Here is a 114,862-nt window from a genome sequence, read left to right on the forward strand (position 1 = left end):
GCCCTGACCCCCGACCCTGCGGTCCGCGCCCGCCGGCTGACCGGCACCGCCACCGCCGCGTGGCTCGGCGGCCGCCCGGGCCGGGCCCACTCGGCCCTCGCCGCGGCCCGCGAACTCGCCCGCGAGCCCCTGCTGCGAGCAGAGATCGCCCGGCTCGACGCCAGGTTCGAACTGTCCTCGGGCAACGCCGCCGAGGCCCTGCGCACGCTGCTGTCGGCAGCGGAAGCGGCCGGGGGCGGCGGTCCGGAGGAGCAAGCCCACGCGACCCGGCGGATCGTGCTCGCCTTGCTCGCCGACGCCGGCGAGGCCGCCTCGCTTGTCGGCGACACCGGGGCCGCGGTGCGCATCGGCCGCCGGGCGGCCACGGTGACGGCTCCGCCGGGGGTGCCGGAGGATACGGGCGACGCGTTCCTGCGCGACGTCTTGACGGGCATGGGCGCGCTCTACGACGGCGACGCCGACCGCGGCACGCACCTGCTGCGCAGGGCCTTGGCTGCTCTCCCAGATCTTCCGGAGCTTCCGGGGCTCCCGGAGCTTCCGGACTTTCTGGAGCCCCCGGATCTGCCGGGCGAGGACACCACCGCGTACGACGGTCCGGCTCATGACGGCTCCGGCCGCGATGCCGCGGCGTACGACGGCCACGGTTCCGTCAGCTCCACCCGCCCGGTCCCCGCCGGCCCCGGCTCTGCCCTGGAGAGCCCCGCCGCGCGGTTGCTGTGGGCGGCGGCCGCCGCCAGCTTGCTCGGGGAGAGCGATGCTGCTGCCCGCTACGGCGCCCGCGCCGGCCGTGTCGCCCGCGTCTCCGGCATGGTGGGGACGCTGCCCGTCGTCCTGGAGCACGCCGCCACGGCCGAGCGCATGAACAGCGGCTTCGCGCTCAGCGCCGCGCTGTCCGAGGAGGGGCTGGCCCTCGCCCGGGAGACCGGCCTCGACAACTCCGTGGCCGCCCACCTCGCCAACCTCGCGGTCTGCGCGGCCGTGCTCGGGCAGGAGGACGCGTGCCGGGCCCGCGCCCAGGAGGCGCTGGCCATTGCCATCCCGCACCGCCTGGGCCTGCGCGCCGGCGTGGCCTCGTACGCGCTCGGCCTGCTGGACCTGGGCCTCGGCCGCTTCGGCCAGGCCCACGAACGGCTCACCGCCCTCGCGTCCGCCGGACCCGGCGCGGGTCACCACATGGTGGTCTGGGGGTCGGCCGCCGACCGCGTGGAGGCGGCCGTCGCCGCCGGGGACCGCGCGGCGGCCGGCACCGCCGCGGAGTTCCTCGGGCAGTGGTCCGCCGAAGCGGCCTCGCCCCGCGCGCGGGCACTGGTGGCCCGCTGCCGGGCCCTGGTCGCCGACGACGCCGAGGCGCCCGGACTGTTCAGGAAGGCACTCGAACTCCTCGCCGCCGACGGTGACCAGGACGCCACCGCGTACGACCGGGCCCGCACGGAGCTGCTCCTGGGCGAGCGGCTGCGCCGGGACCGCCGCGTCGGCGAGGCACGGCCCCATCTGCGCCGAGCGGCGGAGGCGTTCCACCGCATGGGAGCGCTGCCGTGGGAGCGCCGTGCGCGGGGGGAGCTGCGAGCGGCCGGGGAGACGGCCGGCCCGAACGGCCCCGCGGCCCTCGACGGGCTCACCGCGCAAGAGCTGCGCATCGCCCGGCTCGTCGCCGAGGGCGTGAGCAACCGGGATGTCGCGGCCCGTCTCTTCCTCAGCCCGCGCACCGTCGAGTACCACCTGTACAAGGTGTATCCAAGCTCGGCATCAGCTCGCGGACCGAGCTGGCCCACCTGCTGCGGTGACGCCCGGTGCTCCCCCGGTGGAGTACCAGTGGTCCTACGGATGGCACCGGTGATCCCACCCGGCAGAGTTGTCCTCGTTCGCGGCACGAGCGGACGGGAAACGAACGGACCGGAGAACGGGGACGGTATGCCGGCGGAATCGAAGGCGTGGGAGACGGCAGTGACAGGACGCATGGTCGAGGCCAACGGCGTCGAGCTGTGGACGGAGGAGTTCGGCGACCCCGTGCACCCGCCGGTGCTGCTCATCGCCGGCTCGATGGCCCAAGGCCTGCTGTGGCCCGACGAGTTCGTGGGACGGATCGCGGCGGCCGGGTACCGGGTCGTGCGCTACGACCACCGGGACGTGGGCCGCTCGACCGCCCGCGATTTCGAGGAGCACCCGTACACCTGGGCCGATCTGAAGGACGACGCGCTCGGGCTGATGGACGCCCTGGGGCTCGCCTCGGCCCACCTCGTGGGCCACTCGGCGGGCGGGCTGATCGCGCAGTGGATCGCGGCCGACCACCCGGCCGCCGTCGCCAGCCTCACGGTGATCGGCTCCTCGCCCCTGGGCGCCCGCGAGGGGCAGGTGCTCATACGGGCCCTCATGGGCGAACCGCAGCCGGAGGGCGCCCTGCCCGAGCCGGAGCCGGAGTTCCTCGCCTTCCTCCGGAACGCCGCCGCCGGCCCGCCGCCCGCCACCCGGGCCGAGGCCGTCGACTTCCAGGTCGGAATGGCGCGCGTCCTCCACGGCCGGGAGGGCGCGGCCGACTTCGACGAGGACGCCCAGCGCCGCCTGGAGGAGCGGCTCCACGACCGCATGCGCGACCCCCGGACCGCGACCAACCACCGCCTCGCCGGGATGGCCGCCCCGGAGTTCGAGCCGGTGGGCGCCCTGGCCCGGGTGACCGCCCCCACGCTTGTCGTCGAGGGGACCGCCGAACCGGTCAAGCCCGGCCACGGCCGGCTCATCGCCCAGGAGATCGCCGGGGCCCGGCTGCTGATGGTCCCCGGAATGGGCCACAACCTCACGCCGAACGCGGCGGGGACGGTCGCGGACGCGCTCGTCGCACACCTGGCGGCGGCGCCGAGCGGCGTGTGAACCTATCCCCGGTAGCACGGTCAGCGGACAGGTCAGTGGACCTGGTACTGGCCGACTTCGAGGAACTGACGCACGGCCGCCGGACCGCCGTCGAGGGCCTTGCTGGCGGCCGTGCGGAACTTCTCGCTCGGGTTCTGGGCCATCAGGCGGAGGATGGCGAAACGATCGTCCTGCTCCTGGGCCTTCTCCCGGCCTGTCTCCAGGAAGTAACGCAGGCCCGCGGCGTTGCCGTCGAGGGCCTTGCTGGCGGCCTCCTTCACCGAGCGGCCGGGGTTCTTCCCCAGGATGGCCAGGACGGCGAAGCGATCGTCCTCCTCCTGCGCCGTGTACTGGGTCACCTGCAGGAACTCGATGAGGGCCTCGGCCGTGCCCTTGTTGAGGGCGCGGTTGCCGTAAAGCCGCATCGAGGAGCCCTCGGGGCTCTTGCCCATGAGAGAGAGGACCTCGACCCGCAGGTCGTCCATCGACATGTGCGAGTAGTCCTTCGCCGCCGGGGATGCGGAGGCGGTGGCGGATGCGACCGTTCCGCGTCCGGCGGCTCCGTCGGCCATGGCCGGGGAGGAGAGCAGAACGACCGGGGCCAGGACAGCTGCGACGGCAACGGCAGAAACGCGGACCGGCTTCATAAGGCGCACCTACTTCACAAGAAAGATCAACAATGCCCGGTCAGCCTAAACAGGCCCGGAGCAAGCATGATCGGTCATCCCCGTATGGGTTCCGTCAGGATTCGCGGCAGGAACGGATGGGCCGCGCAGCCGGCCGGGGAGCTGCTCGTCGGAACGGACGCGATACTGAAGGCCATCGATGAGATCGTGCAGGACCACCGCGCCGCTGCTGTCGCCACCGCGCCGGACCTTCGCTCAGAGGCTCGTGAGGAGATCGTCGAGCGGGGTCGGCACTTGTTCGAGGCCGAGGTCGAGGGCATCTACGAGGAGACGGCCGTAGCGGATCTTGCGGCCCTTCTTCGTACCGAGGAAGCGCCGCAACTGCTGGTGGCGGGCACGGCCGTGCTGTGCGGGCTGACGCAGGAAGGTCTGCCACGCACGGAGGTCGTCTTCGGCCCGGACGATCTCCTCGACCCTTGCCGTGCCCAGCGCGCGGATGAGCTCGTCCTCCAGGTCCCTCACGCATACGAAGAAGCCGCCGTGCGGTGCCCCTGCCCGCTTCAGTCCACGGGCGTAGAAACGCTGCTCGCCTTCGTCGCACAGCCCTGTCAGGCGGAGGCCGAGGCCGGGCGGCCCGAGGAGGCCGGCGTAGCGGCCGACGCTCATCGCCCCGCCCATCGGCACGACGCACACGCCCTCGGCGGCAAGGTCCCGTCCCCGCCGTGCGGCCAAGGCTTCGACGGCCGCGAGGTCGCTCGGCCCTTCCAGCAGCACCGCTGTCCGTACCCCCAGCTGCACAGCCAGTGCCCTCGCCGCGTCGCCGGGGCCGCCATTTGCCCAGCTGTCCACCGCGTCCCGGAATGCCCGCATGTCCGTCATGGAGCGAGTCTGCACGTCCACCGGCGGCACGGCACGGAATATTCGCCGGGGTCGACCGTCGCGGCCCGAGGCTCGCACTCGGCCCAGTGTGGGCATGGGCTCGCTCTACGACGGCGACGATCGGCGACTTCGGCCGGTTCGGCTATCACGTTCCGGAGACGAGCTCGGCCAGGTGGTGCAGCGAGTTGCTGAGATGCTCCGGGCCGAACGGCGGGAACTGGAGGTACTCCCGGATGGACTGCGGCACCGCCGACCAGTCGTAGGTGAGCGTGACCTCGGTCTCGGACGGGCCGAGCGGCGCAAGGTCGTAACGCCAGAACCAGCCGCCGAACTCCAGGTGACCGTCGTCCTTCTCCTCCCCCGTCAGCCAGCTGATGGCGCGCGGGGGGTCGATCACCTGGACCTGGTTGGCCACCTGGTAGTTACCGTTCGGATGGCCGGGGTGATACATGCCCATCCGGAAGACCTGCCCCGCCTCGGTCAGCGGCGCCCGGTCGACGGCTCTCTGAACCCATCCGGTGCCATCGATCGCGCAATGCGTCGTCGGGTCCGCCAGCACCGCGAACACCTTCGCGGCAGGCGCGGCGACAGTCAGCGTGGCGCTCACGTTCTCCTGGTCCACGTCCACCGTGTGCACGCTCCTCGTCATCGCGTCTCGGCTCACCTCATCTTGGGCCTTCCGCAGGCGCGGATGCGGGACGTTCCCACATGCGGACGGCACGGCGCGGCGGACCTCATCGGCGAGAAGGACCTCATCGGCGAGGCGGCCGTCGCGTACCCGAAGTCATGCCACGGCCGTTTCGTTGGTACGCAGACGTCCCCGGGCCGCGAGGCGGTCGAGCCGTTGCTGCTCGGCGGCCGCCCAGCGGCCCACGCGGCCGGGGTCGAGGGGCGCGCCGTGGCCGACGTGGAGCTTGGTGGGGCCGAGGGCCGGCATCTCGCGCAGGCTCGCCAGGTTGCCGAGCCGGTCGTCGTGGAAGGGCGGGTTGGCGGGCCGTCCCTTGACGAAGCCCAGCAACGGGGTGGCCACGAGGTCCCCGGCCACCAGGTCGCCGTTGTCGGTGAGGACGGAGACGGAGCCGGCGGTGTGGCCCGGAGTGGGCATGATGCGGGCCGCGACACCGAAGTCCGACAGGTGGGTCTCGCCACGGATGAGTACGTCCGGTTCGAACGGCTCGGCGGTTTCGCGGGCCTTCGAGGTGCGGGCGAAGAACCGTCCGAACAGTCCTGTGGGCAGGTACGGCTGACCGGCCCGGCCCGCTCGGTAGGCGCCGAGGTCGGCGATGTGGGCGGCTATCGGTGCGCCGGTCAGCCGGCTGAGTTCTGCGGCGGAGCCGAAGTGGTCGATGTGCCCGTGGGTGATGACGATCAGTCGGACGTCCGTGGGGTCCACGCCGTGCGCGGCGACTTGACGGTGAATCAGCCGACCGCTGCCGGGTGTTCCGGCGTCGACGATGATCGGGTGCCTGCCCAGCAGCAGGTAGGCGTTGACGGCGTGCCGGCCGAGCACGGGAAGGGCGATGACCTTGGTGGGGGACATGGAGGCAACTCCTCAAGAGGCGTGGGGCGGGGCGGACGCGCGGCGGGAGAACCGTGAGGACGCCGCCTACAACCGGGCGACGAACGCGCCGATGTGCGTTGCCACCTGGTCGGGCACCTCAAGGGGCGAGAGGTGCCCGGTGTCCTCGAGGACGGTCAGCGAGGCGGTCGGGATGAGCGGCAGCAGGTGGTCGGCGAGCACGGCCGGCGGGTCGACCTTGTCGTGGCTGCCCGCGAGAACCAGCACCGGCACGTCGATGGCTCCGATGCCGGCCGACACGTCCTGGACCAGGCCCCGGCGCGGCCACGCGAGGCGGGCCTGGTCGTCGCCGCGCAGACTGTCCTCGACCACCTGCCGGCGCAGCTCGGGAGACAGCCCGCCGTGGGTCAGCATCAGGTCGATGCTTCGAAGAACCGCCTCTTCGTTGTCGTAGGCGTGGGAAACCGCCTCCTGCACCTGCTCGGTCACCCCGGCCGGCGCGGGCGGCGCGGGTGCCACGAGGACGACTCCGGCCAGGCCCTCGGGCCGGCGCGCGGCCAGCATCTGAGCCACCTTGCCGCCCATGGAATGTCCGACGAGCACATGGCGGGAGCATCCGAGCGCGTCGATGACCCGCTGCGCGTCGTCCGCGAGCTGCTCCAGGTCATGAGGTCCCGGCACGCCCGCGGAGTCGCCCCATCCGCGCTGGTCGTAGGCCACGAAGCCCTGCCCGGGGGCCAGCCGCTCCAGCACCGGGACCCAGGTGCGCCGTGAGCCTCCCCAGTAGTGCAGGAAGATCAGCGCCGGGCCGTCACCCTCGCGGACGTGGGCGTACACCCGGCCACCCTGCACGTCGATGAAGCGGCCCACCACATGTTGCGAAGTCATCGTCAGTTCCTCGTCCACGGCCGGGGCCCGGACCGCTCCACCGATGTGTGGAGCTGGTTGTCCCCGCGCTCGGGATCCGATTCTTCTCCAGACCCGTCCTTTCAGGACACGGCTCATCTGCCGGCGTGCGCATTTTTCGGGCCAAGGTTGGTGTGGATGGACCGCCCTGCTCCGGCCGCACAAACCGCGGCCTGAGCAGGGGATTTGTCGAGGTCCACCCAAGGCACCGACGGACAGGGCAGGTACCGGCCCTCCCGGCGAATGAGTGTCGGCCATAACATTGCGGCCATGAACAAGCACCGCGTCGCGGTTCTGGCGGTGGACGGCGTGCTGCCCATAGATCTGGGAATCCCCACCCAGATCTTCAACGCCCGTCCGAACACCCCTTACGAGCTCACCGTGTGCGGAGACACCGAGGGGGCCGTGACCACCAGCGCCGGATTCACCCTCGGGCTGACGGCGGGACTCGAAGCGCTCGCCGAAGCGGACACGGTCATCGTCCCGGGCTTCGAGGACTACCGGCGGCCCCCGCACCCACGGGTGAGGGCCGCTCTCAAGCTCGCCGGCCGCGCCGGGATCCGCATCGCCTCGATCTGCACGGGCGCTTTCGCCGTCGCCGCGGCCGGGCTGCTCGACGGCCGCACCGTCACCACCCACTGGGCCAGCGCGGATGACCTCGAAGAGCTCTACCCTCTGCTGCGCGTCGACCGGAACGTCCTCTACATCGACAACGACACCATCCTGACGTCCGCGGGCGTCACCGCCGGCATCGACCTGTGTCTGCACCTGGTCCGTAAAGACCTCGGCGCAGCCGTCGCGAACGACATCGCCAGGGAAATCGTCGCTTCCCCGCACCGTGCCGGCGGACAGGCCCAATACATCACGAGGAGCCTCCCCGCCCCCAGGGCCACCACGCTCGCCGGCACCCGGGAGTGGGCCCTGCGCGGCCTCGAAGGGGACCTCACCATCCCCGAGCTCGCCGGCCACGCCGGCGTCTCGCCACGCACCCTGACCCGTCTATGGCGCCAGGAGACCGGCGTCAGCCCGCACCAATGGCTCCTGACCGCCCGCATCAACCGCGCGCGAGAACTCCTGGAGACCACCGACCTCCAGGTGGAACAGATCGCCACCCGGTGCGGCCTCGGCAGCGGTGCCAACATGCGTGCCCGGTTCCGTGACGCCGTCGGCATTCCGCCTACGACGTACCGCCGCGCGTTCCAGCACGGGGCTCCCTGACGGTGGGGTCGGGCGGGGCGTCACGGAGTTCGCCTACGCCGGTCGCCTTGCGCTAAGTGCATCCCTGCCCGGATTACATTCATCACCCATTTATCATATGTCAAGGCGTAGTTGATGAGATCGGCATTCCGCTTCAGGACAGCGACACGAAGGAGTAACTGTCTTGATCACTCATCTTCGACGTGGTGCCGGCCCGCGGAGGGCACTGGCGCTGTTAGCGGCACTGTGCGGGATCATCGGGGTCACCGCGCTCAGTACGACCCCGGCGGCCGCGGCCGATCAGCGTCAGGCGATCTACGCGATAGCGCACCGGGTCGACACCCTCGACGGCGTCGACGCCGCGCTCAACCACGGCGCCAACGCCATCGAGATCGACGTCTGTGCCTGGTGGAACCCGAACGAATGGCGCGCCTACCACGACTGCTCCTCGGCCGGTGAGAACCGGCTGGGCCCCAGCTTCGACAGCATGATCGACCGCATTCTCTCCAACGCCGGGGCGGGGCGCCGGCTGTCGCTGGTCTGGCTGGACATCAAGGACCCGAACTACTGCGGAGAAGCGCCGAACCGTACGTGCAGCGTCGCCGGACTGCGCGACAAGGCGCAGCGGCTGACGGCCGCCGGAATCCAAGTGCTCTACGGTTTCTACGAGTACCACGGCGGCAGCACTCCGGACGTCGGCGGCAGGGGCTGGAAGAGCCTGGAAGGCAAGCTCGGCAAACTGGAGGGCATCACGACGACCGGGACCCGCGATCAGGTGCTGGGCGCCTTCAACCGGTCCGGTTCCGGATTCCCGAACGGTCGCCGGGCGATGGACTACGGCGACAGCGACATCACCAAGGGATTCGGCAACTGCACGGAGGCCGGCTACAACACGTGCGCGGAACTGAAGAAGGGCGCCGCGGACCGCGCCGCCGGACGGCTCGCCGCCACGCTGTCCTGGACGACCACCTACAACGACCCGTGGTACGTCGACAAACTCCTGGGCGACGCGCGCGTGGACGGCATCATCGCCGGCTACGGCGCCTTCACCGGAGTGCGCGAGTACGACAACAGCTGGCAGTGCGCCAACGCCGTCAAACTCGTCCGTGACTGGGTGAACCGCCACGGGGCCACCCACCGCATGGCCACCAGCAGCGACCGCTTGTTCAAGTAGCAGATTGTTCAAGCAGCAGAACCGCCGGGCCGGATCCGTAGCGGCCCGCGCTCCATACCCCCCTCAAGCCGTCGGCCGGAACCCCGGCCGGCGGCCTTTCCGGCGCCTTCCCCGGCCGGACCGGCCTGCCTTTTGTCAATGCCGTATAGCAGAATCGCGTCCATGTCGTCCTCGGATACCTCTGTACGGTCCTCTTGGGCCCGCATCGACGCCTGGCTGCGTGCTCAGGCACCGGCAACGTTCGCCGTGCTGGCCGGCCCCGCCGACCTGGACGGCATCGAGGCGGCACAGACGGAGATGGGAGTGCGGTTTCCTTCCGACCTGCTGGACTCCCTTGCCTGCCACGACGGAGTCACGAGCTCGAAGACGATCCTCCCGGTCCAGTCGCCGCTGTCGGTCAAGCGGATCGCCGAGTTCTGGAGCCTGAACGAGAGCATCGCGGGTTCGGACCGGGACCTGCGCGAAGCGAACGAGGACGAGGGCGAGGACGAACCGTGGTGGCACCGGGACTGGATTCCGTGGGCGGCCAGTGACGGGGACGCTCAGGTCATCGACGTGCGAGACGGTGCCCACTGGGGTCGGCTGGGGACGACCGCCCACGACGGAACCGGCTGCCTCCGCGATGGATGGCCGTCGTTGGCGGCGTATCTGTGTGAGGTCGCCGACGCGCTGGAATTCGGCGGTGATGTCTACGGGCTGGTTCCCTACCTGCTGCCCGGCGGGGAGCTGTGGTGGGACCTTCCCGGGGAAACACGGCTCAACGGAGCCAAACTGACCCCGGCACCCACCACGCACGTCCGCTGAATGTCTCCCAAGGATGCCTTGATGCGCAAGGAATCGCGTTAGCGGTTGCCGCTAAAGGATCGTCAGGGTCGTCACTCCGGTGGTGCCGGTGAGACCGTCGCCAAGGCACTGCAAGGCGCTCGGCTGGGGCAGGGGGATGACCTGGAGCAGGCTGTGGCCCTGGAAGCGGCCGTCGGTGACCGTGCCGGTGACCGGGGTGACCACCTGGCCCACTACCGCTGTGCTGCTGCCACTGATGTCGGCAGTGCTGGAGTCACTGCTGTGCCGTGGGCCGGCGTCATCGGTGCTCCGATCGGTGTTCCAGGTGTAGGTCCGGCGGGACCGGAACCCTTCCAGAAGGTTGTTGCATCCCGTGACCAGCGTGATCTCCTCGTGGTACCCACCGCTCTTCACCGTGCCGTCACCACCGGCGCAGGAGGCGAAGCGCCCGTCGACCGTGATGTGGATGGGGCGGGCCCGGAGGATGATCCCCGGTTGGTAGCTGACGGATTCGGTGCCCTGGCACTGCAACAGGCCGGGATCCCGGGGGTCGGCGGATGCCGGAGCCGGGGCGGCCACGCCGAACAGTACGGTGGCCGCCAGGGCGACCGCCCGCAGCCGCTTCCCGCCGACCGCCACCGCGGCTCTCCTCACACTGAGCACCATGGGGCAATCGATGCCCCAGCCCTACAGCCCGCAGACAGGCGCGCCGGAGCGACGAGCGGTGCCCCGGTCCGCGGGCCCCGCGTGCGCCCCGGGCCGCACGCCTACCCGCGCCGGCCGTGCCAGGCGTAGTCTCGTGCCGCCCTTCGGCATCCCCAGGGCCCGCGCCGGAGGGAGCTGGAGAGAAGGAGAAATGAACACGGTGGAGAGCGGCACACTGGCCGTGCCGGGCGCAAGGCTTTACTTCGAAGTACGCGGCACCGGACCGCTGCTGCTGCTCATTCCGGGCGGCGCCTCCGACGCCGAGGTCTTCCGGGATCTGGCCGACGAGCTCGCACCCTGCCACCGCGTCGTCACGTACGACCCACGCGGTATCTCTCGCAGCACCCTCAACGGGCCGCCGGCCGAACCGTGGCTCGGCACCCAGGCCGACGACGCCGCCCGTCTGCTCGCTCACCTCACCCGGGCCGGCGAGGCAACGGCCGGCGAGGCAACGGTGCGGGTGTTCGGCAGTTGCGCAGGGGGCCTGATCGCCCTGGAGCTCTTGGTCCGTGATCCGCAGAGGGTCCGGCTGGTGGTCGTCCACGAGCCACCTGCCATGGGGCTGTTGCCGGACGCGGCACGGCACGCTGTGTTCTTCGAGGAGGTGTACGCGACGTTCCGCAGAGAAGGCGTCCCGGCAGCTCTGGACAGGCTCCGGGTCATCTTCAGCGGCAGACCCTCCCCACCGCTCCCCGAAGCAGCCGACAACAGTGTGTACTTCCTCTCCCACGTGCTGCTGCCGTCCACCCGCTGCGTGCCCGACGTCACCGCCCTGGCGGTCGTGGCGGACCGGGTCGTCCCGGCCGGGGGCGAGGGATCGCGCACCCACGACGTGCACCGGCCGGTGACGGTCCTCGCGCAACAGCTCGGCCGGGAAGTGACGGAGTTCCCCGGCGGGCACGCAGGCTACGCCACGCAGCCCGCCCCCTTCGCCGCGCAGCTCGCGGCAGTCCTGGCCGGCGCGCAACCTGCTCTCGGCTGAAGCGTCATGCGCATCCTGATGGGCGCCCAGAACTGCGGCTTCGGCCCGGCCTCCGTACTCGTCGCCGTCTCCCGGCTGCTCCCAGGACACGAGCGGGTGTTCGTAGGAGACGGGATCGCGGCGGAGTTCGCCCGCCGCAACGCCACCGCCTTCGACGGCGTCCACGAACTCACCGATCCGTACGGAAACGGAGCCGCGCTCCTCGACCGGCTGCTGGAGAACAGCGACCAGGTCGTCTCCGTGATGGACGCCGACCTCGTCCTGCGCTCCGTTGCGGCGGCGCGGCCGGTGGTCCTGGTGGACTGTCTGTTCGGCTTCTGGCAGCACCACCGTCACTCCCCGGGGCGGATCCACGAGCTGTGCGCGACCCTTCCCCGTACCTCTTTCACGGCCGTACGCCACCACCTGGCCGGCCTCTCGCCGCACGAACGCATCCTCGCCGCCCACCTGCTGGCCGACCACAATGTGGTCCAGAACTTCCCCGGCGTTTCACGGCGCATGGCCGAGTTCACCGGCGCCGGTGCGGGCGGTGCGATGCATCTGTCCGGTCCGCTCGTCGACCTGGAGGGACTGCGGGAGGCGAGAGGAGACGAACCCTCCGTCGGCGGGCCGGACTACGACCTGCTGATCAACACCGGCGGTTTCAAGAACTTCCTCCTGGACTTCGAGGCGAACAACGACTACCTGCAGCTCATCGACCGCTGGATCCCGGACCTCCTCGCCGACTGGCCACGGTTCAGGCGCGTCCTGATCTGCGGCGGCGCGTACGCCGGACACCGCGGCGGCACCCACCGGATGTCCGGACGACGGATCGACCGCCGGTTCCTGCCCCAGCGCGCACTGCTGCCGCAGGTGGCGAGAACTCCGCACAGCCTCATCGCGCCGGGCCTGTCGGTGCTGAACGAAGCCACCCTCCTGGGGCGTCTGCCCTTGGGGCTCCACGAGCAGCACTACGCGCACACTTACACCATCCGGAACCTCGCGGACACCCTCTTCGGGCGCCTGGCCGCCCGGTTCGCCGACGTCCTGCCCGGCCACGCGCTGCCCGAGGACGACTACGCCGGCACCGCGGCCCTGGTGAGCATCGCAGGCCGGATCCTCAAGGACGACGACCTCTACGCGCGCTTCCGCAGCGCCTTGAACGAACGCCTCGAGCAGTACCTCTTCCTCACGCCGGAACAACGGCGCGGGGGAGTGGCGGAACTGCGCCGCCTCCTCGACGGCCCTCCCGCGTCCTCGGTGATCGCCTCGATCCTCACGGCGGCCGCATGACCGGACGGCATCGGCGTCGGTGCCACCAGTGAGGTGAACACGCCCGTGGTTGCGGCTGCGAGAGCGAAGTCCGTCGTCGTTTCAGGCCGTCGGGTCAGGCCGTCGGGTCCCAGAGGCCGCCGGCTTCGCCGCGGGCGAGGTGTTCGGCGTAGACGCCGACCTTCCAGGTGATGACGGAACGGCACTCCTCCAGTGCCCGGATCTGCGCGTCGACGCGCTGCCGGTGGGTGTCGAGGAGCTGCAGGCGTTCCGCCTCATTGCCCGGACCGCGCCGCACCAGCTCGGCGAACTGCTTGAGGTCGGCCAGGGGCATGCCGGACTCACGCAGCTTGACGCAGATCTGAAGCCACTCGACGTCGAACGCGGTGTACCGCCTCCGGCCGCCGGACGTGCGCTGGACCGGTCCGGCCAGCAGGCCCTGGCGCTCGTAGAAGCGCAGGGCGTGCACGCTGAGTCCGGTCTGCTCGGCCACGTCGCCGATGCTCAGTGGCTCCGCAGAGGGCTTGGTGGTCGTCATGCCGGCGGTGGTCGAGGCCATACCGGCGGTGGTCGGGGTCATGCCGCCCAGTCTAGGACTTGATCTAGACCTCGCTCTAGATCGTAACGTCGCCGGCATGACCAGCACTGACCAGCAGCCGCTCGGCTCGCCCTTCTCCGCCGCCAGCACCGCCACCGACGTCATGGCCGGCCTCGACCTCTCCAGCACGAGCGCCGTCGTGACCGGGGGCTACTCCGGGCTCGGCCTGGAAACCACCCGGGCGCTGGCGGCCGCCGGGGCCCGGGTCGTCGTCCCGGCACGCCGGCCCGGCATCGCCCGTACTGCGCTCGCGGATGTGGAAGGCTGCGACATCATCCCCATGGATCTGGCGGACCCCGGAAGCGTGCGCGCCGCCGCCGTACGGATCAGCGACTCCCTCAGCAGGCTCGACCTGCTCATGGCCGTCGCCGGCGTCATGGCCACACCGGAGCGGCGTGTCGGACCCGGCTGGGAGAGCCAGCTCGCCGCCAATCACTTCGGACACTTCACCCTCGCGTGCGAGCTCTACCCGCTCCTCGCCGCGGCCAACGGCGCGCGCGTCGTCGTCAACAGCTCCGCGGGACACACCCTGACCGGCATCCGCTGGCACGACCCCCACTTCCGCACCGGCTACGACAGGTGGCTGGCCTACGGCCAGGCCAAGACCGCCAACGCCCTCTTCGCCGTGCAGCTCGACGCCCTCGGACGCGACGACGGCGTCCGGGCGTTCGCCCTCCACCCCGGCAAGATCATCACCGGCCTTCAGCGGGAGATGACGCTCCACGAACAGATGGAACGCGGATGGGTGGACGCGCACGGCAACGTGATCGGCGCCGGCTTCAAGACGCCCTCCCAGGGCGCCGCCACCGGCCTGTGGGCAGCCACGTCCCCGCTCCTCCACGACCGGGGCGGCCTCTACCTCGAAGACTGCGACGTCGCGCCCGTCTCCGCCCCCGGCACTCCCATGGACGACGGCGGCGTCCGCGCCTACGCCATCGACCCCGACGCGGCCGCACGGCTGTGGGAACTGTCCGTCACTGCGACCGGCGCCACCCCGATCCCCCGATAGCCCCGCACCGGGCACGGGCTGAGCCACATGCATTGCGTGGTGGTCGTTTTCTGACCCGGGGGGGCGATGCTGCGGGCGCGCTCAAGGGTGGTCAGCCGAAAACGAGCTCGACGTCCTTGTCCAGGCAGAACCTCATGACGGTGGCCAACTGGCGGAGGTCATCGATGCGCCGTTGGAGAACCGGGTCGCTGCCATCGTGTTGCTGTTGGCCGAGGACCGCTTCCAAACGGGGCAGCATGGCCGCGCACTCAGCGGGCGTGAGGTCCGGGCCGTCGTCGTCCGGATGGTGGAGCAGCGGTTCCAGGGTGGTGGAGACGCTGCTCCACGAGCGGTCTCCGCCAAAGCCGTGCATGTCAGAGAGGGTGAATCCCTCGGCCTGGGCCAGCCACTCCCTGAATATGTTGAAGCCGCTGTAGGACCACGAAATGTCCGGGCTGGTCACGTCATCGTCTCCGGGGAACAGTACGAGCCCCATCTTGTCTCCTTGTTCACCCCAGCGCTCAGGATTGGTCGCGGGGCTCGTTGTTTTGGTTGCACCTGGGCCTGGAAGGCTCCCCGGGGGCTGAAGTCCGCCCGTGAGAGGCCGGTTAGAGTCTGCGCCATGTCTGCTGTCACCGAGCCCCTGCCCGCTCATACCTTGCGTCCCGCGACCCGTGCCGACCTGCCTACCGTACTGGCCCTGCTCGCCGACGAGGACCAGGTGGTCGACCCGGCCACCGTCGTGGTGACGGAGGCGTATGAGCGCGCCTTCGCGGCGATCGACACGGACCCGCGCAACGAGATGCTGGTCCTGGTGGAGGACGGCGGCATCGTGGTGGGGTGCCTGCAGGTGACGTACATCCCTGGACTTGGCAAGGGTGGCGCCGAGCGCGCCCTCATCGAGGCGGTGCGGATCCGTGCAGACCGGCGTGGGGATGGGCTCGGCCGGACCTTGATGGCGCACGCGGTCACGAGGGCACGCTCGCGTGGCTGCGCGCTGGTCCAGCTGACCAGCAACAAGCAGCGTGAGGACGCGCACCGCTTCTACGCGGCACTGGGCTTCGCACGCAGCCATGAAGGGTTCAAGCTCGCGCTGTAAGAGCGTTCGCCTGCCCTCATGCGGACCGGAGACTGCGGAGCCCGATTCCTCTCCTCTCTTTGCAGAGTTCGGCGTCGTGGCTGACGGGCCGACCGCCCTATCCGGCGCCGAGACCTGCAAGCCCCGCTCCCGGCAGAGCCCCGCTCTCTGCCCGGAAGCCGGGCGCGTGGGCGGGAAGGCGGCCGGTCCCGGAGCCGATGTCGAGGATGCGCTGCCCGGTGACGTCGCCCAGCAACTCGTCCCCGGGGCCCGAGCCCCAGAAACCCCGATCCAGGCGACCGGGCTCCGGGACTACGGTGCCGCGGTCCAGATGGTGGCGACCGTAGAGCGTCCACGCCTGGCCGTTCACCGCGATGTCGTCCATGGAGTCTCCCTTTCCGAGGGCCGGGTGTTCAGGGGGCTGCTCACCGGGCGTCGCTCCTCTCAGCCGCATCGGCTGTCCGCTGTCCGGGCAAGGCGGCGTCCTGGTACTGGACGCGCTGCATCTCGTACAGCTCGCGGAAGACGCCCGCGGCCGACTTGTGCAGGAGCTCTTCGAACGTGCCCGACTCCCGCAGTTCGCCTTCTTCGAGGACGTGGATGAGGTCGGCGTGGCGGACGGAGGCGAGGCGGTGGGTGATCAGCACGACGGTCCGGCCGCTGTCGGCGAGCTTGCGGATCCGGTCGAAGACTTCCAGTTCCGCTTTCGCGTCGAGTGCGGAGGTCGGCTCGTCGACGATGAGGATGCCGGCATCGCGGTAGCGGGCCCGGGCGATGCCGAGACGTTGCCACTGGCCGCCGGAGAGCTGGTGCCCGCCCTTGTAGCCCTTGGACAGGAGGGTGTCCCATCCGCGGGGCAGCTCGGCGATCAGCTTCCCGGCTCCCGCGTACGTCGCGGCGGCATCCAGGGCCTGTTGGTCGAGGGGGCGGTCCGTGCGTCCGATGGCGACGTTCATGCGGCAGGTGAAGGGCCAGCGGTGGAAGTCCTGGCCGACCATGCCGATCCGTGACCACAGCTGTGAGCGGTCCAGGTCGCGGGCGTCGGTGCCGTCCCACAGGATGCGGCCTTCGTCCGGCTGGTACAGGCCGGCGAGCAGTTTGGAGACGGTGGTCTTGCCCGAGCCGTTCTCGCCGACCAGCGCCACGATCTTCCCTACGGGGATGTCGAGGGTGACGTCCTTGAGCGCGGGTCGCTTCTCCTTGGCGGCGAGGCCTTCCGGTTCGTCTGTGTCGTCCGTGTCGCCTGCGTCGTCGGGGTAGTGGAAGGTGACGTCCTCGAAGCGGATGAGGGACAGTTCGTCGGGGAGGGGCAGGCCGCCGGCCGGGATCTCGTGTCGTGCCGCTTCCTGGAGGAGGCGTTCGAGGTCTTGGACGTAGCAGGCCTCCTCGTACAGGTTGTTGACCTGGAGGACGAGGGTCGTCAGGCTCTGTCCGCCGCTGCGGATGGCCAGTACGGCCGTGCCCGCGATGGACAGGGACATCACTCCGGTGGCCAGGAGGGCGCCGAGGGAGGCGTAGGCGAGGGCCGCTGCGACGCCGGTCAGGGCGGAGGCGGTCAGGCGTACCCGGGCCCGGCCGGCCGCGAGGCGGGACTGCTCGGCCTCGGACGTCTCCGACATCCCCCGGAAGTGGTGCAGCACGAAGGGTCCCACGCCGTGGACACGGACTTCGGGAGCCGGCCCGGTCTGCATCAGCGACTGGACCAGGAGCCGCCCCGCCCGTGAGTGCTGCATCCAGCGCAGGTAACTCGCGTATCGTGCCCGGGCGTTGCGGAGCGAAGCCCAGGAGCGGGGCAGGGTCATCAGGACGAGGAGGGGCAGCAGCACCGGGTGCAGGACGGTGAGGACGCCGGCGGCCGCCACGAACGACACGAGGGAGCCGATGACTCCGGTGCAGATGTTGACCATGCGCCTGGCTGCCCCGGCCCCGTACTGGGCACTGTCCATGAGGCGGTTGAAGTCGGCATCCTCGATCGCCGCCAGCTCGACCCGGGCCACGTGCGCGAGGTACGTCTCGGTGGCCACGCGCTCGACCTTCGGCTCCAGCCGGCCGGTTCCGGAGGTGGAGGCGGCGTTCGCCAGGGCGCCGATGACGCCGGTGGCCGCGACACCGATCATGGCGGGGATCGCGGCCTGCACGCGGTGCCCGATCGAACCCGTGGCGAGGACGGTGGCCAGGACGCTGTTGACGGCGACCAGGCTGATGGCCTGGCTGATGCCGCGGACCAGTTCCCCGGCACCGACGGTCCACAGGGCGCGGCGGTCGGCGCTCCAGGCGAGGCGCACGGTGAACGCGACCAGGCGGGGCAACTGCAACGCCATCGCCCACAGGGACATCGCGAAGAATGCCTCGTTGTGATGGGCCCAGCGTGCGGTGTACAGCAGGGGGCCGCCGAAGAGGAGGTTCTCCGACTGCGAGCCCCGGGCTTCCTCCGCCTCGGGAACGGCCGCCTGCGGGGCGGTTCCGGCTTTGCCGTGTTCGGCCTTCATGCCCGGCCTCCCGTGGTGGTGGTCCGGCTCGCGGTGCCGGTGCGCGGGACGGCCCGGCGCAGGATCTGAGGGCGGGTTTCGAACGGCAAGGGCGCCTCCGTGGTGATCAAGCGACGTTCGTTGCGGTGATGCACTGCAACTCCTCGTTGACGATCGGGGTCGGACGGGTGCTCGGAAAACGACCCCCGATCGGGGTCGTCACGGCCCCGGGCGGGCGCTTTCTCGTACGAAAAATCGAGTGCGCGTCAATCGGCCCGCCGTCGCCGGCCGGGCGGGCGGGCGGCCGGTGTGCGATTCACCCGGGCGTGGTCGGTCACCCGATCCGGTACTTGCGTTGCGGCCGGAAACGGCGCGGCGGGCGGCCTCGGTCCGGCGGTCTCCGTGGAGACGGCGGTTACGGATTTGCAATGGAGATCGCGGGCGATCGAGAGTAATCCAGTAGTGGCTGATTCATGCACCTTGCATGCGTTTTGCGTCCGCACATAGTGTCCCGAACGTTCCGGCACATCAGGCGTATCCCATGACGCACGCGGCGATCCCGTGTGCCTGAGGAGGCTGTCGTATGCCCGAGTTCCCGTCCCAGGCGGAGCCGGTCGAGGCCGAGCCCTCGGTCGCCGAAGCCAACCGGCGGATCGTCAGCACGATCCCACCGAACTCCGAGGACTTCGAGGACGCCCGCCGCGGCCTGATCGCACTCCCCGAGATCCCGGCGATCCCCGCCCGCCACAAGGGTGACCGGATCGTGTGGAACTTCGTCAGCTACGACTTCCTGAGCGAGGGCTCGACGGACGAGGCCCCGCCTTCCGTCAACGCGAGCCTGTGGCGCCAGGGACTGCTCACCGCCCAGGCCGGCCTCTTCCAGGTCACGGCCTACGAGCACGGCGCGATCTACCAGGTCCGCGGCTACGACCTGTCCAACATGACCATCGTCGAAGGCGAATCGGGCATCCTGGTCATCGACCCGCTCGCCTGCTACGAGACGGCCCAGTGGGCGCTGAAGCTCTACCGGGACGCCACCGGCAGCCGGCGGCCGATCGTGGGGATCCTCTACACCCACAGCCACGTCGACCACTTCGGCGGTGTCCGCGGCCTCTTCCACGACAAGGGCGGCGTGGTCGACCCCGACATACCGATCATCGCGCCCGACGGCTTCCTGGAGCACGCCGTCAGCGAGAACGTCTACGCGGGCCCGGCCATGGCCCGCCGCTCGGAGTACATGTACGCGGCCAAGCTCGACAAGAGCCCGTACGGTCAGGTCGGCGCCGGCCTCGGGCTGACCATCTCCACCGGCGAGGTCACCCTCGTCCCGCCGAACGTGAACGTCGGCGGCAGCGGCACCGCCCCCGTCCCGCGCGACCAGTGGTCGGCCAAGGACGTCATCCCCTGGCGGCCCGGACTCCACCGGCAGCTCGTCGACGGCATCCGGATGATCATCCAGCTCACGCCGGGCACCGAGGCCCCGGCGGAGATGAACATCTACTTCCCGCAAGCCCGTGCCCTGTGCGCCGCGGAGAACGCGACCCACACCCTGCACAACATCCTCACCCTGCGCGGCGCCCAGGTCCGTGACGCCCACGCCTGGTCGAAGTACCTCACCGAGACGATCCAGACCTTCGGCGAGCACACCGACGTCGAGTTCGCCTCCCACCACTGGCCCCGCTGGGGCAAGGAGAAGATCGTCGAGTTCCTGAGCGTCCAGCGCGACGTCTACGGCTACCTGAACGACCAGACCCTGCGGCTGATCAACGCCGGCAAGACGGGCATCGAGATCGCCGAGGAGCTGGACCTGCCCGAGTCGCTCGCGGGCCACTGGTACACGCGCGGCTACTACGGCTCCCTCAGCCACGACCTCAAGGCCGTCTACCAGCGCTACATGGGCTGGTTCGACGGCAACCCGGCCCACCTGTGGAACCTCCCGCCGTCCAAGGCGGGCGTGCAGTACGTGGCGGCCATGGGCGGTGTGGAAGCCGTCGTCACCACCGCACAGCAGGCGTACGACCAGGGCGAGTACCGCTGGGCCGTCGAACTGCTCAACCACGTCATCTTCGGCCACCCCGACGACAGCGAAGCGGCCAAGAAGCTCCAGCACAAGGCCCTGACCCAGCTCGGCTACGGATCCGAGAACGGCACCTGGCGCAACTTCTACCTCACCGGCGCCCACGAACTGGCCCACGGCGTCGAGAAGCCCTACAACCAGGAACCCGGCGACCTCATCCTCAGCACGACCCTGGAGCAGTACTTCTCCACCCTCGCCCGCGCCCTCGACGGCCCCAAGGCCGCCGCTGAACAGGGCGAACCGATCGTCCTGCAGTGGGTGATCGAAGGTGCCGAGGAAGAGACCTGCACGACGACGCTGCGCAACGGCGTGCTCGTCTACGTACCGGGCAGGGACCGCTTCGCCGGGGCCGGGTTCTCCAACGCCGGGGGGCCGGGAACCCCCCTCAGGCTCTCCGTGATCAAACTGACCCGTGACGTCCTCAACGGCCTGATGTACGGCGCCGATGGCGACTACCGCACCGCCTTCGACAACGCCGTGCGCGACGGGCTCGTCCAGATCATCGAGGGCAAGCAGGAGTACGCGGACACCGTGTTCGGCTACCTGACCCGGCCCGACACGACCTTCCCGATCGTCGCCCCGGCCGTCCCCCGGTAGCCGAGGGAAAGGGGAAATCTCACGTCTGCCGGCCCGGCGCCCCGGACGTGCCGTCGTCCCCCCGCTGCCGTCGGCGATCGTAGTCTGCGACAGCCGCGTTGGTGAGGCGCAGACCGCTGCGCAGGCAGGCGTCGCGAGGGCTCGGGTAGTCCGTCCGGTGCCGGCGTTCGACGAGGTTCGCCGCCCGCAGTGCGGTGGACGCGTCGTGGCCGGACAGGGCCGCGTCCAGGGCCCGGCGCGTGGCGTCGATGAGCGGGGCAAGCGCGCGCACCGCCCGGTCGAGTGGGACGTCGACCGGGCGGTGCGCGCGTGCTTGGAGTTCTTCCGCGAAGGAGCGGAGGGTGATGGACGTGCGCTGGGCCAGTTCGATCCGATCGCCCAGCTCCGCGAGTGCGGCATCCCGCGCACTGCGGTGGCGCCGCACGGCGGGCCGTCGGAGGGCCCGGCGGGCTCGGGAGAGCTGGACGGCCAGCGCGTGCGGGCGTTCACCGAGGGCGAGCGCACGGTCCGTGGGCGGCTCGACGCGGCCGGCGGCCGTCTCTTCGGCGGTGCCGCGCAGCAGGGCCGTGACGTCCCTGCGGTAGGCGTCGAGGCCGTCGGCCAGCAGACGTACGGGGTCGGGTGGCCGGAGCAGCGGAGCGAGCAGGATGACCACGGCCGCGCCCACCAGGGTTTCCAGCACCCGTGCCTCGGGGTAGCCGGCCACCGGCACGCCGAAGATCAGGATGGAAGTGATGACCACCTGGCGGTCGGGCACTCCGTCGTGGCGGAGGAGGAGACTTCCCGCGATGCCCAGCACGACCACCAGGGGGAAGGCGAAGGTGCTGTGGGGCATGACCCTCAGCACGGCCACGCTCAGCACCGCGCCGAGGACCACCCCGCCCACTCGCTGGTACGCGAGCCGGGGCGCGACGGCGAGGCTGCCGCTCAGGAGCAGGACGCAGGGCAGGGCCGCCGGGACCGGGTCGTCGCTGGTGCCCAGGAGTACGCAGGCGTACCACGCGACCGTCGCGCAGACGAGGATGCGGGCGGCGACGGCCAGTTCGGAGCGGCTCGGGCGGTGGAGACGCCGGCCCGGCGTGCTGAACCGCGCGGCCGCGGCCGTGGCGGACGCGCGGCAGCGCGCCCGAGCCGCGCTCACCGGCTCTCGTCCGGCAAGTACCAGGCGTAGGGGTGGATGAGTTGATGGATGCTGTCCGGCCCCCACGAGCCGGAGGCGTAGGACTGCACGGGGGGAGGGTTCTGCAGCAGGGGTGAGGACGCCTCCCACAGCCGCTCGATGCCGTCGGCGCTGGTGAAGAGGGACTGGTCGCCCAGCATGGCGTCGAGGATGAGGCGTTCGTAGCCCTCCAGGGCGTGGGCGGTGTTGAAGCAGTCGGTGTACGCGAAGGTCATGCGGGCTTCGCCCAGGCGCATCTCGGGGCCGGGTTCCTTGGCGAGGAAGCGGGCGGTGATGCGGCCGGGGTCGTCGAAGTCGATGACGAGGGCGTTGTGCCGGCCGCCGGCGGCGTCGCGGGAATCGGTGGGGAACATCCGCAGGGGCGGTTCGCGGAAGCCGAGGGTCACCAGGTGTCGTCCCTGGGCCAGGGCTTTGCCGGAGCGCAGGTAGAAGGGGACGCCGGCCCAGCGCCAGTTGTCGATGTCGACGCGCAGGGCGGCGAAGGTCTCGGTGTCGGAGTGCGGGTCGACACCGGGTTCGTCGCGGTACGCCGCGTACTGGCCGCGGACGACGTGCGCCGGGTCCAGGGGCCGCATGCTCTGGAAGACCTTGTCCTTCTCGGCCCGCAGGGAACGGGCGTCCAGGGCGGCCGGCGGCTCCATGGCGACGAAGCCGAGGATCTGGAAGAGGTGGGTGACGATCATGTCGCGGAAGGTGCCGGTCCCTTCGAAGAACCCCGCGCGGCCCTCGATGGTGAGCTTCTCCGGCACGTCGATCTGCACGTGGCTGATGTGGTCGCGGTTCCAGACGGGCTCGAAGAAGCCGTTGGCGAAGCGCAGGGCGATGATGTTGTCGACGGACTCCTTGCCGAGGAAGTGGTCGATGCGGAAGACCCGGTCCTCGTCGAAGACGCCGTGGATCGTCTCGTCGAGGGCGCGGGCCGAGGCGAGGTCCGTGCCGAAGGGCTTCTCCACGATCAGCCGGCCGCCCTCCGCCAGCCCGGTCGCGCCGAGCTCTCCGACGACGGACGGGAACGCCTTGGGCGGCACCGCGAGGTGGAACAGCCGCCGCGGGTTGCCGCCGATGGCGTGTTCGGCGTCGCGCACGGCGGTCAGCAGGGGGTCGTAGGCCCCGGGGTCGGCGGCGCCGAAGGAGAGGGTCGCCTCGAACTCCTGCCAGGCCGGGCCTTCCGGCTTGGACCTGCCGAACGCGGCGACGGCCTCCCGGGCGTGCTCGCGGAAGCCGTCGGTGCCGAGCGCGGCGTCGGCCGGCGCGGAGCCGACGATGCGGTAGCGGTCAGGCAGCAGTCCCGCGCGCGCCAGATGGAAGAGGCCGGGCAGGAGTTTGCGCTTGGCCAGGTCGCCGGTGGCGCCGAAGAGGACGACGACGTGGTCGTCGGGGCGCGGGCCGTGCTTGCCTGCGGTGCGGGAGTCGGTCACGGTCACTCCTTCTTCTCGGCGTGGCCGCCGAATTCGCTGCGCATGGCAGAAAGCACCTTGGCGGTGAACGTGCCGAGGTCCCGGGACTCGTAGCGCTGGTTGAGGGCGGCGCTGATGACGGGGGCGGGGACGCTCTCGTCGATCGCGGCATGCACGGTCCAGCGGCCCTCGCCGGAGTCGGAGACGCGGCCGGCGAAGTCGTCGAGCCCGGGGGGGCGGGCGAACGCGTCGGCGGCCAGGTCGATCAGCCAGGAGCTGATGACCGAGCCGCGTCGCCAGACCTCGGCGACCTCACCGACGTCGATGTCGTACGGGTAGGCGCCGGGATCGCGCAGCGGGGCGGTCTCGGCATCCACCGCGCGCTCGTGCAGGCCGGCGTCGGCGTGCTTGATGATGCTCAGCCCTTCGGCGATGGCGGCCATCATCCCGTACTCGACGCCGTTGTGGACCATCTTCACGAAGTGCCCGGCGCCGCTGGGGCCGCAGTGCAGATAGCCCTCGGGGGCGGTGCCGCCGGTGCGGGTCCGGCTAGGGGTCGGCTCGGCGTCGCCCGTGCCGGGGGCGATGGAACGGAAGACGGGATCGAGGCGGCGTACGGCCTTCTCGTCGCCGCCGATCATCAGGCAGTAGCCGCGGTCGAGGCCCCGGACGCCGCCCGAGGTGCCGCAGTCGACGTAATGGATGTCGTGCGCGGCGAGCCGGCGGGCGCGGGTGATGTCGTCGAGGTAGGAGGAGTTGCCGCCGTCGACGACGGTGTCGTCGGCGCTCAGCAGCGTGGTCAGGTGGTCGAGCACCGGCTGGACCGCGCCGGCGGGGAGCATCAGCCAGACGCTGCGGGGAGGATCCAGTTTTCCGACGCATTCCTCCAGGGAGAGGGCGGCGGTCGCGCCTTCCTTCTCCAGGGCCCGGACGGCGTCGTGGTCGAGGTCGTTGACGACGCAGCGGTGGCCGTCGCGCATGAGGCGCCGCACGAGGTTGGCGCCCATCCGGCCGAGGCCGATCATGCCGATCTGGCACGGGGTGTCGGTGGTCATGGCCGGTCTCCGTCCTTCAGGGGGTGGTGGTGGCGGACGGGGGCGCCGGCGGACGAGCGGTCCGGGCCCCGGCCGGCCTGGTGGCCACTGCGCGCGGAACGCGACAACGTCAACGCCATCGGATCGCGACCGCGTCACCTGACCGCGGCCGACCGTGCGACGGGCTTGACGGGCTTGACGGGCTCGACGGGCTCGACGGGCTCGACGGGCTTGACGGGCTTGACGGGCTCGACAGGTTCGATGGACTCGACGGCCCGGTCGCCCTCATGCCCCGGCCTCCCGCTGCCGCGCCCCCACGAGTTCCCGTGCCCGCTGGGCGACGCGCTCGGGGGTGAAGCCGAAGTGGTGCAGCAGCTGCTTGAGCGGGGCGGAGGCGCCGTAGGTGTGCATGCCGACGACGGCCCCGCCGCTGCCCACGTAGCGGTCCCAGCCGAAGGTGGACGCCTGCTCGATGCCCACGCGTGCTGTGACCGCGGGCGGCAGGACCTCGTCGCGGTACTCCTGCGGCTGGCGGTCGAAGAGTTCCCAGCAGGGCATGCTGACCACGCGGGCCCCGATGCCGTCCACGGCGAGCTCTTCGCGGGCGGAGAGGGCCAGGTGGACCTCGGAGCCGGTGGCCAGCAGGATCACGTCCGGTTCGCCCGAGGGAGCGTCGGCCAGGACGTACGCGCCGCGGGCCACGCCCGCGGCCGCCGCGAACCGGGAGCGGTCGAGGGTGGGCAGGTTCTGGCGGGACAGCACGAGGGCGGCGGGCTCGTGACGCAGCCCGGCGACCACCCGCCAGGTCTCCACGACCTCACCCGCGTCCGCCGGCCGGAACACCAGCAGCCCGGGCATCGCCCGCAGCCCGGCGAGCTGTTCGACGGGCTGGTGGGTGGGGCCGTCCTCGCCGACGCCGATGGAGTCGTGGGTGAAGATGTGGACCACGGGGATCTCCATCAGCGCGGAGAGCCGGATGGCCGCCTTGGCGTAGTCGGAGAAGATCAGGAACCCCGACCAGTAGGGCCGCACCTTGACCAGCGCCATGCCGTTGGAAACGGCCGCCGAGGCGTGCTCCCGCACGCCCAGGTGGAGGTTGCGGCCGTCCGGGCTGCCGGGCTGGAAGCTCTCGGCGCCCTCGAACTCCAGCAGCGTCTTCGTCGACGGCGCGAGGTCGGCCGAGCCGCCCATCAGCCACGGCAGTCGCTGGGCGAGGGAGTTGAGCACCTTGCCCGACGAGTCGCGCGTCGCCAGGCCCTTCGGGTCGGCGGGGAAATCGGGCAGCGCCGCTTCCCAGCCGTCGGGGAGCTTACGGCGCTGGATGCGCTCGATCTCGTCCGCGAGCTCCGGGTACGAGGCGCGGTACGAGGTGAAGAAGTTCTCCCAGGCGGTGCGCAGCCCCGCGCCCCGGGCGCCGATGCCCTGCTCGAACCAGTCCCGCACCCCGGCGGGGACGTAGAACTGCTCGTCCTCCGGCAGTCCGAAGAACCGCTTGGCCGTGCGGACGCCGTCCTCGCCGAGCGGGGAGCCGTGGGCCTTCGGCGAGTCCTCGACGGGAGAGCCGTAGCCGATGTGGCTGTGCACCACGATCAGCGTGGGCCGCTCGGTCTCGGCCTTGAAGGTGTGGAAGGCGCGGGCGACGGCGTCCAGGTCGTTGGCGTCCGCGACGGTCGTCACGTTCCAGCCGTAGGCGAGGAAGCGGGCCGCGACGTCCTCGGTGAAGGTGATGTCGGTGTGCCCCTCGATGGTGATCCGGTTGGAGTCGTAGATCCAGCACAGGTTGGACAACTGCTGGTGCCCGGCGAGCGAGGCGGCCTCGGAGGCGATCCCCTCCATCATGCAGCCGTCCCCGGCGAGCGCGTACACGTCGAAGTCGAAGACCCGGAAGTCGTCCCGGTTGTAGCGCGCGGCCAGCCACCGGCCGGCCATGGCCATGCCGACGGACGTGGCCACGCCCTGCCCGAGGGGCCCGGTCGTGGTCTCCACTCCACTGGTCCACCGGTACTCGGGGTGCCCGGGGCAGCGGGAGTCGAGCTGCCGGAAGGTCTTGAGGTCGTCGAGGGTGACCGACTGCCGGCCGAGCACCTCGTAGTCGGGGTCGACCGCGCGGACCCCCGTGAGGTGCAGCAGGGACCACAGCAGGGTGGAGGCGTGTCCCTCGGAGAGCACGAACCGGTCGCGGTTCGGCCAGATCGGATCCTGCGGATCGAACCGCAGGAACTTCTGCCACAGCGTGTACGCGACCGGGGCGATGCCCATCGGGGTGCCCGGGTGCCCGGACTCCGCCTGCTGGACGGCGTCCATGCACAGCCCCCGGATGGTGTTCACCGCGAGGGTGTCCAGCTCCGTCGTGGGCATCGAAAGGCTCCCCTGACTGTCGGCGGACCTGCTCTTCCCAGTAGACGGCAGGGGCAGAGGGCGTGCATCTCAGCGACCGCCCGGCGGCCATCGACCGAGGGCGGACCTGCTCGTCGACCGTCACCTCGGGGAACCGCTTCCGGTGGGGCTCCGCGGGTCCTGTGCCGCCGCCACCGTCTTCGCGCACCATCATCACGGGGCGCCGAGTGACGTCTTCTCCACGGGTACGGGGTGGCGTACGGGCTGCCGCCGCGCGTCGTACGGAATTCGAAGGCGCTGCTGCGGGCTGGCGTCTTCGATGTGAAGGGGGTGTGGGTGATCTTCCTTCGAATGTGGTGCAACGCGTCCTGCCGTCGGGAGGTCGCGGCGGGTGGTGGGGGTGACCCGTCGTCCGCTGCTCAGCGTGTCGTGTCCTCAGCCGACGTGCCACTGCTGCTGCGCACTGCCGTTGCTGTCCCACATCTGGACGGCCGCACCGTTCCACTGGTTCGCGCCGGAGATGTCCAGGCACTTGTTGCCGTGGATCAGCTGCTTGCCGTTCCAGGCCCAGGTCTGGCCGCCGTTGCAGTCCCACATGTTCAGGGCGGCGCCGTTGGCGCCGTTGCCGTCGGCGACATCGAGGCACTTGCCGTTCAGGTCACTCTCCAGCGCGTCGGGGTGAGCGGCGAGTTCGGCGGCCCGGCGCAGCGCCCAGATGTCAGCGCAGGGCGACCGCCGCGCCCGATCGTTCGGTGGCGATCTTGACGGCGAAGCCGGCCAGCGCGGTACCCATCGCATAGCGGTGCAGGCGCTGCCAGAGCGGGTGCCGGGCGAAGAACCCGGCGGCGGAGCCGGCCGTTACGACGAAGAACGCGTTGCCCGCGACACCCACCGCGATCAGGGTCACCCCCAACAGCAGCCCCTGCAGGCCGACGTGGCCGCGCTCCGGGTCGACGAACTGCGGCAGCAGTGAGACGTAGAGGATGGCCACCTTGGGATTGAGCAGGCAGGTGACGAAGCCCATCAGGAAGAGCTTGCGGGACCCGTCGGGCGCCAACTCCTGTGCCTCGAAAGCGGATCGGCCGCCCGGCCGGACAGCCTTCCAGGCCAGCCAGAGCAGGTAGCCCGCTCCGGCCAGCTTGATCGTCAGGTAGATCTCCGGCACCAGCGCGAAGACGGTGGCGATTCCGGCGGACACCGCGAGGAGGTAGATCAGGAAGCCGAGGGCGACCCCGGCCAGCGAGATCAGCCCTGCCCGGCGGCCCTGGGCGATCGAGCGGGAGACCAGGTAGATCATGTTCGGCCCCGGTATCAGCACCATGCCGAGCTCCACCACCGCAATCCCCGCTATTGCTCCCAGCCCGATCACAGCACTACCTCCGTACACGCGTTCGCCTGGGCGCAACCTAGCAGCTCACGGCCATGCGCGGCTCAGCGCGCCGAACCGGGACGGCGGCCACCTCGCCACGCTGACTGCTGCCAAGACTGAGACCGGTCCGATCTCGGCAGAGTGCCCGGCCAGGGCGTGCGACTGTAGGGGTTGTGCGACCACATGGCTTTGCAGGTGTGTTGGAAGTCGGCTCGGCCGGCAGCGCGGCGGGCTATGAACGCGAGGTGCCGAGCGGTTGAGCGCCAAGCGTCCCTGGAGTGCGATGACTTGGCGTGCGTCACCTGTTTGACCGGTGATGCATGCTGTGCCACAGTCGTCTGGCACGCCCACGGAGGCCGTCGGTACCCCCGTGTGCGTGGGATCTCCTGCGAGGCGCGCATCGGTCGCAGGCCGGCACTTCGAGACGCACGGAGGGCTCCACATGATCAACAGGCGTACGTTCGGCAAGGCTCTCGGCTTGGGCGCCGGTGGCACGGTCGCCGCAACGCTGACGGAACTGTCGGGACCGGCACATGCCTCGGCTCTGACGGGGCAGCAGACCGGTCCGGCCGCCGCGCCCCCGGCAGTCGGTCCGGCCGCCGTGCCCCCGGCCGGACCCGGCGGGCGCACCGCGTTTCCCCCGCTCAAGAAGGTCAGAGCCGGCCTGCTGGAGATCGGCTACGCCGAGGTGGGGCCGGCCCGCGGGGCGCCGGTCATCTGCCTGCACGGCTGGCCGTACGACATCCACAGCTATGTCGATGTCGCGCCCATGCTGGCAGCGGAGGGATACCGAGTGATCGTTCCCTATCTGCGCGGCCACGGCACGACGCGCTTCGTCTCGCCCCGGACCGTCAGGAACGGGCAGCAGTCGGCCCTCGCCCTCGACATCATCGCCCTGATGGACGCACTGGGTCTGGAGAAGGCGGTGCTCGCCGGATTCGACTGGGGAGCGCGGTGCGCCGACATCATCGCGGCGCTCCGGCCGGAGCGCTGCAAGGCCCTGGTGTCGGTGGGCGGATACCTCGTCGTCAACCTGGAGACGAACCTCCTGCCGCTGGCGCCGGCGACGGAGCACGCCTGGTGGTACCAGTACTACTTCTCCACGGAGCGGGGCCGGCTCGCCATGGAGGACAAGGACAAGCGGCACGACCTGACACGGCTGGTCTGGGACACCGTCTCCCCGACGTGGGACTTCGACGACGCCACCTTCGAGCGCACGGCCGCCGCCTTCGAGAACCCGGACTACGCCGCCATCGTGATCCACAACTACCGCTGGCGGCTGAGCCTCGCCGAGGGCGAACGGCGCTACGAGCCGTACGAGAAGCGGCTCGCCACCCGGCCGGTCATCACCGTACCGACGGTGACGCTCGACGCCGAGCGGGACCCCTTCACGGTACCGGGCGACGGGACCGCGTACCGGGACAGATTCACGGGCCCGTACGATCGCCGCACCCTGAAGGGCATCGGCCACAACGTGCCGCAGGAGGCGCCCGAAGCGTTCGCCCGAGCCGTCATCGATGCTGATCGTCTCTGATGGGGCATCAAGCCCCATTCGCAGGCGTGTCCATATCCGATTGTTGTCGTGCCGCGCGCAAGGGCACCGAGGCAGCGGGAGGCTGATGATGAAAGACCACAACACCCGGGACAGCGGCTCGGCGATGCGCCGCGCACGGTTCGGCGCGTTGCCCGAGCGAATCGCCTACGAGGACATGACCGAGACGAAGGAGGCCTCACCGAGGGACCCGGCGCGGGACGCCTACGACCCCGAAGGGGCGAGGAGCCTCCTCTCCTGCCTGGCATGGGACCTGGCGCTCTGACGCGCGCCCTCCTCTGCCGGACATCCTGAAGGACGCCGACCGGCGTGCTGTGATCGTGCTCGATGCCGTTCGGCAGGGGGCACGGCCCATCTGGCCGCACCGGGCCGCGTGCGGCGACCGCCGTCTGCGGCAGCGCCGGCCGGGCCGCGGGATCCGGCTGAACGCCACGGAAGAACGGGGCCCTCTGTAACGGCTGACGATCCTTGCGAGCGCCATCGTCACCCTTCAAGATGGTGACGTGAACATAGATCATGCCTTTGTGTGCGGCAATCCGGCCCTGGACTTCGCGGGCACGCTCCGGGCGCGCCGCACGGTGCGATTCGAGATGTTCGCGACGCCGGACCGCCTGGACGCGTGGTACGTGGAGTCCGGCATCGTCGACTCCGTCTCGCCCGCCCGGCAGGTCGACGTGGGACGGGCGACGGCCGTACGGGAGGCCGTCTACCAGCTGATCACGGCCCGGCGCCTCGGCACGGACTTCGACGACGAGGCGCTGGCCGTGGTCAACGAAGCGGCCCGCAGAGCACCCGCGGCACCGCAGCTGACCCACGCCGGCCGCTGGACGGCGGCGACACAGCGAGAAGCGCTGTCCACCGTCGCCCGGCATGCAGTGGAATTGCTGAGCGGCCCGGACGTACTCCTGCTCAAGGAGTGCGACAACCCCGAGTGCACGCGCGTCTACATCGACCGCTCGCGCGGCATGCGACGCCAGTGGTGCGGCATGGAGTCCTGCGGCAACAAGATCAAGGCCGCGGCGTACCGCGCCCGCAAGAAGACTGCCGTCACTCCCGCGGGATGACTGTGTTCCCTCGGCCGGTCACATCCACCGCTCGTGGACCGGCACGCTGGGCACCGGGCCCAGGTCCTGGACGGCTCTCTCGCTGATGACGACTTTCCAGGAGATCCGCAAGCCCTGGTCACCTCCGCGGCAGCCACCTTGCTGTTCATCAGAGTCGATGACCCCAAGACGGTGAAGAACCGTGTGCATCTGGATCTCCAGCCCCAGGACCGCACCCGGGACGAGGAGGTCGAGCGGCTGCTCGCGCTCGGGGCCACGCTTCAGGGCAACCACCGACGGCCCGACGGAACGGGGTGGGTAACGCTGCACGACCCCGAGGGCAACGAGTTCTGCGTGGAACGCAGTGCGGGGGAGCGGGCGAAGGGCTGAAGTCCTGCTGTCCGGTTCGGTCGTGCTCGGGCTGTCTCCGTACACTGACGGGCATGGCATGCCGCATCAGCGAGTTGGTCATCGACTGCGCCGACCCCGAAGGGCTCGCCGCTTTCTGGAGCGAGGTCCTCGGCTACGTCGAGCTCGAGCGCGAGGACGACGGAAGCATCGCGATCGGGCCGCCCGACGCCGGCTTCGGCGGCCCGCAGCCCACCCTCGTCCTCAGCCCCAGCAGCACCCCGCGGACCGGCAAGCTCCGGCTGCACATCGACGTCAACGCAACCGACCGCGACCAGGACGCCGAGCTGGAGCGGCTGCTCGCTCTCGGCGCCGAGCCTGTCGACGTCGGTCAGACCGGCGCTGAGAGCTGGCACGTCCTGGCCGACCCGGAAGGCAACGAATTCTGCCTCCTGCGCACCCGGCTCAAGCCCCTCTGAGGGCCGCCCACCGGTGAGCTCGTGCAATCCTCGTGCCATCATTCGTGCAATCAACGCGCGCCCCGCTATCGCCAGTCCCTCGCAGAGCCGGTCCGCCCTAGGGCGTGTCCGGCGGGTCGGGTGGCCGGCAGTGGCAGGACCTCGCCCTTCGGCACGGCTAGCACGCAGCACACGTCGTTCTTCCAGCCAGGCCCGCAGCGTGCGGCACTGCCCGTACGCCTCGTCGGCGAGGAAGTAGGTGAAGGGCACACCGGCGCCTGGGGTCGTTCCTGACATCCCGGCGAGTCCAGCTGTGGAACGCCCCCGCCCGTCAGGTGGTCAACGGCCTCTATAACCCGGCCTCGTCCGGGCGGAGCTCCGGAGACGTCGTCGCGGCCGGCGCCCCGTGCCCTTCCTCCTCGCTCAAGTACTCGGCCGCGACATCGAGGTACGCCCGTCGGCTCGGGCTGATGGCCTGCCAGACCCTCTCGTCCTGCGGTTCTCCAGGGTCACCCGGGCCCTTGCGGATCACATCCTGTACAGCGAACGCGGCTTCTCGCGCCGCGTTGTTGACCTTGGACGCGCACACCAAGTGGATCGTCTTCTGGGTCACCCACACCCTGTCGAGGGCCCGCCTGGCCCGCATCTGCCACTCTGCATCGGTCTCATTGTGGTGGTAGCGGTCCACGGCGCCCCGTTCGGCTTCCTGCAGAGCGCACAGGAAGGCAACGATGTGGGTGAGGTGTTCGTTGCGGCGTGCCTCGACGCGTTCGCGTTCGTTGCGGCGCGCCTCCGCCCGCTCCGATGCGCGGCCTTGCAGGAGCTGGCCCACGAGCGATGCGACGGTCCCGAGCATGACGCCGATGAACGGCGGAAGTGATGTCGTCCACACCCGCACAGTGTGGCAAGAACCAGACTTGTCATATCGTAATTCCGGGCTTATTGGGCGGCATCCCGTCGCGTGCTGTATAAGCCCTCCGCACCTGCGCCTCTACGGGGCGCGGGTCGTCGCGGGCCTCCGAGTGCCACTGGACGCCGATCGCGAAGGGTGGTCGCAGTACTCGACGATGTCGCCGACCGACTGGTGGTGGGCGGCCACCTGCCGTACCCGAAACGCACGAGCTCACTCACCGTGGAACAACCGGCTGCAGCACTAAGGACTGTCCGGCGGGTCACGAGCGAAGCCAGAGGCGAATGGCAGCGACGGTCACGGTGCTGTGGAAGATGTACGCCCTTTTGCCGAATCGGGTGGCTACAGCGCGGAAGTCCTTGAGGGCGTTGATCGTTCGCTCGACTTCGTTGCGGCGTTTGCAGATCGTCTTGTCGAAGCCGACGGGTCGGCCGCCCGCGCTGCCGCGGCGCTGGCGGTTGGCCCGCTGGTCCTTGCGTTCGGGGATGGTGTGCTTGATCTGCCGACGCCGTAGGTACGGCGGTTCTGGCGGGACGAGTACGCTTTGTCGCCGCCCAAGTGATCGGGGCGTGTGCGCGGATGACCGCCGCCGGGCCGTGGGACGCGGATGCGTTCGAGGACTGGGATCAGTTGCGGGCATCACCCCACTGGCCTGGTGTGATGACGAACGCGAGCGGACGTCGGCCGCCCTCACCAGCCAGATGGATCTTGCAGGTCAGCCCTTGATGGGAGCGGCCTAGGGCCTCATCCGAACGATGTTGAACAGGCCGGCCGCGTCGTCCAGGGATACGCGGTGCGTTGGTGTGGGCGCCCGTGGCATGCTGATGAGCACGGCACGCGGTCGAGTCCACGCTGACCATGCTCCAGCCGATCCGGCCTTCCGCATCAGCAACGGCCTGGACGGCCCGCAGGATTCTCTCCCACCTGCCGTCCGCCGACCACCTGCGATGCCTGTCGTGCACGGTCTTCCACTTCCCGAACCGTGCCGGCAGATCACGCCATGGGACACCGGTCCGCTGCCGGAAGAGAATGCCATTAGTCACCCTGCGATGACTCTTCCAACGACCACCCCGCGTCCCACGTTCTTCGGCAAGTGCGGCTCCAGCCGAGCCCATTCCTGATCCAACAGATCGCCCCGCCCCACACGGCCGGAACGATATGGATGCAGGCCTGGTCACGCGACCCATCGGACAGTGCCTAGAACTCCCACGTCGCGTGGCTGAGCATCCAGAAGAATCCCACCACGCCGCAGATCACCAGGCCGAGCGTCGCCAGGCACGCCCCGGTCGCGGCGCCTGCCCCGGCATGTTTTCCACGAGCGCTCGCAACGATCCCTCCCAGCGACGCCCCCGCCAGGGGGACACCGAAAACGAGGAGGGACACCACCTCGAACTGCACGTTGTTGTCATGGTTGAGGTGCCAGTCCGATGTCGACGACTGCTGGACCGCGTGGAGAGTCCTCGACCAGACCCACAAGCAAGGTGTCAGCAAGAGCGCCGTCATGACGAGCATGTACAAGATCTGGGCTCCTCTGCCCGGTCGGTCGGGTGCGGTGCCGGTGTTGTCGGTCATGGCACCCACCCTCGGCGAGGCGGCCCGCGGCTGCCAATCCGCTCTCCTACTCAGATTGCTCAACAGACGCCCGGGCAACCTGCCCGCCCTTGACGACCGGACGGCAGCCTAGACCTCCGCGACCTGCTTCTTGACCTGCTTCTTGACCTGTTTCGATTCCTGCTTCCAGTCCTGGGCGAGGAGCCCGAGCAGCACCTCGTCCAGGAACTCGCCCATCACCCAGGCCGAGGAGCGCAGCAGGCCCTCGCGGACGAAGCCGTTGCGCTCGGCGGAGCGCAGCATCGCGGCGTTGTCCGCCAGCGTCTCGATCTGCAGCCGCTGCAGGCCGCGCACGATGAAACGGGATGTCTTCCTCGTGCCGGGCCCTGAGCCCCACCTTGTCGCCTCTCAGCATGCGAGCTTCCTATCCGGCCGGACTGGCCGGCGGCAAACCATTAAGCCGGCGGTAATCCATTAAGCGGTCGGGGTCGCCTCACCTCAGGCTGTACCTGACCAACTGCCTGCCCCGTTCTCCCGGGCCTCGCCGAGAAGGATCCCTGCCCATGACGAACTCCCTCACCTCGTCCATATGGACTGAAGCCGTGACACAGACCCGCCTCCTACGCCCCGACTTCGTTCCCGTAGAGCTGATGCACGCCACCGACAAGAGCATCTTGATCGCCGGAACCTGCTGCGCTGAGGCGGCGGTTGCGAAAGTCCTCACCAGCCGGGAGACGTTCTGGCGGGAGAAGTTCACCCGCGAGATCGCCGTCTATCGAGCCTTCGCCCGCAGCGCGCCGCCGGTGCGCGTACCGCATCTGATCGCCGCCGACGCCGAGCAAGGAGTGCTGCTGCTGGAGCACCTGCCCGGCCGACGTCTCGGCCCGGACCGCTACCCGCCCGCTCCGCTCGCCCGCCAGGACGTGTGCCCGGCTGTCGACGCCCTGGGCGCCCTCGCGCACTGGGCCCCCGCGCCGGGAGCATTCGCCCACGCCTGGGACTACGAGCACCGGCTGGACCGCTACCTCGGCTACGGCCTGGTGCAGGAGTCCGACCACCGGGCCCTGACCCGTCTCCTGCAGGAAGCAGGATCTGCCCGGTACTTCGCCCACGGCGACCCGCTGCCCGGCAACATCCTCCTCGACCGCCACCGCGTCGGGCTCCTGGACTGGGAGTTCGCCGGCTACTACCTCCGCCACCTGGACTGGGCCCTGCTCTGGGTCCTGCTCCGCGCCACGCCCGTGGCCCGGACCCTGATCGAGGAACGCGTCGCAGCCGGCGACCCCGCCGACCAGGCCGCGTTCACCGTGAACCGGGCCATGCTCCTGACACGGGAACTGCGCACCCACCAAGAACTGCCCACCGCACCGTGGCAGCAGGCCCGCCTTGCCGCGCTCACCCGAGACTGGGACGCATTGTGCGCTGACTGGCGCCGGTGAGCTGTCTCTCCCCCGAGCCGCGCCCCGGCTGCCATGCCATGCCATTGACCTTGCCCTTGCTTTACCCGGGAGGGTTGCTCGATGCCCTGGCCGTCTTCACCGAGCTGCGCCTCCTGCGCAAGACGCAGGAGGCCTGGGACGACGCCCGGGAGACCTGGCGGCAGGTGGCGGGGGCGGTCCACCTTCCGGACCAGGCCCGGGAGTGGGCCGACGGCGGCGCGCGATGCGGAGCGGCGGGCCGGCCTGGAGGCCCGGGCGGAAGAAGCCCGCACGCACATGGCCGCCTACGCCGAACACGAGCGCCAGTGGGCCGCCGACGATGCGGCGCGGAGCGCATCCACTGCCCGGTGGGGAGCGGCCGTCCGCGCAACGCTGGGGCCTGGGGCCCGGGGCGTGGTGACGGTCCCGGCAGCCTGGCTCGTATAGGGCTGGACCTGGCCGTCCATGGCCGCAACGATCTCCTGGCACCTGCCCTTGCTGACCCTGGCGGCCTACACAGCCCGGCTGCCGAGAGCCGTACAGCTGGGTGCGGCCTACCAACCTCCCCTCCGGCGGCCGAGTAAACGGCTACCGGCCGACCTCGCGAGCATCCGGGGAGGCCTGCTCAAGGCCGGTTTCGTTTGCCGTTCCTGCCTCAGCCTGCGCGTCGGACCGGCTCCGCTCCGGTCTGCGTCAGGAAGTCGGTCAGGGCTGCTGCGAGCCGTTCGGGCTGGTCCTCGGGGACGAGGGTGGACGAGCCGGTGATCTCGATCAGCCGGCCCTTCGGGTACAGCTGTGCCAGCCGGGGGCCGTGCGCACGTGGCATCAACAGGTCTTCGGTGGCCCAGACGACCAGGACAGGACGGTCGAAGCCGCGCAGTTGCTCGCTCCAGGCCAGCAATGTCTCACGGCCGGGCGCCGAGGTGGCGAACTTGGCGAAGTCCCGGCGAATGGCCTTGCTGCGACTCGCGGGAGCGAACCAGTCCTGCATGATGTCGTCCGGTACGCCGCGCAGGCTCATCCCGCCGTAGCCGCGGCGGTTGGCCCGTACGGCGGGGATGCGCATCAGCCGTGTCAGGAGCCGGACGCCGCCGGGAACCTTGCACACGACAGCCAGGGCCTTGGCCGCTCCCGGGGGAAAGTTGTCGAACGCCTCGCAGGCCACCAGTACCAGCCGCGCGATCCTTCGGCCCTGCGGCTCCAGGACGAGGAACTGGCCGCCTCCCCAGTCGTTGAGGACGAGAGTCACGTCGTCCAGGTCCAGGCGTTCGATGAACTCACCCAGCAGGCGCGCAACGCCTCGGTGGGAGAGGTCGGCGTCCGGGCGCATCGGCCGGTGGTGTCCTCCCATCGGCAGTGTGGGCAGGATGCAGCGATACCCGTCCAGCAGGGGTACCACCTTGCGCCACTGCCTCCCGTCCATCGGCACACCGTGGCCGAACACCAGCACGGGCCCTTCCCCGCCGGTGTCCTGATAGTCGATCGGTCCGTACGACAGCTGGATTTCCGGCATCGCACCCCCTTGATAGATCGTTCTACTAGAATGTAGAGGAGACGAGCGGGCACGCCAAGACCTCGGCGCAGAGGAGTGACGGCGATGGGGCACGGGCAGGGACAGGACCGGCCGGACACCCGGACCAGAATCCAGGACGCCGCGACGGTGCTCTTCCGTCGCAACGGCTACGCCGGCACAGGCCTGAAGCAGATCGCGGCGGAAGCAGACGCACCCTTCGGGTCCATCTACCACTTCTTCCCCGGCGGCAAGCAGCAGCTGACCGAGGAGACGGTCCGCACCGCCGGAGCCGCGTACAGCTGCATGGTGCTGGCACTGCTGGACAGCGTTGCGGACCCGGTCGAGTCCGTCACGCACGCCTTCGCGACAGCCGCCGACGACCTTGAGGCGACCGGCTATGCCGACGCGTGCCCGATCGCAACGGTGGCATTGGAGGTCGCCAGCACCAATGAAACCCTCCGCATCGCCACCGCGGACGTCTTCACCGAGTGGATCGCCGCCGGTGAACAGTGGTTCGCCCGCTGGGTCCCCGACCCCGGCACGGCGCGGTCGCTCGCCCAATCGCTGATCATGATCCTGGAAGGGGCCTTCGTGCTCGCCCGGGCCGCCCGCGACCGCGAGCCGCTGTGCGCAGCCGGCCGGTCGATGGCGGCACTGCTGCGCTCAGCCATCGAAGAGGCCGGGCGGCCGTCCGCGTGAGCACCGGCGTGACCGCCGACCTGCCGGTGTGCTGTCGTGGTGGTTTCGGCCCCACTTGGAGGAGAGCATGTCCGCATCCACCCCGTCCACCCGTACGCTCGCCGATCCGACACCGAGCTACCGGGCCGTCGAGAACCTGATCGCACGTTACGCCGAGCTCGTGGACGACGGCGATTTCGCAGGACTCGGCAACCTTCTCGCCGACGCCGTCTTCATTGGCAGTGGTGGGCCGGTGCGGGGGAGCGACGCGATCGAGAAGATGTTCCGGGACTCCTTGCTCGTCTACGCCGACGGCACGCCGCGAACCCAGCATGTCACCACCAATGTCGCCATCGAGGTCGACGAACAGGCCGGCGTGGCGGTTGCTCGTTCGTACGTCACCGTGTTTCAGGCGCTGCCCGAACTGCCGCTGCAACCCGTCGCCGCAGGCAGGTACCGTGACCGCTTCGAGCGCCGTGATGGGCAGTGGCGCTTCGCGGAGCGACGGGTCCGCATCAACCTGGTCGGTGATGTGAGTCGCCATCTGCGGCAGGCTGACGCACCGCGATAGTCCTGCCCGGGCGGGCCCGTTTCGGAACTCCGCCCACGGCTTGTCCGCCGGCGCCTTCGGCCTTGACCACGACACCGGCGGACTACGGAATTCGTTACGAGATTCGCTACGAGGGCGGCAGCGAGAGTTGCTCAAACCAGCTCGGGCTGCGCTTCCAGCTGCCGCGCGGACATGGTCTTCGACGCCTGCTGGTCCCACTGCTTGGTGGTCCGCACGTAGCCGTAGATCACCGAGGCCATCGCCAGAACGAGAAGCGGCCCGAACACCCACGGATGCTCGGCCATCTCCATCGGCAGATAGCGGTAGGACGCCAAGAGCGCGGCGAAGACCGTCGCGCCGTACGTGACGAGCACGGTTCCCGACCGGTCCCAGCCGCGTTCGAGCGAGCGCAGAGCTGCCTCGATCGTGAGGGAGAACACCACGCCGGCAACGAGGTCCACGCCGTAGTGGTAGCCGAATCCCAGCGTTGCGCTGAGCGTGGCAATCAGCCAGAACGTACCTGCGAAGCGCAGGATCCGTGAGCCCTTGCGGGAATGGATGAAGATCGCGGTGGCCCATGCCGTGTGCAGGCTGGGCATGCAGTTGCGAGGGGTGAGGTCGTCGTAGAGCACCGGGTGCGGGGCACTGATCGGCGGCAGCGTGTCGGGCCACAGGTTGGCCACCGCCCAGTCCACGCCGCCGGTGCCGGAGGCGCCCGGGCCGTAGGCGAAGACCGGTCCGACCACCGGGAAGATCATGTAGATGGCCGGCCCGAGGAGGCCGATCACCAGAAAGGTGCGCACCAGGTGGTGGCGCGGGAAGCGGCGCTCGGCCGCCACGTTGCGCAACTGGTACAGCGCGACGACGACCGCGGCCACCGCGAGCTGGGCGTAGACCAGGTCGAGGACGTGGTCACCGATCGGGGCGGTGGCCTTGACGATCCGGCCCATCAGCCAGGACGGGTTGCCCAGCGCGTGATCGGCGGTGGCCACGTACGGGTCGAGCACCATCGGGCGTGTCTTCGACGTGATGAGCAGCCAGGTGTCGCCGATCTTGCGGCCGGTCACCAGCAGCAGACCCAGCCCGACGCCCTTCAGCAGCAGGGCGCGTTCCTGGCCGGTGCGGCGAGTGACGGCGATGACCGCACAGCCCAGCATCACCCACAGAGCGCCGTTGCCGAAGAAGTGGCCGTCGGGCACCTTGACGTCGAGCGCCCATCGCACCAGCACGAAGACGACATCGATGCCGATCGCGACACCGGCCGCGATGAACCGCTGCCGCCAGGTGAGCACCACCATCATCAGCGCCAGGCCGCCGTACAGCGGCCCCGGCTTGGGGGCGAAGATCACCTCTCCCACCTGGGTGGTCATCGGCCCCGGCACGCCGGCGTAGCGCCGCGCGACGATCTCCAGCGCGATGAGGAGCCCGAGGGCCACCACACCCGCGGTGGTCCACAGGATCGCCCGTGGTTGTCGCAACGCGGCGAACTTGTTTCTGCTGCTTATTCGCGAAAACACCCGCCATACTATAGGCATCTTCGACTGTTCGATTTGTCGTCCCTTAGGTAGAAATCTCACTCTTCACCCGAAAGGGCGCGGATTTTCGGTGAAGGGTGGGTTGTGAAGGCGCTTGTCGAGACTCTGATCATGTCATCGGGGTGACGTGGGCGCCTTCGGTGGGGGCGCCTTCGGCGGGGGTGGGCGGTGTGGACGTCGGCCGATGTCACGCCGGTGGTTCGGCTAGTCAGGTGCCCCGGTGCGGGATCGCACAGCAACTCGAAGAGGTGTTCGACGGGTCGCGTGGCCAGGTCGTACGTCTCGAAGAACACGGGACCGGGGAGGATGGACGTGCCACCGCAAGTCGATCAGCGGGGTTGTGTCCCGGCATCGGATACGGGTGGCTCACAGCGTGGGGGAGGGGCCCCTGCGGGCTGCTCAGGTCACTGGTCTGCTCGCCGGTCACGGAGTGCTCGGCCCGCGGAGACCAGCAGCGGCTGATCTCCGCGGGCAGGACACACCCGAACACACCCGAGGTCGTCTCGCCCTTCAGGCGCGGCCCCCGAGCGGGAGTCTCAGCCCTTGGTCAGGGTGCGGTCCAGGAGCGGGAGCAGGCGGTCCCAGTGGTGCTGCAGTGCGGAGGGGTTGAAGGCGCTGGTGTCGGACATGGTGAAGCCGTGCACGGTGCCGGGGTAGATCTCGGTGGTGTAGTCGACACCTGCGGCGTCCAAGGCCTGGTTGAGCTCCTTCATGGCCTCGGGCGGCAAGTCGTTTTCGGCGAAGCCGAAGTGGACTTCGGCGCCGAGGCTGTGGACGAGGCGGTGCGGGCTGTCGGGCGCGTCGGTGACGAGGAAGCCGGGGTGGAAGCCGGCGACGGCGGCCACCTGATCGGGGTGGGCCGCTGCGGTGCGCGTCGCCAGGACGGCGCCCATGCAGTAGCCGATCGCGGCGACCGGGCCCGCGCTGACCTCGGGCTGGGCGGTGAGGAACTTGAGGTAGGCGTCGGCGTCGCGCAGGGCGCGGTCGGTGGTGTGCTCCTCGACCAAGGGCATCAGCCGGCCGAAGACCGCGGGCCGGTCGTCTTCTCCGATGTACTCGGGGAGTTCGACCACCGGCGCCGGACCGTGCCGGTAGAAGAGGTTGGGGACGAGCACGTAGTAGCCGTGTCCGGCCAGTTCGCGCGCCATCTGCTCCAGCACGGGCCGCAGGCCGATGGCGTCCATGTACAGCAGGACTCCCGGGTGCCGCTCGCCGTGGTCGGGGAAGGCGGCGAAAGCGTCGGCCCGGCCGTCCGCGGTGGGAATCTGCAGCGTCTTGGTAGCTATGGCGGGTCTTCCTTCCTTGGGGCTGATGCTGGTACTCAGCCTCTATCAGGGATGCGGTGAATCAGACGCTCTCAGTGACAGCAGCGGTCCGCTGGTCGATGCGGTGGGTGAGGCCCTGCTCGAGCTGCTGACGCGGGCGTATCAAAGATCCACAGCGCGACCCTAGCGCGGAACTCGTCCCTCGTGCCGTGACTTCGCACACAGGTGATTTCGCGGCGGGTCCCGCAACCATCCTGAAACCCTAGGGAGTTGCTCGCGAACGAGGGGCTCGCCGGGTCTGGACTTGTGGGTCCAACCCTGCCTTCCTGCCGCACTCCCACACACCCGCATCGTTCCCCCAAGTCCCCCACCCCGTCACCTCTGTTGCTACACTGGCACGTAACTGATCTTGATATGAGGAGACCGGACATGGTGGTGGACGACGACATCTCCGGGTGATACCCGGACCCGACAGGCCACCGGCCGGTGCGCAGAAGCGCCGCCGCAGTGGCTTCGTTGTCGTCCCCTCCTTCCCCTTGTCTGCTGCCGAGGCAGAGATCTCAGCCCTGCCTCGGATCCTTCCTCGCGAGGTCACCTCCATGTCCGACACTTCCGTCGTCTGTTCGAACCTGTCCTTCGCCTGGCCCGACGACACCCCCGTCTTCCAGGACCTGTCCTTCACCCTCGCCTCCGGCCGCACCGGTCTCGTGGCGCCCAACGGCACCGGCAAGAGCACCCTGCTCAAGCTCATCGCCGGTGACCTGCGCCCCCGCACCGGGTCCGTCTCCGTGGCCGGCACCCTCGGCTACCTCCCGCAGAGCCTGCCCCTGACCGGTGACCTCACCGTCGCCGAAGTGCTGGGCATCGCCACGATCATCCGGGCCATCGACGCCGTGGAGTCCGGAGACGTCGACGAGAAGCACTTCACCACCATCGGCGACGACTGGGACATCGAAGAACGCACCCGCGCCCAGCTGGACCGCCTGGGCCTGGCCGGCCTCGCACTGGACCGCACGCTGAGCACCCTCAGCGGCGGCCAGGTCATCACCCTCGGCCTCGCCGCCCAGCTGCTGAAGCAACCCGACGTGCTGCTCCTCGACGAGCCCACCAACAACCTCGACCTCGCCGCCCGGCACAAGCTCTACGACGTACTGGCGGACTTCAGCGGCTGCCTGCTCCTGGTCAGCCACGACCGCGCCCTGCTCGACCGCATGGAACGCATCGCCGAACTCGACCGCGGCGAACTCCGCTTCCACGGCGGCAACTTCACCGCGTACGAGGAAGCCGTCCGCGCCGAGCAGGAGGTCGCCGAGAAGAACGTCCGGAACGCCGAACAGGAGCTCAAGCGGGAGAAGCGCGAGATGCAACAGGCCCGCGAACGCGCCGAACGCCGCCAGAGCAACGCCGCCCGCAACCTGAAGAACGCCGGCCTGCCCCGCATCTTCGCCGGCAACATGAAACGCGGCGCACAGGAGTCCGCCGGACGGGCCGGCCAGATGCACACGGGCCGGGTCAGCGAGGCGAGGGCCCGCCTGGACGAGGCCGGGCGCGCACTGCGCGAGGAACAGCGCATCACCGTGGACCTGCCCGCCACCAACGTGCCCGCCGGACGGAACCTCTTCCTCGGCGAACAGCTCCGCGTCCGGCTCGGCGACACGGACGTGTTCGCCGGAGACGGCGCCGACCTGACGATCCGAGGCCCGGAACGCATCGCCCTGACCGGCCCCAACGGCGCCGGGAAGAGCACCCTGCTGCGCCTGCTCAACGGTGACCTCACCCCGGAGAACGGCGGGATCAAGCGGGCCGACGGCCGCATCGCCTACCTCTCACAGCGCCTCGACCTGCTGGACCCGGACCGTACGGTGGCCGAGAACTTCGCCCAGTACGCCCCGAAGCGACCGGAGGCCGAGCGGATGAACCTGCTCGCCCGCTTCCTCTTCCGGGGCGCCCGCGCCCACTTGCCTGTCGGTGTCCTCTCCGGCGGCGAGCGGCTGCGCGCCACCCTGGCCTGCGTCCTGTGCGCGGAACCGGCCCCGCACCTGCTCCTCCTCGATGAGCCGACGAACAACCTCGACCTGGTCAGCACGGGCCAGCTGGAAAGCGCCCTGAACTCGTACGAGGGAGCCTTCGTCGTGGTCAGCCACGACGAGCGGTTCCTCCACAGCATCGGCGTGAACCGGTGGTTGCAGCTGACCGACGGCACCCTGAAGGAAGCGGCAGCCCCTGAGAGGGTGTGAGCTGACACGCGGATCCGGTCCGCGTGCAGGCATCCGCCGGGAACCGTCGCTCGCGGCGCTCCCGGAAGAAACACATGTCGGCGCCGCGTCGAGGGTTGTCCCCGCCGCGGCGCCGGTCTCCCGGACCATCAGATGGTGATGGTCTTGTACTCGACATAGGTGTTCAACCCCGCGAAGCCGTACTCGCGGCCCACGCCACTGGCCTTGAAGCCGCCGAACGGGCCGTCGAAGCCGACGGATGTGCCGTTGACCGTGACGGTGCCGGTCCGTATGCGGCGGGCGATCTCCAGGGCGTGTCCCTCGTCCGCGCTCCACACGCCGCCGGACAGGCCGTACTCGGAGTCGTTGGCGATGCGCACGGCGTCGTCCTCGTCCTCGTAGGCGATGACGACCAGCACCGGGCCGAAGATCTCCTCCTGGGCGATCCGCATCGAGTTGTCGACGTCGGCGAAGACGGTCGGGGTCACGTAATAGCCCTTCTCCAGGCCGGCCGGCACCTCGGGGCCGCCGGTGACCAGGCGCGCGCCCTCCTCGATGCCGATCTCGATGTAGTCCCGCACCCGCTGCTGCTGGTCACGGCGGACCATCGGGCCGATGAACGTGTCCGGGTCCCGCGGGTCCCCGACCTTCAGCGACTCCACGGCTTCCTTGACCGCGGTGACGACCTCCTCGTAGCGGCCGCGGGGCGCGAGGGTACGGCTGTGTGCGATGCACGCCTCACCGTTGTTGAGCAGGGAGGAGAACTTCAGGCCCGCCTTGAACTTCTCCAGGTCCGCGTCGGGCAGGAAGACGGCGGCGGACTTGCCGCCCAGCTCCAGGCTGACCCGCTTGAGCTGCTCGCCCGCGATCGAGGCGATCCGGCGTCCGGCGCGGGTCGAGCCGGTGAAGGCGATCTTGTCGACGTCGCGGTGGGAGACCAGGTGCTCGCTGGTCTCACGGTCGGCCGGCAGCACGCTGATCGTGCCGGCGGGCAGCCCGCAGTCGGAGAGCAGCTCGGCCAGCAGGCCCATGCTCAGCGAGTTCTCCGGCGAGACCTTCAGGACGACCGTGTTGCCGGCCAGCAGCGCCGGAATGACCTTCGCCATGGCGGCTGAGAACGGCGAGTTCCACGGAATGACCGCGGCGACGACGCCGATGGCCTCCCGGCGGACGATGCTGCGGACGGTCGCCGAGGGGTCGGTAGGCGTCAAGACCTCTTCCCATGACAGTCCCTCAGCCGCCTTCAGGTAGGCGTCGGCCTGACGGGACAGGCCCGCCTGCCCGGCGCGGGTGAACCAGCCCGCGGAACCGTTCTCCGCGGTGATCACGGCCGCGATCTCCTCCGCCCGGGCCTCCCGCAGGGCGTTGAGGCGGCGCAGTACCGCGATCCGCCGGGCCGGCGGGGTGTTCGGCCAGGTGCCCGCGTCGAAGGCGGCGCGGGCGATGGTCACTGCGCGGTCCACGTCCGCCGGCTGAGCCTGGGCGGCGCGGCCGACGACCGACTCGTCGTGCGGAGACAGGATGTCGAGCAGTTCCGGGTTGCTCGGCTCCGTCCAGGCGCCGCCGATGAAGAGCTTGTCGTAGGTGATCACGTGCTTTCTCCCAAGTCCGTAGCCGAGAGCTCCTCCATAACTGTCACATCAATGTAGCGCTTCACGGTCAAATAAGCACATGCCTGTGCCGATAGGCGGGGCGTTTCGCTCAGCCCTGGCTATCCTGAGGGCGTGAGAGCCGACGCAGCACGCAACCTGGAAGCAGTCATGACCACCGGTGCACGCCTGCTCGCCGCCGATCCGGCCGTGAGCATCGCGGCCATCGCGGCGGAGGCCGGCGTGGACCGCCGCACCGTCTACCGGAACTTCGCCTCGCGCGAGGAGTTGCTGGCGGCCATCTATGAGGCGCGCTTGTCGGCCATCGAGCGGGCCACCGAGGACGCCCGGCTGCGCGAGGCCCCCGTCGCCGTCGCCCTGCACCGCTACGTTGAGGGCATCATCGGCGTCAACCGCACATGGCCGGTCGACCTGAGTCGGATGCTGGCCGACGAGCCCGTACGCCGGCGCCGCGAGCACTCGGTCCGCGAGCTCACCGACTTCCTGCGCCGCGCCACGGACGAGGGACTGCTCCGCTCCGGACTGCCGGACGGATGGGTGAGCGCGCTCCTGCCGCAGCTCATGAACATCGCCTCGCGTCAGCTGACCGGCCTCAGCCCCGCGCAGGCCGCCGATACGGTCGTCGACACCCTTCTGAACGGTCTCGGCGCGGGCGGCGCCGGGGCCGCCCCGCCGACCGCCGTAACTCAGGCCCGGCCGTAGCTCAGGCCCGGCGCGCGGCCGACCACCGGTAGTCACGCAGCCGGGCGCGGCTCCGATGCGTGCGGCTGTGGTGGGCGAGGACGGCGTGCGGATCGTCGCCCGTGGACCGGTAGTCGGTGTGGACGGTCGCCGCGGTCAGCCGTGGCACGGCATGCATGAGCGCGTGCTCGGCTGCCACGGCCAGGGCGTGCGCCCGGACCACGGTCAGATGCGCATCGACGACGATGTCCGCCTCCGCACGCAGCCAGTGGCCGACCCAGCGCATGCGGACCTGGCCCACCCCGCGTACGCCGTCGACCTCGCGCAGGGCGCTTTCGGCGGCGTCGACGAGCTGCGGGTCGATGGAGTCCATCAGCCGCCGGAAGATCTCGCGTGCAGCGTCGCGCAGGACAAGGAGGATCGCGGTGGTGATCAGCAGACCGATGACCGGGTCCGCCGCCTGCAGGCCGAGGGCCGTGCCGCCGGCCCCGAGGAGGACGGCCAGGGAGGTGAAGCCGTCGGTGCGGGCGTGCAGGCCATCGGCGACGAGGGCAGCTGAGCCGATCTTGCGGCCGGTGCGGATGCGGTGGCGGGCCACCCACTCATTGCCGATGAAGCCGACCACGGCAGCAAGGGCAACGGCCCACAGGTGTGTGACGGTGCGGGGATTGAGCAGCCGGTCGACGGCCTCATAGGCGGCCACCGCGGAGGAGGCGGCGATGGTGAGCACGATGGCGATACCGGCCAGATCCTCGGCCCTGCCGTAGCCGTAGGTGTAGCGGCGGTTCGCCGCTCTGCGCCCGAGGACGAACGCGATGGCCAGCGGCACCGCGGTCAGAGCGTCGGCCGCATTGTGGATCGTGTCGCCCAGCAGTGCCACCGACCCCGACACCGCGACGATCGCCGCCTGGACGACGGTCGTCGCGCCGAGAACCGCCAGGGACAACCACAGCGTGCGCATCCCTTCACGCGAGGTCTCCATCGCGGTGTCGACCTTGTCCATCGCCTCATGGCTGTGCGGGGTCACCAGGTGTGCGAGCTGGTGACGTATCCGCTGCCACCGGCCGCTGTGCTGGTGATCTTGTCCATGGTGGTGGCCGTGGCCGTCGTGGTGTGGATGGTCATGGCCGTGCGAAGGGGTGTGATTGCCTGCCATACGAATCACCATGGCACAAGGATTCGATTGCGGCCATAACCGTCATACCGTCCGTGGTCAGGCGCAGGTGCCCGTGCTGATCGACGACGGGCCTGCTCCAACCGGGTGAATGCGGTCACCCACACGAGGGTGCGCCGTCAACGAGCATGGACCGAGAACGGTGAGAGTGAGACAACGGCTCTACAGGCCTTCCTGGAGCTGAGTTCACCTCGCTCCCCGGCTAACAGGAGTCGACATGCGTCGTATTGCTGTCGCTGTTTCCGCGGCTCTTCTCGGTATCTCCCTGACGGGACTTGCGGGAACAGCTGTGGCCGCGCCCGCAGACGTCACGGCCAACCAGTGCATGCTGGGAGGCGGGCGAGTCGTCGTGATCTCGCCCACCCTGAAGGTCTGCGTTGGTGGAATTTTCGACGGCCAGAAAGTCTCCGGCTGATGGCTGATGGCTGATAAGTGCGGTGCTCAAACCGCCTCAAGGTCAGACGGGCGGCATCAGATCGCTCTCGCTGATGGTGTACGTCAGCGGGGGGTAGATGAAGCCCGTCTCTTTGTTCTCGCGGCGCCGTAGCTGGTAGAACTCGCGCCGCTGCTCCTCGTCGGCCGATGTGAGGCGCGCACCCTGCGGGAGGTAGGCATGTCCGTCGCTGAACCGCACGAAGGTCTTTGACGTTCGAAACGTTACGCCCAACCATTGGTTGTCCGCTGCCTGGAGGGACGGGTCCAGCACGATTTTGTGCCTGAGTCGCCGATTTGAGGCGACGGAAAACGTGACGATGCTGTTGTGGGCGAGGGGGATCTCGAACCTCTCGCCACCTGACCCCTTTGCTTCGACGATCAGCTTCCTCGGTGGGATCGCTTCGGGGTGTTGGTAGCAGGAGAAGACGGCGATGAACGACTCGTCGGCCAGGTCGAGGGCTTGGTCGGAGTGGCTGCCCATGGTGGTGTAAGCGTTCGTGTAGCTCTCGATGAGAGCGTTGTTGAAGCCGACCGTGAGCGCCGCACGTTCTTGAACCCGTTGCGCCAGCCGTTCGTGCACCGACCGGAAGCGCTGCGTCGGGTGAGCGTATTGAGTGGTAGTGCGTACGAGAGGCACACCACCCGCCTCGTCGACCCTGGTCAGCGTGGCGCCTCGTCGGCCTTTTCCTACCTCTTCCCAGCGGACCGACGCGGACAGCTCCGCAAAGAGATCCTCATCGGTCGGCAAATCGTACGAGAGGATCTCGTCCGAGATCCTAGGCTCGGGGGGCAAGGTAGTCTCCTGTGTTCATGCTGAAGAGAAATTTGTCGCCGTAGTCGATGAAGGACGAGGTTCTGTTCTCCTCGGCGTACAGCCTGCGCAGCTCGTCCATGCCGGCCGATGTGGGCGGCTGGAGTTCCACCGGATCTCCGGCCGCTTTGAGGAACGTGCTGCCGTTCTTGTGAACGGCCTCGGCGCTCGAACAGCGCACCACGTATCCCAGGCGGGTCGGGAGCGACTCGGCGTCCAACGCCGAGGGCCGGATTTCGTGCGTATACAGACGATTGGTGGACAGCGGCATGAAGAACACGGAGCCGGGATAGAGAGTCAGGGTGAACTGTGGGGGGAGCGCTGTCCCGTTGTGCTTTCCGTTCGGCTCCTTGAGACGGAAGTGGAGTCTGGTCAGCCCGCTGACACCCTTCACGCCGTAGTCGAAGGCGTCTTCGGCCAGGGGCTGCAGCTTGTCGAGCCCGTCGTAGAACGTGCAGAAGGCCATGATGCCGTTGACGGGCATGTCCTTGGTCTTGTCGGCATGGGCCGAGATCTTGGCCTTGGACTGCTTGCGCTCGGCCGTGGCAAGGGTGTTGTGGTAGATCTGAGCAAGGACGTGATTCAGTGGTGCCTGGTTCCGGAAGAGGGTGGCGGCCTCGCGGTTCAGATCCCCGACGATGCGCGTGTCGGTCGGGCGAAAGCCCTCGGTCGGCCCCGAGAGATTCGTGGAGCACCGGAGCAGGCGGAAATGCAGTTCGTCGCCGTGCCGTGTGACGGGCGTCAGATAGATTCCGCTGCGATGGGCTGTTCCGGGCTTGGTGGACTCCGTCAGGGACTGGAACTCGTGCTCCGCGCGGATCCGTCCGAAGTGATCGGCGTCGAGCCCGAAGAAGCGGCGGTAGTACACGCCGACACCGTGTACGCGGAGGGGAACCCGACCGAGGTCGATGAGAGACCAAGGCGTGTCGGCGTCCTCGTGGTAGCCGTGTGACAACTCCCGGATGACGAATATCCGGGCAGCCTCATGCAGTTGGCGGCTACTGATCCCGGATATGTCGCCGCACAGGTAGACGGTCTTCTGCGCGAGGTCGGGCGAACCGGAAGCAAGGTCCTCCGGGGTGATGACGGACCCGAAGAAGTCCCTGGTCAAGTCACCATCTTGCAGCGTCGAAGGCGCCACCAAGATGTTGCTCGCATCCTCGATGCAGGCTTCTCTCATCTCTGTTGTGCACATCAAACGGTACCTGTCATTCGGCGATCGTGGTGGATTGCTCCAAACCGTGGACACGACAACGGCCGCACTTTTCTTATGCGTTGCGCAGCGTAAAAGAAAGGAGACGGACCATTGGACCTTGATGCTCTCACGGGGCTCGACAGCGGACAACGGGGTTGTGATGTACAGGCGGCGTAGCGCAGCACGTTCAGCCGATGAGGCGCCGGCGCCAGTCCAAGGGGGCGACGGTGATGGCCTTGCCGGGGTCGGAGTCCCACTCGGTGCGGAGGCCGGCCGCTTCGATGGCGGCCACGACCTCGTGGCCGATGGCCGCGGTGGTTTCGGGCGATCCGTCGAAGCCGCCGTAGAGGAGCGTCAGGCCGTGGCCGGCCGCGGCGGAGTCCGTGCACTGGGTGTGGAAGTAGACGAAGCCGCGGGCATCGGGCTCGCCTTCGCCGCCGATCTCGGACTGGCCGCAGCTGGGGCAGCAGGTGAAGTTCTCCCGGGCGGTGATGCCGGCCTCCTGCAGGGCGGCGAACGCCCGGGTGAGCCGCTCGGGGTCGGTCTCGCCCTCCCATTCGGCCTGCTCCGCGACACGCTCCAGCCACATACGGTCGGCCAGCGCCTCCGCCTGCGCGCGGGAGACGGGCCGGCGGTCCTTGGTGACCAGGTAGTCCTCGGCGAGTTCTGCCAGTTCGGCGCGAGAGGAGTAACCGCCCACCAGCACTTCGCGGACGCGCTCCTCCAGCTCCTCGCGCTCGGCTTCGCCAAGGTCGAGCGGCGGAACCTCGGGGGTGGGGCCCATGTCGAGCAGCGACCAATCCAGACCGGCGTCCCAGCCGGCCTCCCTGCGGGCCCAACCGGTCAGCGCCGCGATCACGGCCTCCGGGCTGTCGGTCATCACCTGGAAGTGCCGGTCGGCGGCACCGTCGCGGTGCTCCAGCGTGTAGCCCCCACCAGCCTTGTGCCATACCTGGGCGAAGACGTCAGGAAGGTCGGGTATCCGCTGGATCACCAGGAACAGGTCACCGTCACCGCCGATCCGCCGCACCAGCCCGGCCAGCTCCTCCGCGGACACGCGGACGTGCCGTTCCCAGTTCTCCGTCTTCACTACGATCTCGAGCATGCGCAGACTCTGGCACACCCCTCTGACAGCGGGCGTCCCGGGATCCGCGACGCTCCGGGGCGGTGACGACGCGGTCCGTGATCCGATCCGCCGGCCGTGTCACTCGCTCCCGGCCGCCGCAGGCTCGGACCGGTCGAGTCTCCCCTGCTGCCCAGGAAGCCCGGGGGAGCCGTCCGCTCAGGGAGTGTCCCCCCGCTGTCCGCTCGCGGCCAGGATGGACCGGCTGGTCGGGACCCGGGTGTAGAAGGCGTTGCGCGCGGCCGGGTCGGCGATGGTCCGCCCCTTGGCCCGCAGGACTGCCCGCGCCCGGTCCAGCCAGGGGGCGGCGTGCTCCTGACGGCCCGCTGACAGGAGGATCTCGTAGCGGGTGAAATACACCTCTTCGGAGCGTAGGGCGGGCATTTCGCCCGCTTCTGCGAGGCGTTCCACTGCCCGTTCGCTCAGTGCGAGCGCCGACTGCGGATCGCCGAGCTGCAGGGCGCCGCGTGCCCCCAGCATCAGCGCGGCGATCTCGCTGCGCTGGAAGCCGGTGCGGCGGCATTCCTCCACGGTCTCGGTGAACAGGTCGCAGGCGCGGGTGACGTCCCGGCAGGCGTAGGAGGGGTGCATCAGCAGCTCGCCCAGGTAGTTCCGCAGCAGGGGCAGGAGTGAGACGTGGGGCGCGGCCCGCAGGTGCTCCCAGCCGGCGAGGAGCGGGGGTGCCGCCTGGTCGGGGCAGTCCCATTCGAGATACAGCTTGCCGAGGAGCCCGAGGTTGTAGCCCTGGTGGGTGCTCGCGGTCGCCCGCAGAGCGATCCGGCCGACCGCTTCGGTGAGGAGGACTTCCGCTTCCTCGAACCGTCCGGCCGCGGTCAGCAGCTGACCGAGGAAGTTGGTCATCTTCGCGTACGGACCGGGTGTGTTGCCGGGTGAGAGCCGGTGCAGTGAGTCGCGGAGCCGGCTCTCGGCGGTGTCGAAGGCGCCGCGGTCGAACGCGGCGACGCCGATGTGGCCGGTCAGCCGGGCGAGGGTCATGGGAAGCAGCTCTGCTTGCTCGGGGTGCAGGAAGGCGCTTGGCGGGCGGGAGGCGAGTGTTTCGGCCCGTTCGAGCATGCCGACGCCGAGTTTCATGTCCCGGCCGACGGTGCAGTGCCCGAGATCGGTCAGCGCTTCCAGTTCGGTGAACGTGTCTCCCGCCGCACGGGCGAGTTCGACTGCCTCGGAGAGCGCGGTGAGCGCGGCATCGAGGCTGTGGGTGACGACCAGGTGCTGGCCCGCCATGTGGCGGGCGGACGCCCGCAGTGCCCGGTCGGCTGTGCGCGCGGCAGCTTCTTCGGCCTGGGTGACGAGGGTGTGCAGGGGTACGGCCGGCCACGGCTCGATGCCGATCGTGCCGTTTCCGTCTCCGTCTCCGCTCCGCCACCACAGCTCGGATGCGGAGAGCAGGACGCGCAGCGTGCGTACGCGGAGGCTGTCTGCGTTTGCGTCGCCGTTGGCTGCTGGGCCGAGGGCGTCGAGGGATTCGAGGACGGCGATGCAGGCGCGTACGACCTCCTCGCCCGGCTCCCGTCCGTAGCGTGCTGCGGCCGCCACCAGGGCCCGTTCGCAGTCCTGCAGGTCACGGTGGCCGGCGGGGCCGGGCGGCGGGCCAGAGGCAGCAGAGGTCATGCGCACCTTCCGAGTCGAAGCGGCGTGCGGGAGCGTGCGGTGAGCGTGCGGTCAGTGGTACGGCACGGCCTGGGCCCGGGTGCCGGGTACCGGGGCTTTTACGGGTCAGGGCCCCGGCTTCCCGGCCCGGAGGAACGCCTGCCGCGAAGGATCCTTCCCCCGGAAGACGGCAGCGACCCGTACTCCGGGGCAGGCCGTGGTCAGTCAGTCAGCGCTGCCGGTCGCCAGCCGCTCCGCCACGAGCCGCTCCGCTTCCGCCAGCAACCAGGCCGGAGGAACGAAGTCCGCATTTCCCTTGGACTTCTCGGCGGCGGCCCGCAGATGCCGTGCGGTCTCGTCCGTCTCTCCCGCGAGCATCGCCCGCGCGGCGCGGGCCATGTTGTCGGCGACCTCGGTGCCGGTCGCCGCCGCTCGTTCGAAGGCCGCCTTCGAACGAGCGGCGGCGGTGAGTGCGTCGGCGTAGCGGCCGACCGTCCAGTGGGCCCACGCGAGGTTGTACAGGCAGATCCCTTCGGTGCGGGGTGATCCCACGGCGGCGCCGTCGGTGTTCGCCTGGAGGAACTCGGCCTCGGCCCGTTCCACGTCCCCGAGCCCCAGGAAGGCGACGCCCTGGACGTTGTGGACGTACCCGAGCGCCTCCGTCACCCCCACTTCCTCATAGAGGGCGATCGCCGCGTCGGCCATGGCCAGGGCGCGGCTCCAGTCGCCGGAGGCAAGATACGCGCAGGCCGCCGAGTCGTTCGCCTGCGCGCGGCCGAGGTCGATCGAGAGCTCCAGCGCCCTGACACGCATCGTGTCGGCCACTTCCAGCGCTTCCCGGACCTCGCCCCGGTAGCTGTAGGTGAGGCTGAGGCTCATCAGTGCGCGCAGGAGGCGCTCGGGGTCGCCCAGCCGGTCCTCGAGTTCGACGGCGCGCCGGAGCGGGCCGATGGCCTCGTCGAGCTGGTTGAGCTGACGGTGCGTGTCGCCCAGGGCGAAGAGCGCCTGCGCCAGGCGGGGCTGGTCGTCCAGGCGTTCGGCGAGCCCGGCGGCTTCCGCCAGGACCTGGGCGGCCTGGCGGTGCGGACCGCCGACCAGCAGGGCCACGCTGAAGCCGACCAGGTGGGCCAGCCTGGTCTCGTCGTCGTCCAGCCGCCCGGAGAGCTGCTGGTGCATGTCCCTCGCCGCGCCCACGGAGCCGCGCCAGGTGAGGAAGTAGTCGATCTCGTCGAGGACCACCGCGGCCGGTTCGTAGTCCTCGGCGCGTATCCGGTGGGCGAACTCGTAGCGGTGCAGTTGTACGTCCTCCACCGACCGCCACTGGTCACGGACCGGCTTCTGCCGGGCGTACCAGCCGGCGACACGGCGGTTGAGCGACCGGTAGCCGAGCAGGCCGTCCCGCGGCAGCTCCCCGTAGATGAAGTCGGCGTCCATGGGGTGCAGCGCGAACATGCGGCGGGCACGGTCGACCGTGACCATCCGGCCGTGCGAGGCGAGGCGGGCCAGCGCCGCCGGGACGTCGACGTCCGGCGCCAGGGGTCCGAGCACCCACGAGACGGCGTCCCGCGAGGCCGGGCGGCCGAACGCGGCGAGTACTTCCAGGACCAGCCGGCTCTCCGCGTCCAGCCGCTGGAACCGGTCTTGGGCGAGGTAGGCGATGACGTCCCCGCGCTCGACGAAGGTGTCGAGCACTTCGTCGAGCGTGGGCAGCGTCAGATAGTCCTCGCTCAGCGCACCGGCGATGAGCTCCAGGGCCCGTGGCACGCCGTAGACGCGGCGCACGGCGCGTTCCAGATCCTGCCGGGAGGCGCGGACGATGTCCGTCTCCCCGTCCGCGTCGAGCTCGCACAGCAGCTCGACCGCGTCCGGCACGGGCAGCCCCTGGTCGAGGTAGAGGCGGGCCTGGTAGCGGCGCAGCTCCGGGGGAAGGGCGAGGGGCACCTGGGTGGTCATCAGGATCCTGGCCCCGTGCTGCGTTCTGAAGAAGACCTCGAAGAAATCGCTGAGCTCCGGGTCGCACAGCTCTCCCCGGTCGTCGAGCCGGTCCTCGAAGTTGTCCAGCAGGATCAGGTAGGGCCCGCCGGAGAGCGCGCTGAACAGCTGCGCCACCTTGTCGGGCGTGCCCCGCTGGCTGGTCCACACCTCCAGCAGGTCCTCGGTCACGCCGGGGCCAGGCAGCCTGGCGCAGTCATGGTAGATCCGCTCCAGGGAGATGCCGGACGTCCGGCTGCTGACGTTGACGATGCCCGCCCACGCCCGCCCACCACCGGCCCCGCCGCTCGCCAGCTGCTCGGCCACCTTGGCGGCGAGCGCGCTCTTGCCGATCCCGCGCCGCCCGATGATGGCCGTCATACGGGCCCGCGGGTCGCTGAGCCGGGCCATCACCTCGGCCCGTTCGTGCGTGCGGTCCTTGAACGTCTCCAGACCGTAGGCGACCGGCATGCCGATGACCCGGCACCCGGGATCCGCAGTACATCCCAGCACGGTTCCCCCTCAAGAAGTCGTGGGCCACCCGGGCTCCGGGCCGGAAGAACTACGTGGTCCTTGGACTTCGGCCCGAACAGGCTACGCTCCGCGCCCGAACCCTTACTCTGAACTATCGCACCTGGACTATCAGTTGGTACGCGCAACGGAGCACGTTTGCGTACGGGGGAGGCTGACGGTGACCGATCGCTGGAGTCTGCCCGGGCGGCCGTCCTGGACGAGCCGCTTGCGGCCGCCCAAAGACATCGTCGTGCTCACCCTCGCCACGGTGGGCGGCCTCGCACTCGTAGTGTGGGGATGGCTCATGCAGGGCTCGGAGTACACGCCGGGACTGCTGCTGCAGTTCGGCAGCTCGCTCGTCCTCATCGTGCCCCTCATCGTCCTCGGCCGGGTGTTCGAACGCCGCATGCAGAGAACACAGGACGCCCTCTCCAGCGACCTGGCGGACATCCAGGCCCAGATGCGCGCGGCGCGGGCCCGCCTCGACACCCTCGGCGAGACCAGCAGGGACGGACTCCTCGACCGCCACCGGCGGCGGGAACTGCTCCTCCGCGAAGCCGAGCGGACACCGACCGCGGAACGCCTGGCGGCCCTGCTCCACGAGGCCGCCGGCCTGCAGGCCGTGGACAACGGCGGCGTGCGCACGCGTCTGCCGGGCTCCGACCTGTGGCTGCGCCTGGACTTGCGCCGCACCGCCGCCCCCGCGCAGAACCAACCGAATCAACTGAACCAACCGAATCAACTGAACCAACCGAATCAACTGAACCAACCGAATCAACCGAATCAACCGAACCAACGGAATCAACAGAACCGACCGAACCAACAGAGCCAGCAGAACCAGGTGCAACCCGGCCGGAGCGGAGACGAGACCCTCCGCCTGACGCTGGAGGACAGGGGCGGTACGGCGGTCGCCGCGACCGCCTGGGCACGGGACGAGCAGGCATCCGCCGCGGCCCGCCGGCTCACGGCCCGGCGGGCGGGGGCGATGCCCGGCACAGCCTCCGCCGGAACGGCGGCGGCCGGCCTGCGCGACATCGACGGGCTGCTGCGCCTGCTGGTCGCGACGCTCCGAACGGCGATCGCCGCCCGGACGGGACAGGAGCAGCAAGACCTCGGCCGGCTCATTGAGCTGCCGAACGAGCAGTGGGCCATCAGCGCCGACGGGCTGTGGTGCCGGCAGCGCTACTTCCACATCCGCACGGAGCAGCTCCTCGACGCCCGCCAGGACTGGCGCCGCTACGCCCTGGCCAAGTCCTGGGTCGACCGGGAGCACTTCCTCGACGCCTACAAGACGGCTCACGCACTGCTTTCCCGCTCCGCTTCCGGTTCGCAGTGAACCACGGTGGAACACCAAATCGGTGAGTTCATCCGTAAGGCCCCGGTCGGCATGCCTCTCCGGAGGTACGAGACTACGGTCCCCATAGTGGCCTTTATCGCTATCTACACCCTATGGGAGTCGTCATGGGCATGCTGCTGATCCAAGGCAAGTTCCAGATCCTCAACGCCCAGCCGGACGGGGACTCCATCCACTTCACGCCCGACAACCCCGCGGAGTGGGACCTCCTGCACGGTGCCCACCCGGTCAAGCGCAATGGTCAGGGGCGCACGCAGCTGCGGCTCGATGCCATCGACGCCCTGGAAACGCACTATGCGGGCAACGGACCGATGGTCCACCAGCCGCTGAAGTACGCACACGCCGCGTCCGCGGAACTGCTCGACTGGCTCGGCTTCACCAACGTGCAGCGCAAGCCGAACGAGACCGTCACTTCGGCCACGCCTGCTGAAGTGCCGGGCTTCATCTTCACCCGGGGCGCGGATATTCACGGCCGCTGTGTCTCCCTCGTGGGCAAGGGCACCCCTCCTGGGACGAGTGGCACCGAGGTCAACGTGGACGTGCCGTTGCTGCGGACCACCGCCAACCACCACATGATCACGACTGGCCTGGCGTACCCCACCTACTACCGCAATCTCTTTCCCGATCTCCGTGAGGAGCTGACCGCCGCCGCCCATCAAGCACAGGCGGCCGGCAAGGGGCTGTGGCCGGAGGACGTGACGACCTCCGGAGCGAAGGTCACCGGGATGTCCTCGCTCACCGAGGACGTGGTGATCCTCCCCAAGCTGTTCCGCCGTCTCGTCGACTACCTGCGCCTGGGCGACACCTCCCTCACCGGATTCCCCGTCTTCCTGGCTTCCAAGGCGGACCGCTACTTCATCCTGTCCACCGGCCATTCCACGACCGGCCTGGACTTCGTCATCGAGGTGACCAACGGGCAGACCGTCCGCATGACACACCCCGTCGAAGACCTGGTGTTCGACGAAGGGTGAGGGAGACATAGCTGTCCCGAGGGTGATCTCCCTTGTTCCGGGTAAGGGTTCCGGACCACTGTTCCCGGCTCAGGTTCCGGACCGGGCCCGGCTGGGATCGGAGAAAGGCACCCTCCTATGGACACCGTCTTCATCCGCGGCCTGGAGATCCCCACCCTCATCGGCGTCGCCGAGTGGGAACGGCAGGTCGAGCAGATCGTGGTGATCAACGTCGAGCTCGCCACGGACATCACTCCGGCCGCCGCGGGTGACGACCTCCGCGAGGCGCTGGACTACAGCGTCGTCTCGAAACGCTTGAGGGAGTTCGTAGGCGCCGGCACGTTCCAGCTCGTCGAGACGCTTGCCGAGCGGACCGCGCAGATGATCCTCGACGAGTTTCCCGTACAGAGGCTGCGGCTGGAGCTAGTGAAACCACGGCCGAACAGCGGTGGGCACATGGTCGGCATCATCATCGAGCGGGGCGCCGCTGCGGAGTAGGCGTCCGTCCCTTGGTCACCGCGTGAGTCGCTTGACCTCGCGCAGGATCGGGGCCGTCACGATGGCCTGGACGCCGGCGAGGCTGCCGATGCGGCGGTCGAGGTAGTCGTAGAGGTCGTGGTCCCCCCGGAAGACACCGCTCGCGACGAGGTTGTGGGGGCCTGTGGTGGCGGCCGCGAACGCGATCTCGGGGTGAGAGGCCAGGGCGCGGCCGATCGCCGAGAGCTCGCCGGGCGCCACCCGGAGCCAGAGGTGGGTCATCAGGTGGTAACCCAGGTGCCGGGGCGCGAAGTCCACACAGAACCCCAGCGCTCCCTGTGACCTGAGGCGTTGGAGGCGACGCTGGATGCTGGAGGGCGAGCACCCGGCGGCTGCGGCGAGCTCCGGTAGTCCCGCCCGGCCGTCCTCCGCCAGCGCGGCGACGAGGACATGGTCGATGTCGTCCAGCCCCAGAGGGGCGGTGAGATCGATGACATCGCAGCGCGGTGGGGGTGCGCCGCCCGCCCCCGTACCCCGCCGCCTGAAGGGAATCCCGGTGGCGTACCACGTACTGGTGATGTCGGTGAACAGGCGCAGCAGGCAGTGCGCGCTGATCTGGACCAGATGCGGGGTGCGCGGCAGCTTGTCCAGGAGCAGCGCGTCGCGCTCGTGCGGGCCGGGGGTGGTGACCGCACAGTAGAGCTCGGTGCCCCCGGAGGCGAGCGAGATCCAGCTGGTGTCGGCGCGGCGGGCCAGGGCCCCGGCGATGGTGCCCGCGGAGTCGGGGGTGCACTGGATGCGCAGCAGCCAGCAGGTCATCCCCAGCCGGGCCGGGACGGGTTGGCCGACGACCCGCAGCCCGAGTGCGCGCAGCGCGCCGTAGCGGCGGCCCACGGTGCGTTCCGAGACGCCCAACTGGCGGGCGATGCGGCTGAACGCGGCACGGCCGTCGAGCTGCAGCGCCCTGAGCAGCCCCTGATCCACCGCGTCGAGTGTGCCCGAACCCATCTGCCACGCCCCCGAACTCGTACTGCGCGCGACGCACGACGTGCGATGCACGACGCACCACCCTTCGCGTACGCCCCGCGCCGTGCCCGGCTTCTCGTGCCTCCACGATAGGGGTGTTGCGCTGTGCCCTTCCGTACCGTGGGACCGGAGCTGCCGGAATCTGCCGCATCTCCGCCGCAGACGCCGGTTTCTCCCGTTCCCTGCCATGTAGCTGCGAGGGAGTCGTGCCTCTCGGCGACGCTGACCGGGTCAGTCACTTCTGCCGCGAGAACGGAAGAGCCTCACTCCATGGATACGTCCACGAGCCCGACCACGACCCCGTTGACGAGCCCGTCCACGAGTACGCCGGGTATCCCCACGATCGACCTCTGCACCTGGCGGGCAGGCCGCCCGCAGGCGCGGGACCGCCTCGCCGTCACCGTCGACCGGGCCCTCCAGCAGTCCGGCTTCCTGCTGGTCACCGGACACGGGATCCACCGCGACCTTCCCGAGGGGATCCGCGCTGCTGCCCGCGCCTTCTTCCAGCAGCCGGCCGAGGCCAAGACGCCGTTCCTGGGGGAGATCGGGCAGTACGGCTGGAGCGGGTCCGAAGCCGTGGCCGCCGGCCGGGCGGAGGGGGCGGTGACGCCGCCCGACCTGGTGGAGACCTGGTCGGTGGGCCCGTGCCCCCACCACACCGGGGCCGGCCACGGCCACCTCCTGCCGGCTTCCTGGCCGTCCCGGCCCGGCTCTTCCCACTTCCCTCCTCTTCCCTTCCTGCACTGTCTGGTCGTGGACTACACCCACCGCATGCGCGCGCTGGCCGACGAACTGCTGCAGTTGCTGGCGGCCGCCCTGCGTCAGCCCCTCGACTTCTTCACCCGCCACACCGCTCGCCCCGACTGGACCCTCACCCTCAACTGGTATCCCGCGATCACCGTGACGGGAGCGCCGGAGCCGGGTCAGTTCCGCGTGGGTCCCCACACCGACTTCGGCACGATCACCATCCTGGACCGCCAGCAGGGCAAGGGCGGCCTGCAGGTCCACACGGAGGAGAACGGCTGGCAGGACGCCCCGTACACGCCGGATGCCCTCACCGTGAACATCGGTGACCTGATGGCTCGTTGGACGGGTGACCGCTGGCGCGCCGGCCGTCACCGCGTTCAGGCCCCGCCCCTCGATGCCGCAGCCGAAGAGCTGACCTCGCTGGTCTACTTCTACGACTGCGATCCGCACACCCTCGTCGAGTCACTCCCGGCACCGATCGGCCGGGTCTCCCATCCTCCTGTCACCGCCCGCAGCTATGTCACGCGCGAAGGTCGCCGAGATAGCCGTGAGCTGCTGACCTGCCGACCTGCTGAGCTGAGGGGCAGGACCCGGCGCCTGATGCGTAGCGAGCGTTCCATCGCGGGCGAGCCGGTCATCGCCGGCTCGCCCGCGACTTGGAGACTCATCCGCATCCTCAGGTCAACTGCAGGTTCCTGCCGGGCGGGAGCGGGTGACCAGGTCGTTGTAGCCGGTGGTCGGGTCGATCCAGACCACCTGCTTGCCGCCCGCCGAGGCGAAGCCGAGCTGCTCGCCTCGGTTGCAGGTGACCCGCCCGAGGCGCGAGCCGTCGGGGGAGAGCTGCCACAGCCTCTGGATCTTCTCGTCGGGAGTCCGCGCCGAGACGGTCACCGCTTCGTCGGTGGCGGTCAGGGCCGTGCCTCGCAATGCGTCCTTGCCCGCAGCGGGGCTGATGTCGACGACGCCGGTGCCGTCGAGGTTCGCGCGGCGCACCGCGTACACGGAGTATTCCGGGTCGTGGCCGGCCAGCCAGTAGACGTGGGTGCCGGTGATGGCCGTGGCGCCGAGCGACAGCGGCTTGCCGAGTTGCTGCATCACCGTCCGTTTGCCGGTCGCGACGTCCAGGACCTCGATGTCGCGGGTGTCGCGGCGGAACGCGGAGAAGGCGATCCGGCCGTTGCTGAGCGAGGGGTCCCTCGTGCCCGCGTACGGCCCGCCGCTGCCGGACGGTTCGATGAAGACGGGGTCGGTCTCGCCCATCCGCAGGTAGACCACGCGGCTGCCGACGCGGTACCGGTGGAGGGTGAAGGCGACGACTTTCCCTTCGACGTGGATCGAGGTGATGCTGGTCCGGTAGGGGCTGAACGTGAACAGCTTCTTGATGGGGCCTCCGGCGAGCGGCCGGGCCAGGATCTCAAGTGCCCTGTTGGGCGTGGACGCCTTCCACACCACGGTCTTGCCGTCGGTGGCGGCGCCCGTGTGGTACCGCCCGTCGTTGGGGCTGATCAGTCTGGGTGCGCCGGTGCCGTCCGTGCGGCCGGCCCAGACGGAGTACGGTTCGGAGCCGTCGTCGTTGGACTTCGACGTGACCCACCAGCCGCCGCCCGCGCCGGCTGCGGCATCGGCGTTGAGTCCGGCGAAGAGCTGGTCGGAGTCCACGCCCAGGGCGAGCTCCCAGCCGGGCACGATGCCGTGGGCGTTGAAGGCCCGCTCGACGGCCTTCAGGTCCTTGTCAGAGACCTTGAGGTTCTTGTCGGAGGCCTTGAGGTCCTTGGCGGCGGCGATGACCGCGTTGCGGCCTTCGGTGAAGCCGTCCAGCGGGGTCATGTACTCCGTGAGCGCCTTGTAGACGATCTTGTCGGCGAGGGCGGGGGCCACGTCTTCGCGGATGTCCCAGAGGGCGCCCGAGAAGATGGTGGAGTTGAGGTGGACGCCGCCGTTGTCGTTCGAGAACGCCACACCGCGGAAGTGTTTGGAGGTGGTCCGGCCGTCGTTCATGTCGCGGGCGGCGCAGGCGCGGGGGTCCTTCGTCCGGCAGAGCGTCTCGCCCAGCAGACCGGAGTCCGGGCTGTCCATGGGGAGTCCGTACACGTCGGTCTGGACGGCGTTGCCGAAGTAGTCGGCGATGGCCTCTCCGAGGGAGCCGGACTGGGCCGCGGGGACGAGGCTCGCGCTGTTCTCGATGACGCCGTGCGTCAGCGTGTAGCCGACGACGTCGAGGGCGGAGGGGTACGGGCGGTAGTCCTTGTCTCCGACGCCGTAGATCGCCTTGCTGCCGTCCCAGGCGGCGTAGGCGTTCTCCATGGCCAGGCCCGCGACGGAGTTGACGGGCGTGCCCCGGCCGTCGAGGCCGTCCCGGCCGTGGACCTTCTTGTAGTAGTCGTGGACCTTGCCCGCGGCCCAGTGGGCGTCCACCACGCCGAGGTCGGTGGCTTCCCGGCCGAAGTCCGGGGTCGGTGAGCCGAACTCCTTGAGGTCGGGAATGGGCCACTTGCCCACCGTGTCGTGCCAGGAGCGGCCGCGGCCGTCCCAGGTGGAGATCAGGTTCTTGTCGCTGCCGGCCGTGGTCCGGCTGCGGTCGCGCGTCACGTACTCCTTGCGCGCTTCGTCGCGGTCGACCTGAAGCTCGACGGTCTTCCCGTCGAGCCGGACGCCGGAACCCTTCGTCCCGTCCGTCCCGCCTGTCCTGCCCGTGGCGCCGTCTTTCGTGGCGGACGTCCCTGACCGGGCCGTGCTCCCGGTCTTCGGCGTCCGCGGTGGAGTGGTGAACGATTTGATGCCGCTGTACTGGAGGACCGGGTAGCCGGATCTCGCCTCGATGTACACCTCGCTCAGCACCGGCTGCCCGGTGGCCGGGTCGGTGCCCCGCACGGTGACGTGCTGGGTGAGCACGCCGGCACCGCGGGGAAGGACGACGAGGCCGCGGGCGGTGCCGGTCAGCGGCTCCTTGACGTCGTCCGGACCGTCGTCCCGCTGCGGGCCGAGCTGTTCCTCGACCGCGCTCACCGCCAGCTCGACCGCGGCTTGCGCGTCGACTTCCGGCTCGGTGGCGACCTTCAGACCGGTGAAGTACCTGCCGGACGTGCCGGTGACGACCCGCTCGCCGCCCTTGTTCTCCATCCGGACGACGTACTCCCCGCCGAGGACGTCCACGCCCCGGTGCTGTTGCTTCAGCCGCACGGTCTCCGTGCGATCGGCGGCCGTGGTCCGTACGGGCTTCAGATCGCGATCGGGGCGGGCGATCCGGTAGCGGCTCTCCTTGGCCGCGAGATGCGCGAGCGCCGCGTCGGCGGCGCTTCCCTTCGCCGCCACCGGCTCCCGGATGCCGCTCACCAGCCCGGGGGTGGCGGTGCGCTGCCCCGGGATCACCTCTCCCGGGCCCGCGGGCGCCACCGGCGCGGCACTGGCTGCCGGAACTGCGGAAACGACGAGTGCGGCAACGCCGATCAGCGTTGCCGCACCTGTTAAGCCGTTTCGTGGCGATCTGTATGTTCTGCATGTTCTGAATGTTCTTGGACGCATGATTCCCCCCATCTGCGGTATATCGGCAATCCATGCAAGCGGGTGGCGTGTGCGCCGGGCAATGCGGGGGATGAAAGTACGTGGGTGAGTTTCGGACTGGTGAGGTTGTGCCGATCCGGGTCACGTGAGGCGGCGATCGGCCGTTGCCGGCGGGCTCGTCCGTCCCGGGCGGGCCGGCCTGAACCGGTCCTTCGTCAGCGGCGCAGTGGCTCGGTCAGCAGGCGGAGCTGTGCTCCGTCACCCGGGTTGAGCAGGATGTCCACGTCGGCGGGCGCGATCTCCGGCAGAGCCCTCCCCAGTACGCGCTCCCAGCGAGCGGGCGGCAGGCGCCGTGCGTGGAGGGCCGCGGTGACGACCGGCAGACACGGCGTCCCGTCCGGGGCGGATACCAGGAGCGGTTGGCCTTGATCGTCGCAGGCGACCTCGAGGACGGTGTGGCGCAGCAGTGCTTGGAACCGGTCGACCGAGCCCTGGCCTTTGCCCTGGGCGAAGAGGCGCAGCAGCGCGTGCAACGGATCGGTCGGCTTCGCCGCGCTGTCCGGCACGTAGTGAGGATTGGGCTCGAAGGGCCCGCAGCGCCCGTCCTCGTCGAGCCGCCACCCGCCGACCATCAGCTCCGTAGGCAGGTCCTGGTTTCCCTGTGTTTCTCGGAGTGCGAGGCCTTGCTCCGGCAGCAGGTACCACTGTCCCTGCCGGATCGCGTCCGGCAAGGGCGGGCCGTTCCCGTCGGACGTGTTCGTGAGGGTCTGTTCGTCCGAGTCTCCGGGTTCGGCCCCGGTGAGCCCGGCCCACATCATGTCCTCGTCGTTCCGGGCTTCCTCCTCGTTGAGGTCCATGCATTGCAGAACGGCCTCGGGCACGCGAGCCCTTGCGGCCAGGCGCAGCCAGCGCAGTCCCTCCTCGGTGTCGCCTTCCTCACCATGAAGCCGGCTCAGGAAATACGCGGCCTGAGCTGACGGCGAGGATCCGGAGGGCCCGGGTACCCGCATCGTGAAGTCATCGCCTCCGGTCGGCCGTGGTCCGCCCTCCTGCCTCATGCCGTTCCCTGGTTTGCCCTGCCTGGGTTTGTCCTGCCTGCCGAGCTTCTCGGCGGCGCGGGTGAGCCATCGCCGGGCCTGTTCGCGGTCACCGGCCGAGGCCAGCAGCCGCCCCAGCCGCAGTTCGCTGCCGGTGTCGCCCGAGCGTGCCGCCATGGTGAGCCAGTGCCGTGCGGCCGGCAGGTCCTGCGCGGGTGTCTCTTCCGCCAGGAAGGAGCCCAGCAGCGCGGCGGCCGGCAGCTCACCGCTCTCGGCCGCCGTGCGCAGCCGGTCGTGAGCCTCGTGATGGCGCCCGGTGCCGTGCAGGATGGTGGCGAGGTTCAGGACGGAGGCGAGGTCCCCGGCCTCCGCTGCTCTCGCGCAGAGCCGTTCGGCGCCCTGTGGATCCCCGCGGCGCAGGAGAAGGGCGGCCAGGTTGGTGGCCGCGAGGGGGCTGCCCAGCTCGGCGCCTCTGCGGAGCACGGGTTCGGCCTCGTCCAGCCGGTCCGACATGAGCAGTGCGACGCCCAGGTTGGTGACGGTCTCAGCGAAGGGTGCTTCGTCCTCGGCGGAGAGTGCTTCGTCGCCGGCCAGGCGCAAGGCTTCGCGTAATACCTGCGCGGCCTCCTCCGGGCGTTCCTGCCGCAGCAGCTTCTCGCCCACAGCGCTCAGGGTGCGCGGGTTCGGGGACTGAGCCAGCCGGCGCAGCAGGGTGTCCGCCTGGGGATGCTCGCCGAGCACACGCAGCACGTCCTCGTGGATCAAGGCGAATTCCTCCGGCGTGCGGGCCCCGTGGTGGTCCGTCCGGGATGGTGACGTCTCTTCGGTCATCAGTGGGGCTCCGGTGCGTCGGGCGATGAGGTGAAGACGGGGACCGGCGCGTCCGAGCCCCGCCACAGATAGGCGGTGAGGAGCCTGCCCGACTCGCGCTCGTGCGCCGGGTCCGTCGGCAGGGGCCAGCGCAGTGCCGTGTACAGGGCCGTGCGGTGCAGGTCGTACGACGCCTCCAGAAGATCCGCGAGTACCGCGCACGGGCGGCGCAGAGCCCCGTGGTACACCGCCGTCGCGGCCACGGCGGCGACGGGCGCCGCCCATCCGGCCCATGGTGTCCAGACGACGAATCCGGCGGACCAGATCAGCGCGGAGACCGCGGAGTCCAGCGCGGCGCGGGCCCGGGCGATCTGGTCACGGGCCTCGGCGGGCAGCACCAGCCAGAGGTGGGGCCAGCATTTCACCGCGTCCAGGCCGTACTTCTGGTAGGGCCGCAGTTCCGCCGCGCGCAGGGTGTTGCCGACCCAGGTGGGCAGTTGCCGTTCGGGGGCACCGGGTATGCGCCGCAGGGCGGCATCGGTCCGTGCGAAGGCGTCGTACGTGTCCGGGGCGACGGGCTGCGCCGCGCCGCCGAGGGCGGCGTGCAGTCGCTCCCAGCGTTCCCGCAGCCGGTACCGGCGGGCTTCCTGACGTGCTGTCCCGTAGCGCCGCAGCCGGCCGGGCCAGCCGTATCCCTCCAGGAAGGTCAGGACGACGGGGGTCAGCCGGCGGACGGCGGCCCCGGACAGCACGAAGGCGAGCAGCACCGCGGACGCGATGAGGGCCTGAGCGCCTGGTGCGAGTGCGTGCAGGCGGTCGGCGGGGGAGCGGCCGGTGCCCCAGGCCACGGCGGCGAAGCCGCCCGCCCAGAAGACCAGCGACTGGGCGCCGATCACCAGCCATTCCTTGGCCAGGCGGTCCGCCACCGCGTCCAGGAAACGGTTCAGCACGACGGAGGGTCCTCCCGTACGAGGGGGTGGCCGTGGGTCGGGCAGCGGGGCGGGGACTCGTCGAGGAAAGCCCGGTACCAGGCGAAGTCGCGATCGGGGCAGGAGTACCGGGTGGCCGGGACCGCCTCGCCGGAGCCCGGCAGCGGCTGGTAGTCCCCCCGCTCGGTGTACCGCGGCGGGTTCCCGGATTCCAGGAAATGGGCTGTCCAGGTGCGGAGTTCCGGTTCGCTCTGCAGCACCAGAAGGATCCGCTCGACGGTGCCGACGTCGCCGGGACGGGCCAGGGCCTGTGCCAAGCGTGCGTCCAGCTCCCGGCTGCGCTCGGCGGCGAGCGGGCCGATGAGCCGGGGAAGCTCCGCGCGGACGGCCCGAGCGCATTCGAGGATTCTCTCGTCGGACTCGTCGGACTCGTCGGACTCGTCGGACTCGTCGGACTCGTCGGACTCGTCGAGTTCATCGGACTCATCGGACTTGCTGAATTCATCGAATTCGACGGATTCTCTGGACTCGTCGGATCCGCCGGACTCATCGGTGGGCGTCATCTCTCACACTCCCGCGTAGCCGAACGCCGCCCAGTGGACGGGATGTTGATAAGGACGGGTTGTCTCCCAGAAGCGCCTCGCCGCCGGCGAGGCGGGTGGCGTGCCGCCCAGCTCGCCGTTGGTGACGTCGCGAAGCCACAGCTGGGCCTTGCGCAGCGCCTCGGCGGGATGCGAACAGGAGCCGGAGCGCCACAACTGGTAGAAGCGGTCGATCAACAGGCTGCTGCTCTCGTCAGGCGCTCGCCACATGCTGCTCACGACGCCGCCCACGCCCGTACGCAGCAGGGCCTGCACCAGTGAGCCCGTCGGCCGGGGGCCCAGGAAGAAGATTCCTCCCTGGCCGAGGGAGCACGCGGAGAGCACCAGCAGGCGGGTACCCGAAAGGGGTTGCTCCAGCAGCTCGGCCATGCTGAGGGTCTCTTCGCCGGCCAGGACCAGCTCGCTGACGAGGGGGCGGAGCGGGTCGGTGCGGCCGTGGGTGGCCAGATGGACGACGTCCGCTCCCGGGAGGGCGGCGAGAACCGCGGTGCGGCGCGCGTCCGTGCCCGTCAGCAGGGTGGAACGGGCGAAGTGGAGCACCGCTCTTTCGGCCTCGCGGCGGGCCCCGGGCAGCGGCTGTTCGCGCATGGGCTCCGGATCGGCGACCGCGAGGATGCTGCCCGGTTCGCCGGGATACGGCTCGCCCGCCCTCGGCCGCCTGGCGCCGCTCGCGACGGTGACCAGTACAGCGTCCGCGACGTGGCGTCGTCCCTCCGGCAGTGCGGGGTCCGGCCACCACGCGGCGTGCAGGGGCAGCGATCCGAGACGCGCGCCGTGCGGAATCACGCAGAGCCAGGAGGCGGGCCACTTCTCCAGCACAGGTTTCAGTAGACGCTCGCCCGCCCAGCCGGCGAGTACGTCCACCGTCTGCCGGTACCAGGCGGGGTCCGGGGTGTCGCCCTGGGCCAGTCCCGAGAGGCCCGCCTGGCCGGTCACGTCCTCGCCGGAGACGGGGAGCCACAGGGCCTCGGTCCGGCCTGAAGCGTCCACGCCCAGAGCGAGGATGTTCGCCCCGTGTGAGGCACACAGGTGGACGACGACGCATCCTTCGGGAGGCGGCCGCAGATCCGGACCCTCTCCGGGCCCCGAAGTGCGCGGGGACCCGACGGTTTCCAGGCTCCGCAGTGCCGTTGCCAGGTCGCCGGCATGGACCGCGCTGAGGGCCGCCTGGACGGCGATGACCTCGGCGTCATGGATCTGTGCGAGCCGGTCCTCCAGGCTGCCGCCGGCATCCTCCAGGCGGGTCAGGGCCCGCCGGAGAGCGATCTGCGCCGCCGTCGATGCCTCCTCCCACGCCCCCGCGCCGGCCGCGCTGCGGGACCAGTCGGCGGCGGCCTCCGCGGACCCCTCGGAGTCATCCAAAGTGGCCCACTCGCGGATCAGCCGCAGCCCTTCCTCCGAGCGCCTGTCCCGGATGAGGAGCAGCAAGCCCAGCTGCCGGGTGCCGTCCCGGTGATGAAGTCCCCCTGCCGGCAGCATGTTCCGTGCGCCGCGGGCCAGTTCGATCGCCTCCTCCAGATCGAGCGGGCTGCCGCTGCTTTCGTACCGCGCATGCCAGCAGCGGGCGATCTGCGCCAGCAGTGCCGCACGCCGAGCGCTGCCCTCCGGCTGCGCCGCGGCCGCCCGTTCGAGGACGTCCATCGCACGTCCGAGCGCCAGCGAGCAGGGCCGGTGCGGCAACTCCCTCAGCAGTGCCGACGCCAGGATCAGCGCGTGATCCGCGGCCATGACGGGATCCAGGCCGTCTCCGGCCCCCAGCCGGCCCAGCAGGGTGAGCGCCCGCGCGACCAGTTCCTTCCCGAAGACGCCCCGGGCGCTGTCCAGCAGGCCCTGGGCGGCGGCCAGCACCTCCGCCGGGTCGGCCCGGGGATCGGGCTCGTGGAAGTCGTCGGGATGGATCAGATCCAGGACAGGGCCGCTGCCCGGGGACGCGAGACGGCACGTCATCAGGTGTGCTGCAGCGTCGCGGTGGTCGTGCGAGTCCCGTGCGGAAAGCTCCATGATGCGCCGGAAGCAGACGGCGGCCTGTTTCAGATCGGCCAGGGAACCGGTCTCCTCGGAGTAGCGATGCTGCAGCAGGATCCCGATCGTATGAAGGGCGGGCACGAGGCGAGGGCTGTCGTCGGTGAGCGTCGTGAGCGCCGCCTCGGCGTGTGCAAGGGCCGCCGCTGCCGCACGCCGGTCCGTTCTGCTGCTGCCCTCCCACCACCGCACCAGCAACTGCGTCACGAGTTCCGGCAAGTGGGAGTCTGAGCGGGAGCCTGCGTCGGAGGCCACCTCGTGGTGGACGCTCTCGTGCAGGAGCGGCAGCATGCGCTCGATCTGCGCGTCGGGGAGGTTCTCGTTCTTGCTCAGGCACATCAGTGCGGTCAGCGCCCAGTCGAAGGAGTACAGGCGATGATCGTCCGATCCCGGCTCGCAGTGGGCGCAGGCCTCCGCCGCCAGATTCAGAGCCTTCCGGGCGTATTCCTCACCCGCACCCTCACCAGGGTGATCGGCCAGGGCCAGGAAGCGCGCGGCCGCGGTCTTCAGGAGACGCGCGGCGTCCTCCCGGTCCTGCTCCACCGCGATCCGCGCCGTCTCCTCGGCGATTTCCGCCACGGCAAGGCGGTCCCCCTCGTGCTCGCGCCTGCCCAGCCGCTCCTCGTAGGTGAAGAGGAGAGCGACCATGACGTCGAAGTTCCGGGCACCACCTCGGATGGCGTCGCGTTCCTTCAATTCCCGCAGCAGAATGAGGGCTTCGGTGAGTTCGCCGAGATCGTGCTTCGGTAGCAGGCGCAGCAAGAGGCGGCAGGCTGACGCCAGGCCAGTTGTCATCGCTTCGTCGTCGCACAGGGGGAACGCCTCGTTCAGGTGGCGCATCGCCTGGAGCACCGCGTGCACGGCACCGGTGCGCGCGCTCCGCGCGTACCAGACCCCGGCCAGGTTTCCTAGAGCTGCAGCGCGGTAACGGTCACGGGTGGTCTCCGGGAGATCCGCGGGAACGGACCGAAGGGCGTACGTGAACGCCTTCTGCGCGACATCGGCCTGCTCAGGCCTCCCCTCGCGTTCGTACGCCTCCAGAGCTCGCACGCCATGACCGAAGTGCTGCGCGTAGTCGGTGCCGGTCATGCTTCCCCCGTTCGGTTCCTGATGAACCGGCTCCTCATGAATCGGCCGGCGGGTCTGACCGGTGGCGGCCTGACAGGCCGGCGTCGAACACCAGATCCTTCCCAGCACGACGCTACCGGCGGCGCGCGGGTTCAGAGGCCGGATCCCGGAGAACATCCGCCCAGGACACGTGGCGCCTCGCGCGCGCGGCGGACGGCAGCGCGGATGGGACCGCTGGGCTGGACGGGGCCAGAGGGCTCACCGGGGTAGTGCCTTCACTTTGGTAGGGGGTGTCAGTGAAGCCAGCGCACCGGGTTGCACTGCGTCGGCTGCAACCGAGCCGCGCAGGAGTTCGGTCAGGTCGTGGGGCTGTGCCTGTTCCGTGGTGGGAGTTGCTGCTGCGATGCGGTCCAGGCGGAAGCCTCGGCCGGCCTGTCGGGTACGGCACCAGGCGATGAGGTACCACCGGCCTCCGGCGGTGAGCAACCCGGCAGGTTCCACCACACGCTCACTCTCGCGCCCTGTGGCGTCGACGTAGGACAACCGCAGCACTGTGTTGGTGGTGAGGGCCTGCTCCACGGCGATCCGGGCCGTGGACTCGGACGGCGAGGACGGCGAGGACGGCGAGGACGGCGAGGACGGCGTGACGATCCGTGCGGCGAGCTTCGACGCCGCCGCCGAGGCGGGGCCGGTCATCGAGGCCGTGATCTTCTGGGCTGCTGTGCGGGCCGCACCGGCGTAAGGGGCGCAGGCATCGATTGCGGCGAGAGCGACGGCCACCGCCGAGGCTTCGTCGGCGGTGAAGCGGATCGGGGGCAGGGTCATTCCCGGATCGATCGACCAACCCCCGCCTCGCCCGGGGGTGGTGCGCACCGGGACACCGGTCTCCATCAGCGCCTGGAGGTCGCGCTGCATCGTGCGCGTGCTCACCTCGAAGCGCGCGGCGAGCGCCGCGACCGTCAGCGGTCGCGGCGCCGCCGCGCGCAACTCTTCCACCAGTGCGTACAGCCGGGTCGTGCGGTTCATGCCGGCGACGCTACCGTCCCGCGACGGACAGGAAGTCCTGCTCACGCTGCAGTTCCCGCTCGGTGACAGTCAGTGGGAACAGGGTGAAGCCATGCATGGCGCCGGCGACGACACTGAGCTGCACGGGTGAGCCCGCCGCCTGCCACCGCCCGGCCAGGAACAGGGAGTCGTCCAGCAGTGGATCCTCGGCGCCGACGACGATCCGCGCCGACGGCAGACCGGTGAGGTCGGCGAACAGTGGTGAGACCTCGGGGCTGCGGCGCTGCTCCGCCCCCATGCCGGGTGTGAACAGCTCGTAGGTCCGCCGCAGCGCCTCGGTGTTGCTCAGCAGTCGCCTTGATCCGAACGATCGCTGACTTGGTGTCATTGACAGGTCGTAGGGGCCGAAGAGTAGGTGGGCCGCCCGGAACGCGCTGGTGATGCCGTGCCGGTCACGAAGGCGAAGCAGTGTCATGACACTCAGGTGGGCACCGGCCGATTCGCCCCCGATGAGCAGCCGCTGAGTGCCGAACTCGGCCGCCGCGCGCTCCACCAGCCATCGGGCGGCCGCCTCGCAGTCGTCGGGTCCGGCGGGGAAGGGGTGTTCCGGCGCGAGGCGGTACTCGACGCTGATCACGGCCAGCCGTGCTTGCTCGGCGAGGCGCCACAGCCTTTCGTCCTGTCCGTCCGCGGAGCCGAAGGCCCAGCCACCGCCGTGGATGTGCAGATACACGCCGTCGACGCGGTCGGGTACGAACGCGCGGACCTTTACCCCGCCGGAAATGACGCGGTCTTGGCCTTGCGGCAGTCGCACGGGCGGTGTGTCGCCACCGAGCCGGTTGCGCCGGAGGGCGGCCAGCACGGTTGCGTCCGGCGCCCCTTCGCGTGCCGGGCGGGTTGCGGCAGCGGCCTCGAATTCCTTGTTGAACGCCAGGGTCTCGGCGAGACAGTCCTCGTCAGTGATCATCATGCCGTCGACCATCGCAGCCCTCGGCGACAACCCCCTGTCACCGTTTACTCATGAGCCGCATCACACTCGTCGAGCGAGGTCACTTCTTCGAGCGAGGTCACTTCTTCCACGGGGGCGACGGCAGCTCGGCGTGCTTGACGGTGTAGCCGCCCTTGACGACGGGCGCGTACGGGGCCGGGGCCATGCAGGTGCCGACGGGGACGTCCTGGCCCTTGTCGTCCAGGTTCAGGCCGTTCCAGGAGAAGCCGACCCGGTCGGGCTCGCCCTTGCCGCCGTCCTGGACGCTGAAGCCCATCCGCTTGCCCACCCAGTCCGGTCCACCGGGGCTGACCTTGGTGATGACCGCCGTCAGGGTCGCGGTGTGCGGCGAGGTGACCAGGCAGTCGACCCGGCCCTCGGCGGTGTAGGTGACGTTCTGGCCGGCGACGTAGTGCGAGACCTTGACCGTGCCCTCGGCGTCGAAGGGCATGCCTTGGGGTCCGTTCGGCAGGGCGTGCGTGTACGGGGTGCCGTGCGCGTCGAAGCTGAACGAGCGGACGTCCTTGTCCTTCCAGTAGGGAAGCTCGAACGTCGCGCTTCCGGTCACGCTCGCGACGGCGGGTTTGCGCGCCTCGTGGTGGTCGGCGTGGGCGGAGGCGGTGGAGGCGCCGGCCAGGGTGACGGTCACGGCGAGGGCGGCGAGTACGGCGGCGGCCTTGCGGCGGGAGGAAATCACGGTGGCTCCTGGGGAGTTGTTCGCTGTCCGACGTGATCCATCCTGGCCGCCGAGCCACCCCTTGATCATCGCCCCTGAGGACCGACCTGCTTCCTCCGCACGGGTGAGCCGTCCTCGGCCTGGAGAACTACCGGCCCCGCCGCGCCGTCCCGGCGGGCTTCTCGGCCGTGTACGAGGCGACTGGACGGTGACCTTCGATCACCGGGCCTCCACCGGGCCTCCACCGGGCCTCCGGCTCGGGTTACCGGGTGGGGACCTTGTGGACGGTGGTGTCGTCGGGGTTCAGCCGTCGTCCGTCCGCGGACAGCACTTCCACCGCACGGAGAGGCTGTCCTTGCCGGCGGTCGACCAACTCTGAGTGCGGTTCGCCGGGACCGAAGAAGTGCTGTTCGCCCCACTGCCGCAGTGCCACGATGACGGGGAAGAGCGCCTCGCCCTTCGGAGTCAGTACGTACTCGCGATAGGCGCTGCCGTCCGAGGCGGGGACGGATTCGAGAACGCCGCCGGCGACCAGGGTGCGCAGGCGCGTGGTGAGGATGTTCTTCGCCACGCCGAGGCTGCGCTGGAACTCCCCGAAGCGCCGGCTTCCGTCGAAGGCGTCCCGCACGATCAGCAGGGACCACCAGTCGCCGATCGCGTCGACCGACCGGGCGACGGGGCATTCGCTGTCGTCGAAGCGTGTCCTGGTGACCATGGCGTCCCTCACTCTCACAACGGTTGCAACATGCTACCAACAAAGTTACCGTCGCTACTGGTAGCAAGATGAAACCGAACATGTGGGGGAGTGCTGATGCCTGACTGCGATGAAGCCCTGTCACAACAGACCGATGCCGGGACCGAGGTTGGGGCCGGGACCGGGGCCGGGACCGAGCTCCGAAGCGGGGAAAGTCCCGCGTTCGTCCTGTCCCGTGGCCTCGTCCTGCTGTTCGCCGTCGCCTGCGGGGCCGCGGTGGCCAACGTCTACTTCTCCCAGCCGCTCCTGGTCACCATGGGGCACGACCTCGGCATGAGCCCGGCACTTGTCGGCAGCGTGGTCACCCTCACGCAGGTCGGATACGGACTGGGGCTGTTCTTCCTCGTCCCGCTGGGCGACGTGACCGACCGCAGACGGCTCATCGTGGCCCAGTTACTGCTCCTGGTGGTGGCGCTGACTGTGGTGGCTGCCGCCCGTACGGCGGTGATCCTGCTTGCGGGCATGGCCGCGACGGGGCTTCTCGCGGTCGTCACGCAGACGCTGGTGGCCTTCGCGGCATCACTGGCCCCTCCCGCCGGGCGCGGACGCGTCGTCGGTCTGGTCACCAGCGGCGTGGTCACCGGAATCCTGCTCGCCCGCACCGCATCCGGCCTCCTGGCCGATCTCGCGGGCTGGCGCTCCGTCTACCTCGCCTCGGCATCGCTCACCGCTCTGCTCGCCCTGGTCCTGTACCGCGTGCTGCCGCGCCACAGCAGCGACGTCGCGCCGGCAACGCTGAGCTACGGACAGCTCCTGCGCTCCACGATCACCCTCTTCGCGCGGGAACGACTGTTGCGGCTCCGGGCCCTGTTCGGACTGCTGATTTTCGCTGCCTTCAGCACCCTGTGGAGCAGCGTTGCACTGCCGCTCAGCGAAGCGCCGTACTTCCTGTCCCACAGCGCGATCGGGGCGCTGGGGCTGATCGGTGTCGCCGGCGCTCTGGCCGCGACCGTGGCGGGCCGCTTGAACGACGGCGGACATTCCCGGCGGACCACCGGCATCGCCCTGGCGCTGCTCGCCGCCTCGTGGCTGCCCTTGGCCTTCACCCGCAGCTCACTCTGGGCCCTGTTCGCCGGGGTGATCCTCCTCGACCTCGCCGTGCAGGCGGTCCACGTCACCAACCAGAGCCTGATCTACGCGCTGCACCCGGACGCGGGCAGCCGGCTGATCGGCGGATACATGGTCTTCTACTCCATCGGCAGCGCCACCGGCGCCATCGCCGCGACCTCCCTCTACACGGTGGCCGGCTGGGGAGCCGTATGCGCGCTGGGTGCCGCGTTCAGCTGCCTCGGGCTCGTGCTGTGGGCGTTCACGCGCCCACCGTCCTCATTCAAGGCCGGCACCCGGCACGAGCCTTCGGCTGAGGCTGATCACTTCTGGCGCGGCGGCGTCCAGCCGTGATGTCAATCATTCTTATCCCCGAATGGCGCATGGACCGGTTGGTCCGAATGGGTGATGACAGTGACCGACTCTTCAAGAAATCTTGAAATCAGCGGACTCTCGCATCAAGGCCCTTCGCGTCGGTGAAGGACCGGAAGGGGGAACGCGCCCATGGACACCTTGAGGCGGGCCTTGCAGCGTACGGCGAGACCGGTCGCGGCCTTCGGCGCGGCGCTCGCCCTCGTCGCCGGACTCTCCGCCCAGGCCCAGGCGGCCAACGGCACGCTGAGCTACCGGGATTCGAACGGAATCGACCACGCGAAGGACAATCCGACCGACGGCGTCTGCTACAGCTTCACCGCGGAAGCGGTCAGTGTCGCCGACTTCACGGACACGGACGGCAGGCTCTTCACCGGCAGTCTGTGCGAGGAGAGCACCTTCCTCATCAACATCCACGCCGGAACGTCCCTGGTCTTCGGCGGGACGAAGCCCCGTAGCGCCAAGTTGGGGGGCTGACCGGCCGTGCGCGCCACACTGGAACGGGCCGGGCGGGCGGCGCTGGCCCCGGCCATGTCACTGGCTCTTCTCCTCGGATTCCCGGGCACGTCCCCGGCGGCCACCGGCGTCCTGACGTACGCGGACTCACAGGGGGTGGAGCACCGGCGGGAAAATCCGCCGGACGGTTCCTGCATCTTCTTCGAATCCCCGGCGGTGAAGGTCAGCAACGGCACCGGGACGGATGCCGCGCTGTACCGGGACCAGAATTGCACGGAATTCCTCGTGTTCGTGTTCAAGGGGACGAGGCTGGAATTCGGCGGCGACCGGCCGCAGAGCATCAAGTTCGGCTGACCACAAGGATGGTGCGTAGACCATGAACGCAGTACTCTCCCGGGCCGGCCGGGCAGCCCTGGCCCTCGGCACGGCCCTCGTTCTCGCCACGGGCCTCTCCACCAGTGCCCACGGTGCCAGCGGCTCGTTCACCTACCGGAGCACCGGCGGACTGGTGGGCAACTTCGTCGACCCGCCCAACAACACGTGCTTCTTCTTCGAGTTCCCGGCGTCCAGGGCCGAGAACAACACCAATACTCAGGCGAAGGTCTACGACAGCACGGTCTGCGGCAGCGGCGCCGTCCGGAACGTTCCGGCCCACGGCGTCGTGGACGTCGGCAGCGATTCGCTCAACAGCGTGCAGTTCGTGCCCTGACCTTCCCCCTGGCCTTCCCATCGCTCGGCGGGCCGCTCTCCCTGGGGAAGCGGCCCGCTACCAGGTACGGGGTCTGGACCGAAGGCCCTCGGCTCCCAGAGCCGTCCTCCCTGAGGGCTGCGCGCGGCTGGGCCGGGCAGCCCTACCAGGTCACTGGATGTACTTCAGGGTCCACTTCTGATTCGGCTGTCCCTGGTTGTCGTTGGTCACGACCGGCGAGCGGTTCGCCCCGCTCCAGCCGCGGTCGGGCTCAAGGACGCGGCCGAAGAGGTTCGCGATGCGCGCCGGGCCCGACTGGGTCGCGGGGTCGACGTACCAGAGCTGGTCGACGTTGGTGAAGCTGTTGTCGCAGGTTGACAGCCACGTGGCCCAGCCGCTCGGACCCTGCGCGTAGCCCGCGAGGCATTCGCCGTTCCTGCGATTCACCATGTGGTAGCGACCCTTGCCGTCGGCGACCAGGTCCCAGAGCTGGTACGCCTCCGTAGTGCAGTCCCACACCCGCACGCGGTCTTCGCCGTAGGGGAAGCCCATGCAGCGGCCGGTGCCTTGGTTCCTGAACTGAAACGGGCCGACCGCGGCCGGCGCCGTCTTCGCGCGTGCCTGTGCTTCGGCCGCCCCGGCGCCCGGGGTTGCTACGGCGAAGGTGGTGGCCAGTGCCGCGACGAGCACGGCAAGTCGTTTGCGTGGTCTCACGATTCTTCCCCCTGTTCGACTGTCCCCGAGGTCGTGAGCGCAGGCTCTCGCACCCGTACCCCGCTCGAATGGGGTTTCGCTGTGAAACAGCTCTAACGGGTGATGCGGGAGTCGCCGTGGTGCTGAGATGCGTGGCGACTTCTGTCTTCCGACTCCGACTTCCGACTTCCGACTCCGACTTCCGACGTTCGGCGGTGCAGCCGGTGCGCGGCCTTGCCGGCTGAGGGCGGCAGGCGATCAGCCGAGCGTGGTGTCGCCGTGGGCTTCGAGAAGCCTGCGCAGCTCTGAGTTGAGGTGCTTGCGTTCCCCCGAGTTGAGGGGGCCTGGTCGAGCGGGTACGGGAAAGCACCGACCGGCGCTCGGTGCAGATCCGCCTCACCGAACACCCGCGGAGAGCGTGTAGGGCGGTCCCGAGCGGCGGAGCGTGAAGAGCATGTCGATCTCGCCCAGATTCAGGCCGAACTCCTCGTACAGCTTCTTGAAGTGCTGGTCGAACACCCGCTGCATGCGGGAGATGCGCGCGAACAGCTCCACCGCCTCGTGACTGGTCACCGGGTGTTCTCTCTAACCCTGGTGGTGGCGACACCGCTGATGGCGACGCTGCTGCGGCGGCGCGGGACGCGCCCCACGCTGTGGCTCGCCGCCGGCTTCGTCGTCCTGTGGCGTAGGCGCATCAGCCGGCTCGGACAGCAGCATGCGGAGGTGCCCGGGTCCGAAGAGGCCGGGCTTCACCCGTCGGGCAGGCCGTAGCCCTCCTCGGGCGCCGTGATCCCGAGGTCGACCCGCATCACGTGGCGCATCCGCCACAGGGCATCCCACGCCACGGTCATGCACTCCCGCGCGGTTGCCACGTCCTCTTCCGGTTCGGCTGTGCCCCTGTCGAGCCGCATCAGCAGGCCGTACAGGTCACCGAGGTGGCGGTTCGTGGTGCCGGCCGCCGCCATCACGGCGTCGGGCACCAGCGCCTGGGCCTCCGCCGTGGCGCAGGCGGTGCTCGCGCCGTGCCCGGTCCAGCTCCGAACGGAGTTCATCAGCGACCTCCCGGCCCTCCAAGGCGTGGAGGAAGGTGGTCGCCGCGTTCATGAAGTCGCGGGTACCGGCGTTGAGCGTCGCGTAGCAGGCGCGCTGTGCCTCGAGTTGGGCCTGGCGGGTGGCGTGCTCGCGCTCGCCCGCCTGGACTTGCCGCGTGTGCTGCAGTTCGCGGTCCCTGGCGCGGTTGGCGCTGCGCTGGGTGAGCAGGGCGGATGCGAGAGTGCCGCCGATGCCGAGAGCCGCCACCAGTATCCGGACGACCAAGCTCCCCATGTGACCCCGCCCCCGGCGCCGATGCGTTCGCGGGGACTCTACCGGCTGCCGGGCGGGCGGTCCTCGAGGTCGAGGGTGTCTTTGGCCCGGCCTCGCTGGGCGAGGTCGCATCCCCGCCCCGGGACGCAGCAGCCACGCCGGATTCTCCTGCAGCGGCGCCAGTTGGTCGGGGGCCGTCAGGCAGATGAGCATTGAGACATCCACTCCGTTGTGCGAAGCAGTATTTTGTGCCCTCTTCCACAGGCCCATACGGTCGGATTCATGGAGTGGAACTTTTCGACAGCCGAGCAACTCGCGGCTGCGCTGCGTGCCGGTGAAGTGACCTCGGCGGAATTGACCGACGAGGCGATCGCCCGTATCGAACGGGACGACGATGCGATCAACGCGATCTGTGTGCCGGACTTCGACCGCGCACGGGCCGCCGCGCGCGATGCCGACCAGGCGCGCGCCCGCGGTGAGGACCGGCCGCTGCTGGGCATTCCGGTGACGGTCAAGGAGTCGTACGACATTGCGGGGCTGCCCACGACCTGGGGTATGCCGCCGCACCGGGACTACATGCCGGCCGAGGACGCGGTGCAGGTGTCGCGGCTCAAGGCCGCAGGCGCGGTGGTGCTCGGCAAGACCAATGTGCCCTTTGGACTGCAAGACATACAGAGCTTCAACGATATCTACGGCACCACCAACAACCCGTGGGACCACCGTCGTACGTCGGGCGGATCCTCCGGCGGCTCGGCGGCGGCCCTGGCGTCCGGATTCGGCGCGCTGTCCATCGGTTCCGATCTCGCCGGTTCGTTGCGCACCCCCGCGCATTTCTGCGGCATTTACGCGCACAAGCCGACGCTCGGGGTGGTGGCGAGCCGCGGCATGGTCCCGCCGCCCGGGCCGGCCCTGCCGGTCGAGCCCGACCTCGCCGTCGTCGGTCCGATGGCGCGTACTGCCCGCGACCTCACACTCCTGCTCGACGTCATGGCCGGGCCGGACCCGCTGACGCTCGGTGTGTCGTACGACTTGAAGCTGCCGCCCGCGCGCCACGAACAGCTCCGCGACTTCCGGGTCCTGGTCCTCGACGACCATCCGCTCATTCCGACCGCGTCCGCCGTGCGGGCGGGTGTGAACCGGGTCGCCGACGCGCTTGCTGACAGCGGCGCCCGCGTTGAACGGCACAGTGCTCTGCTGCCCGATCTGACCGAAGCCGCGATGCTTTACAGGACGTTCCTGTTCTCAGGCTCCGTCGCCCGTTTTCCTGTCGAAGCGTACGAGCAGCTGCAGGCCCACGCCGCCGCGCTGAGCGCAGACGACCAGAGTCTCGATGCGGCGATGCTGCGCGGCATGGTGCTCAGCCACCGCGACTGGATCGAGGCGAACAGCCGTCGCGAGCTCCATCGCCACGGCTGGCGGCAGTTCTTCGCCGAGTACGACGCCGTGGTGTGTCCCGTCACGCCCACTCCCGCGTTCCCGCACGACCACAACCCCGATCCGAGGGAACGCCGGATCGACATCGACGGCGTCGCGTACCCGTACTTCGACCAGCTCGTCTGGGCCGGTCTGGCCACTATGCCCGGTCTGCCCGCCACCGCCGTACCAGCGGGCAGGTCCCCCGAGGGCCTGCCGGTGGGAGTGCAGCTCATCGGTCCGATGTTCGAGGACCGCACCCCGCTGCGGCTGGCAGAACTGCTCGAGCAGAAGATCGGCGGCTTCCAGGCACCGGAGTAGGGCGTACTGGGAGCGGGGCGTACCACCGGGGTATCCGTCGACGGCGAGGTGCTGATCACCACCCCAGCCGGACCCGCCGGTTTGTGATGACGGCCGCTGTCGGGGCCCCTCACCGGGGCCCCGACAGCGTGGCGTCAGGCGGGCCGGCCGGCGTTGTCGAAGTCGGTGGAGGCCGACAGTTCGGCCCATGCCTGCATGTTGTGCTCGAAGGCGTCGCGTCCGGCCTGGACGAGCCGGAGTGCGTCGGTGCCGAGCAGCAGGCGCGCGGGCGGCTGGTGGGCCGCCACGATGTGCAGCACGGCGGCTGCGGCTTTGTCCGGGTCGCCCGGCTGGGTTCCTCGGCCGTGGATGCGCCGGGCGCGCAGCGGCTCGAACAGTTCGTCGTAGTCGGCGATCAGACGGGGTGTGCGGGTCATCGAGCGGCCGGACCAGTCGGTGCGGAAGCTGCCCGGTTCGACGGCGGTGACATGGATGCCGAAATCGGCGACCTCTTTGCCGAGTGTTTCGAGGATGCCCTCCACGGCGAACTTGCTGCCGTGGTAGAAGCTGAGGCCCGGCATGGTGACCAGCCCGCCCATCGAGGTGACGGCGATGATGTGGCCCGAACGGCGCTCGCGCATGTGCGGCAGCACGGCCTTGATCACCGCTACGGTTCCGTAGACGTTCACCTCGAACTGACGGCGAAGGTCATCCATCGACGACTCCTCGAACAGGCCCTCATGGCCGTACCCGGCGTTGGCGACGAGTACGTCGACCGGGCCCAGCTCGCGCTCGGTCTCGTCCACGACCGTGTTCACCGCGTCATGGTCGGTCACGTCCAGGATGCGGGCGTGCGCGTCGCCGGTGAGCGCCTCAAAGGCCCGTGCATCGGCGGGCGTGCGCACCGTGCCCACCACCCGGTGGCCCGCGGCCGCCGCCGCGTGTGCGAGTGCGCGGCCCAGGCCGGTGCTGACGCCGGTGATCAGGAATGTCTTGGTGTCCGACACAGGAGTTCCCTTCATACGATGCGAACAGAGGCCGCCGGCCGGGGTGGTCGGGCCCCTGCCGGCGGCGGCACGTTCCACTTCAGCACCGGAATCGGCGGCTGACCGGCTTCCGGGGGGTCCGCCTCACCCCGGGGACAGCCGGACCGGGGGACTGTCCGACCCCCCTTTCACGGGCCGTCGGGGCGATCTCGGGCCCTATCGTGAACGGCATGGACCGCAACACAGCTCTCGGTGAGTTCCTCCGCTCCCGGCGGGCACGGATCACCCCGCGCCAGGCGGGTTTGTCCGGCGACGGCGGCTCTCGGCGAGTGCCGGGACTGCGCCGCGAAGAGGTCGCACAACTGGCGGGCGTGAGCGTCGACTACTACGTACGCCTGGAACGCGGACGCCGGCTGAACGTCTCCGAGACCGTGCTGGACGCCATCTCCCGCGCGCTACGCCTCGACCCCGTCGAACACACCCATCTGCTCCAGCTCGCCAAGCCCGCCGCGGGCAGGCCCCGCCGCACAGCGACGCGTCCGCAGCCGGTCCGCCCGGGGCTGCGCGATCTGCTCCGGATCCTCGAACACACCCCAGCCCTGGTGCTGGGGCGGCGACTGGACGTACTGGCGTCCAACCAGATGGCACGTGCGCTGCTCACCGACTTCGACGCGCTGCCGCACCGCGAGCGGAACCTAGTGCGGTTCATGTTCTGCGACGAGACCGCCCGCTCGCTGTACACCCACTGGGACACCCACGCCCGGGACATCGTCGCCTCGCTCCGGCGTGACGCCGGACGCCATCCGCACGATCCGCTGCTGGCCGAACTCGTCGGCGAACTCTCGATCACGGACGAGGACTTCCGCCGCTGGTGGGCCGACCAGAACGTGTACCGGCACACGCATGGGACCAAACACTTCCACCACCCGGTCGTCGGCCCGCTCACCCTCAATTACGAGTCCCTCACCCTGCCCGCCGACCCGGACCAGCGGCTGAGCGTCTACACCGCCGCGGCAGGCTCCAGCTCCGAAGAGGCGCTTCGGCTCCTGGCCACGTGGGCACGGCAGCCCGAGACCGCGCACGGCCGGCACGCAGATCATTAGACGCCCGCCGGTCCACGAGGAGCGGTCGGCCGAACGCGCCCGTCGCAGCGTGTGCTGAGGCGGGTGCGCAACTGTGAGGGCGAGGGCTCCGAAGACGCCGGTGATGCTGCGGCGAAGACGCATGGAGCAGGCCCCATGACATGGCGGGACTACCAACGGCCCGGCCTTTCCGCTGCCCGGATCCATGGTGATCTAGCCTTCGGGAGCCCCTCGCACGCCGTCGTACGGGCCCCGCGCCGCGCCCATGAACGCGGCGCACGCGTGGTCAGCATCTGCTCCGGGGCCTTCGCCCTGGCCTACGCGGGGCTGCTTGACGGCCGCTCAGCAACCACGCACTGGGCGCTGGCGGACGAGTTCGCCGCGCGCTTTCCCGCTGTCCGCCTCGACCCGGACGTGCTGTACGTGGACCACGGCGACGTGGCCACGAGCGCGGGTGCCGGAGCCGGGATCGACCTGTGCCTGCACCTGGTGCGCGCCGACCAGGGCGCCGGACACGCCGCGCACATCGCCCGGACCATGGTCATGCCGCCGCACCGTGAAGGCGGGCAACTGCCATACGCGGCGCCTCCGCACCCCGCCCGGATCGACGGCTCGCTCGCGCCGCTCCTGGAGTGGGCGAGCGGCAGGCTCGACGAAGAGCTGACCGCCGATGACCTTTCCGGCCACGCCGGTTGCTCCGCCCGTACGCCGGCCCGCCGCTTCGCGGAGCAGGTCGGCACCAGCCCGGGACGGTGGCTGCTCTCCCAGAGGATCAACGCCGCACGGGAGCTGCTGGAGTCCTCAGACCTCCCGGTCGACGCCGTCGCCCGCCGCGTCGGGCTCTCCTCCGCCACCAACCTCCGCAGGCGCTTCCTCAGCGCGTTGGGCACAACGCCGGGTGCCTATCGCCGGGCATTCCATCAACGCTGTGCAACGAAATCCTTCCGTGCACCCGGCAGCGCCGCGATACGAACAGGGTCCGACCGGTAGCCCGTAGCCCGCACCGGTCCGGACCAGCATCCGGTCGGAACCGCCCCTTCACCCCGGGAACCGTGACCCGTGTACTCTGCGTCGATAGATTTTGAACGTGTTCGAAATGATCAAGGGGAGTGCGTGAGGAAGGGACGGATGGGGAAGCGAAGGCTGTCTGTGTGGGCGGCCTCGGCGTCGTTGCTCGTTGCGGTGCCGCTGCTCGGGGGGTGTGTGCACAGTCGTCAGGAGGTGCTGGACGCGATGGACCTGAAGATGCCTGACTGCCCCGTGAAGATGCACACCTACCAGGCGGATCAGTTCTGGTGGCCACCGGGCACCGTGGAGATGAGCTATACCGCACCGAAGGGCTGCATGGATGACTACCTGACGGCCCAAGGCGTCGATGATCTCGGCAAGCCGTTCCTGAGGTGGCCGACCGGAGTGAGCGGTTTCAACGGCGACCGCGAGATCAAGCCGACCGACCCGCCCTTCCCCTCCGACATCATGAAGCGATTCAGGCTGCACTTGGATGCTTCAAGGACATATCCCATCCACACGTTCATGACAGCGAACAGGTCGTCGTTCAGGGTCCTGCTGGACGAGAAGGGCGACACCACCACCGCCTACCTGACAGGCATGAACGGAAGAGTCTGAAGCCGGGCCGTCGAAGTGCTCGGTAAAGTCGGCAGCTGAGGCGGCGCCTGACCGGCGCGGGCCTCCGGTCACGCGTCCCAGGTGACCGGGAGGCTCTTCACTCCGTAGATGTCCGCGGTCTCCGGGCGCAGGGCGACTTCTTCGGCCGGTACGGCCAGGCGCAGGGTGGGGAAGCGGTTGAGGAGGGCGGGGAAAGCGACCTGCATCTCGATGCGGGCCAGTTGCTGGCCCAGGCACTGGTGGATGCCGTGGCCGAAGGCCAGGTGACCACCCTGCTGCCGGTGGAGGTCGAGTACGTGGGGGTCGGGGAAGCGCTCGGGGTCACGGTTGGCGGTGTTGTACGAGAGGATCACCGTCGTGCCGGCCGTGATGGTCTGGCCGCCCAGCTCGATGTCCTCCAGCGCCGTCCTCATGAACGTCTTGGCGACGCTCAGATACCGCAGCAGTTCTTCCACGGCCTGGCCGGTGAGCGCGGGGTCGGCGCGCAGCGCGGCCAGTTGCTCAGGGTGCTGAAGCAGGGCGAAGGTGCCCAGGGACAGCATGTTGGCGGTGGTGTCGAGTCCGGCCACCAGCAGGATCAGGCTGATTCCCTGTAGTTCCTCATCGGTCAGGTCGCTGTCGGTGAGGTCGCTGAGCACGTCGTCGGTGGGGTTCGCGCGCTTGGCGGCCACCAGCTCCGCGAGGTAGTTCTGGGTCGCGGTGTAGGCCGCTATCAGCTCCTCCTCGCTGGTCTCCCCGCCGAGGAATAGGTCGATCTGCTCCTGGAAGGAGCCGCGGTCCTCGTACGGCACGCCCAGCAGCTCGCAGATGATGATGGTGGGGATGGGCTTGGCGAAGGCGGTCACCAGGTCCGCCGACGGCCCGGCCTGCTCCATGGCGTCCAGGCAGTCGGCGGTGATCTGCTCGATGCGCTCGGTGAGCTGCCGCATGCGCCGCACGGTGAACTTGCCCGCCAGCGGTTTGCGGTAGCGGCGGTGCTGCGGGTCGTCCATGAGCAGGAACTCGCCCGGCGGCGGCGGAGGAACCTCGAAGTCGCCCACGTTCAGGAGCTCCTTGCGCGCGCTGAACCGCGAGTCTGCCAGGACCGACCTGACCATGTCGTACCCGGTGATCAGCCAGCCGGGCTTTCCGCCGACGTGGGTGCAGCGGCTGATGGAGCCGTGCCGCTGAGCGTCGGTCAGCTCTGCCGGCGGGTCGAAGGGGCAGCCGGGCTGACGCGTCGTCGGGAGCGTCGTGACGGTGTGGACGGGTGCACGCATGACCGTTCCTCATCTCGCGATAGTACGTGTTTGGTGTAACTCGAAAGCTACGTTGCGTTCAGAGGTCGGTCAATCAACTCAGAAGCATTTCTCCAGGTGGAGGGCGGTAAATTGATGCAATGATGCTGCGCTCGAACGCAACGCTCTGTTGCAATGATTGGCGGCGAAGGCAATGCTGACGGCACCGCTATGGGCGGGCCGGGCGACGGGGAAAGAGCCCGGCCGAGAGGCCGGGCCCCGCTCTCATGCCCGCCGCCGACCGTCGCTCAGAGCCGGACCGGGCCGCCGGCACGATCTGATGGCCGCTCTTCGCCGTCGTCCGCGTGCGGCGCGAGTTCGGCGATGATCTCGGTGCCGAGTGCGTACGCCGGTACGCCCGCGGTGATGAGTGCGGTCTCGGCGACGCCGATGAGATCGGTGATGCCTGCTCCGGCGTGGAGTGCGCCCTGGGCGTGGATCCGGGCGGGGTGCGCCCGGCCGAGGGCCAGCAACTGCCCGAAGTGGACGAGCTGCTGCACCCGCGCTCCCAGCGGACTGCCGGTCAGGACGATGTGGCGCAGTTCGGCTATTGCCTCTTCGGTCGGCAGCCGGTCGAACTCCCGGGCCAGGCGCAGCCGCTCCTGGACCCCGCCGGGAACGGTTCCGAGGGTGGAGCGGTAGCGGTCGCGTACGGCCTCCGTGCGGGAGGCGAGGGCGTCGTCGGTCATGACGCGGCCCGGGCGATCGCGGCGCGCACGGCCTCCTGGGCGCCCGGGGGAAAGTCCACGGCCCCGCCGATCGCCGCGGCGGCGATCTCGGCTTCGGCGCTCTCCTCGATCGCCACCACGAGGTGGGCGGTGGCCGCCGAGTCCGGGCCGAACGCCAGGAGGCCGTGGTTGGCCAGCAGGACGGCGGCCGTCGTCGGGCGCTGCTGCAGCACGTCGGCGATACCGCGTACCGACACGTCCGATCCGCGGGGGCCCCAGGGGACCACGGGGACGTCCTCGGCCTGTCCGAAGCGCAGCATCGGCTCCGTACGGCAGGGCAGCGGCCGGTGGGCCACGGCGAAGGCGGTCGCGGAGGGCGAGTGGGTGTGGATGATGGCGCCCACGTCGGGGCGGGCCTTGTACACGACGCTGTGCATGGCGATGATCTCGGCGCTGACGGACTGGAGCTCGCCTTCGAGGACCTGTCCGTCGAATCCGACGGTCGCCAGCTGTTCGGGCCTCAGGCCGCGGACGTACCCCGGGGTCAGCAGGAGGCGCTCGCCGTCGAGCCGGGCGCTGAGGTTGGCGTGCCCCGAGTGGGACATCACCCCGGCCGCGAAGAGCTTCTCCGCGGCTTCCACCAGCCGGCCGGCCCGCTCGTTCCGTATGTCCCTGTCGCTCATGGCGGTATCTCCAAGGGTGCTGCCAGCGGCTCTCGTTTGCCGCTGTCCACGTGCCGACCACTCTTCAACTTAAACTAAGGTTTAAGTCAAATACCCGGATCGACTACCCGGACCGACGAGGAGCAGGAGGAGGAGCGGAACGTGCGCATGACGATCGGCCGGCTCGCCGAGATCACCAAGGTGCCCGCTTCGGCCATCCGGTACTGGGAGCGCCACGGCCTGCTGCCCGAGCCCGAGCGGGAAAGCGGGCAGCGGCGCTACCCGCCCGAGGCGGCCGAGCGGATCACGGTGCTGCGCAAGTGCCAGCAGGCCGGGCTGAGCCTGGTCGAGATCGGGGAGTTCCAGCAGGAGCAGCCACGCAGAGAGGCCATGATCCGTGCCAAGATCACCGAGATCCAGCAGCGCATGGTCGATCTCGAACACGCCCATCAGCTCCTGACCCACGCCCTCAAGTGCAGTGAAGAGGACATCGTCAGATGCCCGAAGTTCCGGGAGCAGATGGCGGCCTGGCGGACACCGGATCCGACGCCGTGAACGGCCCGGGCCGGGGCCCGGGCCGTTCACGTACGCGCTTTCTTCCAGGATCGTCCGAGCCCGGTGAGGGACCGGTCAGGGTTCGTACCAGAGGACTCCCTCTCCACCCTCCTGGGCGATGGTCTTCGTCATGATGTTGCCGTCCTGCTGGTACTTGGGGTGCTGGGCGAGGAAGCCGCCGATGGACGCCAGCGCCGTGGCGTCGCAGACCCCGTCGGTGCGAATGCAGAAGCGCTGCACCGGGATGCCGTCGAACTTCTCCGGGCCGGGCCCGGGAGAAGTGAACCCGAACGCACTCCAGCCCTTGGGCAGCTTGGCCCAGATGCCGGTGCCCGGCTGCATCGGGTCGGAGTAGAGCTTGCCGCTCACCAGCGAGCGGGGTATGCCGGTGTTGCCGGCGGCGATCGTCTGGAGCACCTGGTCGGCCGCCTGCGCACCCTGCGAGTAGCCGACGATCGTGAGACGGGCGCCGGGATCACGGCGGTGGGTTTCCTCCGCGGCGGCCAGCAGGTTGCGGTAGCCCTCGCGCACGCTGGTGTCGAAGCTCGGCGCGGACGGGTCCGGGACCTGATTGCGGCCGTTGAGCCAGGGACCGGCGCTCGCCGGGTAGCACACCGGAACCGCGATGCCCCCGTCGAGGTGCTGGTTGGCGAAGCCGTAGCTGCCGGTGCAGCCGGGTGCGGGCGCTGCGGCTCCGGTGCCGCCCAGCTCCAGGTAGTAGTGGTGCACCGGATCCGCGTGGGCGGCGGTGGGCACGGCGGTCGTGAGGGCCACCATGACCGTTGCCGCCCCGGCCACGATCGCCTTCCGCCAGCTGCGGGCCAGGGTCATGTGTTCTGCTCCTTCTTGCGTCGAGGTGGAACGTGCTGAGGCGAGTCGCGCCGAGACGACGCACAACCATTGAGGCGACGCGCAACCGCCGTGAACCACCTGGACGTTAGGTGCTGCCGTTGACATCGTGATGAAATCGCTCACCGGGCCCCTGGCCGAGGCGCTCGACGAGTGCGCGGAGGACGGGGAGATTGGTGATGCCGGGGCCCTCGGGTCCCAGCTCGTGCCACGTTCCGTCGATGTCGAGCCCGACGGCTCCCGGCCCGGTCCGGAGACGCCGCACCCGTGGCCACTCCGCGCGCACGTCTCCCCACCCGATCCCCTCCCCGGTGAGCCGGACGGCGCCGAAGGCCAGGCGCTCACCCTCGGCGAGTGCGGCCAAGGCACGGGGCAGCTGGGCGCGGATGACGCCCTGTTCGATCTGCGACCACCATGCGGGCGCATCACCATGCTCCGGGCCGGCGCGCAGCATGACCCGCCGCCCGTCGACGTCGGTGAGTACGCAGGTCGCGCCCCCGCGGCCCCCACCGCCCGGGTGCGCGGGTTCCGTTTGCGGCATAGAGATAGAGGTGGTGTCGTAGCGGACGACGTGGATCCGGTGCTTGACGGCAACCGTCATGCCGTTCTCGTACAGGTCCAGTCGCGCGGCGTCGCGCGCGCTCGCCGCCCTGGTGGGATCTGCGGGCCTGCCGGGGTGCACGAGGGCCGGCAGGCCGCGGATCCCCCGGCCGATCAGGGCTGTCACGTGCGCCGTGTGTGCCCTGCGTGGCCCGCGTGCGGTGTGTGCGGCCGTCATGTAGACGGCGCGCCGTCTGCCGAGCCGCTCGCGGCCGGCCGCCGCCGAGATCCTCGCCAGCAGGAGTTCCTCGCTGCGCGTCCGCCGCGCCGGGTCGCTCACCGCGTGGTTCCGGTGAGGCCGGGGCGGATGTCGTGCCCGCACAGAATCGTCCGGTGCACCTGTTGCAGCAACCGGCCGGGGGAGACTCCCAGCTCGTCGGCCAGACTGCGGCGGGCGCGGTCGTACACGGCCAGCGCGTCGGCCTGCCGGCCGCTGAGGTACAGCGCGCGCATCAGCATCGCGGCAACGGGTTCGTTCAGGGGCTGCGCCACGGTCAGGGCGGACAACTCGACGATCGCCTCGGAGTGCCGGCCCAGCCGCAACTGCCAGTCGAGCTTCCGCTGGACGAGGACGATCCTGCGCTCGGTGAGCCGCAGCCGCTCCAGCTCGGCGAACGGCCCCGGCAGGCCGGCCAGTGGCTCACCGCGGAAGTGCTCCAGTGCTTGGGAGCAGGCACGGACGGCCTCGGCCGGATCGCCCGCCCGTTCGGCCGCGCCGGCCGCGGCGACCAGTCCCTCCATCTGAGACAGGTCCACGGTGACCGCGCCGGGGAGCAGCCGGTAGCCGCTCCGGTCCCGCTCGATCACCGAGTCCGGGCCGCCTGCCGCGTCCAGGATCTTGCGCAGCCGGTAGATGTACACCGGCACCACGTTCGTGTTGGGCGGTTCCTCCCCCCACACCCCGTCGGTCAGCTCCTGCCGGCTGACCGACCGGCCCGGGCACAGGGCGAGCGCCGCCAGTACGGCTTGCTGGCGCAGGTGTCCCAGGTCCAGGGGCTGTCCGTCGTACCACGCCCGCAGCGAGCCGAGCACCGAGATCCGTAAGCGCGGTCCGGAGGTGTTGCGGGCGGCGGCCCGCGGCGACGGGCCCGGAGACTTCCTGCGGGGGCCGCGGCCGGGGGAGACCAGGCCGCAGTCGAAGGCGTGGACGATGGCGGCGGCCCGGTCGCGCAGCCCGAGCGCGGCGAGTATCCGTGCGAGGTGGCCGGCCACGGCTTCCTCGGGGAGGGCGAGGGTGGCGGCGATCTCGTCATCCCTCAGACCGCAGCCGACCGCGTAGAGGATGTCGCGCTCCTGGCGCCCGAGTGTGGTGGCGGCGGCTTGCCGGCCTGTGGTCGTGATGATCGGCATCGTGCTCCCCGAGCGTCGGGCCGCTGTCCGCGGCGGGTCGGCGTCGACGTTGGTCCCGGGGCCGGAAACCGGACAGGCCAGGAGACCGGCCGTTTGCGGCCGGTGGCCGCGCTAGAGTCCGTCACCTGGGGAAACACATGTCCGAGGGGGAGGCCGTGACCTGTGGCCAGTGAGTTCAGCGCGCTGTTACGGCGGCTGCGGCACAAGGCGGGTATGACGCAAGAGGTCTTGGCGGAGCGTGCCGGTGTGGGCGTGCGCACCATCCGTGGGCTGGAGACGGGCGAGCGCGCCGACCCCAGGGTGACCACGGTGCGGCTGCTGGCCGACGCGCTCGGGCTGGCACCGGCGGAGAGCGAGGAGCTCTTGGCCGCCGCCGTTCGCCGGCCCGGGTCCACGGCCCGGCCCGGCGGCCGACCGGACGAACGACCGGGCTTCGCCGATCCGGCCGCGGGGCCGTCGGCTGCGGCCGGACGGGCCGCGGGGCCGTGGGCCTTCGCCGGATCGGTCAGCGTGCAGTCTGGTCCGGTGGATCCGGTGGATCCGGTGGATCCGGTGGATCCGGTGGATCCGGACGCCCGGCAGCCGGTCTCCGCCGGACCTGTCACCGGATGGTCAGATTCCGTTCCACCGGCTCCCGGCTGTGCTCCGCCGGCCCGACCGGTTTCCGGTCACCCTCCCCCCGCCCGGCCGGCCCCCGCTCACCCTCCCTCGACCCTGCACGGCACCCTCGCCGACGTCGCCGAGCAGCTCGCCCACACGGTGGCCTCGCGCTGGCAGCGCGAGGAGGAGCAGCGACAGGTGCACGACCCCTACCCGCTGCCCGTACGCTGGCGGCCCGTGCCCGAGGAGCTGACCGACCACTGGGCCAACATCCGGCGCCTGCCCGCCGGAGGCATGCGAGGCACGCACGGTCCGCTGGACCTCAGCGGGCGTCTGGACGGGATCGTGGACGTGTACCGGCGGATCCCCTCCGGCCGGCTGGTGGTGCTGGGCCGGCCCGGTTCCGGGAAGTCGATCCTCACCACGCGGTTCGTCCTCGACCACATCACGTCGCGGACCCGTACCGATCCCGTACCGGTGATCTTCAGCATCGGCACCTGGGACCCCACCGCCATTACGTTCCGGGACTGGCTGACCGCCCAGCTGATCCGAGACCACCCCGGTCTCGCCGGAGCGGCGCCCGGCAGCGGGAGCCTGGCCGCCGCGCTGGTCGAGGCCGGCCGGGTGCTCCCCGTACTCGACGGCTTCGACGAGATCGCCGGGGGACTGCACCGCCCTGCCATGGAGGCGCTCAACACCACCACGCTCCCGCTGCTGCTGACCAGCCGTCCGGCCGAGTACACCACCGCTGTGGCGGAGACCGACGTGCTCACGTCCGCCGCCGCGGTGGAGCTCACGGACCTCACCCTGGACGACCTGGCCGACTACCTGCCGCGCACCACGCGCAAGGCCCGCGGCGGGGACGCCGCGACGACCGCGTGGGACCCCGTGCTCGGCGCGCTGCGCGAGCGGCCGCGGAGCCGGGGCGGCGACGCCCTCGCCGAGGTGCTGACCACCCCGCTGATGGTCACGCTCGCCCGCGCCGTCTACAGCGACACCCCGGGCCGCGACCCGGCCACGCTCCTGGACACCCGCAGGTTCGGCGGCCCCGGGGAACTGGAGGACCACCTCCTCGAGAACTTCACCACCACCGCCTACCGCCTCCGGCCGGAGCACGGCCCGGACGGCGCTTCGGGCCACGGCTTCGACCCGGAACGCGCCCGTCACTGGCTCGGCTACCTCGCCCACCATCTGACCCGGCTCGACACCCCCGACCTGGAGTGGTGGCGACTGGGCTCAGGGCTGCGCCGCGCCACGCGCACCCTGGTGACCGCGCTGATGACCTGTCTTGTCGTCGGGGTCGTCGACTGCGTCGTCGGCACCCTCTTCGACTCCCTCCGCATCCAGATCGCGGAAGGGCTGACGACAGGGCTCCTCTCCGGGGTCATCAGCGCGCTCTCCTACTGGTTCCTGGTCGCGCGCAGGAACACGGCGGTGGCCCCGTCCGGCGTGCGCATGAAGCTGTTCGGCAGGGGCAGGGGCAGAGCCGGCCCGCCCCGCCGGAGGGCAGGCGCCCGCGTCGTACTGGGGTTGCTGTGCGGACTCGTCTTCGGCCTCGGCTACGGTTTCGAGCACGGAGTGCTCAAGGGCCTCCTCTGGGGCACCGGTCCGCTGGCCATCCTGTCTTTCGGCCTGTACGACGCCGCGTTCTTCGGGTTCGTGTTCGCGCTGGGAGGCGGCGCCGCCCTGGGCATCCTCACGCTCTTCGAGAGCCCCCTCGACATCAGGTCCGCCGTCAATCCGGTCGGCCTGCTGCGGACGAACCGCCGGACGACCACCGCCCAGTTCCTCGTCTGGGTACCCGCCTTCGGGCTGTTGGCCGGCATCGGCTCCGCGCTGGCGGCCCTGCCCCTGTCGCTGCTCCTGGGACCGCTCGTCTGGGGCTTCGGGGCCTCGCTCAAGCTCGGCCTCATCAGCGGGCTCGGCTGCGCCCTCGGCTACGCCCTCACCCTGACCGCATGGGGCCAGTGGGTCGTGCTCTCCCGGATCTGGCTGCCGCTGACGGGGCGGCTGCCCTGGTCCGTCGTCGCCTTCCTCGAGGACGCCTACCGGCGGGGCGTGCTCCGGCAGGCCGGCGCGGTCTACCAGTTCCGCCACGCCCGTCTCCAGGACCACCTCGCTCGTACCTACCGGTCGCGCGGCGCCGCCCGGCGGTCCGCCGAGCCGGGCGGTGCCGCGCCCACGTGATGACGCACCGTCACGTAACGCCTCACGTAACCCGTCACGTAACGCCTACGTACCGGCGGTCACCTACTGCCGGTTACGTCCCACCCGTCACGTACCGACGTCACGCGGCACCGAACACCACCGCCGAGTTGTGCCCGCCGAATCCGAAGTTCTGCTTGACGGCGACACCGATCGGGGCGGGTCGGCCCACGACCGGGGTGTAGTCCAGATCGCAGTCGGGGTCGGGGTTGTCCAGGTTCGCGGTGGGCGGCACGTACTTCTCCCGGATGGCACGCAGCACGCCGACGCTCTCCAGGATCCCGCACGCGCCGCACGCGTGCCCGATGACCGACTTGGGCGCCGTGATGGCGACGTGGCGCGCGTGAGCACCGAACGCCCGCTTGATGGCCGCGGTCTCGGCCCGGTCGTTGAGCGGTGTCGAGGTGCCGTGCGCGCTCACCAGATCCACGGCCGCGGTGTCGAGGCCGGCGTCGGCGCAGGCCAGCTCGATCGTCCTGGCCGCCACCGCTCCGTCCGCCCGCGGTGCCACGGGGTGGTGGGCGTCGCAGGTGGACGCGGCGCCGAGCACTTCGCCGTGCACGGTCGCGCCGCGGCGCAGCGCGGACCGCTCGGACTCCAGGACAAGCACGGCGGCGCCCTCGGCCGGCACCATGCCGTCGCGGTCGCGGTCGAACGGCCGGGACGCGACCGCCGCCTCCGCCGCGGGGCGTTGGGAGAGCGCGTCCAGCAGGCGGAACGACGCCAGGGCCGGTATGTCCAGCCAGCTCTCCACGCCGCCGACGAGGACCACGTCGGCGGTGCCGTCGCGCACCGCGCGCAGGCCCGCTCCGATGGCGTCCGTCGAGGCCGCGCATGCGGTCGAGAGGGTGAGCACCGGGCCCGTGACGCCCAGTTCCTGAGCGACGAGTCCGGCGGCCTGGTTGGGCAGCAGGCGGAGCAGCCCGAGGCGGTCCATCCGCGGCCAACCGCTGTGGTTCATCACGGTCACGAGCCGTGCGGTCTCGTCGAGCCCGCCGCCACCGGTGCCGACGTACAAGGCGTCCGGTGCGGTGCGCAGCCGCGCGTCCTCGCGCGCCTTCATCGCCGCGGCGAACAGGAGCTGCTGGAAGCGTGAGGTGCGGCGTACCTGCTGGGCGGACAGGTGGTCGCGGGGGTCGAACCCGTGGATCACACCACCGACATGGCAGGGCAGGGGCGCTTCGAGCTCCAGCGGCGAGATCGCGGGACGTCCCGCGGCCAGGGCGCCCCACAATTCGTCCGGTGTGCCGCCCGCGCACGACTCGACGCCGATGCCGGTCACCAGCACGCGGTGGCGCGCCGCCCGAGGAGCCACCGCGGGACTCACCACGGGGCTTACATCGGGGCTCGCAGTGGGAGGCATCGCGGGCCTCGCGGCGGGTCTCGCAGCGGGAGTCACAGCGCTCCCGCCATCGCGTCGACCACGTCCCCGACCGTGCGGAGGTCGGCGATCCGGATGCCCGTGTCCGCCAGCTCGACCCCGAATTCCCGCTCCAGGGCGGCGATCAGCTCCAGCGCCTCCATGGAGTCGAGGCCGAGCACCGGCTGGCCGGGGTCGGCGGCGTAGAACAGCGCGGAATCGCGGGTGATGGCCGCCCCGGACCCGTCCAGGTCCGGCCGGATTGTGGCGATGGCCCGGCTGACCACGTTCCATACCTCGGTCATGACGCTTCCTTTCGTGAGGGTTTCAGGCCTGGGTCGCGGAGAAGTACACACAGCGCCGCGTGATGGTGAACGGGGCGCGCTCGTGCAGTTCCTGCATCGTTTCGGTGAGCAGTTCCGCGGCGGTGTGACGGTCGACCCCGGGCAGCGCGGCGGCGGCGAACATCGGGGTCGAGCACAATGCGGTGAGAAAGCGCGGGCCGAAGGTGAACTCCCGCTCGGTGGTGACGACGCCGGTGAAACCGGCCTCCGCAAGGGCCGCCCGGTAGTCCCCGGCGGTCCTGCGCAGCCCCGAAGGCCGCCCGGCCCCCGACCGGGTCAGCGGAAGCCCGCGCCCGCGGGCGGTGCTCCGGGCCGCGCCGACCAGCTCGGCGTACAGCGGCAGATCGGCCGGGGACTCGGCTCCCGAGTAGAACGCCGAGTTGAACACCAGGCGTCCGCCGGCGGTGAGGACCTGCCCGATCGCGCCGAGCGCCTCGGCGAGGTCCGGGACGAGGTGGACGCAGTTGGCCAGCACGACGACGTCGAAGACGTCCGGCGGGAACAGCCGCGACACGGAGGACGCGTCCCCCTCGGCGAACCGGGCCCGGCCGCCGAGCCGGGCCCGCGCCGCCCCGAGAAGGGCCGGGTCGGGGTCGACGCCGACCAGGGACATGGCCGCGTCGCGCGCCAGCAGCCGCTCGCTGACGGCCCCGTCCCCGCACCCCAGGTCGAGCACGGTCGGCGCGGAGCCGACCGGCACCAGGTCCAGCAGCGCGTTGTTCAGCTCGGCGTATTCCGGGTCACGACGCAGCGCGGCGTAGTCCGAAGACGGTCGCGCGTCGTCCGTGGACCGGCCGGTCCGGATGTCTGCCCGTGCATTCATGAATTGACCCTCCGTCGGCACGGCCGAGAAATAGGGCGGTGCGGATCGAATGACGGGGGCAGACGCTAGCAGCGCGTTTGGCGAGCAACAAGAGAAGTGCTCCCCAGGGCAGTTGCGCAAGCCTGGTGATCAGCGAAAACAACGTCCTTTCATTTTTGCTTCATCACCCCGGGATAGCTTCCGCGAGCCGTATCGAAAGGCTATTGAGGGGGGAAATTTCGACGGTGGAATTCACAGAATTGGGCGACAGCACGGTTCCCGCCGGCCGACTGGTGTTCTGGACACCGTCCGCCCCGGCCTCGGCCTGGGCCGACGACCCCCGGGCGCCTGCCCTCGTCCACGAGTACCATGTGCGCGCCGCGGCCGCCCGCGGGCCGGGGCACAGGGAGCCGGCCTGGATCGGGGTGTCGTTCGGCGTGGGCCGGACCGGCCGACAGCGGGCCGGTGCCGCGTTCTCGGCCTGGCTGCGCGACCACGAGCACCTGCGCAGCAGACTGGTGCCGGCCCCCGGGCGCTGCAGGCGCCGCACGCTCCCCGCGAGCGCCGTCACGCTGCGGCAGGAGGACGTCGGTGTCTTCGCCGACGGCGCCTCGGTCCGGCGGCAGATCGAGGCCTTCTTCGACCGGAGCACCAATCCGCTGGGCTGGCCGCAGGTGGTCTTCGCGACGGTTGAGGGCGAGGGCGGCACGACGGTGTTCGCCGGGGCGGACCACGGCGTCATGGACGGCTATACGCTCGCCATGATCCCGGGACAGATCCGGGACGCCCTGGCAGGCCGTGCCGAGGGCCCGAACGGTCCGACCGGTCCGACCTACCTGGACTTCGGAGCCGAGGAACGGAACCTGACCGGACGGCTGCCGAGCGGACCCGAGCACACGGCCCCCTGGCGGACCCTGCTCGGCGACACTCACGGCGCGACACCTGCCTTCCCCCTGCCCCTCGGCGCGTCCGGGGCGCCGGCGGCGCAGCGCAGCGCCTACCGCTGGCTGCTCGACGCGCCGGCCGCGACCAGGTTCGCCGCAGCGTCACACACGGGCGGAGGCACGACCGCCGCCGGGCTGCTCGCCTGCCTCGCGCTCGCCACGGCGAGGATCTCGGACGCGCGGCACCTGTCCGTGATCAGCCTCGCCAACGCCCGGCCCGGCAAGTGGCGGTCGGCGCCGGGCTGGTTCGTCGGCCTGCACCCGGTGCGGATCCCGGCGGCCCCCAGGGCCGACTTCGCCGGCACCGTCACCCTCGCCGCCGCCGAACTGCGCCGCCGAGGACCGGGACCGGGCAGCTCACTGCCCCACATCAGCCGGATGCTGCGCCGCGAGATCCACCCCCGCTTCGTCGTGTCCTACCTCGACGTACGCCGCGTGCCGGGCACCCCGCCCCAGCCGCGGGACACGATGCTGCGCAGCCGGATCCACAGCCCGGCCGAGGTGTACGTGTGGCTGACCCGAAGCGACCTCGGCGTGCACTTGTCGGTGCGCTTCCCCGACACGGCCGTGGCACGCGCCAACGTCGGCCGCTTCGTCCAGGCCGCCGCATACGCCGCCACCCGCGCTGCAGACGGCCACCGGGCGAGCGAAGCCGTGCCCACGCCCGCCTAGCCGAGCCGCCCGTTCCCCAAGGAGAAGGAGACCCGCTGTGCGCATGACCCAGATCCTCGACTGGAGACCCGAACCGGGCGAAGTGGTCGAGTTCGCGCCGACCACCGATCAGACACCCGTACCGCACGACGTTCCCGCATCACACTTCCAACAGGCACACCTGTGCCTGGCGGCCGCCCACCGCGCCGCCGGACGACGCCAGTCGCCCTGGGTGGCGATGGCCTTCGACCTGGAGGGCCGGGCCGATCTCGGCGCACTCGCCCAGGCGTGGCAAGGGCTCGTACGCCGGCACGAGGCGTTCCACACCTGGTACGAGCCGGAGACCGAGCCCCTGATGGGGTTCCGTACACCTCCCGGGTCCCTCACGATGCGTCCGGCGCACGTCGGCGACTTCACCAGCACTGCCGACCTGCGTGCCCACGTGCACCGGCGGATCGACGAACAGACCTCGGTGAGCCGGCTGGGACTGCTGGCCGGAGTGATCCGACGGGACACCACATCCACCGTGTACTTCGCCATCGACCACGCCTACACCGACGGCCACTCCCTGGCACTGCTCTTCCACGAACTCCGCGCCCGCTACCACGCGGCCCTCACCGGCACCCCGCTCGACCTGCCTCCGGCACCCGGCTACCTCGACCACAACCGCCGCGAACGGCAACGCTCCGCATCACTGACGAAAACCGCGCCGGAGCTCGCCGCATGGTCGGAGTTCCTGGCCGCGAAGGACGACGCCTTCCCCGCCTTCCCCGTCGACCTCGGCAACAGCACCGGCGACCTGCTGCCCGCCACCCGGCTCGAATACCCGGTGTTCACCGGTGACGAAGCACGCGCCTTCCGCGCCTACTGCGCCCGGCACGGCGGCGGGCTCGGCGCGGGCTTCTTCGCCGCGCTGGCCCTCGCGCAAGGGGAGTTCACCGGAAACGACGTCTACCGCGTACTCACCGCCGTGTCGACCAGGTCCTACCCCCGGCTGCTCCGCGTGCACGGCTGGCTCGTCAACCTCGTGCCGCTGTTCTTCCGGCTGCCCGGCTCACCCACCCTCGCCGATGCGATCCCCCTCGCACAGCAGGCCTTCCAGCGGGCCCGCGAAGGATACGACGTGTCGCTGCACCGGGCACTCGAACTGCTCCTCGACGACGCGGACGCCGGCGTTCCCAGCATCCCGCCCATGGCGTCCTACGTGGACGGACGGTCAGCGCCGAGCGCCCGTGACTATCTCGGCGCGGACGCTACAGTCCTGACCGGCCCGGACAACGCCGGAGGGGTGTCGCTGTGGCTGAACTGGTTCCCCGACCGGGCCGACCTCGTGGTCAGCATGCCCGACACACCGGAGGCCGCGGCGGGCGTGCCGAAGTACCTCGACCGCGTCAGGGAGCTCATGCTGGGCGCCTCGGGCAACGCCCACAGGGCCCACTGACAGCGCCCCGCCCCGGTCTCCCATTGCACCGGGTCGCCGGCTTCTCCACAGAGTGCGACGACGGGCATGAGAGTGCGACGACGGGCATGGGCGGACGTACACGCCCATGCCCGCGCTCAGGCAGGAGAGCCGAACCGCTGGAGCCTCGGCCGGAGCCGCTACGAGGTGAACTGGATGGTGCGGCAGATGCCGGCCAGGATTTCCACGTAGTGCTCCCAGTCGGGAATGTTCTCCGTGGAGATCGAGAAGTCCGCCATCGCCGTGCGCCCGGGGATCGGGACGAAGACGTGCAGCTGGCGAACGCACGACCTGGCGCTGACGTGGTCCCTCCGGACCATCGGGTGGGACGACCGGATTTCGTCGATGCAGGTCGATCGGAATCGCAATTCCGGCTGGTCCGAGGCAGGGAGCGGAGACTGTCGCGTTCCCTGACCGACACCGTGTCGGCGTAAACGCATCGCCGAGCCCGGTGTCGGCGCCCGGCCGGGCACGAGCCCGCAGCAGCGAAGGCGGGAGGGCCCGACGGCGCGTCGTGTCTGCGGAGCAGACCGCGCCTCTGCGGCTACTAAAGCAAGGCTTGGCGGGCCACGCGGTAGCGGAGGTAGAGGACTCCGGAGCTGAAGGTGCGGGTTTCGATGAGTTCGAGATCCACCCGGCGCTCGCGCGGGGGAAAGAACGGAATGCCACCGCCGACCAGCACCGGGTAGACCCTGGCCCGGTACTCGTCGATCAGACCCGACGCGGCCGCCTCGGCGGCGAGCGTCGCGCCGCCGATCGCGATGTCGCCCTTCCCCGGCTCGGCGCGCAACCGCTCGATCTCCTCCACCGGCCCGCCGGAGGCCAGGCGGGCATTGCCCTGCACTGTCGACAACGTGGTGGAGAACACCACCTTCGGGAGCAGCTTCCAGATCCTGGCCCACTCAAGCATCGACGCGTCGAGCGACGGATCCTGGTCGGCGGTCTCTCAGTACAGCATCGTCTCGTACAGCCGTCGCCCCAGCAGGTACACGCCGACCTGCCGGATCTCGTCGGTGACGAAGCGAAAGACCTCCTCGTCGGGTGCCGTCCAGCGGAAGCCACCGTCCGGCCCGCAGATGTAGCCGTCAAGGGAGACGCCCATCGAGTAGGTCACGCTGCGCATCAGAAGTCCTCCTCCGGGAACAGGTCCGCTTCACAGCACGAGCTGCCGGCAGTCGCGGTGTCGATCACGGCGAGGTCGACCGTGGGCCGCCGACCCATGCGGCGAGGTCCGCGGCCGTCCCGGCGGCGGAGCGGCCGCTGGTGGTGAAGCCCCGTTCGACGACGCCGCGGAGCTCGGCCGCGTCAGCGAGCGCGCTCTCGATCTCCGAGGCGTCCCAGCCGCGCGCGGCCAGGCGCGCTCGCCGGTCGGCGTCCTCACAGTCGAGCCGTCCCCAGACGGCCTCCGGCACGCCCTCCGCGCCCGCTGTGCCGTCCTTCCATTCGTCCGGTGTCAAGGGGCACATGACCAGTACGGGTTCGCCGGCGCGTAGCAGCAGGGCGGTGATCTTCACCCACAGCCGGTTGTAGCCGGGCCACACCCGGCTCGCCGACGAGGACCTGACGTCCATGCCCAGGAGCTCGCCGATGGGGTCGATCAGTTCGTCGAAGTCGACGGTGGCGAACGGATACGGCGCAAGGTGTTCGATCAGTGTGGACTTTCCGGCGCCCGGGGCGCCGGTGAGGAGGTGGAGCGTCGGCATGCCGGGCCTTCCTGGTCTCCGGTGGCGTGGGTCCCGTACGTGCCGGTCATCGTATGCCCGCACGTACGGGACCGGTGTTCCGGGCCGCTGTCCCGGGCCGGTGCCGGCTCCCGCTCGCGGGCTCTTCACCGCCCGGTCGAAGCCCCGTCCTTCTCCATGCACGCGCTGCGCGCGCTCAGGCGAGGAGTTCGGCGAGTCGGGCCATCTCGGTGGGTGGGTCGATCACGGGTTGGATGAGGAGCTCGTCGACGCCCGCCTGTTCCAGAGCGGTGATGCGGGTGCGCAGGTCGTCGCGGGTGCCGACGAGGGCCAGGCTGTTCATCAGCGAGGGGAGGACCAGGTCCCGGTCCTGCGGTGCGATGCGTCCGAGGTAGTTGGGGTAGATCTTGGTGTACCGGTCCGGCGCGGTAGCAGTGGTGCCACGCCGGTCGAGGAGTCGTCGCACCGCCTCGCGCTGGTCGGGGCCGAGCCGCCCGGCGAAGGCGGGTGTGTCGGCGGCGAAGTCCAGCAGCGACAGGACGAGGTGACCTGTCGTGTCCCGTACCACGTCGCTGTCAAAGCCCTCGTTGCCACTCAGCACGTGGAGCGCGGTGACCACGTAGGAGTCCGCGGAGGAGCCGGGGTCGCGGAGCGTTGCGTGGGCTGCTTGACGGCTGGCGTCGTGCAGTGCGCGCCAGGCGGCGGGGTCGAGCAGGCCGAAGGAGATGAGGCCGGCGCCGCGGCGGCCGGCGACTCCGGCGGCTCTGGGCCCGAGCGCGGCCACGGCGAACTCGATCGGATCAGTGGTGTTCACGTGCGCCCCGGCGTGCAGGAACCGGATGTCGCGGACCCGGTCTCCTTCGCGGTACTCGGTCGACCGCCCGGCACACAGATCCTGCAGCGCCGTGGTGAAGTCCTCCAGCGCAGCCGCCGTGGTGGGCTGCATGCCCAGAGTGCGCCGAGCGGTGTTTCCGGTGCCGACCCCGCAGATGATCCGGCCCGGCGCCAGGGCATTGAGGCTGGCGAACCCGCTCGCCGCGGCGGGGGCCGAGCGCAGTGCCGGAGAGGTCACGCCGATGCCGAGCCGGATGCGCCGGGTGGCTTTCGCACACAGGCTCAAGGCGACGAAGGGGTCACCGTGGACCATGGGGGTGTCGTTGACCCAGAAGCTGCTCAAGCCCAGCTCCTCGGCCTGCACGGCGAGATCCTCCACACCGGGGTGCGCGGCGACCACGACGCCTGCACGCATCAGACCTCCCACGTACGAGGACCGGATCGGGCTTGCTCATGGTGGCAGGTCTCAGGGCTGAAGCCCATGGCATCGATGCCATCCGACCCGACCATCCGACCCGACCATCCGATCCGCATCGTCCGATCCACATCGTCTGACCCATGTCAGCCGTCCCCGTGGGCCTCAGCCCGCTCATCAGCCGTGCACCGAGTGCCCCGCACTGCCCGCACCTCCCGCGCCCCCGGCAGCCACCAGTTCGCCCGGCCCGCCAGAGTCATCAGGCCGGGGACCAGAGCCCCCCGCACCACTACCGCGTCCACCAGGACGGCCAGAGCCAATCCGACCCCGGTCAGTTTGAGCGGGGTGACCTGAGAGGTCGCGGGGCCGGCCATGGCGGTGGCGAAGACGAGGGACGCTGCCGTGACCAGCCGGCCCGTACGCCTCATTCCCGCGACGACGGCCGAAGTGTTGTCGCCTGAGGCGAGGTACTCCTCCTTGATGCGGGCGACGATGAAGACCTCGTAGTCCACGGACAGGGCGTAGGCGGTCGCCAGCAGGAAGACCGTGCTCGTGTCGATCAGGTACCCGGGGGCGTGGAAGTCACCGAGGACACCCCGCAGGTGCCCGTCCTGGAACACGTGCACGAGACAGCCCAGTGTTGCCGCCAGGCTTGCCGCAGCCACCGCCACGGCCTTGAACGGCACCAGCAAGCTGCGGGTGAACAGCGCCATGAGCACGAACGTCGCGGCCGCAATGAGACCGAAGCACCAGGGCAGGGCACGCCGGATGGCCGACTGGGCGTCCACCGCCTCGGCTGCTTCCCCGGCTACGAGGACATGACCGTGGGCAGGAAGAGTGCGTAGCTGCTTCACCAGCGCCGCCGATTCCGCCGTGCCGGCGGGGAAACGTGAGGTGACGGTCAGCAACGGGCCGCCCGGTGAGTCCTCGTGCGCGTCCGACGGGCCCGGCGCCCCGGTCTTCGCGCCGCCGCGGTACTGACCTGTGAAGGTGCGGACGGCTGCTGTCTGGCGGAGTGCCGAGACGGTGCGGGCGTAGCCGTCGACGTCCTCACGCGGTGTCCCTTTCGGGAGTCCGACGATCAGTCCGCGTTCCGGTGCCGAGGCGAAGTCCTGACGGATCGCCACTCCGGCCGTACGGGTCTTGCTGTGCTGCGGGAGGTCGTCCACGGCGGACGGGCCGAGGGCGACGTGCCATGCGGGAAGGGACATCACGGCCAGCACGCAGGTGGCGACGAGCGCTGCCACGGCGGGCCGCCGGGTGACGGCCAGGGTCGCCCGCCGCACGCCCGGGCTTCCCTCGGGGCCGGAAGCGCCGGAGCTGCGGAGGCGTGCGAACAGGTCCAGCCGGTCGATGCGGTGTCCGAGGAGGGCCAGCAGGGCCGGGATCACGATGACGGAAGCGGCTGCGGAGAAGACCACCACGGCGATGGCGGCCCAGGCGGCCGAGCGCAGGAAGACGAAGGGGAAGAGCAGCAAGGCGGAGAGGGAGGCCAGCACGATGCTCGCCGAGACGACGACCGCACGGCCCGCGGTGCGGACACTTCGGGCGATGGCCTCCTGCAGGGGTGCCCCTGCCATGGATTCCTCGCGGAAGCGAGCGACCATCAGGATGCCGTAGTCGACCGCCAGGCCGAGTCCCAGAGCGGTGGCGATGTTCGAGGCGTAGACCGAGACCTCGGTGAGGGAGGACAGCAGCCGCAGGAAGGCCAGGGTCCCGGCCGTGGAGACCAGTGCACTGACGACCGGCAGCAGCGCCGCGACGAGGGAACGGAAGACGAAAAGGAGGATGAGGGCACACGCCGGCGCGGAGATGAGTTCCGCCCTGAGCAGGTCGGCGCGGTTGTCGTCCAGGAATTCGGCACGGGTCCAGGCCGCTCCGGTGGGCGTGATCGTCACTGGCCCGCGGTGTGCGCCGAGGGCGGTGACCAGCCGTTGGGCGGTCTTGGCCCGGAACGCCTCGTCTCCGGTCAGCTCGGCGGTGACCAGTGCCGCGTGCGTGTCCCGGGAGAGCAGAGCGGAATCGCTCGTGCTCCAGTACGAGGCGACCGTCCCGACGCCCGGCGCGCGCCGGATGTCGCTCTCCACCGTGCGGCCCGCCGCCGTGACTTCTGGTGTGCGTACGTCTGATGCGGCGCGCAGGAGCAGGACCAGGTCCGGGGCGGAGGAGCCGTAGCGTTTCGCGAGCGTGGTGCTGTCCCGGGTGGCGGGGGCTCCTGAGGGGACCGCGCCGGTGATGCTGAGCCGGTCCAGGCCACCTGTGCCGAACAGGCCCAGGGCCACGGTGCCGAGGACGCATGCGGCCAGGGTCAGGCGAGCGCTGTGCCAGGGCCGCCAGCGGGTGACGGCTCGGAGGAGACGCAGGCGGCCCCGGGCCGGACGAGGACCGCCCCGGGCCGCCGCGTCGCCGTGAAAGCTGTGCCGACGGTGCACGGGCGCATCCTCCTCTTCACCAGCCCCAGCTGTGTCCCGGGGGACGGCTCATCCACCGCAGCCAGCTGAGGTAGTCCCCGCACGCACATACGGACGTGCGCCATGTCGTGCGGCACCGGCCTGCCACCAGTTGATCGCGCACGGCGTGACCGGCCACGTGCAGGACGGCGCCCGCCAAGGGGAGGAGGCCGAGTTCTTCCGCGCACAGCAGCCGCATCATGCGTTCGCGTTCGCTGCCGCTGGCGCGCAGGACCGCGTACATGCTGCGGCGCAGGTCCCTGGTGGGCCGGCCCGGGTCGCAGAAGATGCGGTGCATGGCGGCGGCGAGGTGTTCGTGGGCCCGCACCGCCGCCCGGCGGCGCCGGCCGTGGGCGGCGACGTCCTCGGTGCGGGCGAGGCATTCGGCGTCGCGCAGGCCGATGGTCAGTCCGGAGGCGGTCAGCGGGTGGCACGTGCCGACCGCGTCACCGACCAGGGCGTAGGGCCCGCGGCCGTGGAAGGCGCGCAACCGGATCCGGTTGGCCGCCCACTGCACCGCCCTCTGCTCCAGGGCCGCGCACAGGGGCCCGGACAGCGAGGCGGGAAGGAACCGTGCGTAGCCGCGCTGGACGTAGGACGGCAGGTCCGGGGAACGCCGCGATGACAAGGGAACGTCGATGGTGACCCGGATGGTGTCGTCGTCCAGCCGGTAGGCCAGTACGGGGCCGGGGCCGCCCGCGAAGACGTGACCGTATCCCTCTGCGGGGAGGGTGAGGCCGCGCAGCAGTACGCCGGCCGTGCGGGAGACGGTCGTCGCCGGGGCGGTGGTCGTCGCCGGGGTGGTTGTCGCCGGGGCGCCGGAGTGGATCGCGCGTCGCACCAGGGAGGCCTGCCCGTCGCTGCCGACGATGCGCCCGGCCCGTACGTGCTGTTCGGGACCTCCTTCCCGCGTGTAGACGACCGTGGTGTGCCGGATGGAGGTGACGCGCGCCCCCAGCGTGAGGGTGATGGCGGGGTGATCCGCAGCGACCGCCCGCAGAGCGGCGACCAGTTCGCAGTGGCGTACGGTGGCGGCCCGCCCGCCGCGCGGGCAGGCCAGCGTGATCGGCGGACTGCGGTCCTCGGGGTGCAGGACGAAGCCCAGAGCCGGGCGGGAGAGGGGCGCGGGCATGCCGACTCCGAGCCTGTGCAGCACCGCGATTCCGCCGGGGTGGATCCACTCCCCGGCCAGCCGGGTGGGCGGCCGGCGCGAGGCCTCCAGGAGCAGGACGCGCCGGCCGGCGCGGGCGTGGGCGAGCGCGGTGGCGCAGCCGGCCGGGCCCGCACCGATGACGGCGACGTCGCAGGGCGCGGTCATCGGGGTTCATCGATTCCTGCGGCGGTAGCGCACCGTGCACGGCCGGCGGGGCTTGTGCCGCATGGCGGTGACGGCTCCGCGAGCCCGGGCCTCGGCGAGTTCGAGGTCGAAGGCGCGCAGGAGGACGCTCCAGATGATCTTCATCGTCTGCTGGGCGAAGGACATGCCCAGGCAGGGGTGCCGGCCTCCGCTGAAACCGATCAGGGCGTAGGGCGTGGCGCGGTGTTCCCTGCGGTCCGGAAGGTATCGGTCGGGATCAAACGTGCCGGGCTCGCGGAAGACGCCGGGCAGGCGGTGTGATGCTCCCGGCGAGACACACACCAAATGGCCGCGTGGTACACGGTAGCCGTGGATGCACAGGTCGCGTGCGGCGGTGCGGGCGAGCAGCCAGACGGCCGGGTGCAGGCGTTCTGCTTCCAGGAGGCAGTGGTCCAGGCGCTCGAGTTTGTGGAGTGCGGAGAGGGTGGCCGGCGGGTGGTCGGTGAAGGCGGCTTCCTGTTCCGCGCGCAGGACGGGGAGCCACTGGGGGTATTGGAGCAGGAGGATTCCCGTCCAGGCGGCGTGGATCGGGGTGGAGGCCGCGGCGAAGAGCCAGCCGAGCATGAGGGAGGCTGCGGTGTTCTCGTCCAGGGAACGGCCATCCGGTCCCACCGCGCACATGAGGTCTTCGAAATGGCTGTGTTCGCTGCCTTCGGGGCAGTCGTGGGGAGCGATCTGTTTGATGGCCCGGGTGAGGGTCTCGCGAGCGCGGTCGGCTCGGCGGTGCTGGGGCAGGAGGGCTCGGGAGCCGGTCATGAAGGTCGCGAAGGCGGCGGACTCCAGCTGGTTGAGCAGCGTGGGAAGGGCCGGTCCGACCGTACGGGCGAAGCGTGGTCCGATCAGGCAGTGGGCGGTGATGCGCGCGGTCAGGTCACGCATGACCGTCATGAGTTCGAAGGTGCCGCTCGCCTGCCACGGGGTGATGTACCGCTCGACCTGGTCGAACATGGCCTGGGCATGCCGGGCCAGGGCATCTCGTCGGATAAGGGGCAGCAGCAGGGAGTCGTGCCAGGCTTTGACGTCGGCGGGGACGTTGAAGACCACTCCCGGGCCCAGTAGGGGAGTCACGAGCGGTTCGTAGACGGGGCGGCGGTCCGCTTCGGAGTCGTCCAGGCCCAGGACCACGGCATTGGCCTGAGGCCCGCAGAACGACGCCACCCGTCGGCCGGGAAGCGAGAAGGCCACGGCTTCGCCCCGCCTGCTGTGCGCACGCAACAGAAAATCCACGGGGTTCCGGACGAAGGGGATCGCGTGACCGATCAGCGGCAGCCCTCCCTCGACAGCGGGGAGTTCCCGTCCTCCGGGCGGGGACGTGTTCCGGGTTCGGTCGGTCATGGTGTCCCCTCGGGTCCTTCGGGCGCGATCCGTTCGGTGGGGGTGGCGGGGGCTGATGGAGCGACGGCCCGTAGGTAGTGGCCCACGGCCATGGCCGGGAAGTACACCGGGTAGAGGTGGTAGACGAGCATCATCGTGGTGAAGAAGACGCCGTTGACGTGGCCACCGGCCCAGGAGCCGTCCGCCTGCTGGTGGGTGCACAGCCAGCGGACGCCGTTCTCGACGGCGGGGTGCCGGGGCCCGAGCGTGTCCAGCCCGGCCAGGACCGCCCAGGCGGTCATCTCGGGCAGACTTCTGTCCAGGGCGAGGTAACGGTGTTCGAGGCAACTGCGCCAGTCCTCTCCCCAGCCGCCGTCCTTGAGCTGGGTCTCCCGCAGCCAGCGGCCCAGTGCGATCAGCGCGGGGTCGTGGGCCGGGACCCCCGCGGCGCGCAGTCCACGGGCGGCGTGGAAGGCGGCGTAGGTGTAGTTGATGCCCCACGTTCCGCTGAAGGACCCGTCGTGGTGCTGGGACGCGCGGATGTAGGTGACGCCTCGCGCGACGGCCTTTCCGGCGCGGCGGCGCGGGGCCGGGGCCATCAGGGGCAGCATCCGGCCCAGGGCCGTGAGGACGGAGCCGGTGCATTCGACGGAGGACGCGTCGACCATGCACCCGGCGAACATCTCCGTCGGGTTGAGCGCCTCCAGCCAGTCGCCGGCACGCCGGCGGTCGAGGGTGCCGAACCCGCCGTCGCGGTTCTGCCGGTCCAGCATGACCTCCATCGCGCCGTGCAGAGCCCGCCGGTCGAGGTGAGCGTGCGCCGGAACCCGGTGGCTCCCCCCGAGGCCGGTCGCCTCCTGCGCGCGCACCAGGGCGCCCACGGCTTCGGCCGTGCAGTCGCTGACGGGCCAGCGGCTGTGACCGTCGGAGAACGCCCAGCCGTGGCGGACGGTGCGCAGGGGCGGCACATGCCCGGTGTACGTGGTGATCTGTGCACCGCGCAGGAAGGCGTGCGCCCGGTCGACGGCCGGGGCCAGCCGGGGGGCCGGTTCCTGCTCCTCGTACGCGGCGTCTCCCGACAGGAGCGCTTCCACAGCGAAGGAGGTGTCCCACACGATGGACCGGTCCCCGCAGACGCGCAGGCCGCGCTCATCGTCCTCCCAGCACCAGTAGCGCAGGCGGGCGACGGCGTCCTCCAGCAACGGGTGGTGCCGGTCCCGGGCGAACAGCACCAGGCACTCCACCAGCGCGTTCACCGAGGACAGGCCGTGGTGCGGCGAGGCGTGCTGCTCGTCGACGACCGCGCGATGGCAGCGCTCCAGCGCGGCGCGGCGCAGGCGCCGGCTGTGCACCCGCTCCCAGGCGCGCAGGGTCCTTTGCAGGACGCGCAGGGCGCGGCCGCCGGTGACGTACACGTCGGTGCTGTGAACGGGTGGGGAGCCATCGCCCGAGCCGGCACCAGTTCCCGAGTCGGCCCCGGCCCCTGAGCCGGTTCCCGATTCCGGGGCGGTACGGGCTCCCGAGCCGGGGCCGGGAAACAGCTCACGGCGGATGTCGCGGGTGACAGGGCCCGGGTCCGCGCGGAACTTCACCCCGTACAGGTAGGCCATGGCCTGGTAGAGCATCCGCGTCCAGCCCAGCAGCCGTTCGGGGTGCAAGGGCGCCCACCTGGGAAGAAGCATCACCTCAGGGGGAACCGGCGCCACCTGCCGGTAGGGCACCAGGCCCAGGATCGCGAGCCAGAAGAACCCCCATTGCGGAACGGCTCGGACACCGCCCGGCTGTGCGTGGATCCACTGCCGCGCGCCGGCGGCGAGGGGGTCATGCGGACCGGTGCCGAGCAGGCGCAGGGCCACGTAGGCCAGCGTCGTGGCGTAGGCCGACGGCGGTGCCTGCGGGTGCATGCCCCAGCATCCCCCGGCCGTACGGGTCGCCCGGAAGCACTGGAGGATCGCCTGCCGGGTCGGCTCGTCCGGGGGACGTTCCAGGATGTGCAGGACGATGACGTACTGGGAGAGGATCATGGTGCTCCACTCCATCTCGCCCTCCCACGCACCGCTTTCGTGCTGGAGGCCGAGCAGATGCGCGCAGGCGGCCTCATAGGCGCGGTGCGCGCCGGGCACCGGCGCGAAGGCCGTGGAGTCACCGGTGGCGGTGCGGGGTGTCGCCACGTGCCGTCCTCCTGTGTCGGTCTGCCGGTCGAGGAAAGGGGCGATGGCCTCAGTGCGAAAGGGGGAGCGCGGGCGAACACGGAGGATTCTTCCTTCGGCTTCTGATCGATATGCCGTACCAGTGCATCGAGGTCAGAACCCTCCATAAAACCGAAGTCGTATCGTCGGACAATAGGACTCGTTATATAGAGAGGTGCGGGCGAATTCGCACGCCCTTTCCGAGTACCCGTGCGACCCTCGGCACGAGGTTTTGAGTCGACGGGCCGGGAAGCCTTCTGTGGATCCCCATGCGGCGGCGATCGCCGTATTGATGTTGTGGCGCGAACGGCTTTGACGGCGGTAGGGGAGGAGGGCCGTGATTCTGGTGACCGGCGCAAGCGGCCATCTCGGCGCGAACCTGGTGCGGCGTCTGCTGGCCGACGGCCAGGACGTCCGGGCCCTGGTGCGGCCCGGATCGCCTGCCGGGGCACTGGCCGGACTCGCCGTCCACCGGACGGCCGGGGACCTGCGGGATCCGGCAGCGGTCGCGGCCGCCGTCGAAGGCTGTGAGAGCGTCTATCACTGCGCGGCGCGCGTTTCGACGGCGGCTCGCGGACACCGCGAGATCCATGCGGTCAACGTGCTGGGCACGCGCAACGTGCTGGAAGCCGCGCGGCAGCACGGCGTGGGCCGGGTCGTGGTGACCGGGTCGTTCAGCGCGACGGGCCAGGCTCCGGGACGGGCCGGTACGGAGCGCGACCTGCACTACCCCTTCGGGCCCCACACCCCGTACACGCGCAGCAAGGTGCTGGTCGAGCACGAGTGCTGCAAGGCCGCGGCCCAGGGCCTGGAGGTGGTGGTCGCGGTGTCGACGGCGATCATCGGCCCGCACGACTACGTGCCGTCCCGGATGGGGCGTGTGCTGCTCGACTTCGCGCACGGACGGCTGCTTGCCTACATCCCCGGCGGCTTCGAGTTCGTCTCCGTCCAGGATCTCGTCCAGGGCCACCTGCTGGCGATGGCGCGCGGCCTGCCGGGGCACAAGTACTTGCTGTCCACCGAGTTCTGCACGGTCGACCGGATGATGGACCTCTACGCACAGGTCACCGGGCGCCCCAAGCCGCGCCTGCGGATGCCCGCACCGGCCATGGAGACGCTCGCCCGCCTCGCCGAAGGACCGCGGTCGGTGCTGACGCCGCACCGGGAGGCGCGCTTCACTCCGGCGGCCGTTCGCTTCCTGCGCTCCGAGCGGCGGGCCGACTGCACCCTCAGCCGCGAGGTCCTGGGCTACCGCCCCACCAGCATTGCCACCGCCGTCGAGCAGGCCTACCGCTGCTTCGCGGACCGCGGCCTGGTGGAACGGCGCGGGGTGGCGAGTCCCGCGCCCCGCCCCACCGGGCGGCGCGGGCGGGAAGCGGAGCCGGAGCCGGAGGGGGCCGCGATGGCGACCGAACCGACCGAAGCGACCGAAGCGACCGAAGGCATTGAGGCAGGCGTTGAGGCAGGCGTTGAGACGGGCGTTGAGACGGGCGTTGAGACGGGCGTTGAGACGGGCGTTGAGACGGGCAACAGGAAGGCCATCACCGCACCCCGCCTGCCGGCCCGCCACCTGCCGTGGCTGGGCCCGCTGCCGGCGTTCCACCGCGACCCGGTCGCCATGCTGCGCGCCGCACGGGAACGGGTCGGCGACACCTTCGCCTTTCCCCTGCTGGGCCAGGAAGTCGTCTTCGCCTGCGGACCCGGGGCGCATGCCGAGGTGTTCGAAGCGGACGAGGCGATCCTCAGTCAGCGCGAGGCGTATCGCTTCATGGCTCCGGTCTTCGGCCCCGGCATCGGCTTCGACGCCGCCACCCCGGAAGATATGGACGCACAGATCGCCCCCATGCGGTCCGCACTCGGCTCCCGGAACCTCGACGCATACGTCCGTACCATGGAGGCGGAGGTACGGGCCCGGACGGCGCACTGGTCGACGCAGGGCGAGATCGACCTGCTCGCCGAACTCAACCGGATGACCGCGGCCATCGCCACGCGCTGTCTCATTGGCGAGGAGTTCCACCGCCGCATGGGCCCGGAACTGCCCCGGCTCTACCGAGAACTGGAAAGCGGCATCCGGCTCGCGGGCATGCTCAGCCCCAAGGCACCGATCCCCGCCTTCCGGCGCCGCGACCGGGCCCGCGCAGCCATCGCCGAGGCCATCGGCCAGGTCATCGCAGAACGCCGCAGGCGGCCTCCGGGAGACGAAACCGCCGTCCCTCCCGGCTCTTCTGCCGGTGCCACCGGCGGACAGGACATGCTCGCCGTGCTGCTCGCCGCCCGCACCCCGGACGGCGACCCGATGCCCGACCACATCGTGACCGGCATCCTGATCGGCATGATCGTCGCAGGCCAGCACACCAGCGCGGTACTCGCCACATGGACCGGCGTGCTGCTCATGCGCCACCCCGACTACGTACCGCTGCTGCGCGCCGAGCAGGAGGAGACGTGGGCTCCCGGCAGCTCGCTCGGCACCCGGACCCTGCGTCGCATGGAGCTCCTGGACAATTGTGTGCGCGAGGCCGAACGCCTGCACCCACCGCTGATCCTGCTGATGCGCAAGGCGCTGAGCGACACCACGATCCGCGGCCACCACGTGCCGGCCGGCTCGCTGGTCATGATCTCCCCCGCAGTGGCGCACCGCATGCCCGAGGTGTTCGCCCATCCCGATCGCTTCGACCCCTCCCGGTACGGCACCGGGCGCGCCGAGCACCGCCGCCCCTACGCCCTCATCGGCTTCGGCGGGGGCAAGCACCGCTGCATCGGAGTCGCCTTCGCCTACCTGCAGGTCAAGACGGTGTGGAGCGTCCTGCTGCGCGAGGCGGACTTCCGGCCCACCCGGTCCGCCTACCCGCCGGACTACTCGACCTTCGTCCCCGCGCCGGCCGCCCCCTGCACCGTCCGCTACCGCAAGCGCTCCACCACGTCGTCGTGAACGGCGACCCCCGGCGTGCACGGCCTGCGCGCCCGATCCCGCCCCGCCCGATCCCGTCCGGCCAGATCTCGCCCCGCCCGATCCCGTCCCGCCCCCCGGCATTCGCCGAGGCCCGCGGCAAGCGCACCCGGGCGCGGGCAGCCGGCATGGATCCCGACTACTGGTACGCCGTCGCTTACGAGAGCGAACTGCCGCGCGGGGCGACCCTGGCCACCCGCTTCTGGGGCCACCCCCTCGTGGTCTACCGCGGTACGGACGGCAGCCTGCACGCCCTGGAGGACCGCTGCGCGCACAGGCAGCTGAAACTCTCCGGCGGCGAGGTCAACGGCTGCCATCTGACCTGCACTTATCACGGCTGGACCTACGACGGTGGCGGCAACGTCGTGCACTACGCGCACGACCTGTTCGGCCGCGCCCGGCCCGAGGTCAAGGTGCCCGGCTATCCGGTGACCACCCGGCACGGCCTGATCTGGGTCTTCCCCGGTGACCCGGCCCTGGCCGCCGAGCGGACCATCCCGGCCATCCCGGAGCTCTCGGGGAGCAGGCCGTGGGCCCGGCTCGACGCTTCGTTCACCTGGCAGGCCCACCACTCGATGATCATCGACAACGTCAGCGACTTCACCCACAGCTATCTGCACCGCCGCTTCCGCCCCTTCTGGGACGCCAAGCTCACCCGCCACGAGCTGACCGAGGACCGGGTTGAGCTCGCGTACGAGACGTTCGTGGGCGGCGGACGCCTCACCTCCCGCTTCGTCGACCGACGCCGGGTGGACACCACCTCCATCGAGCTGGTCTTCGACTATCCGTACCAGTGCTCCGACACCGGGGGATCGATCAAGCACTGGTGCTTCGTGCTGCCGATGGACCGGCGCACCAGCCGTGTGTTCTTCATCTTCTACTTCGACGCGGTGAAGATCCCCGGCACCCGGTGGACGCTGCCCCGCGTACTGCTGCAGCCCTTCATGCGCATGGCCGGCGCACTCGTCGTCAAGCCATTGCTGTGCGAGGACGGCGAGGCTGTGGAGGCGGAACAACTCGGCTACGAAACCCATTTCACCGCCCCGATCGTCGAACTCAACCCCGCCGTCGGCCTCTTCCAGGACCTCACCATCCGCAAATGGGAGGAATTCCTTGACCGTGACCGATCCCGTCCCCGCCCCTCAAGCATTGCCGCCGCGGACGGACGCATCGTCCCCTAGTCCCGTTCTTTCCGCGATCGCTGATATCCGTGGTCGTGGTCGTGGTCGTGGTCGTGGTCGTGGTCGTGGCCGCGGTTGTGGTTGTGGTCGTGGTGGTGCCGGCCTGTCGCAAACCCTGCACTGCGCCGTTGAGCTGTGCGGCGCTCACGACCGGAAAGCACGCCCATGAGCCAGGCGTCCACCCCGCACTTGAGCCAGACCTCCGTCCCCCGTTCCGCCCAGTGGCTGGCCGATCACCGCTGGCTGTACGTGATTCCCGTCCTGCTGCCTCTGTCCAAGGCATACGCCGTGGCCGGGGCGCTGTCCTCCCGGCTGCTCCGTCGCCGGACGGGCGAACTGCGGCGCCACCGGCGCCGGGTGGCCCGCATGCAGGCACGTGTGCGGGAGCGTGCACGGCGCGGCGAGGGAGGGCTGATCAGCACCGCCCGTCCGCAGTGGCGGTCGATGTCGCCGTCGCGCACCACGTCCTACAAGGACGGAGCCTTCCTGGTGCCGGCGAAGCTGGACGGCATTCTCCAGGTGGACACGGAGCGCCGAACCGTAACGGTCGGGCCGGCGGTCACCATGGGACGGCTGACAGCCGCACTGCCGCGGGGCTGGACCCTGCCGGTCGTGCCGGAGCTGGAGGACCTCACCGTCGGCGGCCTCATCATGGGCTACGGCATCGAGACGTCCTCCCACCGCTACGGCCTGTTCGCGGACAACGTCGAATCCTGCGAGGTCCTCCTGGCCGACGGCGAGGTGGTGGTCGCGGACCGCACCCACCGCACGGACCTCTTCCACGCCCTGCCCTGGAGCCGCGGAACCCTGGGACTGCTGACCTCCGTACAACTGCGGATGGTCCCCGCCCATCCGTGGGTCCGCCTCTCCTACCACCGGCTCGGCAGCGCGGCCGCACTCACCGAGTGCATCGCCTCGTACTCTGCCGGCCCCCACCCGCCCGACTTCGTGGAGGGCTTCCACTTCTCACCGACGGAAGGCGTCGTGGTCACCGGCACGCTCGTCGACCGCCCGCACGCCCGCGACGGCGTGGTCAACCAGATGGGACGCTGGTACAAGCCCTGGTTCCACGAGCACGCCCGGACACAGTGCCGGCTGCGGCGCAACACCGAGTACGTGCCGCTGCGGGACTTCTACTTCCGCCACAGCCGCAGTATCTACTGGGCGGCGGAAATGCTCGCCCCGAGCACCAACCACCCCCTGTTCCGGTACACCCTGGGGTGGCTCATGCCGCCCAAGATCGCCTTCCTCAAGCGCTCCGAGACACCGGGGATCCGCCGGCTGTACCTGCAGGCCACGGCCACGCAGGAGGCCCTCGTCCCCGTACGCGCACTGCCGGAGGCGATCGAGAAGTGCCGCGAGGCGTTCCACGTGGACCGCATGTGGCTGTGCCCAGTGACACTGCGCCGCTCCGAGCCGGGAGGCATGGTGAGCCCCGGCACCCCGGACGGCCTCTACATCGACATCGCCGTCGTCTTCGAGACGCCGGAACCGGTCAGGCGCGGCCTGCCCTGGGACGCCCGGCAAGCCACCAGGACGTTCGAGGCCTGGCTGCTGGACAACGGCGGCTTCCAAGTCCCCTACGTCGCCACGCACATGACGCGCGAGGAGTTCTGGTCCATGTTCGACGGTCGGCCCTACTTCGCCGCGCGCAAGAAGTACGGGGCGGAAGGCTCGTTCCTCGACATCTACGACAAGGCCGGCTGCAACTGACCCGCTGTTCCCAGTGTCCCAACTGTCCCACCAGAACAGGAGACGAGGAGAAGCCCGGATGACCGAAACGACAGAAGTGGCGCTCGAACGCTACCGGCAACTGGCAGCGGGAAACGACTCCGCGCGCAGCGGACACTACCGCGACCTCGTGACCTCCTACTACGACCTGGTCACCGACCTGTACCTGGAAGGCTGGGGCCCGTCCCACCACTTCGCCCCCCTCAAGCCCGGCGACTCCCACGTGGACGCCCTGGCCGCACGCCAGGAATTCCTCGCCGGCCGTGCAGGCCTGTGCCCCGGCATGAAGGTCCTCGACGTGGGCAGCGGGGTCGGCGGCCCCGCGCTCAACATCGCCGGCATCTCCGGCGCCCACGTAACGGGACTCGACCTCACGCCGGTGCGCGTTGATCACGCCCGTCGGCGCGCCCGCGACCTCGGACTGCAGGAGCGGACCACGTTCGTCGACGGCGACGCCATGGACATGCCCTTCGAAGACGCCTCGTTCGACGTCGTCTACGCCTTCGAAGCCATCTGCCACACCGCCGACAAGGGCCGCACCCACGCCGAGATCGCCCGGGTCCTCAAACCCGGCGGCCTGTCGATCGGCTACGAATGGCTCGCCGCCGACGGACTGCCCACCGCGGCTCTCGACCACCTCATCGAACCGATCTGCCGCTACTACGCCCTGCCCCACCTCGCCACACCCGGCCGGCTCACCCGACAACTGCAGCACGCCGGCTTCACCGACATCGTCGTGGGCGACGCCGAGGCCACGGGCGACCTCGCGGCCACCTGGGACTACCTGGACGAGCTGGCCGACCTCGGCGAACAGTTCGACGACTCCCCGGTCAGGAAGTTCATGGTCGAAGGCGCCCGCGCCCTGACGCGGGCGGCCCGGGAGGGCGCCTTCCTCATCGACTTCTGGGAGGCCCGCAAACCGGGAACGCCCTCCGAGTGACGCAGGGGCGCCGTGCCCCGGCCCTACGGGCGGCGGCGTACTTCGCCCCGCCCATGCCCGGCAGTGAGATGGTGACGGGCCGAACCGGGAGGCAGGCCCCGGAGCGGTGGACCAGCCATATGCAATAATCGTCTACATGACGATAATGGTCTCGGGCGTGATGGCCGACGCACGTGACATGGCCGCCAAGCTTGAGGTATCGGTGCGGCGCGTGATCGCCTTCAGAGCCTCTGGCGACTCTCCATCTACGTCGAACTCCTGCGGCGTCTTGACGGCTCCTGGACCGTGCAGGCCCAGGTGGAGCACGACGACGCACACTCACTCGTGTTCGGCTGAAGGCGTCAGTTGCCAAGTGGCCAAGGGGGCTGTCAGCGAGCCGGCCGGCCTCGTGCCCGGCCGGGAGCAGAGGAAGCGATCCGGCCTTCTGGCCTCAGCCTCCCCTCAGGACTCGGGCAACGCGTGACCCGGCCGCCAACAGGCGACCTGGCCGATGATGCCGAGCACATCCGCCAGCATGCCGACGTAGACGCTGGCAGGCACGCCGATGGCGCCGATGAGGCCGTCAGCTTCTTCAAGAGGAACGAAAGGCTGTGGAATTGCTATGACTAAACCAGCGGGTTTCCGCTTCCCGGTCAGGGGCGAGGTCGCCGTCTTCCGTGGCGAGCTCTACCCGGCCCGTGGCGCTGTGGGCCTGTGGCCGTGCGTCGAGCTGCTGCCCGAGCCCGGCCGCCCCGCACCCGAAGGGCTCGCGCCGCGCGAGGCCGCCGACGGATCGGTGGGATACCCGGTTCCGCTGGAGCGCCTGGAAGCCTGGTATGCCGTGACGTGGACGTTCCGCTGGCGCGGCGAGCTCTTCGAGTGCACCGCCGCCACGCCCACCACACTCTCGGGCAACTACCTCGGCTCCGACGAACGCTTCGCCAAGGAGCACCTCAAGCGCCGGATCATCGGCTACCGCGGGGTCTTCCCGCGCGGCGAAGTCACCGAGCTGGAGCAGCACCGCAAGGATCTCCTCCAGCCCCGGCACGCTCTGGTACGGCGTCTGGCCGAGGTTGACCATTTCCGCCCCAAGGCCTACGCGGTCCACCGCGGCCGGACGTATCCGGCCGCTGCCGAGGCCGACGCGTCGGGCCTCATCGCTCTGACCACCGGGGACGACCGGCCTGAGGATCTCATCGCCGAGCCCCGGGACCCGAGCGGCGAGCGCTTCCTGGCCGGCCCGGAGCAACTGGATGCCTGGTACCTGACCCACTGGACCTTCCGCTGGAAGGGCGGCCCGTTCGACGCGGTCGGGACGGTGGACGGCAGGATCAAGGGCGTCTACACGGGCGGCAGCTGGGGCTTCGCGGACAGCTTTCAACTTGACCCGGAGACGGGCCCTGACGGGGTCCAGACCCAGTACACGGTCCAGGCGGGCCTCAAAGGCGTCACCGAC

Annotated in this window: 102 protein-coding genes and 2 pseudogenes (1 of these 104 cut by a window edge); 42 read left to right on the plus strand and 62 right to left on the minus strand. The window is 70.3% G+C overall.

Going from position 1 to position 114,862, the window contains the following annotated elements; translation table 11 throughout:
• On the plus strand, positions 1-2,865 hold a 2,865-nt coding region (locus B7P34_RS39220; RefSeq protein WP_286157429.1), incomplete at its 5' end, for an alpha/beta fold hydrolase.
• Positions 2,866-2,897: 32 nt separating this feature from the next.
• Here the strand turns inward: B7P34_RS39220 and B7P34_RS00015 are convergent.
• The 5 genes from B7P34_RS00015 to B7P34_RS00035 form a co-directional block, all read right to left on the minus strand.
• Positions 2,898-3,491 (minus strand): ALF repeat-containing protein, encoded by a 594-nt coding sequence (locus B7P34_RS00015; protein WP_106673652.1) that lies wholly within the window; start codon positions 3,489-3,491, stop codon positions 2,898-2,900.
• A 234-nt stretch (positions 3,492-3,725) separates the two neighbouring features.
• Positions 3,726-4,349: a TOPRIM nucleotidyl transferase/hydrolase domain-containing protein gene (locus tag B7P34_RS00020; RefSeq protein WP_106673928.1), complete on the minus strand. Its 624-nt coding sequence runs from the start codon at positions 4,347-4,349 to the stop codon at positions 3,726-3,728.
• 145 nt (positions 4,350-4,494) lie between these two features.
• On the minus strand, positions 4,495-4,977 hold the full coding sequence (locus B7P34_RS00025; protein WP_223267322.1) for an SRPBCC family protein: 483 nt from the start codon (positions 4,975-4,977) through the stop codon (positions 4,495-4,497).
• 156 nt (positions 4,978-5,133) lie between these two features.
• Positions 5,134-5,889: an MBL fold metallo-hydrolase gene (locus B7P34_RS00030; RefSeq protein WP_106673654.1), complete on the minus strand. Its 756-nt coding sequence runs from the start codon at positions 5,887-5,889 to the stop codon at positions 5,134-5,136.
• A gap of 66 nt (positions 5,890-5,955) precedes the next feature.
• Positions 5,956-6,756 (minus strand): alpha/beta fold hydrolase, encoded by an 801-nt coding sequence (locus B7P34_RS00035; RefSeq protein ID WP_106673929.1) that lies wholly within the window; start codon positions 6,754-6,756, stop codon positions 5,956-5,958.
• Between the two features lie 288 nt (positions 6,757-7,044).
• Here B7P34_RS00035 and B7P34_RS00040 point away from each other — a divergent pair, with 288 nt between their 5' ends.
• The 3 genes from B7P34_RS00040 to B7P34_RS00050 all read left to right on the plus strand — a co-directional run bounded on the left by B7P34_RS00040 (position 7,045) and on the right by B7P34_RS00050 (position 9,949).
• Positions 7,045-7,992 carry a GlxA family transcriptional regulator gene (locus B7P34_RS00040; protein ID WP_106673655.1) on the plus strand — a complete coding sequence of 316 codons (948 nt, stop codon included), beginning with the start codon at positions 7,045-7,047 and terminating at the stop codon, positions 7,990-7,992.
• Positions 7,993-8,155: 163 nt separating this feature from the next.
• Positions 8,156-9,145 carry a phospholipase gene (locus B7P34_RS00045; protein ID WP_106673656.1) on the plus strand — a complete coding sequence of 330 codons (990 nt, stop codon included), beginning with the start codon at positions 8,156-8,158 and terminating at the stop codon, positions 9,143-9,145.
• Positions 9,146-9,307: 162 nt separating this feature from the next.
• Positions 9,308-9,949, plus strand: a complete 642-nt coding sequence (locus B7P34_RS00050) for an SMI1/KNR4 family protein (RefSeq protein ID WP_223267323.1) — start codon at positions 9,308-9,310, stop codon at positions 9,947-9,949.
• A gap of 51 nt (positions 9,950-10,000) precedes the next feature.
• Here the strand turns inward: B7P34_RS00050 and B7P34_RS00055 are convergent, their stop codons facing one another.
• On the minus strand, positions 10,001-10,594 hold the full coding sequence (locus B7P34_RS00055; RefSeq protein ID WP_146166655.1) for a hypothetical protein: 594 nt from the start codon (positions 10,592-10,594) through the stop codon (positions 10,001-10,003).
• Positions 10,595-10,784: 190 nt separating this feature from the next.
• Here B7P34_RS00055 and B7P34_RS00060 point away from each other — a divergent pair, with 190 nt between their 5' ends.
• Positions 10,785-11,615 carry an alpha/beta fold hydrolase gene (locus B7P34_RS00060; protein ID WP_106673659.1) on the plus strand — a complete coding sequence of 277 codons (831 nt, stop codon included), beginning with the start codon at positions 10,785-10,787 and terminating at the stop codon, positions 11,613-11,615.
• Positions 11,616-11,621: 6 nt separating this feature from the next.
• Positions 11,622-12,887, plus strand: coding sequence for a hypothetical protein (locus tag B7P34_RS00065; RefSeq protein ID WP_106673660.1), 1,266 nt, complete (start codon positions 11,622-11,624; stop codon positions 12,885-12,887).
• A gap of 94 nt (positions 12,888-12,981) precedes the next feature.
• Here the strand turns inward: B7P34_RS00065 and B7P34_RS00070 are convergent, their stop codons facing one another.
• Positions 12,982-13,446, minus strand: coding sequence for a MerR family transcriptional regulator (locus B7P34_RS00070; RefSeq protein ID WP_223267324.1), 465 nt, complete (start codon positions 13,444-13,446; stop codon positions 12,982-12,984).
• Between the two features lie 55 nt (positions 13,447-13,501).
• Here B7P34_RS00070 and B7P34_RS00075 point away from each other — a divergent pair, with 55 nt between their 5' ends.
• Complete coding sequence (locus tag B7P34_RS00075; protein WP_106673661.1) at positions 13,502-14,473, plus strand: SDR family NAD(P)-dependent oxidoreductase; 972 nt, start codon at positions 13,502-13,504, stop codon at positions 14,471-14,473.
• Between the two features lie 91 nt (positions 14,474-14,564).
• Here the strand turns inward: B7P34_RS00075 and B7P34_RS00080 are convergent, their stop codons facing one another.
• On the minus strand, positions 14,565-14,948 hold the full coding sequence (locus B7P34_RS00080; protein WP_106673662.1) for a hypothetical protein: 384 nt from the start codon (positions 14,946-14,948) through the stop codon (positions 14,565-14,567).
• A gap of 126 nt (positions 14,949-15,074) precedes the next feature.
• On the opposite strand from B7P34_RS00080, the gene B7P34_RS00085 reads away from it, so the two are divergent.
• Positions 15,075-15,551, plus strand: coding sequence for a GNAT family N-acetyltransferase (locus B7P34_RS00085; RefSeq protein WP_106673663.1), 477 nt, complete (start codon positions 15,075-15,077; stop codon positions 15,549-15,551).
• Between the two features lie 97 nt (positions 15,552-15,648).
• Here B7P34_RS00085 and B7P34_RS00090 read toward each other — a convergent pair whose 3' ends face one another.
• Both B7P34_RS00090 and B7P34_RS00095 read right to left on the minus strand, forming a co-directional pair.
• Positions 15,649-15,915 (minus strand): hypothetical protein, encoded by a 267-nt coding sequence (locus B7P34_RS00090; protein ID WP_106673664.1) that lies wholly within the window; start codon positions 15,913-15,915, stop codon positions 15,649-15,651.
• 40 nt (positions 15,916-15,955) lie between these two features.
• Positions 15,956-18,019: an ABC transporter ATP-binding protein gene (locus tag B7P34_RS00095; RefSeq protein ID WP_106673665.1), complete on the minus strand. Its 2,064-nt coding sequence runs from the start codon at positions 18,017-18,019 to the stop codon at positions 15,956-15,958.
• Between the two features lie 562 nt (positions 18,020-18,581).
• Here B7P34_RS00095 and B7P34_RS00100 point away from each other — a divergent pair.
• Positions 18,582-20,672 (plus strand): alkyl/aryl-sulfatase, encoded by a 2,091-nt coding sequence (locus B7P34_RS00100; protein WP_106673666.1) that lies wholly within the window; start codon positions 18,582-18,584, stop codon positions 20,670-20,672.
• Between the two features lie 19 nt (positions 20,673-20,691).
• Here the strand turns inward: B7P34_RS00100 and B7P34_RS00105 are convergent, their stop codons facing one another.
• From B7P34_RS00105 to B7P34_RS00135, 6 genes are all read right to left on the minus strand, one after another.
• Positions 20,692-21,813, minus strand: coding sequence for an FUSC family protein (locus B7P34_RS00105; protein ID WP_106673667.1), 1,122 nt, complete (start codon positions 21,811-21,813; stop codon positions 20,692-20,694).
• Positions 21,810-23,270 (minus strand): glucose-6-phosphate dehydrogenase, encoded by a 1,461-nt coding sequence (zwf, locus tag B7P34_RS00110; protein WP_106673668.1) that lies wholly within the window; start codon positions 23,268-23,270, stop codon positions 21,810-21,812. The genes B7P34_RS00105 and zwf overlap by 4 nt, the downstream gene beginning before the upstream one ends.
• 2 nt (positions 23,271-23,272) lie before the next feature.
• Positions 23,273-24,304: a phosphogluconate dehydrogenase (NAD(+)-dependent, decarboxylating) gene (gnd, locus tag B7P34_RS00115; protein WP_106673669.1), complete on the minus strand. Its 1,032-nt coding sequence runs from the start codon at positions 24,302-24,304 to the stop codon at positions 23,273-23,275.
• 264 nt (positions 24,305-24,568) lie between these two features.
• Positions 24,569-26,641: a transketolase gene (gene tkt / locus B7P34_RS00125; protein ID WP_106673671.1), complete on the minus strand. Its 2,073-nt coding sequence runs from the start codon at positions 26,639-26,641 to the stop codon at positions 24,569-24,571.
• Between the two features lie 414 nt (positions 26,642-27,055).
• Positions 27,056-27,418, minus strand: coding sequence for a ricin-type beta-trefoil lectin domain protein (locus B7P34_RS00130; RefSeq protein WP_106673672.1), 363 nt, complete (start codon positions 27,416-27,418; stop codon positions 27,056-27,058).
• Positions 27,339-27,941, minus strand: coding sequence for a LysE family translocator (locus tag B7P34_RS00135; RefSeq protein ID WP_223267325.1), 603 nt, complete (start codon positions 27,939-27,941; stop codon positions 27,339-27,341). Before B7P34_RS00135 ends, B7P34_RS00130 begins: the two co-directional genes overlap by 80 nt.
• A 490-nt stretch (positions 27,942-28,431) precedes the next feature.
• On the opposite strand from B7P34_RS00135, the gene B7P34_RS00140 reads away from it, so the two are divergent.
• The 5 genes from B7P34_RS00140 to B7P34_RS00160 all read left to right on the plus strand — a co-directional run bounded on the left by B7P34_RS00140 (position 28,432) and on the right by B7P34_RS00160 (position 31,411).
• Positions 28,432-29,523 carry an alpha/beta fold hydrolase gene (locus B7P34_RS00140; protein ID WP_106673674.1) on the plus strand — a complete coding sequence of 364 codons (1,092 nt, stop codon included), beginning with the start codon at positions 28,432-28,434 and terminating at the stop codon, positions 29,521-29,523.
• A gap of 85 nt (positions 29,524-29,608) precedes the next feature.
• A complete protein-coding gene (locus B7P34_RS00145; RefSeq protein WP_223267326.1) occupies positions 29,609-29,806 on the plus strand; it encodes a hypothetical protein in 198 nt (65 codons plus the stop codon).
• Between the two features lie 238 nt (positions 29,807-30,044).
• A complete protein-coding gene (locus tag B7P34_RS00150) occupies positions 30,045-30,605 on the plus strand; it encodes a CGNR zinc finger domain-containing protein (protein ID WP_106673675.1) in 561 nt (186 codons plus the stop codon).
• Positions 30,606-30,638: 33 nt separating this feature from the next.
• On the plus strand, positions 30,639-30,974 hold the full coding sequence (locus tag B7P34_RS00155) for a VOC family protein (protein ID WP_106673676.1): 336 nt from the start codon (positions 30,639-30,641) through the stop codon (positions 30,972-30,974).
• Positions 30,975-31,027: 53 nt separating this feature from the next.
• Positions 31,028-31,411, plus strand: a complete 384-nt coding sequence (locus B7P34_RS00160; protein ID WP_106673677.1) for a VOC family protein — start codon at positions 31,028-31,030, stop codon at positions 31,409-31,411.
• A 328-nt stretch (positions 31,412-31,739) separates the two neighbouring features.
• Here the strand turns inward: B7P34_RS00160 and B7P34_RS00165 are convergent, their stop codons facing one another.
• The 4 genes and pseudogenes from B7P34_RS00165 to B7P34_RS00180 form a co-directional block, all read right to left on the minus strand.
• Entirely contained in the window at positions 31,740-32,282 is a 543-nt protein-coding gene (locus tag B7P34_RS00165; RefSeq protein ID WP_146166657.1) for a hypothetical protein, read from the minus strand.
• A gap of 280 nt (positions 32,283-32,562) precedes the next feature.
• A pseudogene (locus B7P34_RS00170) lies at positions 32,563-33,444 on the minus strand (IS5 family transposase).
• Positions 33,445-33,497: 53 nt separating this feature from the next.
• Positions 33,498-33,872: a hypothetical protein gene (locus B7P34_RS00175; protein WP_146166658.1), complete on the minus strand. Its 375-nt coding sequence runs from the start codon at positions 33,870-33,872 to the stop codon at positions 33,498-33,500.
• A 108-nt stretch (positions 33,873-33,980) separates the two neighbouring features.
• Positions 33,981-34,205 carry a GNAT family N-acetyltransferase gene (locus B7P34_RS00180; protein ID WP_223267327.1) on the minus strand — a complete coding sequence of 75 codons (225 nt, stop codon included), beginning with the start codon at positions 34,203-34,205 and terminating at the stop codon, positions 33,981-33,983.
• A gap of 248 nt (positions 34,206-34,453) precedes the next feature.
• Here B7P34_RS00180 and B7P34_RS00185 point away from each other — a divergent pair, with 248 nt between their 5' ends.
• Positions 34,454-35,290: a phosphotransferase gene (locus tag B7P34_RS00185; RefSeq protein WP_189382247.1), complete on the plus strand. Its 837-nt coding sequence runs from the start codon at positions 34,454-34,456 to the stop codon at positions 35,288-35,290.
• 634 nt (positions 35,291-35,924) lie between these two features.
• Here B7P34_RS00185 and B7P34_RS00190 read toward each other — a convergent pair.
• Entirely contained in the window at positions 35,925-36,782 is an 858-nt protein-coding gene (locus B7P34_RS00190) for an alpha/beta fold hydrolase (protein WP_106673681.1), read from the minus strand.
• An 84-nt stretch (positions 36,783-36,866) separates the two neighbouring features.
• Between B7P34_RS00190 and B7P34_RS00195 the strand changes: the two genes are divergently transcribed.
• Together B7P34_RS00195 and B7P34_RS00200 are read left to right on the plus strand one after the other, a co-directional pair.
• A complete protein-coding gene (locus B7P34_RS00195; RefSeq protein WP_106673682.1) occupies positions 36,867-37,481 on the plus strand; it encodes a TetR/AcrR family transcriptional regulator in 615 nt (204 codons plus the stop codon).
• A 67-nt stretch (positions 37,482-37,548) separates the two neighbouring features.
• Positions 37,549-38,031, plus strand: a complete 483-nt coding sequence (locus B7P34_RS00200; protein WP_106673932.1) for a nuclear transport factor 2 family protein — start codon at positions 37,549-37,551, stop codon at positions 38,029-38,031.
• Between the two features lie 131 nt (positions 38,032-38,162).
• On the opposite strand, the gene B7P34_RS00205 is transcribed toward B7P34_RS00200, so the two are convergent.
• Both B7P34_RS00205 and B7P34_RS00210 read right to left on the minus strand, forming a co-directional pair.
• Positions 38,163-39,488 (minus strand): phosphatase PAP2 family protein, encoded by a 1,326-nt coding sequence (locus B7P34_RS00205; protein WP_223267328.1) that lies wholly within the window; start codon positions 39,486-39,488, stop codon positions 38,163-38,165.
• A 593-nt stretch (positions 39,489-40,081) separates the two neighbouring features.
• Positions 40,082-40,870 (minus strand): dienelactone hydrolase family protein, encoded by a 789-nt coding sequence (locus B7P34_RS00210; RefSeq protein WP_353620224.1) that lies wholly within the window; start codon positions 40,868-40,870, stop codon positions 40,082-40,084.
• Between the two features lie 539 nt (positions 40,871-41,409).
• Between B7P34_RS00210 and abc-f the strand changes: the two genes are divergently transcribed.
• Positions 41,410-43,047 carry a ribosomal protection-like ABC-F family protein gene (abc-f, locus tag B7P34_RS00215; protein ID WP_106673685.1) on the plus strand — a complete coding sequence of 546 codons (1,638 nt, stop codon included), beginning with the start codon at positions 41,410-41,412 and terminating at the stop codon, positions 43,045-43,047.
• A 128-nt stretch (positions 43,048-43,175) separates the two neighbouring features.
• On the opposite strand, the gene B7P34_RS00220 is transcribed toward abc-f, so the two are convergent.
• Positions 43,176-44,618 (minus strand): aldehyde dehydrogenase, encoded by a 1,443-nt coding sequence (locus B7P34_RS00220; protein ID WP_106673686.1) that lies wholly within the window; start codon positions 44,616-44,618, stop codon positions 43,176-43,178.
• 132 nt (positions 44,619-44,750) lie between these two features.
• Here B7P34_RS00220 and B7P34_RS00225 point away from each other — a divergent pair, with 132 nt between their 5' ends.
• Complete coding sequence (locus B7P34_RS00225; protein ID WP_189382251.1) at positions 44,751-45,338, plus strand: TetR/AcrR family transcriptional regulator; 588 nt, start codon at positions 44,751-44,753, stop codon at positions 45,336-45,338.
• A 1-nt stretch (position 45,339) separates the two neighbouring features.
• On the opposite strand, the gene B7P34_RS00230 is transcribed toward B7P34_RS00225, so the two are convergent.
• Complete coding sequence (locus B7P34_RS00230) at positions 45,340-46,320, minus strand: cation diffusion facilitator family transporter (RefSeq protein WP_223267329.1); 981 nt, start codon at positions 46,318-46,320, stop codon at positions 45,340-45,342.
• A gap of 388 nt (positions 46,321-46,708) precedes the next feature.
• Between B7P34_RS00230 and B7P34_RS36560 the strand changes: the two genes are divergently transcribed.
• The gene (locus tag B7P34_RS36560; protein WP_146166659.1) at positions 46,709-46,906 is read left to right on the plus strand and encodes a hypothetical protein; all 198 of its coding nucleotides are present in this window, start codon (positions 46,709-46,711) and stop codon (positions 46,904-46,906) included.
• Between the two features lie 42 nt (positions 46,907-46,948).
• Here B7P34_RS36560 and B7P34_RS00235 read toward each other — a convergent pair whose 3' ends face one another.
• From B7P34_RS00235 to B7P34_RS00255, 5 genes are all read right to left on the minus strand, one after another.
• Complete coding sequence (locus B7P34_RS00235) at positions 46,949-47,719, minus strand: hypothetical protein (RefSeq protein WP_106673688.1); 771 nt, start codon at positions 47,717-47,719, stop codon at positions 46,949-46,951.
• A complete protein-coding gene (locus B7P34_RS00240) occupies positions 47,703-48,848 on the minus strand; it encodes a hypothetical protein (protein WP_223267330.1) in 1,146 nt (381 codons plus the stop codon). Before B7P34_RS00240 ends, B7P34_RS00235 begins: the two co-directional genes overlap by 17 nt.
• 271 nt (positions 48,849-49,119) lie before the next feature.
• Positions 49,120-50,037 (minus strand): DUF6891 domain-containing protein, encoded by a 918-nt coding sequence (locus B7P34_RS00245; protein WP_106673690.1) that lies wholly within the window; start codon positions 50,035-50,037, stop codon positions 49,120-49,122.
• Between the two features lie 177 nt (positions 50,038-50,214).
• Positions 50,215-51,684: a hypothetical protein gene (locus B7P34_RS00250; RefSeq protein ID WP_146166660.1), complete on the minus strand. Its 1,470-nt coding sequence runs from the start codon at positions 51,682-51,684 to the stop codon at positions 50,215-50,217.
• A 204-nt stretch (positions 51,685-51,888) separates the two neighbouring features.
• On the minus strand, positions 51,889-54,147 hold the full coding sequence (locus B7P34_RS00255; RefSeq protein WP_146166661.1) for a tetratricopeptide repeat protein: 2,259 nt from the start codon (positions 54,145-54,147) through the stop codon (positions 51,889-51,891).
• A 178-nt stretch (positions 54,148-54,325) separates the two neighbouring features.
• Here B7P34_RS00255 and B7P34_RS37035 point away from each other — a divergent pair, with 178 nt between their 5' ends.
• From B7P34_RS37035 to folB, 3 genes are all read left to right on the plus strand, one after another.
• A complete protein-coding gene (locus B7P34_RS37035) occupies positions 54,326-55,483 on the plus strand; it encodes a hypothetical protein (protein ID WP_189382253.1) in 1,158 nt (385 codons plus the stop codon).
• Between the two features lie 131 nt (positions 55,484-55,614).
• On the plus strand, positions 55,615-56,472 hold the full coding sequence (locus tag B7P34_RS00265) for a thermonuclease family protein (RefSeq protein ID WP_223267331.1): 858 nt from the start codon (positions 55,615-55,617) through the stop codon (positions 56,470-56,472).
• Between the two features lie 117 nt (positions 56,473-56,589).
• Positions 56,590-56,949: a dihydroneopterin aldolase gene (gene folB, locus B7P34_RS00270; protein ID WP_106673694.1), complete on the plus strand. Its 360-nt coding sequence runs from the start codon at positions 56,590-56,592 to the stop codon at positions 56,947-56,949.
• Between the two features lie 15 nt (positions 56,950-56,964).
• On the opposite strand, the gene B7P34_RS00275 is transcribed toward folB, so the two are convergent.
• The gene (locus B7P34_RS00275) at positions 56,965-57,912 is read right to left on the minus strand and encodes an Lrp/AsnC family transcriptional regulator (protein ID WP_286157430.1); all 948 of its coding nucleotides are present in this window, start codon (positions 57,910-57,912) and stop codon (positions 56,965-56,967) included.
• Positions 57,913-58,224: 312 nt separating this feature from the next.
• On the opposite strand from B7P34_RS00275, the pseudogene B7P34_RS39580 reads away from it, so the two are divergent.
• Positions 58,225-59,079 (plus strand): annotated as a pseudogene (locus B7P34_RS39580) (2-oxoglutarate and iron-dependent oxygenase domain-containing protein); the annotation flags it as partial.
• 303 nt (positions 59,080-59,382) lie between these two features.
• On the opposite strand, the gene B7P34_RS00285 reads toward B7P34_RS39580, so the two are convergent.
• The 9 genes from B7P34_RS00285 to B7P34_RS00325 form a co-directional block, all read right to left on the minus strand.
• Positions 59,383-62,070, minus strand: a complete 2,688-nt coding sequence (locus B7P34_RS00285; RefSeq protein WP_223267332.1) for a M4 family metallopeptidase — start codon at positions 62,068-62,070, stop codon at positions 59,383-59,385.
• Between the two features lie 347 nt (positions 62,071-62,417).
• The gene (locus B7P34_RS00290; protein ID WP_223267333.1) at positions 62,418-64,004 is read right to left on the minus strand and encodes a type VII secretion system-associated protein; all 1,587 of its coding nucleotides are present in this window, start codon (positions 64,002-64,004) and stop codon (positions 62,418-62,420) included.
• Positions 64,005-64,069: 65 nt separating this feature from the next.
• The gene (locus tag B7P34_RS37040) at positions 64,070-64,999 is read right to left on the minus strand and encodes a hypothetical protein (RefSeq protein ID WP_189382258.1); all 930 of its coding nucleotides are present in this window, start codon (positions 64,997-64,999) and stop codon (positions 64,070-64,072) included.
• Positions 64,993-65,541 carry a hypothetical protein gene (locus B7P34_RS37045; RefSeq protein ID WP_189382260.1) on the minus strand — a complete coding sequence of 183 codons (549 nt, stop codon included), beginning with the start codon at positions 65,539-65,541 and terminating at the stop codon, positions 64,993-64,995. The genes B7P34_RS37040 and B7P34_RS37045 overlap by 7 nt, the downstream gene beginning before the upstream one ends.
• A gap of 3 nt (positions 65,542-65,544) precedes the next feature.
• Entirely contained in the window at positions 65,545-68,691 is a 3,147-nt protein-coding gene (locus tag B7P34_RS00305; protein ID WP_106673700.1) for a CHAT domain-containing protein, read from the minus strand.
• Positions 68,692-68,928: 237 nt separating this feature from the next.
• Positions 68,929-69,696, minus strand: a complete 768-nt coding sequence (locus B7P34_RS00310) for a helix-turn-helix transcriptional regulator (protein ID WP_106673701.1) — start codon at positions 69,694-69,696, stop codon at positions 68,929-68,931.
• Positions 69,697-69,706: 10 nt separating this feature from the next.
• Entirely contained in the window at positions 69,707-70,645 is a 939-nt protein-coding gene (locus B7P34_RS00315) for an alpha/beta hydrolase (protein WP_106673934.1), read from the minus strand.
• Positions 70,646-70,742: 97 nt separating this feature from the next.
• The gene (locus B7P34_RS00320; protein ID WP_223267334.1) at positions 70,743-71,360 is read right to left on the minus strand and encodes a hypothetical protein; all 618 of its coding nucleotides are present in this window, start codon (positions 71,358-71,360) and stop codon (positions 70,743-70,745) included.
• A gap of 241 nt (positions 71,361-71,601) precedes the next feature.
• Entirely contained in the window at positions 71,602-72,054 is a 453-nt protein-coding gene (locus tag B7P34_RS00325; protein WP_106673702.1) for a winged helix-turn-helix transcriptional regulator, read from the minus strand.
• A gap of 96 nt (positions 72,055-72,150) precedes the next feature.
• On the opposite strand from B7P34_RS00325, the gene B7P34_RS00330 reads away from it, so the two are divergent.
• From B7P34_RS00330 to B7P34_RS00345, 4 genes are all read left to right on the plus strand, one after another.
• A complete protein-coding gene (locus B7P34_RS00330) occupies positions 72,151-73,494 on the plus strand; it encodes an MFS transporter (RefSeq protein WP_223267335.1) in 1,344 nt (447 codons plus the stop codon).
• A gap of 150 nt (positions 73,495-73,644) precedes the next feature.
• Positions 73,645-73,989, plus strand: a complete 345-nt coding sequence (locus B7P34_RS00335; RefSeq protein ID WP_106673703.1) for a hypothetical protein — start codon at positions 73,645-73,647, stop codon at positions 73,987-73,989.
• Positions 73,990-74,124: 135 nt separating this feature from the next.
• The gene (locus B7P34_RS37050) at positions 74,125-74,322 is read left to right on the plus strand and encodes a hypothetical protein (RefSeq protein WP_189382262.1); all 198 of its coding nucleotides are present in this window, start codon (positions 74,125-74,127) and stop codon (positions 74,320-74,322) included.
• Positions 74,323-74,344: 22 nt separating this feature from the next.
• Entirely contained in the window at positions 74,345-74,677 is a 333-nt protein-coding gene (locus tag B7P34_RS00345; protein WP_106673705.1) for a hypothetical protein, read from the plus strand.
• 150 nt (positions 74,678-74,827) lie between these two features.
• On the opposite strand, the gene B7P34_RS00350 is transcribed toward B7P34_RS00345, so the two are convergent.
• Positions 74,828-75,370 (minus strand): RICIN domain-containing protein, encoded by a 543-nt coding sequence (locus B7P34_RS00350; protein WP_189382263.1) that lies wholly within the window; start codon positions 75,368-75,370, stop codon positions 74,828-74,830.
• A gap of 375 nt (positions 75,371-75,745) precedes the next feature.
• Complete coding sequence (locus B7P34_RS37055; protein WP_189382265.1) at positions 75,746-75,922, minus strand: hypothetical protein; 177 nt, start codon at positions 75,920-75,922, stop codon at positions 75,746-75,748.
• 3 nt (positions 75,923-75,925) lie between these two features.
• Between B7P34_RS37055 and B7P34_RS00355 the strand changes: the two genes are divergently transcribed.
• A complete protein-coding gene (locus tag B7P34_RS00355; RefSeq protein WP_106673707.1) occupies positions 75,926-76,120 on the plus strand; it encodes a hypothetical protein in 195 nt (64 codons plus the stop codon).
• Here B7P34_RS00355 and B7P34_RS38085 read toward each other — a convergent pair.
• Complete coding sequence (locus B7P34_RS38085; protein WP_223267336.1) at positions 76,099-76,401, minus strand: hypothetical protein; 303 nt, start codon at positions 76,399-76,401, stop codon at positions 76,099-76,101. The genes B7P34_RS00355 and B7P34_RS38085 overlap by 22 nt on opposite strands.
• A 535-nt stretch (positions 76,402-76,936) precedes the next feature.
• On the opposite strand from B7P34_RS38085, the gene B7P34_RS00365 reads away from it, so the two are divergent.
• The gene (locus tag B7P34_RS00365; protein ID WP_106673708.1) at positions 76,937-78,388 is read left to right on the plus strand and encodes an amidase; all 1,452 of its coding nucleotides are present in this window, start codon (positions 76,937-76,939) and stop codon (positions 78,386-78,388) included.
• 134 nt (positions 78,389-78,522) lie between these two features.
• Here B7P34_RS00365 and B7P34_RS00370 read toward each other — a convergent pair whose 3' ends face one another.
• A complete protein-coding gene (locus B7P34_RS00370; RefSeq protein ID WP_223267337.1) occupies positions 78,523-79,374 on the minus strand; it encodes an oxidoreductase in 852 nt (283 codons plus the stop codon).
• A gap of 209 nt (positions 79,375-79,583) precedes the next feature.
• Between B7P34_RS00370 and B7P34_RS00375 the strand changes: the two genes are divergently transcribed.
• From B7P34_RS00375 to B7P34_RS00385, 3 genes are all read left to right on the plus strand, one after another.
• Positions 79,584-80,456: a helix-turn-helix domain-containing protein gene (locus B7P34_RS00375; RefSeq protein WP_106673710.1), complete on the plus strand. Its 873-nt coding sequence runs from the start codon at positions 79,584-79,586 to the stop codon at positions 80,454-80,456.
• A 135-nt stretch (positions 80,457-80,591) separates the two neighbouring features.
• Complete coding sequence (locus B7P34_RS00380) at positions 80,592-81,425, plus strand: GlxA family transcriptional regulator (protein ID WP_223267338.1); 834 nt, start codon at positions 80,592-80,594, stop codon at positions 81,423-81,425.
• A 138-nt stretch (positions 81,426-81,563) separates the two neighbouring features.
• On the plus strand, positions 81,564-82,061 hold the full coding sequence (locus B7P34_RS00385) for a hypothetical protein (protein ID WP_106673711.1): 498 nt from the start codon (positions 81,564-81,566) through the stop codon (positions 82,059-82,061).
• Positions 82,062-82,129: 68 nt separating this feature from the next.
• Here B7P34_RS00385 and B7P34_RS00390 read toward each other — a convergent pair whose 3' ends face one another.
• The 3 genes from B7P34_RS00390 to B7P34_RS00400 all read right to left on the minus strand — a co-directional run bounded on the left by B7P34_RS00390 (position 82,130) and on the right by B7P34_RS00400 (position 84,689).
• On the minus strand, positions 82,130-83,320 hold the full coding sequence (locus B7P34_RS00390; RefSeq protein ID WP_106673712.1) for a cytochrome P450: 1,191 nt from the start codon (positions 83,318-83,320) through the stop codon (positions 82,130-82,132).
• Between the two features lie 266 nt (positions 83,321-83,586).
• Positions 83,587-84,027, minus strand: a complete 441-nt coding sequence (locus B7P34_RS00395) for a carboxymuconolactone decarboxylase family protein (protein WP_106673713.1) — start codon at positions 84,025-84,027, stop codon at positions 83,587-83,589.
• The gene (locus tag B7P34_RS00400) at positions 84,024-84,689 is read right to left on the minus strand and encodes a class II aldolase/adducin family protein (RefSeq protein ID WP_106673714.1); all 666 of its coding nucleotides are present in this window, start codon (positions 84,687-84,689) and stop codon (positions 84,024-84,026) included. Before B7P34_RS00400 ends, B7P34_RS00395 begins: the two co-directional genes overlap by 4 nt.
• Before the next feature lie 147 nt (positions 84,690-84,836).
• Here B7P34_RS00400 and B7P34_RS00405 point away from each other — a divergent pair, with 147 nt between their 5' ends.
• Positions 84,837-85,223 carry a MerR family transcriptional regulator gene (locus B7P34_RS00405; RefSeq protein ID WP_106673715.1) on the plus strand — a complete coding sequence of 129 codons (387 nt, stop codon included), beginning with the start codon at positions 84,837-84,839 and terminating at the stop codon, positions 85,221-85,223.
• Positions 85,224-85,298: 75 nt separating this feature from the next.
• Here B7P34_RS00405 and B7P34_RS00410 read toward each other — a convergent pair whose 3' ends face one another.
• The 3 genes from B7P34_RS00410 to B7P34_RS00415 all read right to left on the minus strand — a co-directional run bounded on the left by B7P34_RS00410 (position 85,299) and on the right by B7P34_RS00415 (position 88,022).
• The gene (locus B7P34_RS00410; protein WP_106673716.1) at positions 85,299-86,054 is read right to left on the minus strand and encodes a PE-PPE domain-containing protein; all 756 of its coding nucleotides are present in this window, start codon (positions 86,052-86,054) and stop codon (positions 85,299-85,301) included.
• A 106-nt stretch (positions 86,055-86,160) separates the two neighbouring features.
• On the minus strand, positions 86,161-86,952 hold the full coding sequence (locus B7P34_RS37060) for a hypothetical protein (RefSeq protein ID WP_189382268.1): 792 nt from the start codon (positions 86,950-86,952) through the stop codon (positions 86,161-86,163).
• On the minus strand, positions 86,949-88,022 hold the full coding sequence (locus B7P34_RS00415; RefSeq protein ID WP_106673717.1) for a BTAD domain-containing putative transcriptional regulator: 1,074 nt from the start codon (positions 88,020-88,022) through the stop codon (positions 86,949-86,951). The genes B7P34_RS37060 and B7P34_RS00415 overlap by 4 nt, the downstream gene beginning before the upstream one ends.
• Before the next feature lie 162 nt (positions 88,023-88,184).
• On the opposite strand from B7P34_RS00415, the gene B7P34_RS00420 reads away from it, so the two are divergent.
• A complete protein-coding gene (locus B7P34_RS00420) occupies positions 88,185-90,809 on the plus strand; it encodes a helix-turn-helix domain-containing protein (protein ID WP_106673718.1) in 2,625 nt (874 codons plus the stop codon).
• 100 nt (positions 90,810-90,909) lie between these two features.
• Here the strand turns inward: B7P34_RS00420 and B7P34_RS00425 are convergent, their stop codons facing one another.
• The 3 genes from B7P34_RS00425 to B7P34_RS00435 form a co-directional block, all read right to left on the minus strand.
• Entirely contained in the window at positions 90,910-92,142 is a 1,233-nt protein-coding gene (locus tag B7P34_RS00425; protein ID WP_189382270.1) for a beta-ketoacyl-[acyl-carrier-protein] synthase family protein, read from the minus strand.
• Between the two features lie 80 nt (positions 92,143-92,222).
• Complete coding sequence (locus B7P34_RS00430) at positions 92,223-92,492, minus strand: acyl carrier protein (protein ID WP_106673720.1); 270 nt, start codon at positions 92,490-92,492, stop codon at positions 92,223-92,225.
• 22 nt (positions 92,493-92,514) lie between these two features.
• Entirely contained in the window at positions 92,515-93,354 is an 840-nt protein-coding gene (locus B7P34_RS00435) for a class I SAM-dependent methyltransferase (protein ID WP_106673721.1), read from the minus strand.
• Positions 93,355-93,578: 224 nt separating this feature from the next.
• Between B7P34_RS00435 and B7P34_RS00440 the strand changes: the two genes are divergently transcribed.
• Both B7P34_RS00440 and B7P34_RS00445 read left to right on the plus strand, forming a co-directional pair.
• Positions 93,579-94,949 (plus strand): hypothetical protein, encoded by a 1,371-nt coding sequence (locus tag B7P34_RS00440; protein WP_189382272.1) that lies wholly within the window; start codon positions 93,579-93,581, stop codon positions 94,947-94,949.
• Positions 94,950-94,992: 43 nt separating this feature from the next.
• Entirely contained in the window at positions 94,993-96,369 is a 1,377-nt protein-coding gene (locus B7P34_RS00445; RefSeq protein ID WP_223267381.1) for a condensation domain-containing protein, read from the plus strand.
• A 158-nt stretch (positions 96,370-96,527) separates the two neighbouring features.
• Here the strand turns inward: B7P34_RS00445 and B7P34_RS00450 are convergent, their stop codons facing one another.
• The 9 genes from B7P34_RS00450 to B7P34_RS00485 all read right to left on the minus strand — a co-directional run bounded on the left by B7P34_RS00450 (position 96,528) and on the right by B7P34_RS00485 (position 106,610).
• Positions 96,528-96,707 carry a hypothetical protein gene (locus B7P34_RS00450; protein WP_106673724.1) on the minus strand — a complete coding sequence of 60 codons (180 nt, stop codon included), beginning with the start codon at positions 96,705-96,707 and terminating at the stop codon, positions 96,528-96,530.
• A 227-nt stretch (positions 96,708-96,934) separates the two neighbouring features.
• Entirely contained in the window at positions 96,935-97,297 is a 363-nt protein-coding gene (locus B7P34_RS39585) for a dihydrofolate reductase family protein (RefSeq protein ID WP_353620219.1), read from the minus strand.
• A 36-nt stretch (positions 97,298-97,333) separates the two neighbouring features.
• Positions 97,334-97,510, minus strand: a complete 177-nt coding sequence (locus B7P34_RS39590) for a dihydrofolate reductase family protein (RefSeq protein ID WP_353620220.1) — start codon at positions 97,508-97,510, stop codon at positions 97,334-97,336.
• A 64-nt stretch (positions 97,511-97,574) separates the two neighbouring features.
• On the minus strand, positions 97,575-98,090 hold the full coding sequence (locus tag B7P34_RS00460) for an AAA family ATPase (protein ID WP_106673725.1): 516 nt from the start codon (positions 98,088-98,090) through the stop codon (positions 97,575-97,577).
• 175 nt (positions 98,091-98,265) lie between these two features.
• Positions 98,266-99,318 carry an LLM class flavin-dependent oxidoreductase gene (locus B7P34_RS00465; RefSeq protein ID WP_106673726.1) on the minus strand — a complete coding sequence of 351 codons (1,053 nt, stop codon included), beginning with the start codon at positions 99,316-99,318 and terminating at the stop codon, positions 98,266-98,268.
• 146 nt (positions 99,319-99,464) lie between these two features.
• Positions 99,465-101,750 carry an MMPL family transporter gene (locus B7P34_RS00470; protein WP_106673727.1) on the minus strand — a complete coding sequence of 762 codons (2,286 nt, stop codon included), beginning with the start codon at positions 101,748-101,750 and terminating at the stop codon, positions 99,465-99,467.
• Between the two features lie 16 nt (positions 101,751-101,766).
• On the minus strand, positions 101,767-103,086 hold the full coding sequence (locus B7P34_RS00475) for an FAD-dependent oxidoreductase (protein ID WP_106673728.1): 1,320 nt from the start codon (positions 103,084-103,086) through the stop codon (positions 101,767-101,769).
• Positions 103,087-103,092: 6 nt separating this feature from the next.
• The gene (locus B7P34_RS00480) at positions 103,093-104,460 is read right to left on the minus strand and encodes a cytochrome P450 (RefSeq protein WP_106673729.1); all 1,368 of its coding nucleotides are present in this window, start codon (positions 104,458-104,460) and stop codon (positions 103,093-103,095) included.
• Entirely contained in the window at positions 104,457-106,610 is a 2,154-nt protein-coding gene (locus B7P34_RS00485) for a prenyltransferase/squalene oxidase repeat-containing protein (RefSeq protein WP_106673730.1), read from the minus strand. Before B7P34_RS00485 ends, B7P34_RS00480 begins: the two co-directional genes overlap by 4 nt.
• Before the next feature lie 364 nt (positions 106,611-106,974).
• Between B7P34_RS00485 and B7P34_RS00490 the strand changes: the two genes are divergently transcribed.
• The 5 genes from B7P34_RS00490 to B7P34_RS00520 form a co-directional block, all read left to right on the plus strand.
• Entirely contained in the window at positions 106,975-109,557 is a 2,583-nt protein-coding gene (locus B7P34_RS00490; RefSeq protein ID WP_189382280.1) for a cytochrome P450, read from the plus strand.
• 146 nt (positions 109,558-109,703) lie between these two features.
• Positions 109,704-110,756: an aromatic ring-hydroxylating oxygenase subunit alpha gene (locus B7P34_RS00495; protein ID WP_106673937.1), complete on the plus strand. Its 1,053-nt coding sequence runs from the start codon at positions 109,704-109,706 to the stop codon at positions 110,754-110,756.
• Between the two features lie 165 nt (positions 110,757-110,921).
• On the plus strand, positions 110,922-112,469 hold the full coding sequence (locus tag B7P34_RS00505; RefSeq protein ID WP_106673732.1) for an FAD-binding oxidoreductase: 1,548 nt from the start codon (positions 110,922-110,924) through the stop codon (positions 112,467-112,469).
• 58 nt (positions 112,470-112,527) lie between these two features.
• Entirely contained in the window at positions 112,528-113,427 is a 900-nt protein-coding gene (locus B7P34_RS00510; protein WP_106673733.1) for an SAM-dependent methyltransferase, read from the plus strand.
• A gap of 601 nt (positions 113,428-114,028) precedes the next feature.
• A protein-coding gene (locus B7P34_RS00520) for a hypothetical protein (protein ID WP_146166664.1) crosses the window boundary here: on the plus strand, positions 114,029-114,862 show its 5' portion. The gene runs 120 nt beyond the window's last position; the window shows 834 of its 954 coding nt (coding positions 1-834); the start codon lies at positions 114,029-114,031; its stop codon lies off the right edge, out of view.

Origin of the sequence: Streptosporangium nondiastaticum (genome assembly GCF_003011965.1) — a bacterium.
GTDB lineage: Bacteria > Actinomycetota > Actinomycetes > Streptomycetales > Streptomycetaceae > Streptomyces > Streptomyces nondiastaticus.

Bases quoted from the DNA above. Each gene is read 5' to 3' on its own strand.
- B7P34_RS00015 (WP_106673652.1), bottom strand. From the start codon at position 3,491: ATGAAGCCGGTCCGCGTTTCTGCCGTTGCCGTCGCAGCTGTCCTGGCC.
- B7P34_RS00020 (WP_106673928.1), bottom strand. From the start codon at position 4,349: ATGACGGACATGCGGGCATTCCGGGACGCGGTGGACAGCTGGGCAAAT.
- B7P34_RS00030 (WP_106673654.1), bottom strand. From the start codon at position 5,889: ATGTCCCCCACCAAGGTCATCGCCCTTCCCGTGCTCGGCCGGCACGCC.
- B7P34_RS00035 (WP_106673929.1), bottom strand. From the start codon at position 6,756: ATGACTTCGCAACATGTGGTGGGCCGCTTCATCGACGTGCAGGGTGGC.
- B7P34_RS00040 (WP_106673655.1), top strand. From the start codon at position 7,045: ATGAACAAGCACCGCGTCGCGGTTCTGGCGGTGGACGGCGTGCTGCCC.
- B7P34_RS00050 (WP_223267323.1), top strand. From the start codon at position 9,308: ATGTCGTCCTCGGATACCTCTGTACGGTCCTCTTGGGCCCGCATCGAC.
- B7P34_RS00055 (WP_146166655.1), bottom strand. From the start codon at position 10,594: ATGGTGCTCAGTGTGAGGAGAGCCGCGGTGGCGGTCGGCGGGAAGCGG.
- B7P34_RS00060 (WP_106673659.1), top strand. From the start codon at position 10,785: ATGAACACGGTGGAGAGCGGCACACTGGCCGTGCCGGGCGCAAGGCTT.
- B7P34_RS00065 (WP_106673660.1), top strand. From the start codon at position 11,622: ATGCGCATCCTGATGGGCGCCCAGAACTGCGGCTTCGGCCCGGCCTCC.
- B7P34_RS00070 (WP_223267324.1), bottom strand. From the start codon at position 13,446: ATGACCCCGACCACCGCCGGTATGGCCTCGACCACCGCCGGCATGACG.
- B7P34_RS00075 (WP_106673661.1), top strand. From the start codon at position 13,502: ATGACCAGCACTGACCAGCAGCCGCTCGGCTCGCCCTTCTCCGCCGCC.
- B7P34_RS00080 (WP_106673662.1), bottom strand. From the start codon at position 14,948: ATGGGGCTCGTACTGTTCCCCGGAGACGATGACGTGACCAGCCCGGAC.
- B7P34_RS00085 (WP_106673663.1), top strand. From the start codon at position 15,075: ATGTCTGCTGTCACCGAGCCCCTGCCCGCTCATACCTTGCGTCCCGCG.
- B7P34_RS00090 (WP_106673664.1), bottom strand. From the start codon at position 15,915: ATGGACGACATCGCGGTGAACGGCCAGGCGTGGACGCTCTACGGTCGC.
- B7P34_RS00095 (WP_106673665.1), bottom strand. From the start codon at position 18,019: ATGAAGGCCGAACACGGCAAAGCCGGAACCGCCCCGCAGGCGGCCGTT.
- B7P34_RS00100 (WP_106673666.1), top strand. From the start codon at position 18,582: ATGCCCGAGTTCCCGTCCCAGGCGGAGCCGGTCGAGGCCGAGCCCTCG.
- gnd (WP_106673669.1), bottom strand. From the start codon at position 24,304: ATGACCACCGACACCCCGTGCCAGATCGGCATGATCGGCCTCGGCCGG.
- tkt (WP_106673671.1), bottom strand. From the start codon at position 26,641: ATGCCCACGACGGAGCTGGACACCCTCGCGGTGAACACCATCCGGGGG.
- B7P34_RS00130 (WP_106673672.1), bottom strand. From the start codon at position 27,418: ATGCGATGGGTACCGCGCTGGCCGGCTTCGCCGTCAAGATCGCCACCG.
- B7P34_RS00135 (WP_223267325.1), bottom strand. From the start codon at position 27,941: ATGGTGCTGATACCGGGGCCGAACATGATCTACCTGGTCTCCCGCTCG.
- B7P34_RS00140 (WP_106673674.1), top strand. From the start codon at position 28,432: ATGATCAACAGGCGTACGTTCGGCAAGGCTCTCGGCTTGGGCGCCGGT.
- B7P34_RS00145 (WP_223267326.1), top strand. From the start codon at position 29,609: ATGATGAAAGACCACAACACCCGGGACAGCGGCTCGGCGATGCGCCGC.
- B7P34_RS00160 (WP_106673677.1), top strand. From the start codon at position 31,028: ATGGCATGCCGCATCAGCGAGTTGGTCATCGACTGCGCCGACCCCGAA.
- B7P34_RS00175 (WP_146166658.1), bottom strand. From the start codon at position 33,872: ATGACCGACAACACCGGCACCGCACCCGACCGACCGGGCAGAGGAGCC.
- B7P34_RS00190 (WP_106673681.1), bottom strand. From the start codon at position 36,782: ATGCCGGAAATCCAGCTGTCGTACGGACCGATCGACTATCAGGACACC.
- B7P34_RS00195 (WP_106673682.1), top strand. From the start codon at position 36,867: ATGGGGCACGGGCAGGGACAGGACCGGCCGGACACCCGGACCAGAATC.
- B7P34_RS00200 (WP_106673932.1), top strand. From the start codon at position 37,549: ATGTCCGCATCCACCCCGTCCACCCGTACGCTCGCCGATCCGACACCG.
- abc-f (WP_106673685.1), top strand. From the start codon at position 41,410: ATGTCCGACACTTCCGTCGTCTGTTCGAACCTGTCCTTCGCCTGGCCC.
- B7P34_RS00230 (WP_223267329.1), bottom strand. From the start codon at position 46,320: ATGGACAAGGTCGACACCGCGATGGAGACCTCGCGTGAAGGGATGCGC.
- B7P34_RS36560 (WP_146166659.1), top strand. From the start codon at position 46,709: ATGCGTCGTATTGCTGTCGCTGTTTCCGCGGCTCTTCTCGGTATCTCC.
- B7P34_RS00245 (WP_106673690.1), bottom strand. From the start codon at position 50,037: ATGCTCGAGATCGTAGTGAAGACGGAGAACTGGGAACGGCACGTCCGC.
- B7P34_RS00250 (WP_146166660.1), bottom strand. From the start codon at position 51,684: ATGACCTCTGCTGCCTCTGGCCCGCCGCCCGGCCCCGCCGGCCACCGT.
- B7P34_RS00265 (WP_223267331.1), top strand. From the start codon at position 55,615: ATGCTGCTGATCCAAGGCAAGTTCCAGATCCTCAACGCCCAGCCGGAC.
- folB (WP_106673694.1), top strand. From the start codon at position 56,590: ATGGACACCGTCTTCATCCGCGGCCTGGAGATCCCCACCCTCATCGGC.
- B7P34_RS37045 (WP_189382260.1), bottom strand. From the start codon at position 65,541: ATGACGCCCACCGATGAGTCCGGCGGATCCGACGAGTCCAGAGAATCC.
- B7P34_RS00305 (WP_106673700.1), bottom strand. From the start codon at position 68,691: ATGACCGGCACCGACTACGCGCAGCACTTCGGTCATGGCGTGCGAGCT.
- B7P34_RS00310 (WP_106673701.1), bottom strand. From the start codon at position 69,696: ATGAACCGCACGACCCGGCTGTACGCACTGGTGGAAGAGTTGCGCGCG.
- B7P34_RS00315 (WP_106673934.1), bottom strand. From the start codon at position 70,645: ATGATGATCACTGACGAGGACTGTCTCGCCGAGACCCTGGCGTTCAAC.
- B7P34_RS00325 (WP_106673702.1), bottom strand. From the start codon at position 72,054: ATGGTCACCAGGACACGCTTCGACGACAGCGAATGCCCCGTCGCCCGG.
- B7P34_RS00330 (WP_223267335.1), top strand. From the start codon at position 72,151: ATGCCTGACTGCGATGAAGCCCTGTCACAACAGACCGATGCCGGGACC.
- B7P34_RS00335 (WP_106673703.1), top strand. From the start codon at position 73,645: ATGGACACCTTGAGGCGGGCCTTGCAGCGTACGGCGAGACCGGTCGCG.
- B7P34_RS00345 (WP_106673705.1), top strand. From the start codon at position 74,345: ATGAACGCAGTACTCTCCCGGGCCGGCCGGGCAGCCCTGGCCCTCGGC.
- B7P34_RS38085 (WP_223267336.1), bottom strand. From the start codon at position 76,401: ATGAACTCCGTTCGGAGCTGGACCGGGCACGGCGCGAGCACCGCCTGC.
- B7P34_RS00365 (WP_106673708.1), top strand. From the start codon at position 76,937: ATGGAGTGGAACTTTTCGACAGCCGAGCAACTCGCGGCTGCGCTGCGT.
- B7P34_RS00375 (WP_106673710.1), top strand. From the start codon at position 79,584: ATGGACCGCAACACAGCTCTCGGTGAGTTCCTCCGCTCCCGGCGGGCA.
- B7P34_RS00380 (WP_223267338.1), top strand. From the start codon at position 80,592: ATGACATGGCGGGACTACCAACGGCCCGGCCTTTCCGCTGCCCGGATC.
- B7P34_RS00385 (WP_106673711.1), top strand. From the start codon at position 81,564: ATGGGGAAGCGAAGGCTGTCTGTGTGGGCGGCCTCGGCGTCGTTGCTC.
- B7P34_RS00390 (WP_106673712.1), bottom strand. From the start codon at position 83,320: ATGCGTGCACCCGTCCACACCGTCACGACGCTCCCGACGACGCGTCAG.
- B7P34_RS00395 (WP_106673713.1), bottom strand. From the start codon at position 84,027: ATGACCGACGACGCCCTCGCCTCCCGCACGGAGGCCGTACGCGACCGC.
- B7P34_RS00400 (WP_106673714.1), bottom strand. From the start codon at position 84,689: ATGAGCGACAGGGACATACGGAACGAGCGGGCCGGCCGGCTGGTGGAA.
- B7P34_RS00405 (WP_106673715.1), top strand. From the start codon at position 84,837: ATGACGATCGGCCGGCTCGCCGAGATCACCAAGGTGCCCGCTTCGGCC.
- B7P34_RS00410 (WP_106673716.1), bottom strand. From the start codon at position 86,054: ATGACCCTGGCCCGCAGCTGGCGGAAGGCGATCGTGGCCGGGGCGGCA.
- B7P34_RS00415 (WP_106673717.1), bottom strand. From the start codon at position 88,022: ATGCCGATCATCACGACCACAGGCCGGCAAGCCGCCGCCACCACACTC.
- B7P34_RS00430 (WP_106673720.1), bottom strand. From the start codon at position 92,492: ATGACCGAGGTATGGAACGTGGTCAGCCGGGCCATCGCCACAATCCGG.
- B7P34_RS00435 (WP_106673721.1), bottom strand. From the start codon at position 93,354: ATGAATGCACGGGCAGACATCCGGACCGGCCGGTCCACGGACGACGCG.
- B7P34_RS00445 (WP_223267381.1), top strand. From the start codon at position 94,993: ATGACCCAGATCCTCGACTGGAGACCCGAACCGGGCGAAGTGGTCGAG.
- B7P34_RS00450 (WP_106673724.1), bottom strand. From the start codon at position 96,707: ATGGTCCGGAGGGACCACGTCAGCGCCAGGTCGTGCGTTCGCCAGCTG.
- B7P34_RS39585 (WP_353620219.1), bottom strand. From the start codon at position 97,297: ATGCTTGAGTGGGCCAGGATCTGGAAGCTGCTCCCGAAGGTGGTGTTC.
- B7P34_RS39590 (WP_353620220.1), bottom strand. From the start codon at position 97,510: ATGCGCAGCGTGACCTACTCGATGGGCGTCTCCCTTGACGGCTACATC.
- B7P34_RS00460 (WP_106673725.1), bottom strand. From the start codon at position 98,090: ATGCCGACGCTCCACCTCCTCACCGGCGCCCCGGGCGCCGGAAAGTCC.
- B7P34_RS00465 (WP_106673726.1), bottom strand. From the start codon at position 99,318: ATGCGTGCAGGCGTCGTGGTCGCCGCGCACCCCGGTGTGGAGGATCTC.
- B7P34_RS00475 (WP_106673728.1), bottom strand. From the start codon at position 103,086: ATGACCGCGCCCTGCGACGTCGCCGTCATCGGTGCGGGCCCGGCCGGC.
- B7P34_RS00480 (WP_106673729.1), bottom strand. From the start codon at position 104,460: ATGACCGACCGAACCCGGAACACGTCCCCGCCCGGAGGACGGGAACTC.
- B7P34_RS00495 (WP_106673937.1), top strand. From the start codon at position 109,704: ATGGATCCCGACTACTGGTACGCCGTCGCTTACGAGAGCGAACTGCCG.
- B7P34_RS00505 (WP_106673732.1), top strand. From the start codon at position 110,922: ATGAGCCAGGCGTCCACCCCGCACTTGAGCCAGACCTCCGTCCCCCGT.
- B7P34_RS00510 (WP_106673733.1), top strand. From the start codon at position 112,528: ATGACCGAAACGACAGAAGTGGCGCTCGAACGCTACCGGCAACTGGCA.